The 113,569-nt window shown below is 60.7% G+C and carries 103 protein-coding genes; 48 read left to right on the forward strand and 55 right to left on the reverse strand.

Annotated features, from left to right (window positions below; all coding sequences use genetic code 11):
* Positions 1-19 precede the first annotated feature (19 nt).
* From dnaA to gabP, 5 genes are all read left to right on the forward strand, one after another.
* Positions 20-1,537: a chromosomal replication initiator protein DnaA gene (gene dnaA / locus PFLQ2_RS27380; RefSeq protein ID WP_003177082.1), complete on the forward strand. Its 1,518-nt coding sequence runs from the start codon at positions 20-22 to the stop codon at positions 1,535-1,537.
* A 39-nt stretch (positions 1,538-1,576) separates the two neighbouring features.
* Complete coding sequence (gene dnaN, locus PFLQ2_RS27375) at positions 1,577-2,680, forward strand: DNA polymerase III subunit beta (RefSeq protein WP_003177083.1); 1,104 nt, start codon at positions 1,577-1,579, stop codon at positions 2,678-2,680.
* A gap of 20 nt (positions 2,681-2,700) precedes the next feature.
* On the forward strand, positions 2,701-3,804 hold the full coding sequence (gene recF, locus PFLQ2_RS27370; protein WP_003177084.1) for a DNA replication/repair protein RecF: 1,104 nt from the start codon (positions 2,701-2,703) through the stop codon (positions 3,802-3,804).
* A gap of 5 nt (positions 3,805-3,809) precedes the next feature.
* On the forward strand, positions 3,810-6,227 hold the full coding sequence (gene gyrB / locus PFLQ2_RS27365) for a DNA topoisomerase (ATP-hydrolyzing) subunit B (RefSeq protein ID WP_003177085.1): 2,418 nt from the start codon (positions 3,810-3,812) through the stop codon (positions 6,225-6,227).
* Positions 6,228-6,527: 300 nt separating this feature from the next.
* On the forward strand, positions 6,528-7,922 hold the full coding sequence (gene gabP, locus PFLQ2_RS27360) for a GABA permease (protein ID WP_003177086.1): 1,395 nt from the start codon (positions 6,528-6,530) through the stop codon (positions 7,920-7,922).
* Positions 7,923-7,976: 54 nt separating this feature from the next.
* On the opposite strand, the gene PFLQ2_RS27355 is transcribed toward gabP, so the two are convergent.
* Positions 7,977-8,711 (reverse strand): response regulator transcription factor, encoded by a 735-nt coding sequence (locus PFLQ2_RS27355; protein ID WP_003177087.1) that lies wholly within the window; start codon positions 8,709-8,711, stop codon positions 7,977-7,979.
* A gap of 218 nt (positions 8,712-8,929) precedes the next feature.
* Here PFLQ2_RS27355 and PFLQ2_RS27350 point away from each other — a divergent pair, with 218 nt between their 5' ends.
* Positions 8,930-10,447, forward strand: a complete 1,518-nt coding sequence (locus tag PFLQ2_RS27350; protein ID WP_003177088.1) for a PAS domain-containing sensor histidine kinase — start codon at positions 8,930-8,932, stop codon at positions 10,445-10,447.
* A gap of 167 nt (positions 10,448-10,614) precedes the next feature.
* Here the strand turns inward: PFLQ2_RS27350 and PFLQ2_RS27345 are convergent, their stop codons facing one another.
* The 4 genes from PFLQ2_RS27345 to glyQ form a co-directional block, all read right to left on the reverse strand.
* Positions 10,615-11,394, reverse strand: coding sequence for a lysophospholipid acyltransferase family protein (locus PFLQ2_RS27345; protein ID WP_003177089.1), 780 nt, complete (start codon positions 11,392-11,394; stop codon positions 10,615-10,617).
* Positions 11,395-11,474: 80 nt separating this feature from the next.
* Positions 11,475-12,014 carry a D-glycero-beta-D-manno-heptose 1,7-bisphosphate 7-phosphatase gene (gene gmhB, locus PFLQ2_RS27340; protein ID WP_172680569.1) on the reverse strand — a complete coding sequence of 180 codons (540 nt, stop codon included), beginning with the start codon at positions 12,012-12,014 and terminating at the stop codon, positions 11,475-11,477.
* A gap of 4 nt (positions 12,015-12,018) precedes the next feature.
* A complete protein-coding gene (gene glyS / locus PFLQ2_RS27335) occupies positions 12,019-14,070 on the reverse strand; it encodes a glycine--tRNA ligase subunit beta (RefSeq protein WP_003177091.1) in 2,052 nt (683 codons plus the stop codon).
* The gene (glyQ, locus tag PFLQ2_RS27330) at positions 14,067-15,020 is read right to left on the reverse strand and encodes a glycine--tRNA ligase subunit alpha (protein WP_003177094.1); all 954 of its coding nucleotides are present in this window, start codon (positions 15,018-15,020) and stop codon (positions 14,067-14,069) included. The genes glyS and glyQ overlap by 4 nt, the downstream gene beginning before the upstream one ends.
* Before the next feature lie 81 nt (positions 15,021-15,101).
* Here glyQ and PFLQ2_RS27325 point away from each other — a divergent pair, with 81 nt between their 5' ends.
* From PFLQ2_RS27325 to PFLQ2_RS27295, 7 genes are all read left to right on the forward strand, one after another.
* On the forward strand, positions 15,102-15,659 hold the full coding sequence (locus PFLQ2_RS27325) for a DNA-3-methyladenine glycosylase I (protein ID WP_003177095.1): 558 nt from the start codon (positions 15,102-15,104) through the stop codon (positions 15,657-15,659).
* A 42-nt stretch (positions 15,660-15,701) separates the two neighbouring features.
* Positions 15,702-16,589 carry a lysophospholipid acyltransferase gene (locus PFLQ2_RS27320; protein WP_003177096.1) on the forward strand — a complete coding sequence of 296 codons (888 nt, stop codon included), beginning with the start codon at positions 15,702-15,704 and terminating at the stop codon, positions 16,587-16,589.
* 143 nt (positions 16,590-16,732) lie between these two features.
* Complete coding sequence (locus tag PFLQ2_RS27315) at positions 16,733-17,365, forward strand: histidine phosphatase family protein (RefSeq protein WP_152632635.1); 633 nt, start codon at positions 16,733-16,735, stop codon at positions 17,363-17,365.
* A gap of 600 nt (positions 17,366-17,965) precedes the next feature.
* Positions 17,966-18,268: an ArsR/SmtB family transcription factor gene (locus tag PFLQ2_RS27310; protein ID WP_003177098.1), complete on the forward strand. Its 303-nt coding sequence runs from the start codon at positions 17,966-17,968 to the stop codon at positions 18,266-18,268.
* Positions 18,269-18,332: 64 nt separating this feature from the next.
* Entirely contained in the window at positions 18,333-19,307 is a 975-nt protein-coding gene (locus PFLQ2_RS27305; RefSeq protein ID WP_003177099.1) for a zinc-dependent alcohol dehydrogenase family protein, read from the forward strand.
* Positions 19,308-19,338: 31 nt separating this feature from the next.
* Positions 19,339-19,668: an antibiotic biosynthesis monooxygenase family protein gene (locus PFLQ2_RS27300; RefSeq protein WP_003177100.1), complete on the forward strand. Its 330-nt coding sequence runs from the start codon at positions 19,339-19,341 to the stop codon at positions 19,666-19,668.
* A 356-nt stretch (positions 19,669-20,024) separates the two neighbouring features.
* Positions 20,025-21,188, forward strand: coding sequence for an ATP-binding protein (locus PFLQ2_RS27295; RefSeq protein WP_003177101.1), 1,164 nt, complete (start codon positions 20,025-20,027; stop codon positions 21,186-21,188).
* Between the two features lie 62 nt (positions 21,189-21,250).
* Here the strand turns inward: PFLQ2_RS27295 and PFLQ2_RS27290 are convergent, their stop codons facing one another.
* From PFLQ2_RS27290 to PFLQ2_RS27265, 6 genes are all read right to left on the reverse strand, one after another.
* Positions 21,251-21,610 carry a DUF6124 family protein gene (locus PFLQ2_RS27290; RefSeq protein ID WP_003177102.1) on the reverse strand — a complete coding sequence of 120 codons (360 nt, stop codon included), beginning with the start codon at positions 21,608-21,610 and terminating at the stop codon, positions 21,251-21,253.
* Between the two features lie 752 nt (positions 21,611-22,362).
* The gene (locus PFLQ2_RS27285; protein ID WP_003177103.1) at positions 22,363-22,998 is read right to left on the reverse strand and encodes an SCO family protein; all 636 of its coding nucleotides are present in this window, start codon (positions 22,996-22,998) and stop codon (positions 22,363-22,365) included.
* A complete protein-coding gene (gene cyoE / locus PFLQ2_RS27280; RefSeq protein WP_003177104.1) occupies positions 22,995-23,894 on the reverse strand; it encodes a heme o synthase in 900 nt (299 codons plus the stop codon). Before cyoE ends, PFLQ2_RS27285 begins: the two co-directional genes overlap by 4 nt.
* Positions 23,882-24,961, reverse strand: a complete 1,080-nt coding sequence (locus PFLQ2_RS27275; RefSeq protein ID WP_003177105.1) for a COX15/CtaA family protein — start codon at positions 24,959-24,961, stop codon at positions 23,882-23,884. The genes cyoE and PFLQ2_RS27275 overlap by 13 nt, the downstream gene beginning before the upstream one ends.
* Before the next feature lie 10 nt (positions 24,962-24,971).
* Complete coding sequence (locus PFLQ2_RS27270) at positions 24,972-25,565, reverse strand: hypothetical protein (protein ID WP_003177106.1); 594 nt, start codon at positions 25,563-25,565, stop codon at positions 24,972-24,974.
* Positions 25,531-26,268: an SURF1 family protein gene (locus tag PFLQ2_RS27265; protein ID WP_003177107.1), complete on the reverse strand. Its 738-nt coding sequence runs from the start codon at positions 26,266-26,268 to the stop codon at positions 25,531-25,533. Before PFLQ2_RS27265 ends, PFLQ2_RS27270 begins: the two co-directional genes overlap by 35 nt.
* Positions 26,269-26,338: 70 nt before the next feature.
* On the opposite strand from PFLQ2_RS27265, the gene PFLQ2_RS27260 reads away from it, so the two are divergent.
* Positions 26,339-26,542, forward strand: coding sequence for a twin transmembrane helix small protein (locus PFLQ2_RS27260; protein ID WP_003177108.1), 204 nt, complete (start codon positions 26,339-26,341; stop codon positions 26,540-26,542).
* Between the two features lie 8 nt (positions 26,543-26,550).
* Here the strand turns inward: PFLQ2_RS27260 and PFLQ2_RS27255 are convergent, their stop codons facing one another.
* From PFLQ2_RS27255 to coxB, 4 genes are all read right to left on the reverse strand, one after another.
* Positions 26,551-27,438, reverse strand: a complete 888-nt coding sequence (locus tag PFLQ2_RS27255) for a cytochrome c oxidase subunit 3 (RefSeq protein WP_003177109.1) — start codon at positions 27,436-27,438, stop codon at positions 26,551-26,553.
* A gap of 24 nt (positions 27,439-27,462) precedes the next feature.
* Positions 27,463-28,014, reverse strand: coding sequence for a cytochrome c oxidase assembly protein (locus PFLQ2_RS27250; RefSeq protein WP_003177110.1), 552 nt, complete (start codon positions 28,012-28,014; stop codon positions 27,463-27,465).
* 114 nt (positions 28,015-28,128) lie between these two features.
* Positions 28,129-29,721, reverse strand: a complete 1,593-nt coding sequence (ctaD, locus tag PFLQ2_RS27245) for a cytochrome c oxidase subunit I (RefSeq protein WP_003177111.1) — start codon at positions 29,719-29,721, stop codon at positions 28,129-28,131.
* An 82-nt stretch (positions 29,722-29,803) separates the two neighbouring features.
* A complete protein-coding gene (gene coxB, locus PFLQ2_RS27240) occupies positions 29,804-30,931 on the reverse strand; it encodes a cytochrome c oxidase subunit II (protein WP_003177112.1) in 1,128 nt (375 codons plus the stop codon).
* Positions 30,932-31,305: 374 nt separating this feature from the next.
* On the opposite strand from coxB, the gene PFLQ2_RS27235 reads away from it, so the two are divergent.
* A complete protein-coding gene (locus PFLQ2_RS27235; protein ID WP_003177113.1) occupies positions 31,306-31,956 on the forward strand; it encodes a hypothetical protein in 651 nt (216 codons plus the stop codon).
* Positions 31,957-32,114: 158 nt separating this feature from the next.
* Here PFLQ2_RS27235 and PFLQ2_RS27230 read toward each other — a convergent pair whose 3' ends face one another.
* The 3 genes from PFLQ2_RS27230 to PFLQ2_RS27220 all read right to left on the reverse strand — a co-directional run bounded on the left by PFLQ2_RS27230 (position 32,115) and on the right by PFLQ2_RS27220 (position 35,774).
* On the reverse strand, positions 32,115-33,680 hold the full coding sequence (locus PFLQ2_RS27230) for a SulP family inorganic anion transporter (protein WP_003177114.1): 1,566 nt from the start codon (positions 33,678-33,680) through the stop codon (positions 32,115-32,117).
* A 92-nt stretch (positions 33,681-33,772) separates the two neighbouring features.
* Positions 33,773-34,504 carry a carbonic anhydrase gene (locus PFLQ2_RS27225; RefSeq protein WP_003177115.1) on the reverse strand — a complete coding sequence of 244 codons (732 nt, stop codon included), beginning with the start codon at positions 34,502-34,504 and terminating at the stop codon, positions 33,773-33,775.
* Positions 34,505-34,715: 211 nt separating this feature from the next.
* Positions 34,716-35,774, reverse strand: a complete 1,059-nt coding sequence (locus tag PFLQ2_RS27220) for a PA0069 family radical SAM protein (protein ID WP_003177116.1) — start codon at positions 35,772-35,774, stop codon at positions 34,716-34,718.
* Positions 35,775-35,968: 194 nt separating this feature from the next.
* Here PFLQ2_RS27220 and PFLQ2_RS27390 point away from each other — a divergent pair, with 194 nt between their 5' ends.
* Positions 35,969-36,649 (forward strand): tyrosine-protein phosphatase, encoded by a 681-nt coding sequence (locus tag PFLQ2_RS27390; RefSeq protein WP_033045865.1) that lies wholly within the window; start codon positions 35,969-35,971, stop codon positions 36,647-36,649.
* Here the strand turns inward: PFLQ2_RS27390 and PFLQ2_RS27215 are convergent.
* From PFLQ2_RS27215 to prlC, 3 genes are all read right to left on the reverse strand, one after another.
* Entirely contained in the window at positions 36,591-38,642 is a 2,052-nt protein-coding gene (locus PFLQ2_RS27215) for a M3 family metallopeptidase (protein WP_003177117.1), read from the reverse strand. The genes PFLQ2_RS27390 and PFLQ2_RS27215 overlap by 59 nt on opposite strands.
* A gap of 115 nt (positions 38,643-38,757) precedes the next feature.
* Positions 38,758-39,036 carry a YheV family putative zinc ribbon protein gene (locus tag PFLQ2_RS27210; RefSeq protein WP_003177118.1) on the reverse strand — a complete coding sequence of 93 codons (279 nt, stop codon included), beginning with the start codon at positions 39,034-39,036 and terminating at the stop codon, positions 38,758-38,760.
* A complete protein-coding gene (prlC, locus tag PFLQ2_RS27205; RefSeq protein WP_003177119.1) occupies positions 39,033-41,084 on the reverse strand; it encodes an oligopeptidase A in 2,052 nt (683 codons plus the stop codon). The genes PFLQ2_RS27210 and prlC overlap by 4 nt, the downstream gene beginning before the upstream one ends.
* 99 nt (positions 41,085-41,183) lie before the next feature.
* Between prlC and PFLQ2_RS27200 the strand changes: the two genes are divergently transcribed.
* The 3 genes from PFLQ2_RS27200 (at position 41,184) to PFLQ2_RS27190 (ending at position 43,507) form a co-directional block, all read left to right on the forward strand.
* Positions 41,184-41,729 carry a gamma carbonic anhydrase family protein gene (locus PFLQ2_RS27200; protein WP_003177120.1) on the forward strand — a complete coding sequence of 182 codons (546 nt, stop codon included), beginning with the start codon at positions 41,184-41,186 and terminating at the stop codon, positions 41,727-41,729.
* A 97-nt stretch (positions 41,730-41,826) separates the two neighbouring features.
* On the forward strand, positions 41,827-42,477 hold the full coding sequence (locus tag PFLQ2_RS27195) for an HAD family hydrolase (protein ID WP_003177121.1): 651 nt from the start codon (positions 41,827-41,829) through the stop codon (positions 42,475-42,477).
* 241 nt (positions 42,478-42,718) lie between these two features.
* Positions 42,719-43,507 (forward strand): SDR family NAD(P)-dependent oxidoreductase, encoded by a 789-nt coding sequence (locus PFLQ2_RS27190; protein ID WP_003177122.1) that lies wholly within the window; start codon positions 42,719-42,721, stop codon positions 43,505-43,507.
* A gap of 135 nt (positions 43,508-43,642) precedes the next feature.
* Here PFLQ2_RS27190 and PFLQ2_RS27185 read toward each other — a convergent pair whose 3' ends face one another.
* The 7 genes from PFLQ2_RS27185 to PFLQ2_RS27155 form a co-directional block, all read right to left on the reverse strand.
* Complete coding sequence (locus PFLQ2_RS27185; protein WP_003177123.1) at positions 43,643-43,855, reverse strand: hypothetical protein; 213 nt, start codon at positions 43,853-43,855, stop codon at positions 43,643-43,645.
* Positions 43,856-43,889: 34 nt separating this feature from the next.
* Positions 43,890-44,309 carry an organic hydroperoxide resistance protein gene (locus tag PFLQ2_RS27180; protein WP_003177124.1) on the reverse strand — a complete coding sequence of 140 codons (420 nt, stop codon included), beginning with the start codon at positions 44,307-44,309 and terminating at the stop codon, positions 43,890-43,892.
* A gap of 361 nt (positions 44,310-44,670) precedes the next feature.
* A complete protein-coding gene (locus tag PFLQ2_RS27175) occupies positions 44,671-45,798 on the reverse strand; it encodes a GGDEF domain-containing protein (protein ID WP_003177125.1) in 1,128 nt (375 codons plus the stop codon).
* 326 nt (positions 45,799-46,124) lie between these two features.
* Positions 46,125-46,499: a lysozyme inhibitor LprI family protein gene (locus PFLQ2_RS27170; protein ID WP_003177127.1), complete on the reverse strand. Its 375-nt coding sequence runs from the start codon at positions 46,497-46,499 to the stop codon at positions 46,125-46,127.
* A gap of 172 nt (positions 46,500-46,671) precedes the next feature.
* Positions 46,672-47,445 carry a MetQ/NlpA family ABC transporter substrate-binding protein gene (locus tag PFLQ2_RS27165; protein WP_003177128.1) on the reverse strand — a complete coding sequence of 258 codons (774 nt, stop codon included), beginning with the start codon at positions 47,443-47,445 and terminating at the stop codon, positions 46,672-46,674.
* 78 nt (positions 47,446-47,523) lie between these two features.
* A complete protein-coding gene (locus PFLQ2_RS27160) occupies positions 47,524-48,186 on the reverse strand; it encodes a methionine ABC transporter permease (RefSeq protein ID WP_003177129.1) in 663 nt (220 codons plus the stop codon).
* On the reverse strand, positions 48,186-49,193 hold the full coding sequence (locus PFLQ2_RS27155) for a methionine ABC transporter ATP-binding protein (protein WP_003177130.1): 1,008 nt from the start codon (positions 49,191-49,193) through the stop codon (positions 48,186-48,188). Before PFLQ2_RS27155 ends, PFLQ2_RS27160 begins: the two co-directional genes overlap by 1 nt.
* A gap of 264 nt (positions 49,194-49,457) precedes the next feature.
* Between PFLQ2_RS27155 and katE the strand changes: the two genes are divergently transcribed.
* Entirely contained in the window at positions 49,458-51,596 is a 2,139-nt protein-coding gene (gene katE, locus PFLQ2_RS27150) for a catalase HPII (RefSeq protein WP_003177131.1), read from the forward strand.
* 131 nt (positions 51,597-51,727) lie between these two features.
* Here the strand turns inward: katE and PFLQ2_RS27145 are convergent, their stop codons facing one another.
* The 4 genes from PFLQ2_RS27145 to zur are packed head-to-tail and all read right to left on the reverse strand — an operon-like array spanning position 51,728 to position 54,524.
* Complete coding sequence (locus tag PFLQ2_RS27145; RefSeq protein ID WP_003177132.1) at positions 51,728-52,441, reverse strand: PA5502 family lipoprotein; 714 nt, start codon at positions 52,439-52,441, stop codon at positions 51,728-51,730.
* Between the two features lie 37 nt (positions 52,442-52,478).
* The gene (gene znuB / locus PFLQ2_RS27140; protein ID WP_003177133.1) at positions 52,479-53,267 is read right to left on the reverse strand and encodes a zinc ABC transporter permease subunit ZnuB; all 789 of its coding nucleotides are present in this window, start codon (positions 53,265-53,267) and stop codon (positions 52,479-52,481) included.
* Positions 53,260-54,042 carry a zinc ABC transporter ATP-binding protein ZnuC gene (gene znuC, locus PFLQ2_RS27135; RefSeq protein ID WP_003177134.1) on the reverse strand — a complete coding sequence of 261 codons (783 nt, stop codon included), beginning with the start codon at positions 54,040-54,042 and terminating at the stop codon, positions 53,260-53,262. The genes znuB and znuC overlap by 8 nt, the downstream gene beginning before the upstream one ends.
* On the reverse strand, positions 54,042-54,524 hold the full coding sequence (gene zur, locus PFLQ2_RS27130; protein WP_003177135.1) for a zinc uptake transcriptional repressor Zur: 483 nt from the start codon (positions 54,522-54,524) through the stop codon (positions 54,042-54,044). Before zur ends, znuC begins: the two co-directional genes overlap by 1 nt.
* Before the next feature lie 66 nt (positions 54,525-54,590).
* On the opposite strand from zur, the gene znuA reads away from it, so the two are divergent.
* Positions 54,591-55,520 (forward strand): zinc ABC transporter substrate-binding protein ZnuA, encoded by a 930-nt coding sequence (gene znuA, locus PFLQ2_RS27125; RefSeq protein ID WP_033046362.1) that lies wholly within the window; start codon positions 54,591-54,593, stop codon positions 55,518-55,520.
* Between the two features lie 154 nt (positions 55,521-55,674).
* Here the strand turns inward: znuA and PFLQ2_RS27120 are convergent, their stop codons facing one another.
* On the reverse strand, positions 55,675-56,625 hold the full coding sequence (locus tag PFLQ2_RS27120) for a homoserine kinase (RefSeq protein WP_003177137.1): 951 nt from the start codon (positions 56,623-56,625) through the stop codon (positions 55,675-55,677).
* Between the two features lie 59 nt (positions 56,626-56,684).
* Entirely contained in the window at positions 56,685-56,972 is a 288-nt protein-coding gene (locus tag PFLQ2_RS27115; RefSeq protein ID WP_003177138.1) for a DUF2782 domain-containing protein, read from the reverse strand.
* 74 nt (positions 56,973-57,046) lie between these two features.
* On the opposite strand from PFLQ2_RS27115, the gene polA reads away from it, so the two are divergent.
* Positions 57,047-59,815, forward strand: a complete 2,769-nt coding sequence (gene polA / locus PFLQ2_RS27110; RefSeq protein WP_003177139.1) for a DNA polymerase I — start codon at positions 57,047-57,049, stop codon at positions 59,813-59,815.
* A gap of 373 nt (positions 59,816-60,188) precedes the next feature.
* Here polA and yihA read toward each other — a convergent pair whose 3' ends face one another.
* Positions 60,189-60,830, reverse strand: a complete 642-nt coding sequence (gene yihA, locus PFLQ2_RS27105; protein WP_003177140.1) for a ribosome biogenesis GTP-binding protein YihA/YsxC — start codon at positions 60,828-60,830, stop codon at positions 60,189-60,191.
* A 191-nt stretch (positions 60,831-61,021) separates the two neighbouring features.
* Between yihA and PFLQ2_RS27100 the strand changes: the two genes are divergently transcribed.
* The 7 genes from PFLQ2_RS27100 (at position 61,022) to PFLQ2_RS27070 (ending at position 68,320) form a co-directional block, all read left to right on the forward strand.
* A complete protein-coding gene (locus tag PFLQ2_RS27100) occupies positions 61,022-61,312 on the forward strand; it encodes a c-type cytochrome (RefSeq protein WP_003177141.1) in 291 nt (96 codons plus the stop codon).
* Between the two features lie 46 nt (positions 61,313-61,358).
* A complete protein-coding gene (locus tag PFLQ2_RS27095; protein WP_003177142.1) occupies positions 61,359-61,970 on the forward strand; it encodes a c-type cytochrome in 612 nt (203 codons plus the stop codon).
* Positions 61,971-62,157: 187 nt separating this feature from the next.
* A complete protein-coding gene (locus PFLQ2_RS27090) occupies positions 62,158-62,802 on the forward strand; it encodes a thiol:disulfide interchange protein DsbA/DsbL (RefSeq protein ID WP_003177143.1) in 645 nt (214 codons plus the stop codon).
* A 14-nt stretch (positions 62,803-62,816) separates the two neighbouring features.
* The gene (locus PFLQ2_RS27085; RefSeq protein WP_003177144.1) at positions 62,817-63,695 is read left to right on the forward strand and encodes an endonuclease/exonuclease/phosphatase family protein; all 879 of its coding nucleotides are present in this window, start codon (positions 62,817-62,819) and stop codon (positions 63,693-63,695) included.
* Positions 63,692-65,749 (forward strand): GGDEF domain-containing protein, encoded by a 2,058-nt coding sequence (locus PFLQ2_RS27080; RefSeq protein ID WP_003177145.1) that lies wholly within the window; start codon positions 63,692-63,694, stop codon positions 65,747-65,749. Before PFLQ2_RS27085 ends, PFLQ2_RS27080 begins: the two co-directional genes overlap by 4 nt.
* Positions 65,750-65,851: 102 nt before the next feature.
* Positions 65,852-66,631, forward strand: a complete 780-nt coding sequence (locus PFLQ2_RS27075) for an N-acetylmuramoyl-L-alanine amidase (RefSeq protein ID WP_003177146.1) — start codon at positions 65,852-65,854, stop codon at positions 66,629-66,631.
* Between the two features lie 72 nt (positions 66,632-66,703).
* Positions 66,704-68,320: an EAL domain-containing protein gene (locus PFLQ2_RS27070; RefSeq protein ID WP_033045867.1), complete on the forward strand. Its 1,617-nt coding sequence runs from the start codon at positions 66,704-66,706 to the stop codon at positions 68,318-68,320.
* Between the two features lie 6 nt (positions 68,321-68,326).
* Here PFLQ2_RS27070 and PFLQ2_RS27065 read toward each other — a convergent pair whose 3' ends face one another.
* Positions 68,327-70,117, reverse strand: a complete 1,791-nt coding sequence (locus tag PFLQ2_RS27065) for an ATP-binding protein (RefSeq protein ID WP_003177148.1) — start codon at positions 70,115-70,117, stop codon at positions 68,327-68,329.
* Positions 70,118-70,127: 10 nt separating this feature from the next.
* Positions 70,128-71,474: a sigma-54-dependent response regulator transcription factor AlgB gene (gene algB / locus PFLQ2_RS27060; protein ID WP_003177149.1), complete on the reverse strand. Its 1,347-nt coding sequence runs from the start codon at positions 71,472-71,474 to the stop codon at positions 70,128-70,130.
* Positions 71,475-71,912: 438 nt separating this feature from the next.
* Between algB and PFLQ2_RS27055 the strand changes: the two genes are divergently transcribed.
* The 5 genes from PFLQ2_RS27055 to PFLQ2_RS27035 all read left to right on the forward strand — a co-directional run bounded on the left by PFLQ2_RS27055 (position 71,913) and on the right by PFLQ2_RS27035 (position 76,309).
* On the forward strand, positions 71,913-72,200 hold the full coding sequence (locus PFLQ2_RS27055) for a hypothetical protein (protein ID WP_003177150.1): 288 nt from the start codon (positions 71,913-71,915) through the stop codon (positions 72,198-72,200).
* Positions 72,201-72,281: 81 nt separating this feature from the next.
* Positions 72,282-72,446, forward strand: coding sequence for a DUF1328 domain-containing protein (locus PFLQ2_RS28405; RefSeq protein WP_003177151.1), 165 nt, complete (start codon positions 72,282-72,284; stop codon positions 72,444-72,446).
* Positions 72,447-72,448: 2 nt separating this feature from the next.
* Positions 72,449-72,913: an inhibitor of vertebrate lysozyme family protein gene (locus PFLQ2_RS27045; RefSeq protein WP_003177152.1), complete on the forward strand. Its 465-nt coding sequence runs from the start codon at positions 72,449-72,451 to the stop codon at positions 72,911-72,913.
* 700 nt (positions 72,914-73,613) lie between these two features.
* On the forward strand, positions 73,614-74,945 hold the full coding sequence (gene gltP / locus PFLQ2_RS27040) for a glutamate/aspartate:proton symporter GltP (RefSeq protein WP_003177153.1): 1,332 nt from the start codon (positions 73,614-73,616) through the stop codon (positions 74,943-74,945).
* Between the two features lie 134 nt (positions 74,946-75,079).
* Entirely contained in the window at positions 75,080-76,309 is a 1,230-nt protein-coding gene (locus PFLQ2_RS27035; protein ID WP_003177154.1) for a nucleoside recognition domain-containing protein, read from the forward strand.
* Between the two features lie 13 nt (positions 76,310-76,322).
* Here PFLQ2_RS27035 and PFLQ2_RS27030 read toward each other — a convergent pair whose 3' ends face one another.
* The 10 genes from PFLQ2_RS27030 to PFLQ2_RS26985 all read right to left on the reverse strand — a co-directional run bounded on the left by PFLQ2_RS27030 (position 76,323) and on the right by PFLQ2_RS26985 (position 87,347).
* Positions 76,323-76,958, reverse strand: coding sequence for an ABC-type transport auxiliary lipoprotein family protein (locus PFLQ2_RS27030; RefSeq protein ID WP_003177155.1), 636 nt, complete (start codon positions 76,956-76,958; stop codon positions 76,323-76,325).
* On the reverse strand, positions 76,955-77,893 hold the full coding sequence (locus PFLQ2_RS27025) for an MlaD family protein (protein ID WP_003177156.1): 939 nt from the start codon (positions 77,891-77,893) through the stop codon (positions 76,955-76,957). The genes PFLQ2_RS27030 and PFLQ2_RS27025 overlap by 4 nt, the downstream gene beginning before the upstream one ends.
* A 1-nt stretch (position 77,894) precedes the next feature.
* The gene (locus tag PFLQ2_RS27020) at positions 77,895-78,701 is read right to left on the reverse strand and encodes an ABC transporter ATP-binding protein (RefSeq protein ID WP_003177157.1); all 807 of its coding nucleotides are present in this window, start codon (positions 78,699-78,701) and stop codon (positions 77,895-77,897) included.
* Positions 78,695-79,843, reverse strand: coding sequence for an ABC transporter permease (locus PFLQ2_RS27015; protein ID WP_003177158.1), 1,149 nt, complete (start codon positions 79,841-79,843; stop codon positions 78,695-78,697). The genes PFLQ2_RS27020 and PFLQ2_RS27015 overlap by 7 nt, the downstream gene beginning before the upstream one ends.
* A gap of 52 nt (positions 79,844-79,895) precedes the next feature.
* Entirely contained in the window at positions 79,896-80,921 is a 1,026-nt protein-coding gene (locus tag PFLQ2_RS27010; protein ID WP_003177159.1) for a DUF5924 family protein, read from the reverse strand.
* A 93-nt stretch (positions 80,922-81,014) separates the two neighbouring features.
* Positions 81,015-82,406 carry a M16 family metallopeptidase gene (locus PFLQ2_RS27005; protein WP_003177160.1) on the reverse strand — a complete coding sequence of 464 codons (1,392 nt, stop codon included), beginning with the start codon at positions 82,404-82,406 and terminating at the stop codon, positions 81,015-81,017.
* A 170-nt stretch (positions 82,407-82,576) separates the two neighbouring features.
* Complete coding sequence (locus PFLQ2_RS27000) at positions 82,577-84,235, reverse strand: Na/Pi cotransporter family protein (RefSeq protein WP_003177161.1); 1,659 nt, start codon at positions 84,233-84,235, stop codon at positions 82,577-82,579.
* Between the two features lie 356 nt (positions 84,236-84,591).
* Positions 84,592-85,359, reverse strand: coding sequence for a TerC family protein (locus PFLQ2_RS26995; protein ID WP_003177162.1), 768 nt, complete (start codon positions 85,357-85,359; stop codon positions 84,592-84,594).
* Between the two features lie 60 nt (positions 85,360-85,419).
* Positions 85,420-86,727: a CitMHS family transporter gene (locus PFLQ2_RS26990; protein WP_003177163.1), complete on the reverse strand. Its 1,308-nt coding sequence runs from the start codon at positions 86,725-86,727 to the stop codon at positions 85,420-85,422.
* Positions 86,728-87,008: 281 nt separating this feature from the next.
* Complete coding sequence (locus tag PFLQ2_RS26985) at positions 87,009-87,347, reverse strand: DOPA 4,5-dioxygenase family protein (protein ID WP_003177164.1); 339 nt, start codon at positions 87,345-87,347, stop codon at positions 87,009-87,011.
* Between the two features lie 84 nt (positions 87,348-87,431).
* On the opposite strand from PFLQ2_RS26985, the gene PFLQ2_RS26980 reads away from it, so the two are divergent.
* On the forward strand, positions 87,432-88,091 hold the full coding sequence (locus PFLQ2_RS26980) for an NAD(P)-dependent oxidoreductase (protein ID WP_003177165.1): 660 nt from the start codon (positions 87,432-87,434) through the stop codon (positions 88,089-88,091).
* Positions 88,092-88,175: 84 nt separating this feature from the next.
* Here PFLQ2_RS26980 and PFLQ2_RS26975 read toward each other — a convergent pair whose 3' ends face one another.
* Positions 88,176-89,126 carry a choline sulfate utilization transcriptional regulator gene (locus PFLQ2_RS26975; protein WP_003177166.1) on the reverse strand — a complete coding sequence of 317 codons (951 nt, stop codon included), beginning with the start codon at positions 89,124-89,126 and terminating at the stop codon, positions 88,176-88,178.
* Between the two features lie 114 nt (positions 89,127-89,240).
* Between PFLQ2_RS26975 and betC the strand changes: the two genes are divergently transcribed.
* From betC to PFLQ2_RS26960, 3 genes are all read left to right on the forward strand, one after another.
* The gene (gene betC, locus PFLQ2_RS26970) at positions 89,241-90,755 is read left to right on the forward strand and encodes a choline-sulfatase (protein ID WP_003177167.1); all 1,515 of its coding nucleotides are present in this window, start codon (positions 89,241-89,243) and stop codon (positions 90,753-90,755) included.
* Positions 90,756-90,770: 15 nt separating this feature from the next.
* Entirely contained in the window at positions 90,771-91,691 is a 921-nt protein-coding gene (gene choX, locus PFLQ2_RS26965) for a choline ABC transporter substrate-binding protein (RefSeq protein ID WP_003177168.1), read from the forward strand.
* 194 nt (positions 91,692-91,885) lie between these two features.
* Entirely contained in the window at positions 91,886-93,454 is a 1,569-nt protein-coding gene (locus PFLQ2_RS26960) for a SulP family inorganic anion transporter (protein ID WP_003177169.1), read from the forward strand.
* 126 nt (positions 93,455-93,580) lie between these two features.
* Here the strand turns inward: PFLQ2_RS26960 and aroE are convergent, their stop codons facing one another.
* Positions 93,581-94,396: a shikimate dehydrogenase gene (gene aroE / locus PFLQ2_RS26955; protein WP_003177170.1), complete on the reverse strand. Its 816-nt coding sequence runs from the start codon at positions 94,394-94,396 to the stop codon at positions 93,581-93,583.
* 13 nt (positions 94,397-94,409) lie between these two features.
* On the reverse strand, positions 94,410-95,324 hold the full coding sequence (gene hemF, locus PFLQ2_RS26950; protein ID WP_003177171.1) for an oxygen-dependent coproporphyrinogen oxidase: 915 nt from the start codon (positions 95,322-95,324) through the stop codon (positions 94,410-94,412).
* A 163-nt stretch (positions 95,325-95,487) separates the two neighbouring features.
* On the opposite strand from hemF, the gene PFLQ2_RS26945 reads away from it, so the two are divergent.
* The gene (locus PFLQ2_RS26945) at positions 95,488-96,465 is read left to right on the forward strand and encodes an NADPH:quinone reductase (RefSeq protein WP_003177174.1); all 978 of its coding nucleotides are present in this window, start codon (positions 95,488-95,490) and stop codon (positions 96,463-96,465) included.
* Between the two features lie 202 nt (positions 96,466-96,667).
* On the opposite strand, the gene PFLQ2_RS26940 is transcribed toward PFLQ2_RS26945, so the two are convergent.
* The 3 genes from PFLQ2_RS26940 to PFLQ2_RS26930 all read right to left on the reverse strand — a co-directional run bounded on the left by PFLQ2_RS26940 (position 96,668) and on the right by PFLQ2_RS26930 (position 99,492).
* Positions 96,668-97,225: an L-threonylcarbamoyladenylate synthase gene (locus PFLQ2_RS26940; protein ID WP_003177175.1), complete on the reverse strand. Its 558-nt coding sequence runs from the start codon at positions 97,223-97,225 to the stop codon at positions 96,668-96,670.
* A 60-nt stretch (positions 97,226-97,285) separates the two neighbouring features.
* Positions 97,286-98,386, reverse strand: a complete 1,101-nt coding sequence (gene dprA, locus PFLQ2_RS26935) for a DNA-processing protein DprA (RefSeq protein WP_003177177.1) — start codon at positions 98,384-98,386, stop codon at positions 97,286-97,288.
* A gap of 80 nt (positions 98,387-98,466) precedes the next feature.
* Positions 98,467-99,492: a LysM peptidoglycan-binding domain-containing protein gene (locus PFLQ2_RS26930; RefSeq protein WP_003177178.1), complete on the reverse strand. Its 1,026-nt coding sequence runs from the start codon at positions 99,490-99,492 to the stop codon at positions 98,467-98,469.
* Between the two features lie 167 nt (positions 99,493-99,659).
* Between PFLQ2_RS26930 and def the strand changes: the two genes are divergently transcribed.
* From def to trkA, 4 genes are all read left to right on the forward strand, one after another.
* The gene (gene def, locus PFLQ2_RS26925; protein ID WP_003177179.1) at positions 99,660-100,166 is read left to right on the forward strand and encodes a peptide deformylase; all 507 of its coding nucleotides are present in this window, start codon (positions 99,660-99,662) and stop codon (positions 100,164-100,166) included.
* 72 nt (positions 100,167-100,238) lie between these two features.
* On the forward strand, positions 100,239-101,198 hold the full coding sequence (fmt, locus tag PFLQ2_RS26920; RefSeq protein WP_003177180.1) for a methionyl-tRNA formyltransferase: 960 nt from the start codon (positions 100,239-100,241) through the stop codon (positions 101,196-101,198).
* Entirely contained in the window at positions 101,195-102,505 is a 1,311-nt protein-coding gene (gene rsmB, locus PFLQ2_RS26915) for a 16S rRNA (cytosine(967)-C(5))-methyltransferase RsmB (protein ID WP_003177181.1), read from the forward strand. The genes fmt and rsmB overlap by 4 nt, the downstream gene beginning before the upstream one ends.
* Before the next feature lie 24 nt (positions 102,506-102,529).
* On the forward strand, positions 102,530-103,903 hold the full coding sequence (trkA, locus tag PFLQ2_RS26910; protein ID WP_003177182.1) for a Trk system potassium transporter TrkA: 1,374 nt from the start codon (positions 102,530-102,532) through the stop codon (positions 103,901-103,903).
* 73 nt (positions 103,904-103,976) lie between these two features.
* On the opposite strand, the gene PFLQ2_RS26905 is transcribed toward trkA, so the two are convergent.
* Both PFLQ2_RS26905 and PFLQ2_RS26900 read right to left on the reverse strand, forming a co-directional pair.
* The gene (locus PFLQ2_RS26905; RefSeq protein ID WP_003177183.1) at positions 103,977-104,876 is read right to left on the reverse strand and encodes a D-hexose-6-phosphate mutarotase; all 900 of its coding nucleotides are present in this window, start codon (positions 104,874-104,876) and stop codon (positions 103,977-103,979) included.
* Between the two features lie 57 nt (positions 104,877-104,933).
* The gene (locus tag PFLQ2_RS26900; protein ID WP_003177184.1) at positions 104,934-105,338 is read right to left on the reverse strand and encodes an acyl-CoA thioesterase; all 405 of its coding nucleotides are present in this window, start codon (positions 105,336-105,338) and stop codon (positions 104,934-104,936) included.
* 374 nt (positions 105,339-105,712) lie between these two features.
* Here PFLQ2_RS26900 and PFLQ2_RS26895 point away from each other — a divergent pair, with 374 nt between their 5' ends.
* From PFLQ2_RS26895 to pstB, 5 genes are all read left to right on the forward strand, one after another.
* Positions 105,713-107,011, forward strand: coding sequence for an MFS transporter (locus PFLQ2_RS26895; RefSeq protein ID WP_003177185.1), 1,299 nt, complete (start codon positions 105,713-105,715; stop codon positions 107,009-107,011).
* A 288-nt stretch (positions 107,012-107,299) separates the two neighbouring features.
* Positions 107,300-108,298, forward strand: coding sequence for a phosphate ABC transporter substrate-binding protein PstS family protein (locus tag PFLQ2_RS26890; RefSeq protein WP_003177186.1), 999 nt, complete (start codon positions 107,300-107,302; stop codon positions 108,296-108,298).
* A 473-nt stretch (positions 108,299-108,771) separates the two neighbouring features.
* A complete protein-coding gene (locus PFLQ2_RS26885; protein WP_192814254.1) occupies positions 108,772-110,805 on the forward strand; it encodes an ABC transporter permease subunit in 2,034 nt (677 codons plus the stop codon).
* 15 nt (positions 110,806-110,820) lie between these two features.
* Positions 110,821-112,491, forward strand: coding sequence for a phosphate ABC transporter permease PstA (gene pstA, locus PFLQ2_RS26880; RefSeq protein WP_003177188.1), 1,671 nt, complete (start codon positions 110,821-110,823; stop codon positions 112,489-112,491).
* Positions 112,492-112,654: 163 nt separating this feature from the next.
* Complete coding sequence (pstB, locus tag PFLQ2_RS26875; RefSeq protein ID WP_003177189.1) at positions 112,655-113,488, forward strand: phosphate ABC transporter ATP-binding protein PstB; 834 nt, start codon at positions 112,655-112,657, stop codon at positions 113,486-113,488.
* The last annotated feature ends 81 nt before the right edge of the window (positions 113,489-113,569 follow it).

Genomic DNA, 113,569 nt, shown 5'->3' on the forward strand with positions numbered 1-113,569 from the left:
TTCAACTTAGGGGATATCCGTGTCAATGGAACTTTGGCAGCAGTGCGTGGAGCTTTTGCGCGATGAGCTGCCTGCCCAACAATTCAACACTTGGATCCGTCCACTACAGGTCGAAGCCGAAGGCGACGAGTTGCGTGTCTATGCACCGAACCGCTTCGTTCTCGACTGGGTCAACGAAAAGTACCTGGGCCGGGTCATGGAGCTGCTCGACGAGCACGGCAATGGCATGGCGCCTGCGTTGTCCTTATTAATAGGCAGCAAACGCAGTTCGGCACCGCGCGCGGCGCCCAATGCACCGCTGGCCGCCGCAGCGTCCCAGGCCCAGGCCGCCGCGGCGCCGGTTAACAACCACGCCGCGCCTGCACCTGCGCCGAGCAAGCGCAATACACAAAAGGCCGCCGAGGTCAGCGAAGAGCCTTCGCGCGACAGCTTCGACCCGATGGCCGGTGCCAGCTCGCAGCAGGCACCGGTACGTGCCGAACAACGCACTGTCCAGGTCGAGGGCGCGCTCAAGCACACCAGCTACCTGAACCGGACCTTTACCTTCGAGAATTTCGTCGAGGGTAAGTCCAACCAGCTGGCCCGCGCGGCCGCCTGGCAGGTCGCGGACAACCCCAAGCATGGCTACAACCCGCTCTTCCTTTATGGCGGTGTCGGCCTGGGTAAAACCCACTTGATGCACGCGGTAGGTAACCACCTATTAAAGAAGAACCCGAATGCCAAGGTTGTGTACTTGCATTCCGAGCGTTTCGTGGCTGACATGGTCAAGGCACTGCAGTTGAACGCAATCAACGAGTTCAAGCGTTTCTACCGCTCGGTAGACGCCTTGCTGATCGACGACATCCAGTTCTTCGCCCGCAAGGAACGTTCCCAGGAAGAGTTTTTCCACACCTTCAACGCACTGCTTGAGGGCGGGCAGCAGGTCATTCTCACCAGTGACCGTTACCCGAAAGAAATCGAAGGCCTCGAAGAACGCCTCAAGTCGCGTTTCGGCTGGGGCCTGACGGTGGCCGTCGAGCCGCCCGAGCTGGAAACCCGCGTCGCGATCCTGATGAAGAAAGCCGACCAGGCCAAGGTCGAGTTGCCTCACGACGCCGCGTTCTTCATTGCTCAGCGTATTCGCTCGAACGTGCGTGAGCTCGAAGGTGCGCTCAAGCGGGTGATCGCTCACTCGCACTTCATGGGCCGCGATATCACCATCGAGTTGATTCGCGAGTCATTGAAGGATCTGCTGGCATTGCAGGACAAGCTGGTTTCTGTGGATAACATTCAGCGTACCGTGGCTGAATACTACAAAATCAAGATTTCCGACTTGCTGTCCAAACGCCGTTCGCGTTCGGTCGCTCGTCCGCGCCAGGTAGCCATGGCCCTGTCCAAGGAACTGACCAACCACAGCCTGCCGGAAATTGGCGATGTGTTTGGCGGGCGCGACCATACTACGGTGCTGCACGCCTGCCGCAAGATCAACGAACTTAAGGAATCCGACGCGGACATCCGCGAGGACTACAAGAACCTGCTGCGTACACTGACCACTTGATGACCACCAGCGCAGCTTATTAAGGCAAGGGACTAGACCATGCATTTCACCATTCAACGCGAAGCCCTGTTGAAACCCCTGCAACTGGTCGCAGGCGTCGTCGAACGCCGCCAGACCTTGCCGGTACTTTCCAACGTGCTGTTGGTTGTCGAAGGCCAGCAACTGTCGCTGACCGGTACCGACCTGGAAGTCGAGCTGGTCGGTCGAGTACAACTTGAAGAGCCTGCTGATCCAGGTTCCATCACCGTGCCGGCGCGCAAGCTGATGGACATCTGTAAAAGCCTGCCCAACGACGCGCTGATCGACATCAAGGTCGATGAGCAGAAGCTCGTGGTCAAGGCCGGTCGCAGCCGCTTCACCCTGTCGACGCTGCCAGCCAACGATTTCCCGACCGTTGAAGAAGGCCCGGGTTCGCTGACCTGCAGCCTTGACCAGAGCAAACTGCGGCGCTTGATCGAGCGCACCAGCTTCGCCATGGCCCAGCAGGACGTTCGCTACTACCTCAACGGTATGCTGCTGGAAGTGTCCGCTGGCGTGATCCGCGCCGTTGCCACCGACGGGCACCGCCTGGCCATGTGCTCGATGCAGGCCGATATCGGACAACCGGATCGCCATCAGGTGATCGTGCCGCGCAAAGGCATCCTGGAATTGGCCCGCCTGCTGACTGAACCGGATGGCAACGTCAGCATCGTGTTGGGCCAGCACCACATTCGCGCCACCACCGGCGAGTTCACCTTCACCTCGAAATTGGTGGACGGTAAATTCCCTGACTACGAGCGCGTGCTGCCTAAAGGTGGCGACAAACTGGTATTGGGCGACCGTCAGGCCCTGCGTGAAGCCTTCAGCCGTACCGCGATTCTGTCCAACGAGAAGTACCGTGGCATTCGTCTGCAACTGGCCAACGGTCAGCTAAAAATCCAGGCGAACAACCCGGAGCAGGAAGAAGCGGAAGAAGAAGTGGGCGTTGACTATAACGGTGGCTCCCTGGAAATCGGCTTCAACGTCAGCTATCTGCTCGACGTGTTGGGCGTGATGACCACTGAGCAGGTACGTTTGATCCTGTCTGACTCCAACAGCAGTGCGCTGGTGCAAGAGTCCGACAACGACGATTCGGCTTACGTTGTCATGCCGATGCGTCTGTAATCATGCCCAGCAGAAGCTAGATGTCCTTAAGTCGCGTCTCGGTCACCGCGGTGCGCAATCTGCACCCGGTGACCTTCTCCCCTTCCCCCCGCATCAATATCCTTTACGGCGCCAACGGCAGCGGCAAAACCAGCGTCCTGGAAGCCGTGCACCTGCTTGGCCTTGCCCGTTCGTTTCGTAGCAGCCGTCTGTTGCCGGTCATCCAGTACGATCAACTGGCATGCACGGTATTCGGTCAGGTAGAGCTGGCGGAAGGTGGTCATAGTGCCTTGGGTATTTCCCGGGACCGGCAGGGTGAGTTCCAGATTCGGATTGATGGACAAAACGCTCGCAGCGCCGCCCAGCTGGCGGAGATCCTGCCGTTGCAGCTGATCAACCCGGACAGTTTCCGCTTGTTGGAGGGGGCGCCGAAGATTCGCCGGCAGTTTCTCGACTGGGGTGTGTTCCACGTGGAACCGCGCTTCATGTCGACGTGGCAGCGCTTGCAGAAGGCGCTGCGCCAGAGAAACTCTTGGCTGCGACATGGTACACTTGACGCCGTTTCGCAAGCGGTTTGGGACAGGGAACTGTGCCAGGCCAGCGCTGAAATAGATGAATACCGCCGCGCTTACATCAAAGCCTTGAAACCGGTCTTCGAGCAGACCTTGAGCGAACTGGTTGAGCTTGAGGGCCTGACGCTCAGCTATTACCGAGGCTGGGACAAGGACCGGGAACTGAGTGCCGTGCTGGCTGGCTCGCTGCAGCGGGACCAGCAGATGGGCCATACCCAGGCCGGACCCCAACGTGCTGATTTGCGTCTTAGATTGGGCGCCCACAACGCTGCGGACATCTTGTCCCGCGGTCAGCAGAAGTTGGTGGTTTGCGCCTTGCGTATTGCCCAAGGGCACCTGGTGAGCCAGGCCCGTCGCGGGCAGTGTATTTATCTGGTGGATGACCTGCCGTCCGAACTGGACGAAGCCCACCGTCGTGCGCTGTGCCGCTTGTTGGAAGACTTACGCTGCCAGGTGTTCATCACCTGTGTAGATCACGAATTATTGAGGGAAGGCTGGCAGACGGAAACGCCAGTCGCCCTGTTCCACGTGGAACAGGGCCGTATCACCCAGACCCACGACCATCGGGAGTGAAGGCATTGAGCGAAGAAAATACGTACGACTCAACGAGCATTAAAGTGCTGAAAGGCCTGGATGCCGTACGCAAACGTCCCGGTATGTACATTGGTGACACCGACGATGGCAGCGGTCTGCACCACATGGTGTTCGAGGTGGTCGACAACTCCATCGACGAAGCCCTCGCCGGTTATTGCGACGACATCAGCATCATCATCCACCCGGATGAGTCCATCACCGTTCGCGATAACGGCCGTGGCATCCCGGTAGACGTGCACAAAGAGGAAGGCGTTTCCGCCGCCGAGGTCATCATGACCGTGCTGCACGCTGGCGGTAAGTTCGACGACAACTCCTACAAGGTATCCGGCGGCCTGCACGGCGTAGGTGTGTCGGTAGTGAACGCGCTGTCTGAACAACTCGTACTGACCGTACGCCGCAGCGGCAAGATCTGGGAACAGACCTACATCCACGGCGTGCCTCAGGCACCGATGGCGATCGTTGGCGACAGCGAGACCACCGGCACCCAGATTCACTTCAAGGCTTCCAGCGAAACCTTCAAGAACATCCATTTCAGCTGGGACATCCTGGCCAAGCGGATCCGCGAGCTGTCCTTCCTGAACTCCGGTGTGGGCATCGTCCTCAAGGACGAGCGCAGCGGCAAGGAAGAGCTGTTCAAGTACGAAGGCGGTCTGCGAGCGTTCGTTGAATACCTGAACACCAACAAGACTGCGGTCAATCAGGTGTTCCACTTCAACATCCAGCGTGAAGACGGCATCGGCGTGGAAATCGCCCTGCAGTGGAATGACAGCTTCAATGAGAACCTGTTGTGCTTCACCAACAACATTCCACAGCGCGACGGCGGCACTCACCTGGTGGGTTTCCGTTCGGCGCTGACGCGTAACCTGAACAACTACATCGAGCAGGAAGGCCTGGCGAAGAAGCATAAAGTCGCCACCACTGGTGACGATGCCCGTGAAGGCCTGACAGCGATCATTTCGGTAAAAGTGCCGGATCCGAAGTTCAGTTCCCAGACCAAGGATAAGCTGGTCTCTTCCGAAGTGAAGACCGCGGTCGAACAGGAAATGGGCAAGTACTTCTCCGACTTCCTGTTGGAAAACCCGAACGAAGCCAAGCTGGTGGTCGGCAAGATGATCGACGCCGCCCGTGCCCGTGAAGCGGCGCGCAAGGCCCGTGAGATGACTCGCCGCAAAGGCGCGCTGGACATCGCCGGCCTGCCAGGAAAACTGGCTGACTGCCAGGAAAAGGACCCTGCCCTGTCCGAGCTGTACCTCGTGGAAGGTGACTCTGCTGGCGGTTCCGCCAAGCAGGGACGCAACCGTCGCACCCAGGCCATCCTGCCACTCAAGGGCAAGATCCTCAACGTTGAGAAGGCGCGCTTCGACAAGATGATTTCCTCCCAGGAAGTCGGCACCTTGATCACTGCGCTGGGCTGCGGCATCGGCCGCGAAGAGTACAACATCGACAAGCTGCGCTATCACAACATCATCATCATGACCGATGCTGACGTCGACGGTTCGCACATCCGTACCCTGCTGCTGACGTTCTTCTTCCGTCAGTTGCCGGAGCTGATCGAGCGTGGCTACATCTACATCGCCCAGCCGCCGCTGTACAAGGTCAAGAAAGGCAAGCAAGAGCAATACATCAAAGACGACGACGCCATGGAAGAGTACATGACACAGTCGGCCTTGGAAGATGCGAGCCTGCACCTGAACGAAGATGCCCCGGGAATTTCCGGTGAAGCCCTTGAGCGCCTGGTCAACGATTTCCGTTTGGTGATGAAGACGCTCAAGCGTTTGTCGCGCCTGTACCCACAGGAACTGACCGAGCACTTCATCTACCTGCCGGCTGTCAGCCTGGAGCAACTGTCCGATCACGCGGCGATGCAGGATTGGCTGGCCCAGTACGAAGTGCGCCTGCGTACCGTCGAGAAATCGGGCCTGGTGTACAAAGCCAGCCTGCGCGAAGACCGTGAACGTAACGTCTGGTTGCCGGAGGTTGAACTGATCTCCCATGGCTTGTCGAACTACGTCACCTTCAACCGCGACTTCTTCGGCAGCAACGACTACAAGACCGTTGTATCCCTTGGCGCGCAATTGAGCACGCTGCTGGACGACGGTGCGTACATCCAGCGTGGCGAACGCAAGAAAGCCGTGACCGAGTTCAAGGAAGCCCTTGAATGGCTGATGGCCGAAAGCACCAAGCGCCACACCATCCAGCGATACAAAGGTCTGGGCGAAATGAACCCGGATCAGCTGTGGGAAACCACCATGGACCCAAGCTCGCGCCGGATGCTGAAAGTCACCATCGAAGACGCCATTGGTGCGGACCAGATCTTCAACACCCTGATGGGTGATGCGGTCGAACCTCGCCGTGATTTCATCGAAAGCAACGCGTTGGCGGTGTCTAACCTGGATTTCTGATCCTTGCGCTTCGCCCCCGCTCAAAAAAAGCCAACGCTCATGCGTTGGCTTTTTTTTACGCTTTGAAAGTACCAGCCTTCTAAGACACAGCGGTCAAGAGCCGAGTAACTGGGTAACACACTGGCGTAAAGCCTTCACGCTCAATAGGTTAGCGATTTCACGAAGCCCCCGGATACCGGGGGTATAAGGTTTCCTGGCGTAAAACTTGCGTGTTTAATAACTTACACATCGTTTCTTTAAATTGACAGAGACGATGGGTACGAGGTGGTACGAATAAATCCAACACCAAGGGTAGTCTCAATGAGCGGTACGCAAACTTCCAACACTCTGGAGCAAGGACTCAAGCCTCGGCATGTGACGATGCTCTCCATCGCCGGCGTGATCGGCGCCGGTTTATTCGTCGGCTCCGGCCACGCTATCGCCGCGGCCGGTCCGGCGGTGCTATTGGCTTACGCTGCGGCAGGTGCACTGGTGGTATTGGTGATGCGAATGCTGGGCGAAATGGCGGTGGCTTCGCCGGACACCGGCTCCTTCTCGACCTATGCCGATCGCGCGATTGGTCATTGGGCAGGCTTCACCATCGGCTGGCTCTACTGGTGGTTCTGGGTCCTGGTTATCCCGTTGGAGGCCAACGCGGCCGCAACCATCCTGCACGCCTGGTTTCCCAACGTGGCGATCTGGGCCTTCACCTTGGTTATCACCCTGCTGCTGACGGTCACCAACCTGTTCAGCGTGAAAAACTATGGCGAGTTCGAGTTCTGGTTCGCCCTGGTCAAAGTCATTGCGATTGTCGGCTTCGTGGGTCTTGGCATCCTGGCGATCCTTGGCCTGTTGCCAACCAGCCAGGTCAGCGGGGTTTCGCATCTGTTCGACACCCAAGGCTTCTTGCCCAACGGTATGGGTGCGGTATTGGGTGCGATCCTGACCACCATGTTCTCGTTCATGGGCACCGAGATCGTGACCATCGCAGCGGCCGAATCGAAGAACCCCGGCCAGCAGATTTCCAAGGCGACCAACTCGGTCATCTGGCGGATCGGCCTGTTCTATCTCGTTTCCATCTTCATCGTCGTAGCCCTGGTGCCATGGAACGACCCGCTGCTGGCCAGTGTGGGTTCCTATCAGACGGTGCTCGAGCGCATGGGCATCCCCAACGCCAAGCTGATCGTCGATATCGTGGTCCTGGTTGCTGTGACGAGCTGCCTGAACTCAGCGCTTTATACGGCTTCGCGCATGATGTTCTCGCTGGGCAAGCGCGGTGATGCGCCCGTTGTTTCCCAGCGCACCAACAAGAGCGGTACGCCTTACTGGGCGGTGATGTTGTCCACCGCAGCCGCTTTCCTTGCGGTGTTTGCCAACTACGTGGCCCCGGCTGCGGTGTTCGAATTCCTGCTGGCGAGTTCTGGCGCTATCGCCTTGCTGGTCTACTTGGTCATCGCTTTTTCACAACTGCGCATGCGCAAGCAGCGCATGGCCCGTGGTGAAAAAATCGCTTTCAGCATGTGGCTGTTTCCGGGCCTGACTTACGCCGTGATCGTCTTCATCGTCGGTGCCCTGACCATCATGTTGTTCCAGGAAGCCCATCGCGTAGAGATCCTGGCGACCGGTTTGCTCAGCATGCTGGTGGTCGCCTCCGGAATGCTGATCCAGCGTCGTCGGATCAAAAAAACCGGAGGCTTGGTACAGACCCTCGGGTAATGTCCACTGTGGTGAGGGAGCAAGCTTCCTCACCACAGAGGCAACCAGTCTTTCCTAACTGGCCACCGACGCCTCACTCCCCGCCGCCACGCTCTCCAATCGATAGCCATAGCCATAAATCGTCAGCAACTGCCAACCCCGATCAGCCGTCAGCCCCAGCTTGTTGCGCAGCCGATAGATATGGGTATCGAGCGGACGGGATGAAGTCATTTCCTCATGGCTCCAGAAGCGCTCGTAGAAATATTCCCGCGACAGCGGCCGGCCCAGATTGGCAAACAGACAGCGGGCCAAGCGGTACTCCCGTTCGGTCAGGCTGATGGGGATACCCGCGCGGGTGATGGTCAGTTCGGCGTCGTCGAACGTCAGGTCATTGAACACCAGCACATCATTGGCCGGGGCGCGTTGCAGGTTGTGGCGGCGCAGCACGGCGGCGACCCGGGCCTTGAGTTCGTTGGGCCGGAACGGCTTGCTCACGTAATCGTCGGCCCCAGCGTTGAGGGCCTGGACGATATCGTGCTCGCCGTCGCGGCTGGTGAGCATGATCGCGGCCGGTGGCGAGTCCATGTGCTCGCGGGTCCAGCGCAACAGGGACAGGCCACTGATATCGGGCAACTGCCAGTCGAGAATCAGCAGGTCGAAGGTTTCCCGGCGCAATTGCCGCAACAGGTCTTCGCCGCGTTCGAAACTGTGCAGGGTCCAGGCCTGCTCGCCCCTGCCGGGAATCTGTTGAAGTGTCTGTTCTACCCGGCGCAGCTCGGCCGGTTCGTCATCCAGTATGGCGACACGCATGGGACGCGATTTCCTTATCTCGGAAGTAACGGACATCTCAGGTGGCATGCGCAGCAGTGGCCCCGTCGCTGGCTGTGACAATACCGGCTCGCGGCGCAGAGGGAAAGGCAGCAGCGCGCCACCCATCGACTCCGCTATAGTCTTGGATTTTTCCGCCTGTTGGCCTGAGCCCTGCCCATGACAAACATTACCAGTCCTTGTGTCCGGTCCCGGTGCCCATGAGCAACCAGCGCCGCCAGGAAAGTCGTGAACCCACCCAGGTCCAGCAACTGTTTCGACAGTTGATGCGCGAGTGGCTGTGGATAAGTTTGCTGCTGTTGCCGCTGACCGCCCTACTCTCGATGAGCAGCCAATCAACACGCAACGGGTCGAGCTCAATCGTACTATCGGTGTGTCTGGTCGCGTGTGTATTGGGCTTGCTGCTGTTGCGCCCGCGCCTGGCGCTATGGACGACGGTAGGCGGCATGAGCTTGGCGCTATTGCTCAGTGCCGTACTGGCGGCTCGTGGTTGGTGGTGGTCACCGATGGCGAGCGTATTGGGCATGCTCTTTGGCTACCTGATCTGGAACTGGCGACGCCTGAGCGTGGTGCTGGCTTATTTCGGCTGGGAGCTGGCGCGCCTGGACGCCGAGCCGAAGGTGTTCCCGGAACGCCGCCGTGCGCCCTATACCGGCAGTGACCGTTTGCAGGGCCAGATCATGGCCCTGGAACAAGCCATGAGTCGAACCCGGGACACGCGCCGCTTCATTGCCGACGGCCTGGAATACCTGCCGGTGGCGACAATGATCAGCGATCCCCAGGGCAAGGTGCTGCTGGGTAACCGCAAGGCCCGGGATCTGTTTGGCCATGGCCTGGCGGGCGGCGATGTGTTGGAGCACCTCGCACAGTTGGGTTACCCAGGGCTGGAGCAAAGTGCGCGGCATCGTTTATCCACATTGCCCCTGGTGGAGTTTCGCGACGGTCACGAGCGCAGCCTGCGCCTGGAGCGAGCCGCGCTACTGCCAGTGGATGGCAGCGCGCCCATTGGCTGGTTGCTGAGCCTGACCGACCTGAGCGCCGAGCGTGAAGCCCAAGAGCAGCGAAGCCTTATGCTGCGTTTCCTGTCCCATGACCTGCGCGCCCCTCACTCAGCGATCCTCGCCCTGCTCGATGTGCAGCGGCACCAGAGCGGCGCAGACAACCCCATATTCGACCAGATAGAACGCCAGGTGCGTCGCGCCCTGGACCTGACCGATGGCTTCGTGCAATTGGCCAGGGCTGAATCCGAGACCTACCAGTTCCAACCAACGTTGTTCGCCATGCTGCTGTTGGACGTGGTCGACCAGGCATTACCCATTGCCCAGGCAAAACGCATCCAACTGATCCATGAAATGGACAATGAAGAAGCGACCATACAGGCGGACCAGTCCTTGCTGACCCGCGCGCTATTCAATCTGCTGGAAAACGCCATCAAGTACAGCGCGCCGGGCACGCATATTTATCTGAAGGTGCGATGCGCGGATGGATGGCTGACCTGCGATGTGATCGATCAGGGCAAAGGCATCGGTGCCCACGAACTACCGGATCTGTTCAGCCAGTACAGACGGTTTTCCTCAGCCCATGGTGTCGATGGCATTGGTTTGGGGCTGTCGATGGTCAAGGCTGTTGTGGAACATCATGACGGGCAAATCGAGTGCCGCAGCGTCGTAGGCGAAGGCACGACATTCAGCCTGCGCCTGGCGCTGCTGGATACCTGAAAAAAAATCGCCGCGTTGGCTGCCAACGCGGCGATCTTTTGCGCCTATAAAAACTTATGCACCCTTTTGGGTGTTTTATGTTTTTAAGAAATATGTATATAAATCAAGTGGTTAAAATGTAAAAACGGCAAAAATCGCAAGAACGGTACACAGGTTATCCACAGATCTCAGACAGCGATCTCATCTGTTGCGGCCACTGGCGCAGGGCCCGGTGGAAGTGAACCCATTTCCCGTTGTGTCTGCTCATTCCAAGCCTGTACGCGATCATTGAGCGCGGCGATGGCGCGAGGCCCGCTGCCTTCGGCATACATGGGTTCGCCAATCACCACGGTGATGACGCCTGGCTTCCTGACCCAGCCAGCCTTTGGCCAGAATTTACCGGCATTGTGTGCAATCGGCAGTACCGGCAGCTCAGCGTTCACCGCCAATGCGGAACCGCTGCGGGAGAACTTGCCAACAGTCCCGTAAGGAACGCGGGTGCCCTCGGGGAAGATCAGCACCCAAGTGTTGTCCTTGAGCAGCTCGTCACCCTTCTTCGCCACTTGCTTGAGAGCCAATTTGGGATTGTCACGATCGATGGCAATCGGCCGTAGCATCGCCATGGCCCAGCCAAAGAACGGCACGAACAACAGTTCACGCTTGAGGACTTGGCTCAACGGCTCGAAATAGGCCGAGAGGAAGAACGTCTCCCAGGTGCTCTGGTGGTTGGACTGGATCACGCAGGGGCGGTCCGGTACGTTCTCGGCGCCCTTCACTTCGTAGCTGATGCCCAGGAACACTTTGCTCAGCCACAGCGCGCAGCGGCACCAATAGACGTTGATGAAACGGTAGCGCGCCTTGAACGGCAAAAAAGGCGCGATAAAAAAACTCAAGGAACACCACAGCAAGGAACTGGTGCCCAACAGCAGGTAAAAGAGGAAGGTTCTGATGGCCTGCAATATCGACATAGCGGCGTTTACCGTTGCGGGCAATGCCCGCCTGTTAAAGCGCTTCCCGAACAATCCTTGATCAGGATGTCTTGGGAGCTCTAATTGTGGATAAGTTCAGCGGCAACCGCCGCCAGGTCGTCAAAAATCAAGGTGCCCACCGGTAGGGTCTTGCCCAGAGTCTTTTCGCCTTTGCCGGTCTTTACCAAAACTGGCTGACAATCGACGGCCTTGGCCGCCTCCAGGTCACCTGAACTGTCGCCGACAAACCACACGCCCGCCAGCCCCACGTCGTAATGGGCGGCAATGGCTTTCAACATGCCCGGCTTGGGCTTGCGGCAATCACAGCCTTCATCCGGTCCATGTGGACAATAGACGATCAACCCGACTTCCCCGCCCCGCTCGGCCACCAGTTCGCGCAAGCGCTCATGCATGGCCTCGAGCACGGCAAGGTCGTAGTAACCGCGGGCGATGCCCGACTGGTTGGTGGCGACCGCCACCGTCCAGCCGGCCTTGCTCAACTGCGCGATGGCTTCGATCGAACCGGGGAGCGGTAACCACTCCTCCACCGATTTGATGTAAGCGTCGGAGTCGTGATTGATCACCCCGTCCCGATCGAGAATCAGCAGTTTCAACAGCAGCTCCTCAACCCAGCATGGAAATATCAGCGATGTTGAGGAACAACCCGCGCAGACGCGTCAGCAGTGCGTAGCGGTTTCGACGCACGTTCTCGTCGTCCGCATTCACCATCACGGCCTCAAAGAACGCATCGACCGGCTCGCGCAGGGCCGCCAGGCGCGCCAGCGCTTCGGCGTACTCGCGTTTTTCCATGAGCGGTTGCACCGACGTACTTGCCTGTTGAATTGCCGAGTTGAGCGAGAACTCTGCCGCGTTATCGAAATAACGCGCTTCAGCGGTGTTGGTGGACGGCTCAGCCTTGCTGAGCAGGTTCGACACCCGCTTGTTCACCGCCGCCAATGCAGCCGCTTCCGGCAGTTTGCGGAACGCCTGCACCGCTTGTACGCGCTGGTCGAAGTCCAGGGCCGAGCCCGGCTTCAGGGCACGCACCGACAGGTAGGTCGCGACATCGACGCCTTCATCTTCATAACGCGCACGCAGGCGGTCGAAGATGAATTCCAGCACGGCATCGGCCAAGCCGGCAGCCTTGACCTTGCTGCCGAACGCGTTGACGGCAAACGCCACGGCGTCGTTCAGGTCCAGGTCCAGCTGCTTGTCGATCAGGATCCGCAACACACCCAGCGCCGCGCGACGCAAGGCATACGGGTCTTTGCTACCGGTAGGCAGCATGCCAATGCCGAAGATGCCGACCAGAGTATCGAGCTTGTCGGCAATCGCCACGGCCGCACCGGTCAGGGTGGTCGGCAGTTCAGCGCCGGCACCGCGCGGCATGTACTGTTCGTTCAGCGCCAGGGCCACGTCCTGCGGCTCGCCATCGTTGAGGGCGTAGTAGTAACCGGCGACGCCTTGCATCTCCGGGAACTCACCGACCATCTCGGTGGACAAGTCGCACTTGGACAGGATGCCGGCACGGGCCGCGCGCTGGGCATCGCCGCCGATGCGCGGGGCGATGAACGCCGCCAGTTTCGACACGCGCTCGGCCTTGTCGTAGACGCTGCCGAGTTTTTCCTGGAATACCACGTTCTGCAGGCGCTCGTTGAAGCTTTCCAGCGGCTGCTTCTTGTCTTGCTTGAAGAAGAACTCGGCATCGGTCAGGCGCGGGCGAACGACTTTCTCGTTACCGGCGATGATCTGCTGCGGGTCCTTGCTTTCGATGTTGGCGACTGTAATGAAGCGCGGCAACAACTTGCCTTCGGCGTCCAGCAGGCAGAAGTATTTCTGGTTGTCCTGCATGGTGGTGATCAGCGCTTCCTGCGGCACTTCAAGGAAACGTTCCTCGAACGAGCACACCAGCGGCACCGGCCATTCCACCAGCGCGGTCACTTCGTCGAGCAGGCTTGGCGGCACGATCGCGGTGCCTTCCTGCAGGGTCGCCAGCTCTTCGGTGCGCTTGCTGATCAGCTCGCGACGCTCGTTGGCATCGGCCAGCACGTAGGCGGCACGCAGGTCGGCCAGGTAGTTGGCCGGCGAGGTGATGCGCACGCTTTGCGGATGATGGAAACGGTGGCCGCGGGAATCGCGACCGGCCTTCTGGGCCAGGATCGTGCAGTCGATGACCTGGTCACCGAGCAGCATCACCAGCCATTGGGTCGGACGCACGAACTCTTCCTTGCGCGCGGCCCAGCGCATGCGCTTGGGAATCGGCAAGTCATTGAGGGAGTCTTCGACGATGGTCGGCAACAGGCTGGCGGTCGGCTTGCCTTTGATGCTTTGGCTGTAGCGCAGCTTCGGGCCGCTCTGGTCGATTTCGCTCAGGTCCACGCCGCACTTCTTGGCGAAGCCCAGGGCGGCCTGGGTCGGGTTGCCATCGGCATCGAACGCGGCCTGACGTGGCGGGCCATCAAGGTTGATGCTGCGGTCCGGCTGCTGGGTCGCCAGGGCGGTGATCAGCACGGCCAGGCGGCGCGGCGCGGCGTAAACTTGCTTGGCTTCGTAGCTCAGGCCAGCGGCTTGCAGGCCTTTGTCGATGCCAGCCAGGAACGCGTCGGCCAGGGTATTCAGGGCTTTGGGTGGCAGTTCTTCGGTGCCCAGTTCAACCAGGAAATCTTGAGCACTCATTGTGCAGCCTCCAGCTTAGCCAACACTTCATCACGCAGGTCCGGGGTCGCCATCGGGAAGCCCAGCTTGGCACGGGCCAGCAGGTAGGCTTGCGCAACGGAACGCGCCAAGGTGCGTACACGCAGGATGTATTGCTGGCGCGCGGTCACGGAAATCGCCCGGCGTGCGTCCAGCAGGTTGAAGGTATGGGAGGCCTTCAACACCATTTCGTAGCTTGGCAACGGCAGCGGCTGATCCAGTTCGATCAGGCGCTTGGCTTCGCTTTCATAGAAATCGAACAGCTCGAACAGCTTCTCGACGTTGGCGTGTTCGAAGTTGTAGGTCGACTGCTCCACTTCGTTCTGGTGGAACACGTCGCCGTAGGTCACTTTGCCGAACGGGCCGTCAGCCCACACCAGGTCGTAGACCGAATCCACGCCTTGCAGGTACATGGCCAGGCGTTCCAGACCGTAGGTGATCTCGCCGGTCACCGGGTAGCACTCGATGCCGCCCGCCTGCTGGAAGTAGGTGAACTGAGTCACTTCCATGCCGTTGAGCCAGACTTCCCAGCCCAGGCCCCAGGCGCCCAGTGTCGGCGATTCCCAGTTGTCTTCGACGAAACGAATGTCGTGCACCAGCGGGTCGAGGCCCACGTGCTTGAGGGAGCCCAGGTACAGTTCCTGGAAGTTTTCCGGGTTCGGCTTCAGTACCACCTGGAACTGGTAGTAATGCTGCAGGCGGTTCGGGTTTTCGCCGTAGCGGCCGTCAGTCGGGCGGCGGCTGGGCTGCACATAAGCGGCGTTCCAGGTTTCCGGGCCGATGGCACGCAGAAACGTGGCAGTGTGGAAAGTGCCGGCGCCTACTTCCATATCGTAGGGCTGAAGTACCACGCAACCTTGCTCGGCCCAGTATTGCTGGAGGGCGAGGATCAAGTCTTGGAAGGTACGCACGGCTGGCGTAGGCTGGCTCACGAAATTCACCTGTTTCTTGGGCTGCGATTTAAAGAGCGGGAGTATACCCGATTCGTTCGTGCGCACGCCCCCTGGAGCCTTATGCCACGCTGCTTTTGGTGTTCTGACGATCCTTTGTACATGGCTTATCACGATCAGGAGTGGGGCACGCCGCTGCGCGATGCGCAGGGTTTGTTCGAGTTGCTTTTGCTCGAAGGGTTCCAGGCCGGGCTGTCCTGGATCACCGTTTTGCGCAAACGCGAGCGCTACCGGCAGGTGCTGTACGGTTTTGACGTGCAGCGCGTGGCGCAAATGAGCGACGCCGAAATCGACGACCTGATGCTCGACCCCGGCATCATCCGCAACCGTCTCAAGCTCAAGGCCGCCCGCCGCAATGCCCAAGCCTGGCTGGCGCTGGAAGACCCGGTGGCGTTCCTCTGGTCGTTCGTCGGCGACAAACCCATCATCAACCACTTCAAGGACCGCACCGAAGTGCCGGCCATCACGCCCGAGGCGCTGGCGATGAGCAAAGGCTTGAAAAAGGCCGGGTTCACCTTCGTCGGGCCGACCATTTGCTACGCCTTGATGCAGGCCTCGGGCATGGTCATGGACCACACCCAAGACTGCGACCGCTACGCCGAGTTGGTAAACGCTGGTTAGAATAGCCGGCTCGTAACACGCCCAAGAATTCAGGAGTGACCTGTGGATAAGTTGAAAGGCGCCTTGCTGGTCGGCGCTCTGCGGTTGTTTGCGCTGCTGCCCTGGCGCGCGGTGCAAGCGGTGGGTTCGGCCATCGGCTGGCTCATGTGGAAGCTGCCCAACCGCTCCCGCGATGTGGTGCGGATCAACCTCGCCAAGTGCTTCCCCGAGATGGACCCGGCCGAGCGCGAGCGCCTGGTGGGCCAAAGCCTCAAGGACATCGGCAAATCCCTGACCGAAAGCGCCTGCGCCTGGATCTGGCCGGCCCAGCGCTCCATCGACCTGGTGCGTGAAGTCGAAGGCCTGGACGTATTAAAAGACGCGCTGGCGTCGGGCAAAGGCGTGGTCGGCATCACCAGCCACCTGGGCAACTGGGAAGTGCTCAACCACTTCTATTGCAGCCAGTGCAAACCGATCATTTTCTACCGCCCACCCAAGCTCAAGGCCGTGGATGAATTGCTGCGCAAACAACGCGTACAACTGGGCAACAAAGTCGCCGCGTCCACCAAGGAAGGCATCCTCAGCGTCATCAAGGAAGTGCGCAAGGGCGGCCAGGTGGGCATCCCCGCCGACCCGGAACCGGCCGAATCCGCCGGCATCTTCGTGCCCTTCTTCGCCACCCAAGCCCTGACCAGCAAGTTCGTGCCGAACATGCTCGCCGGCGGCAAAGCCGTCGGCGTCTTCCTCCACGCCCTGCGCCTGCCGGACGGCTCCGGCTACAAAGTTATCCTCGAAGCCGCCCCAGACGCCATGTACAGCACCGACACCGAAACCGCCTGCGCCGCCATGAGCCAAGTGGTCGAACGCTACGTGCGCGCCTACCCAAGCCAATACATGTGGAGCATGAAACGCTTCAAGAAACGTCCACCGGGCGAGGCGCGGTGGTACTAAAACCCAGCCCAACACCAAACCCCTGTGGGAGCGAGCTTGCTCGCGATAGCGCCCTACCAGACGACATATATCCAACAGAACGGACGCCTACGCGAGTTGCATTTTTATGGCGCTGTTATAGTTTCCAGCCCTGAGCGATGGAGATGGATCTCGTGAATCTATGTGTAGTCCGGCATGGGGAAACCAAGCTGAATGCTGAAAAGCGCTACGTCGGATCCATCGATCCCGGGCTAAATCAACGAGGCAGAGAGCAGGCCCTCGCCCTAGCCAAGCACTTGCCGTCCAACCTGGACGCGATGATCGTATCCCCTCTGCGTAGAGCCCAAGAAACCGCCGTCATCCTGAACCGCACATTGAACCTACCAAGCTCAACCCTGAATGCTTTTCGCGAACGCAGCGTGGGAGTTTTTGAAGGGCTGACCCAGGCTGATGCAAGCGAGCGTTACCCAGAGCTTTGGTCTCAAAACATCACGCGGTGCTGGGCAGTCGGGCCGACTGATGGAGAGTCGGTTCGCGACGTGGTTCAGCGTGTTCGAGAGGGGCTGCTCGAACTGCAAAAGCGCTACCCGTCGAAACACGTTTTGCTGGTCGCCCACGGCTTCGTTGCAAAGACAATCCGGGCCTTGGCGAAAGCAGACTTTTCAGATTTCTATGATTGGCAGCTCGCCAACGGGCAGATGCTCCTACTGGAGAATGTCGATGTCGAGCTACGCGACGCTTTCGGTCAGAAGCGACCTGAAGGGTGGGATCCTTCGAACTTGGTTTTGGAAAGGTAATGGAACTGGTGGTCGATGGCTGACGATCCCTGGCACCGCGCCCAAAACCGACAAAGGTCCCGTGGCGAGGGAGCTTGCTCCCGCTTGAGTGCGAAGCACTCACAAAAAAGCCCTCCGTGCCCCGAATGCCGGCCAACACACAACCCCCCGTAGCGAGGAGATTCATCGAAACGTCGTACCGCCCCGATGAGCTGCGCAGCAGCCCCCAAACAGCCAACACGATCTGTCTGATATATCGGGACTAGCAGAGATTTTTCTTGATAGATGTCTGCTTTCGGGCCAATAGCTGCCTCTCATTTCGGCAGCAATGAGCAGGTGAGCCTTTGTTCGTTTCGGCGCTTTGCAAAGCTACCGAAAGCGCCGGAATGAATACAACGCAAAGCTGTTCCGTCATCTGTTGCTTGCCTCAATTGTGCGAGAAGGCCATGAAAAGGGGACGCCCAGTTTTATGTGCAAATGAAAAGTGCTGGAAATATATCTGTTCCCTTACTCCAATCCCCTTATTCCACCGCTAGGCTGCGCAGCAGCCTCAGAATACCAGCCTATGAGTTATCCCAATTCACGCATTGACATATCGCTAAATCTCGATATCATCGCCGCATGGACCTACTCGAAATATTCAAAGCCCTCTCAAACCCGACACGTCTCCAAATCCTGAAAGGTTTGAAAGATCCGGCAAAAAACTTCCCCCCGCAGGATGAGGGTGACGTTCACACGGTCGGCGTCTGCGTCAGCAGTATCCAGGAAGGGATCGGCCTGTCGCAGTCAACGGTGTCCGGTTATCTGGCCACGTTGCAACGGGTGGGCCTGGTGGAAGTCAGGCGCATCGGCCAGTGGACCTACTACAAGCGCAATGAAGCAACCATCAGTGCTCTCGCCGAGATCATTGGGAAAGACTTGTAGCGTTTTTTTACCGAACTATATCGAGATATCTCGATATCCCTTTTTCTAGATGCGAGGATTTACTATGAAAGCGATGACGCTTAAATCATTCGGCGGTCCTGAATCGTTCGAGCTTAGCGACGTGCCCAAACCCGTGCCGCAAGCGGGACAAGTCCTGGTCCGGGTGCATGCCACCTCCATCAATCCGCTGGATTACCAGGTTCGACGCGGCGACTATCCCGACCTCGTGCCACTGCCGGCCATCACCGGCCACGACGTATCCGGCGTGGTCGAAGCCGTAGGGCCCGGTGTGACGACCTTCGCGCCTGGCGACGAAGTCTGGTACACCCCGCAAATATTTGAAGGGTCAGGCAGCTATGCCGAGTACCACGTCGCGGCCGAAAGCATTGTCGGGAAAAAGCCGCCCGAACTGAGCCATCTTGAAGCCGCAAGCCTGACCCTGGTGGGCGGGACGGTGTGGGAAGCTCTGGTGGTGCGCGCGGCGCTCAGGGTCGGCGAGAGCATTCTTGTCCACGGCGGCGCTGTAGGCGTCGGGCATGTCGCGATCCAAGTGGCGAAAGCCATGGGCGCCCGGGTGTTCACCACTGTGCGCGATGCGAACGCTGAGTTTGCCCGCAACTTGGGTGCCGACGTGATCATCGACTACGAGAAAGAAGATTATGTCGACGCCGTCCTTCGGGAAACCGCTGGCCACGGCGTGGATGTGGTGTTCGACACCATCGGCGGCAACACACTGTCACGCAGCCCCGATGTACTCGCCCAACTGGGCCGCGTCGTCTCGATCGTGGACATCGCCCAGCCACAAAACCTTGTCCAGGCCTGGGGCAAGAATGCGAGCTATCACTTCGTATTCACCCGACAAAACCGCGGCAAGCTCGATGAGCTGAGCGCATTGATAGCCCGCGGTCAACTGCGCCCACATGTCGGCGCCATCTATTCGCTGGCCGACATCCCCCTGGCCCATGCCCGATTGGAAAGCCCCAACAACGGTCTTCGAGGAAAAATCGCGATTGCCGTCGAGCCATCGCTCATCCCGTAAACGTGGACTTTTAGCCAATCAGAGGTGCGTCATGGTGTATGAAATCGCTGTGCTCCCTGTTCACAAAGAACGCATTGAGACGTTCCGACGCGCATTTGCCGAAGTCGCTCCATTGCTCACACGGGCCAAGGGTTACGGTGGCCACCTGTTAGCGCAAGGGATCGAAACCCCCGAGCAGTTCAACCTGATCGTGCGGTGGCAATCACTCGAGGATCACACACCGGGTTTCGAAGCGAGTGACGACCATCGGCTGTTCATGATGGGGTTGGAGGAATATTTTTCGGAGGAGCCGAAGGTTTACCATGTTGAAGGTGCAACTTTCGAGACTGACGCGAGCGCCGTAGGAGCCTTGTGGCCTTAAAGCAAACAGCCCGTGGCGACCCCTTTTTCGTCCCTTTTTCGTCGTTTTTCTCGACTGTCGTCACCGGCAGAGAGCGGCTATTAGATACCATTCATGATCGGCAGAGTTCGGCCAAGAAACGCCGTTCCGCAGGTCGATATGTTCACAGCTTGGCTCTTTCTGTCTGATAGGCGTGTCCACGGCCCCGTGCCTCGAAAGTCCGGCCCCTGAGCGCCGCGGACCATAGGCACAGCACTCATAGAAAAGATCAGAAATAAATCCGCTTCTATTGAATGCTAGCAATGCATAGAAAAAACTAGGTATTTCAGCTAGCTTTAGCTATCTTTCTATAGATTTTGCTATTTCGTGAGGTCGACATGGATCCCTATCGTAATCCGTTTGCGCCCGGGGCGGGCAGCAGGCCCCCTGAACTGGCGGGGCGCGACCAGATTCTTGAGGCGGCAAGAATTGCCTGTGGACGAGCCGTCAATGGACGAAGTGCTCGTTCCATCATGCTCCTTGGCTTAAGAGGCACGGGTAAGACGGTCCTGTTGAATGAGATAGGAAAAATTGCAAAGGAGGAAGGTCTTTTCGTCTCCAAAGTGGAGGCGCCAGAACGTGAAAGTCTTGCACGTCTTCTTTATCCTGAAATGCGAAAGGTCATGCGCGCGCTTTCCAGCGTTGAGGTCGCCAAGCAAATTGCTAATCGTGGGCTAAAAGGACTTCGCAGCTTTGCATCAATCTTCAAGATTGATATTGGCGGTATCGAGATTGGTGTTGAGCCTGAGCCTGGACTCGCGGATAGCGGAAATCTTCAATATGACCTTCCAGATCTTTTTACGGTAATAGGTGAAGCCGCGCAGGCCGCCGGTAAAGGCTGGATTCTTCTCATTGATGAAGTCCAATACCTCACCGAAGCAGATCTATCGGCACTGATTGTCTCCATCCATCGCATGTCGCAAGAAGGGCTTCCGGTGCTGCTGGTCGGTGCAGGTCTTCCGCAAGTTGCTCGGCTGGCGGGTGAGGCGAAGTCATATGCCGAGCGGCTTTTCCTTTACCCGGAGGTGGGGGCGCTTGATCAACCGTCTGCGACTCAAGCCGTTCAAAAGCCGATCCTAGAGGAGGAAGCCTCTATCGACACCGCAGCTCTGGACAGCATTGTTGATCGGACGCAGGGCTATCCGTTCTTTCTTCAAGAGTGGGCATCCACGGCATGGAACAACGCCGAGGGGCCCGAAATTACTGTTGACGATGTCGAGCATTCTTACTCGGAGACATTGGCCTCTCTCGATGCGGGCTTCTTCAGGGTCCGTATCGATCGGCTTACACCTTCGGAGGTTCAGTTTGTAAAAGCCATGTCCACCCTTGGCGATGGCCCCTATGCCATCGCTGATGTTGCGAAGGTGATGGGGCGTCCTCAATCATCGCTTGGTCCGACTCGGGCCAACATCATTTCCAAGGGAATGATCTACAGCACAGATCACGGATATCTGAACTTTACAGTTCCTCTTTTCGCAGAATTCATGCGTCGCCAGGAATGAGGGCCTGCAATGTGTGGCGAGGGGGAAATATCTCCTCGCCACATAGCTTGATGGTGTTGCGGTTAACGTAGGTCGACGTTATCCAACACCCGATTCGCCAACAACGAACCTAGCTCAATCAATTGCTGAATCCCCAGCGCCACATGACGCCTCGATCCATCCAACTCAAACGCCAAATCGCTCACCATCGCATCAGCCGAAGCCAGCGTCTCGCTGAGGTTGGCGAGCAGGCATTCGTTATCGAGGCCTTTCACAACGGTGAATAGCTGCCCCGGTTTTGGTTCATCTTTAGATTTTTCAGATTTCGGCAGCAGGTAGTGATCGAGCACGCGTTTGGTGGTTTCGTCTTGCTGCTTGGCTTTGGATTTTGCGGATTGTGCGGAGGAATCTGCCTCTGGCGGATTCGGTGTAGGTTTGAACATGGGTATGTCTTCCCTCTAGTAGGGCCGCAACCATCTCGCTACTAAACGAAGGGGTGGCGGCTGTGCGCAGGTTAGTAGACCGGTGACACACCCAAACCGGCGCGCCCGAAGGCGCCAAGCGCACAGCCACCATCAAGTGCAGGCAAATGCCTTACTGATGAGGCTCGTGCAACCGGGATGTCGTCCGGGCTACTAAACCCGACCACTGATGGGCAGTGGCAGGAAGACAATAGAGCCCAGGGACAAGGCGCACAAGCGGGCGGATTCTGGCGTAGTTGTAGGCAAAGGCGCAAGGATGCGTGGGTTGGTGGTGGGGTGTAGGTGGGGTCTGTAGGATCAGGGTTTGCCGGCGATGCGGGTGATTTGTTTTGGTCTGGAACCGAGTCGATTTCATCGCGAGCAGGCTCGCTCCCACAGGGATTGGGGGCTGTTGCAGATGCTGTGTTCACGAACACCCGGTGTGGGAGCGGGCTTGCTCGCGAAGAGGGCGGCACATTCAATATTGATTCAAGCTGACCCGCCGCTTTCGCGAGCAAGCCCGCTCCCACAGAGAGATTGGGGGCAGGAGGCGCAGCCGCCGGGTTGTGCCATGTAGATCGCATTCAGCCTTTTGGGGCTGCTGCGCAGCCCAGCGGGAGCGAGCTCCCTCGCCACAATGGATTTCATTGCCACGAGGAATTTCCCCTGCCACTGGAATTCCTCCACCACAAGGAATCGGCATTGCTTAGCTGAGCGGCGTGCCCCTGGAGGCGCTATTTGCGCTTGAGCATCTCGGGCAACTGGGCGACCAGTTTTTGGTTGTTCAACGGCGCGCGGATGAAGCCGCGTTGGGTGCCGTCGGGGCCGATGACGGCGAGGTTGCCGCTGTGGTCGACGGTGTAGTTGGGTTTGCTAGTGTCGGCTGGAATGAAGGGGATGCTGACGGCGTTGGCGAGTTTCTGCAGATCCTCAACCGATGAAGCCGTCAAACCAATGAACTGCGAATCAAAGTACCCCAGGTACTGCTTCAACTGCTTGGGCGTGTCGCGGTTCGGGTCGACGCTCACCAGTACGATCTGCAACTTATCCACAGCCTCCTTCGGCAACTCGCTTTTGATCTGGCGCAGTTGGGCGAGGGTGGTTGGGCAGATGTCCGGGCAGAAGGTGTAGCCGAAGAACAGCAGGCTCCATTTGTCTTTCAACCCGTCCATCGCTACCGGCTGGCCGTTCTGGTCGGTCATTTTCACGTCGGGCAGGTTGCGGCTTTGGGGCAGGAGGATGATGCCGGCGTCGATCAGCGCGGTCGGGTCGCCCTGGCCTTTGCCGGACAGCACTTTGTTGATGGTAAGGCCGAGGATCAATGCGATCACGGCCACGAGAATGAAGACGGTTTTCTGGGTTCGGGTCATAGGCTCAACAGTAAGTAGTGATCGACAAGCAGGGCGATGAACAGCAGGAACAAGTAGTAAATAGAGTACTTGAAGGTGTTGATCGCGGCATGCGGCCGACTGCCACGGTACAGCACCACGGCCCATTGCAGGAACCGGGCGCCGAGTACCAGCGCGCACACGAGGTAAAGCAGCCCGCTCATGTGGATCACGAACGGCATCAGGCTCACCGCCAGCAGCACCAGGGTGTAGAGCAGGATGTGGATCTTGGTGTAGTGCTCGCCGTGGGTCACCGGCAGCATCGGGATGTCTGCCTTGGCGTATTCCTCTTTGCGGTGGATCGCCAGGGCCCAGAAATGCGGCGGGGTCCAGGCGAAGATAATCAGCACCAGCAGCAGCGGTTCGGCGCTGACATGACCGGTGGCGGCCACCCAGCCCAGCAGCGGTGGCGCCGCGCCGGCCAGGCCGCCGATGACGATGTTTTGCGGTGTCGCCCGTTTCAGGAAACCGGTGTAGATCACCGCGTAACCCAGCAAGGAGGCCAAGGTCAGCCAGGCCGTCAGCGGGTTGGTGAAGGCCAGCAGCAAGGCTTGGCCGGCCACGGCCAGCGCCAGGGCGAAGGTCAGTGCGGCGGCCGGGGAAACCCGTCCTTCGGCCAGTGGCCGCTTGTGGGTGCGGGCCATGACTGCGTCGATGCGTCGGTCCACCACATGGTTGACCGCCGCCGCGCCGCCGGCACACAGGGCGATGCCCAGGTTGCCGAACACCAGCACTGTCCACGGCACGCCGGCGCGGGTGGCGAGGAACATGCCGACCAGCGAGGTGATCAGCATCAGCACCACCACTTTGGGTTTGGTCAGCTCCAGGTAATCGCGCCAGATCGCCCGGCTGTGGCGTTCACCGGTCAAGGTTGCCATGGCATCTCTCCTTTTATAGTGATGGGGCTGACACCGTGTTTATGCGGGTTGAACCGCCAGCGCAGCGGGACCTGATGCTTGACCCGCACCAGGCTGGTACGGGCGTGATAGTTGACCAGCACCAAGGTCAGCAACAGCGCGGCGCCCCCGGCGTTGTGAGCCACTGCGACCGGCAGCGGCAAGTGAAACACTACGTTGCTGACCCCCAAGGTAATTTGTGCCGCCAGTGCGGTGAGGACAAGGCCCGCCAGTCGGGTCATGCCTACGGCCTTCAACTGCCAGGCCAGGCCCAGCAGCACCACGGTCACCAGCAACGCGCCGATGCGGTGGGTCAGGTGGATGGCGGTGCGGGCGTCGCTGTCGAGCTGCCCGCCCAGGTAGTTCGGGCCGATGTGTTGGGTGAGGTGGAAGCCGTTGGCAAAATCGGCCGGTGGCAGCCATTGGCCGTGGCAGGTGGGGAAATCGATGCAGGCCACGGCGGCGTAATTGGAGCTGACCCAACCGCCCAGGGCGATCTGGCCGATCACCAGCAGCAGCCCGGCCGTGGCCCAGTATTGCAGGCGCTTGGGCACGGTCAACGCCGGCAATACGCCGGACAATCTCAACGTGAGCAGGAACAGCAAACTTAACGTCGCGAACCCGCCCAGCAAATGCCCGGTGACAACCTGCGGCCATAGTTTCAGCGTCACGGTCCACATGCCGAACGCCGCTTGGGCGAAGACCACCACCAGCATAAACAGCGGCAACTTCAACGGCTGGCCGGGACGATGACGGTTCGTCCAGGCCCGCGCGGCCAAGGCGGCAATCAATAACGCCAAGGTCCCGGCAAAGTAGCGATGGACCATTTCGTTCCAGCCCTTGTGGGCTTCGACCGGGGCATCGGGAAAATGCAGCTCGGCATGGGCCAGTTGGGCTTCGCCCTTGGGTACGCTGATAAACCCGTAGCAGCCGGGCCAGTCAGGGCAGCCAAGGCCGGCGTGGGTCAGCCGGGTATAGGCGCCCAGCAAAACGACGATCAGCGCCAGCAGTGTGGCGAACAGCGCGAGGCGAAATCCAGGTTTGGCCATGTCGATGCCCTCAGCCGATGTTCGACAGTTTCAGCAGATGACGCAGGTCGTTGAGCAGATCCTTGCCCTTGACCCGGGCGTCGTAGCGCAGCACCAGGTTGCTATGGGGGTCGATGATCCACAGCTGGGCGCCGCCAGAACCCTGGGCGCCCTTCTGATAGGCCGGCACGTCCAGCGGGTAGCGTTGCAGTTGCGGGTATTCGCGTTGCAGCTGGGCTTCGTATTCGCCATCCAGCGGTTGTGCGATCGCCAGGGCATGGCTGGCGCGACCGGCATCGCGGCCCAGGCCGATTTGCACTTGCCGGGCCAGGTACACCAGTTGCCGGCAATCCACTGAGCATTCCTGCGGTGCCGTCACCAATATCTGCCAGCGCTGTTCATCGGCCTCTACGCCGATCTCGGCGCGGGTCTGGCCGTTGCCGATCAGCTCGCCGTGGTAGCTGCGGCTATCGGGCACCCAGAACTGGAATTTATACATGCCGGTGGCCAGGATCATCGGGCCGACCACCCCGAGCACGATCAACAGCAGTTGCAGACGCCCTTTGCGACGGCTGCGCGGCGTGTTGGCTTCAGACGTGTTGGTTGGATTCATGGTGTTCCCCATGCTGTCTCCCTGCGTTGTGCCATCCGAGATAAAGGAAAAGGCCAAACAGCGCCGCCGCCATGGCGAACCACTGCACGGCATAACCGAGGTGTTTTTCCGGCCCCATGCTCACCACCGGCCAATCGGTCCGGTAGGCGCCAGGGCCGCTTTGTTGCCGTAGTTCGTAGGTAAAACCGCTGCGGCCCAGTTCGGTCCAGAGTTTGTTCGGTTCGATGGCGGTGACCACGCGGGGCCAGGGCGCGCCCGCCGGGTCGGCGTGGAGCTGGAAGGTTGCGCCGGGGGCCACATAGACCCAGGCCTCGAGGCTCAAGGGCTGCTCCGGGGTGCTGAAGACCGGTGGGGTGCGGCGGTCGGGCCAGGGCAGCCAACCCCGGTTGACCAGCAGCCACAGGCCACTTGCCGAGTCGATAAAGGGCTGGAGCAATTCGACGCCGACCTTGCCGTCGTGCTGGCGGTTATCCAGCAAAACGCTGTGCTCGGCGTCGAACTGGCCGTGCAGGCTCACCGGCCGGAAGGCGGGGTCTGTGGTGTGTTGCAGCTCGGTGCTGTCCATCAGCGGCGCCACGCGGCGCTCGGCGTAAGTGTCCATGAGCACGCGCTTCTGTTCGCCCCGGCTCAGCTGCCAGAACCCCAGGCACACCATCACCGGCACCAGGATGGCGACCACCAGCGATGGCACGATCCCCGGCCGGAAGTGTTTCATGGCGCCGTCCGAAAGCCGTCGAACGGGGTAGCTATACTCACGTGCATCACGTCCCCCCGGAGCGTTTCTCATGCTAAAAGCAGCCATCGTCCTGATGCTGATTGCCACGATTGCGAGCCTTTTCAGCGGCCTGTTTTTTTTGGTCAAGGACGACAGCGATTCCAATCGCCTGCTCACCGCCCTGGCGGTCCGGGTCAGTCTGGCCGCCGTCACCGTCGGCTTGATCGCCTGGGGTTTTTTCAGCGGCCAGTTGGTGTCCCACGCGCCTTGGTAGCGATGGCTTTAGAGCACGTAGACGAAGACGAACAAGCCGATCCACACCACATCGACGAAGTGCCAGTACCAGCTCGCGGCCTCGAAGCCGAACTGGTGCTCGTTGTCGAAGTGCCCGCGCATGATCCGCATCAGCATCACGAACAAGATGATCGTGCCGATGGTGACGTGAGCGCCGTGAAAGCCCGTGAGCATGAAGAACGTCGCGCCGTAGACGCCGGAACCCAGGGTCAGGCCCAGTTCCTTGTAGGCGTGGATGTATTCTTCAGCCTGGAAAGTCAGGAAGGCGCAACCGAGCAGCACGGTGATCGCCAGCCAGAGTTTCAACGCGCCGCGATGGCCTTTTTTCAGCGCGTGGTGGGCGATGGTGACGGTGACGCTGGAACTGACCAGCAGCACGGTGTTGAGCAGCGGCAGGCCCCAGGGGCTGATGACGTCCTTGGGCGCTGGGAAGAGTTTCGGGTCGGGGTTGTGAAGCAAGGGCCAGGCGAATTCGAAGGTCGGCCAGAGCATGTGGGAGATGCCCTTGGTGCCTTCCCCCGCCAGGCCTGGCGCTGACACATGGCGCACATAAAACAACGCGCCGAAAAACGCGATGAAGAACATCACTTCGGAAAAGATGAACCAGCTCATGCCCCAGCGGAACGAGCGGTCGAGCTGTGGGCTGTAGAGCCCGGCGCGACTTTCCTTGATCACCGCGCCGAACCAGCCGAACAGCATGTAGGCCACCAGCAGGCCGCCGACGAAAAAGATCAGCGGGCCGTGGGATTCCGGGCGCGCCGCCTTCAGGTCGTTGAACCAGGTCGCCAGGCCATACACCGTGACGAACATCCCGACCGTGGCGATGATCGGCCATTTGCTCTGGGCCGGAACGTAATAGTGCTCATGAGTTGCCATTTATTGTTCTCCTTATCGGGCACGCTATCGGTCAGTGTTTACAGCCACCGGTGGATGACGAGCGGTGATATCGAACAGCGTGTAGGACAGCGTCAGGTGCTTCACTTCCTTGGGCATGTCCCGGTCGACGATGAAGCGCATGGGCATTTCGATGCGTTCGCCGGGTTGCAGCACTTGCTGGGTAAAACAAAAACATTCGGTCTTGTGGAAATACGACGCCGCCGTGCTGGGCGAAATACTCGGGACCGCCTGGGCGCTCATCGGCCGGTTGGTGGGGTTGTGGGCAACGAAAATCATCTCGTTGACCGCCCCAGGCTTGACCACCAGTTGGTCGCCCTTGGGGTAGAAATCCCAGACCATGTCCACCGCATTGGTCGACAGGAACTGCACGCGCACCTGCCGCGATTCATCAACGGTCTGCTCCCCCTCGTACTGCCCGGCGGTCTTGCCATTGATGCCGAACGCCTTGCACATCACGTCGTAGATCGGCACCAGGGCAAACCCGAAGATGAACATGGCCACCACCACCAGCAGCAGGCGGGTGACCAGTTTTTTCATCGAGATTGAGTCAGCCATGGTTACAGCCTCTTGCACCGAACCCTGTGGGAGCGGGCTTGCTCGCGAAGAACGATGACGCGGTGTTTCTGTCAGACCGCATCGCCTGATTCGCGAGCAAGCCCGCTCCCACACTCATTTCACTTCCGGCGGCGTGGTAAAGGTGTGATACGGCGCCGGCGACGGCACGCTCCACTCCAGGCCTTCAGCCCCATCCCACGGTTTGGCCGGTGCGGGTGGGCCGCCACGGATGGTTTTGATCACGATGAACAGGAAGAAGATCTGCGTGGTGCCGAACATGAACGCACCGATGGACGAGACCATGTTGAAGTCGGCGAACTGCAGGTTGTAGTCGGGGATCCGCCGGGGCATGCCCGCCAGGCCGACGAAGTGCATCGGGAAAAAGGCCATGTTCATGCCGACGAACGACAGCCAGAAGTGCAGCTTGCCGAGGGTTTCGTCATACATGTGGCCGGTCCATTTCGGCAGCCAGTAGTAGGCCGAGGCGAAGATGCCGAAGATCGCGCCAGGCACCAGCACGTAGTGGAAGTGCGCCACCACGAAGTAGGTGTCCTGGTACTGGAAGTCCGCCGGCGCGATGGCGAGCATCAACCCGGAGAAACCGCCGATGGAAAACAGGATCACGAACGCCACGGCAAACAGCATCGGCGTCTCGAAGGTCAGCGAGCCTTGCCACATAGTGCTGGCCCAGTTGAACACCTTCACCCCGGTGGGCACGGCGATCAGCAGGGTGGCGTACATGAAGAACAGCTCGCCCACCAGCGGAATGCCCACCACGAACATGTGGTGCGCCCAGACGATGAACGACAGGAACGCAATGGCGGCCGTGGCGTAGACCATCGAGGTGTAGCCGAACAGCGGCTTGCGGGAGAACGCCGGGATGATCGAGCTGACGGCGCCGAAGGCCGGCAGGATCATGATGTACACCTCGGGGTGGCCGAAGAACCAGAACACATGCTGGAACAATACTGGGTCACCGCCGCCGGCAGCGCTGAAGAAGCTGGTGCCGAAGTGGATGTCCATCAGCATCATCGTCACGCAGCCAGCCAGTACTGGCATCACCGCGATCAGCAGGAACGCGGTGATCAGCCAGGTCCAGACGAACAGCGGCATTTTCATCAGGGTCATGCCGGGGGCGCGCAGGTTGAGGATGGTGGCGATCACGTTGATCGCGCCCATGATCGAACTGATGCCCATCAGGTGGATCGCAAAGATGAAGAACGTCACGCTTTCCGGCGCATAGGTGGTGGACAGCGGCGCGTAGAACGTCCAGCCGAAGTTCGGTCCGCCGCCCGGTGTGAACAACGTGGACACCAGCAGCAGGAACGCCGCCGGCAACAGCCAGAAGCTGAAGTTGTTCATGCGTGGCAGGGCCATGTCCGGCGCGCCGATCATCAGCGGGATCATCCAGTTGGCGAGGCCGACGAACGCTGGCATCACCGCGCCGAAGACCATCACCAGGCCATGCATGGTGGTCATCTGGTTGAAGAATGCCGGCTCCACGATCTGCAGCCCGGGCTGGAACAGCTCGGCGCGAATCACCATGGCGAACGAGCCGCCCAGCAGGAACATGGAGAACGCGAACCACAGGTACAGCGTGCCGATGTCCTTGTGGTTGGTGGTCAGTACCCAGCGCATCAGGCCCTTGGCGGGGCCGTGGGCGTGGTCGGCGCCGGCATGGCCGTGGTCATCGATCACAGCACTCATGTCCTGTCTCCTTCGAGCGAGTGGGCTGGACGGCGCGGGGCGGTGAGCCCCGACCGGTTGCGGGAACACGCGTCAGGCCGGCTCATTTGCTTTCTGCCTGTTTGAGTTCCAGCACTTCTTTAGGCGTCACCATGTCGCCCTTGTTGTTGCCCCAGGCGTTGCGTTCATAGGTCACGACCGCGGCAATATCGACTTCCGACAATTGTTTGCCGAACGCGGCCATGGCGGTGCCCGGCTTGCCGTGGAAGACAAGGCTCAGGTGATCGGCTTTTGGCCCGGTGGCGATTTTCGAGCCCTTGAGGGCCGGGAACATCGGCGGCAGGCCCTGGCCTTCGGCCTGGTGACAGGCCACGCAGGTGGTGTGGTAGATCTTGTCGCCACGTTCCTTGAGCTCATCAAGGGTCCATTCCTTGCTGGTCAGCTCTTTAAGCTGCGCGGCTTCGGCCTTGCGTTCGCCCAGCCATTTTTCATAGTCGGGCTTGCTCTTGACCTCCACCACGATGGGCATGAAACCGTGGTCCTTGCCGCACAGTTCGGCGCATTGGCCGCGGTAGATGCCGGGCTTGTCGACGCGGGTCCAGGCTTCGTTGACGAACCCGGGAATCGCATCGCGCTTGACCGCGAAGGCCGGCACCCACCAGGAGTGGATCACGTCGGCCGAGGTCACCAGAAAGCGCACTTTGGCATCGACCGGCAGCACCAGCGGCTTGTCGACTTCCAGCAGGTAGTGCTCGCCCTTGGCGCTCTGGTTATGGATCTGTTCGGCGGGCGTGGCGAGGTTGCTGAAGAACTCGACGTCCTGGCCCAGGTACTTGTAGTGCCACTTCCATTGATAGCCGGTGACCTGGATATCGATGTCCGACTCGCTGGAGTCGTACATCTTGATCAGGGTGGCGGTGGCAGGAATCGCCATCAGCACCAGGATCAGGAAGGGCACGATGGTCCAGAGGATTTCGACGCGGGTGTTTTCGTGGAAATGCGCGGCATTTTGGCCGGTTGAGCGGCGATGCATCATCATCGACCAGAACATGGCGCCGAAGACGATGATGCCGATGACCACACAGATCCAGAAAATGGTCATGTGCAAGTCGAACACTGCATTGCTGATCTGTGTCGCTCCAGGCGCCATATTCACAGTCCAGGCCGCTTGTGCCTGACTGAAAATCGACCACAACAGGAGGCCCATCCATACGTGTGGATGTCGCGTCATTGCGGGTTCCCCTTATCGTTCTTGTTATCCCGTAGGCGTAAAGCCTGCGGCAAGGGATCGGCTACTTCAGACTACCAACTTGACTCGCCGCGCCTTGCTGCACATGCAATCGGGTGTCATCAGCTAACTCCATTCAAAACCGAGTATAGACAGCGACTGCAACCTCGCAACGCGATGGCGTAAATCGTTTGAAACAGACAGGGCTTGCGCTAGAGCCCGCGAATGGAGAAGGATGCGACCTGAGTGATGGCAAACCGATATAACCTGCTGCGCATCAAGGAAGAGACGGTTATGAAAAATAGGTCTTAGGAGTGTTTTTGCGCCAGCTAAGTTATGTCTTTCCTATTTCCTTTGCCTTGTTCCCTGGAGTTGTCATGAACACCGCCGCATTGCGCGAGCAGATCCAAAAAGCCCAACGACATGAAGCCGAGACCGGCCAGTTGACCCGTCAGCTGGAGGCTCATTTACCGCATCTGCACCGTGCGATCCAATTACCGGAAGCGAACGCCAATGATGTCCTGGCGCGTTTTGTCGGCGCCTACATCGATGAAGTCCCTGATTTGCTGGATGCGGCCAACGAAGTGGCCAAGGAGGCGGGGATTGAGTCGCAGATAAAACCGGTACTGAAGATTGCCGAACAGTATTTTCTCCACCCGCCGAAAGTCATGGACGGCCATGTCGGGCTCGACAGCCTGCTGGACGAAGCCTACCTGGCGCACCGGTTCGTGGAAGAGGTCAACGACCTTTATATCAAGCATTTTGGCCAGCCACTGATCCCCTTGGACATGACCGTCGCCAACTTGATTGCTCACCAATTGATCGGTGAGGAATTTGCCAACCAACTGGATGAAGTGGTGCATCACGCGATCGACGAAATGCTCGATGACGACACGTTTGCACTGGAGTCGGTAGAGGCCTACCGCGAAACGCTCAGCAGCCCGCAAACCGGTGCCGCCTGGAAACGCTGGCCCTGCATGTCACGCCGCCTGGGCGTAGGCCTGGAACTGGATCAGCCTGCGGCTTGATGATTCACGTAAGAAAGTAGAGCCCCCGTGGCGAGGGAGCTTGCTCCCGCTGGACTGCGCAGCAGGCCCATTTTTGTGAGTGCTTCGCACTCAAGCGGGAGCAAGCTCCCTCGCCACGATGACTCGAACACACCTAAGTGAACTGACTCAAGCGCACCTTATGTGAACTGTTGCTTTTGGAGCGGGCTTGGCTGTAATGCAGACGCTGCGCCAACCCCCACGGTCGTGCGCAACCGCCCTTCCAGCCTGCGCTTGAGGCCTCGGGATTCGATCAACAGCTTCGAACCCTTGCTGGCATTTGCCCGGCCCCACTCCTCCAACAGCTCCAGGCACGAGTGGTCGATGTAGCTCAGGTTATTGAGCGGCACGTGCACCGTCGCGCCCGCCGGGATGGTGCCCAGCACCTGGGTCAGCGCCGGCACCTTGAGGAAGGTCGCCGCGCCTACCAACCGCAGTTCCATTTCGCCTTCCTGGGGCAGGTCGATCAGGCTGATTTTCAACCGCGAGGCTTTCCAGGCCAGCTTCGCCAGGGTCAGGCCGAAACCGATCAGCACACCGGTCAGCAGGTCGGTGAAGATGATCGCCAGCGCCGTGGCCGCATAGGTGAACATCGGCATCCGGCCATAACGACCCAGGCTTCGGAATGCCTTGAGGTCCACCAGTTTGAAACCGGTGTACACCAGCACACCCGCCAGGCTCGCCACTGGAATGCTTTGCAGCACGCTGGACAGCAACAGCACGAAAAGCAGCAGCCATAAGCCATGGAAGATCGTCGACATGCGCGTGGTGGCGCCGGCCTGGACGTTGGCCGAACTGCGCACGATCACCCCGGTCATCGGCAAGGCGCCGAGCAGGCCGCAGAGCATGTTGCCGATACCTTGGGCCGACAGCTCCCGGTCGAAATCCGCCCGTTCACCGCTGTGCATGCGATCCACCGCGGCGGCCGATAGCAAGGTTTCAGCACTGGCGATGAAGGCAACGGCAAACGCGGCGACCAACAGCGTCGGATCGGCCAGGTTCAGCAAGTCCGCTGGGCGCAGCCAGTCAATGGCTTCGGCGAGGTTCTCCGGCACTTCCACACGCTTGACCTGCAACGCCAGCAGCAGGCTGGCAACGGTCGCCAAGCCTACGCCGAGCAAGGCGCCGGGAATGAAGCGCAGGCTGTAGGGACGAAACTTTTCCCACAGCCACATCACCGCAATCGTCGACAAACCGAGCAGACCAGCCTGCCAGCCGAAGGACGGCAGCGCCTGGGCCACAGCCGCTGGGAACGCCGCCAGGTTATCCAACCCGGAAGGCTTGGGCGCGGCGTCGAGCATCACATGGACCTGGGACAGCACGATCAGCACGCCGATACCCGCCAGCATCCCGTAGACCACCGCCGGTGCGGTGACGCGGAACCAGCAGCCCAGGCGAAAACGCCCGGCCAACAGTTGCAGCAGACCCGCCAGCAGCAGGATCGGCCCGAGCATCGCCACGCCATGCTGGCGCACCAGCTCGAAGACCAGCACCGCCAAGCCGGCGGCCGGGCCACTGACTTGCAGCTTCGAACCGGCCAGGAAACCCACGACCAGGCCACCGATGATGCCGGTAATCAGGCCTTTGGCCGGCGGCAGGCCAGAGGCGATGGCGATGCCCATGCACAAAGGCAGGGCCACCAGGAATACAACCACCGAAGCCAGCAGCTCCCGTGGCAGAACAGCTTTTAATTGAGCAGCACGCATGGCGACTCTCCCGAAGTTTTCTTCAGGCATGGCGAGGCCCTACCGCGCAAACAGCGGTAAGGCTTGAACCATGCAAGGATGATTAGGAGCGGTTAGAAGCGCGCTTTGGGCGTCGCCACCGGGATCGGATGGCTGCCATCGAGCGGCAGGAAACGTCCCTGGTCCGCGTCAAAGGCTTTGATCTCGCTGGTCTCGATGTTGTACACCCAACCATGGATGAACAACTGACCGCTGGCCATGCGCGAGGCCACCGAGGGATGCGTTCGCAAGTGCTGCAGCTGCGCGATCACGTTCTCTTCGGTAAGGATGGGCATGGTTTGTTTTTCGTCGCCGCACGGACAGTTGTCGTGGACCATGGTCTTGGCCACTTCGGCGTGGCGCAACCAGGCTTTGACCGTGGGCATTTTTTCCAGGGTGTCGGGGTTGAGCACCGCACGCATGGCGCCGCAATCGGAATGGCCGCAGACGATGATGTGCTGCACGCCGAGGGCCAGCACGGCGTATTCGATGGCGGTGGAAACGCCGCCGTTCATCTGTCCATACGGCGGAACGACGTTGCCCACGTTGCGGGTCACGAACAGGTCGCCGGGGGAGCTATGGGTGATCAACTCGGGCACGATGCGCGAATCGGCGCAGGTGATGAACATCGCCCGGGGTGTCTGGGCGGTGGCGAGTTTCTTGAAGAGTTCTTCCTGCTGCGGAAAGATCTCATGATGGAAATGCAAAAAGCCGTCAACAATATGCTGCAGCGCTGCATCGGCGGTCTCCGCCTCGGGTTGGGCTGAAGCCGACGCAGCCAACGGCTGTTTATCCTTGTCACTCATGATTCATCCTCTTGACGGTATTTGTGACCTGAGAGGTCAGCAGTGGCTAAAACATCCAGGCCGAGATGTTCGACCCATCAGTCACTCGCTGAACAAGGTAGCGACCCAAACTTAACTCAAACTGAAATCCAAGGCTCTAGGACAATGATTTCAGGGATGGCGAAACACTGGCGCAGATCATGTCCAGCAGCCGTTCCAAGGTCAACTTTAATCAAATCAACGACATCTGTCGGCCCGGCGGACAGAAGGCATCGCAATCGAGATTGTAGCCTTGGCGCCGATCGAGCCCCAGGCGCTTGATCGCCTTGGTGAACCGCTGGGCCAGCAGGTCGGCGAACGGCCCTTCGCCGCGCATGCGTTTGCCGAACTGGCTGTCGTAAAGCTCCCCGCCCCGGCTCTGGCGGACCAGGCTCAGCACATGGGCGGCGCGCTGCGGGTAATGCGCCTGTAACCATTCCTCGAATAGCGGCGCCACCTCCAGCGGCAGGCGCAACATGACGTAGGCGGCGCTTTGCGCACCGGCAGCATGGGCCTCGGTCAGCAGGCTCTCGATTTCGCAGTCATTGATCATCGGGATCATTGGCGCGCACAACACACCCACCGGGATGCCCGCCTCGCGCATGACCTTTATCGCCCTCAACCGCGCCTTGGGCGCCGCCGCGCGCGGTTCCAGAATTCGCTTGAGTTCATCGTCCAGGGTGGTGAGGCTGATCATCACCGCCACCAGCCGCTGTTGCGCCAGTTCGGCCAGCAGGTCCAGATCCCGCAGGATCAGCGAGCCCTTGGTCACGATGGTCACCGGATGGCGGTAACGCAGCAGCACTTCAAGGATTTGGCGGGTGATCCGCTGTTCACGCTCGATGGGCTGGTAAGGGTCGGTGTTGGAGCCCAGGTTGATCGGCGCGCATTGATAACCGCGCTTGGACAGCTGTTGTTCCAGTACATCGGCAGCGTTGGTCTTGGCGATCAGCCTGGTTTCGAAATCCAGCCCCGGCGACATGTCCCAATACGCATGGCTGGGTCGCGCGAAGCAGTAGATACAACCGTGCTCACAACCCCGGTAAGGGTTGATCGAGCGATCGAAGGGGATGTCCGGCGACGTATTGCGAGTGATGATGGTCTTCGCCGTTTCGAAGGTCACCTCGGTGCCTTGGGTCAGCGGGACTTCTTGATACCAGCCGTCATCTTCAGCCACCGAGCGGCTCGGGGCGAAACGGTTGTGGGGATTGGCGGCGGTGCCACGGCCGCGCGGGGGAAGTGAGGCTGGCATGGGGGAACTCCGCAAACTGTATGCGCATACAGTATTGCCTGGGCTCGATTTAGACCAGTGCCATTCGGCGGTCCGCCAGGAGGCCGGCGTAATCTTCATCGCAATTCACAACGCTTTGACGTCCTTCCTACGGGTTTTTAACCGTAGCGAGGCGAAACTGATCCTCTCGAATTCTTCGTTGCTGGCCGCCCTGCATGCTCAAGCTCTGTTTGTCTTCCCTGTTTTGCCTGGCCTTGTCTATCGGGCTTGTCGAGCCTTCGGCCCAAGCGGCCGACTCCGAGCAGGCCAGGCCAGGAGAATGGGCCCAGCCGGTGGAGAAGGACTACAACCTCTACCAGATGTCTCCCACGCTTTACCGCAGCTCCCTGCCGGACGGCGGCGCCCTGCCATTGCTGACGAAACTCAAGATCGGCACGGTTATCACGTTCCTGCCGGAGTCGGATGCACGCTGGCTGTCCACCCCCGGCATCGAGCGGGTGCAACTGCCCTATCGCACCAATCATGTCGACGACAGCGACATACTCAAGGCCCTGCGCGCCGTGCAGGCTGCCGAAGCCAAGGGACCGGTGCTGATGCACTGCAAGCACGGTTCGGACCGCACCGGTCTGGTGGCCGCCATGTACCGTGTGGTGGTGCAGGGCTGGAGCAAGGAAGACGCCTTGAACGAAATGACGGAAGGCGGCTTCGGTGACAGCCATCACTTCAAGGATGGGGTCCGCTACATGATGCAGGCCGATGTGGAAAAACTCCGTGCCGCATTGGCGAACGGCGACTGCAGCACCAGCGTGTTTGCGCTTTGCTCGCTGGAAAGCTGGGTCAACTCGACCACGACCGCCCATCACCTTGAGCCTGAGGTTGCCCTGCCCGCGCGATGAACCTTGGCGAGCCTGCAAAATCTGCAATGGATTCGGCCAGGGGCCGCGCATCGCCTGGTGCGAAGATGGCTTCGCGCAGCGCCCGTCCCGTTACGGGGTTGAACAGCCCGTCGCGCTTGAACCTTTCGAACACGCTAAGGGCCAGCTCCTTGGACCAGGCGTAGGCATAAATCCTCGCGGCATAACCGGTCACCATATAGTCCAGGCCATTGGCCCAGCGTTCGTTCGCGAACGTCGGCAGATGCTTCGTGTACCCATTGATCTGATCGAACACCTGCTGGACGGTGCGCCCATCGCCGTGGGTGCGGTGCAGCTCCATGTCGAAAAGCGCGTTGCGTAACAGCAAGGCGGTTTCCCAACTGGCCTGGGTATTGGCGAACGCCAGCAGCTGATCGGCGACTTCGTCGGGCATTGCCGCCCCGGTCTGGTAGTGCGCCGACACGCGGACCAGGCATTCCCTGGAAAAACACCACTGTTCGAACAGCATGCCGGCGAACTCGGACGTGTCGCGAGACAGTTCGGTGATGCCGGAAATTTCCCGGTATTGCGCCCGGGTCAGGACATGGTGCAGGCAATGGCCGAACTCATGAAAAAGAATACGCAACTGCAGATGGTCGAGCGTCGCCGGCCGGGAGCCTGAGCTACGCGGCAGCCAGCCATGCAGGACCGCGATGGGGTGCCGGGGTCGGCCCTCGGCGGTGATGCTCCGGTTTCGCAGGGTGGAGGTATTCGGATAACCGGTGCGGTTCGCATCCTCGAACGGATCGAAATACAGGTAACCGATGACTTGCCCCCACTCGCGGACCTCGTAAAGACGCACGTCGCGATGCCAGGTCGGAGTCTGCGGACGCTCGATGAAATCCACGCCGAAAAGCGCCTTGGCGATCAGCAGCAACTGGGCAAACGTCGACTCCAGGGGAAACCAGGCGCTGAGGGCATGCTGGGAGGTGCCCGCCGCCTGCTGCCGAAGTTTCTCCACCAGAAACGGATAATCCCAAGGCTGGAGCTCGCTGAACCCCTGCTCGTCGGCAAACGCCTTGAGCTGTTCAGCGTCCCTGGCGAATTCGCTTTGGTGTCGGGCCAATTGCCGTCGCAGGAAGGCCGCGACTTGTTCGGCAGACTCGGCTTGCTCCGGCTCGATCGCCATTTCAGCAAAATTCGCATAGCCAAGTAGCGTCGCGTACCGGTGCCGATCATCCAGCAGACGCTGGAGCACTTTGCCGTTATCGAACCGCCCGGCCTGGGGGCCCTGGTCCGATGCTCGCGTGCTGTAGGCCACGTACAGCTCTTGGCGCAGAAGGCGATCTTCGGCGTAGGCCGTGACGATGCCAAACGACTCGTCATCGAGGCTCAGCAGCCAACCCGAACGCCCGGCCTCGCGTGCCTGACGGGCCATGCGCTGTTGGAACGCCAGTGGTAGGCCGTTGAGTTGGTTCTCATCGTCGAACGTTTTGCTCCAGGCGTTATTGGCTTCGTGCAGGTTCTCCAGAAACAGCTGCTGGGCGTCTTTGATACGACGCTGCAGGGCGTTCAAATCGGTTCGTGAGGTGTGGGCCGGATCGTTCTGGCGAAACTGTCGGAGGATTTTTTCCAGGACGCGTTTTCGCGCCGGTTCGAAATGCCGGGCGATCTGGCTGTCCGCCAGGCGTTGATAAAGCTGGAACAGTTCCGGATGTTGTTTCAACCAGCGCTGGAAATCGTGCAGCCGCTCGCCGCAACCCAGTGAAGCCTGTGCCCACTCGTCCCCGCTCTTGGCCGAGGCCAGGAGGTCCAGCAGAGCGTTGAAGCCATCAAGCCGCATATGGATTTCATCCATCGCCAGCACCAAGTCGTCCCAAGTGGGAAACGCTACCTGGGTCTTGATGATATGGGCCACCTGGGCACGGCTATCGGCCAGGATCCGGTCGAGGGCCGGAGAGAAATGCAAGGCCTGGATGCGGGCAAAAGGGGGCAGGTCATAGGCCTGCAACAGCGGGTTGTCGGCGTGGGGCATGGAAGCCTTCCTGTCTTTGGACTTGGTGGACAAGTCTGGGCAGGAAGGCCGCAAGGCCAGCGGTATATATGTATCGCTTCCGGGCCGGGCGGCCCGGAAGATGATGCCGCAGGTTTCAGTCGGGTTTTTTCTTCAACTTGGGGTTGGGGAAAAACTGTACCGCCTGCACCTTGGCGTCCGGCACTTTAAGCGCCGACGTGTTAACGCGGGTGCCCAACTCCTTGGGCACCGACAGGCCTTGCTCGTTGAGGGTGTCGCTGTAGCCGCAGGCCACGCATTCGCGGTGCGGCACGCCGTCTTCGTTCCACATCATCAACTTGTCCGGCTCACTGCACGCCGGGCAGACCGCCCCGGCGATGAAGCGTCGTTTGGTAATCACAGGCCCCTCACTCATGCTGCCGCGTCCTCGGTCAGGCCGCTATGGCGCAAGAGTGCGTCAATCGACGGCTCACGGCCACGGAAGTCGACGAACAGCACCATCGGTTCCTGCGAACCGCCACGGGCCAGGATCGCCTCACGGAAGGCCCGACCGGTGTCGGCGTTGAGCACGCCGTCCTCTTCGAACTTGGAGAACGCGTCCGCCGACAGCACTTCAGCCCACTTGTAGCTGTAGTAGCCCGCCGCATAACCGCCGGCGAAGATGTGGGCAAAACTATTGGGGAAGCGGTTGTAGGCTGGCGGACGCATGACCGAGACCTCGTCGCGTATGCCTTCGAGCACTTGCGCCACGCTGCGACCGTCGCCGTGGGTGGCGTGCAGCTCGAAGTCGAACAGCGAGAATTCCAGCTGGCGGACCATCATCAGGCCGGACTGGAAATTCTTCGCCGCGAGCATTTTTTCCAGCAGGTCCTGGGGCAGCGGTTCGCCGGTTTCATAATGGCCGGAAATCAGCGCCAGGCCTTCGGGCTCCCAGCACCAGTTCTCCATGAATTGGCTTGGCAGCTCCACGGCGTCCCACGCCACACCATTGATGCCGGACACGCCGGCATGGTCGATGCGGGTCAACAGGTGGTGCAGGCCATGGCCGAACTCATGGAACAGGGTGGTGACTTCATCGTGGGTCAGCAGCGCAGGCTTGCCGCTGTCGGCCGGGGTGAAGTTGCACACCAGGTTTGCCACCGGGCTTTGCAGGACGCCATCGGCCGTGCGACGACGGTCGCGAGCGCCGTCCATCCACGCACCGCCGCGCTTGTTGGCGCGGGCATAGAGGTCGAAGAAGAAGCGGCCGACGTGCTGGCCGTTCTCCTTGATCTCGAACAGGCGCACGTCGGGATGCCAGCTGTCGAAGCCCTTCTGTTCGGCAATCTCGATGCCGTAGAGGCGCTGCACGATGGCGAACAGACCGCTCAATACCTTGTCGATCGGGAAGTAGGCGCGCAGGGCTTCCTGGGCCACGCTGTAACGCTGCTGACGGAGTTTTTCACCGTAGAAACCACTGTCCCAGCTTTGCAGGTCGGGGCAGCCCTGTTCGGCGGCAAAGGCCTTCAGCTGTTCCAGGTCCAGGGCCGCGAACGGCTTGCTGCGCTTGGCCAGGTCACGCAGGAAACTGAGCACCTGATCGCTGGATTCAGCCATTTTGGTCGCCAGGCTCAATTCGGCGAAGTTGGCGAAGCCCAGCAGTTGGGCCAGTTCCTGGCGCAGGTCAAGGATCTGCTCCATCACCGGGCCGTTGTCGTTCTGCCCGGCATTCGGGCCCTGGTCCGACGCGCGAGTGCAGTAGGCGGCGTAGACTTCTTCACGCAGGGCGCGGTCTTCAGCGTAGGTCATCACCGCGTAATAGCTGGGGAACTCCAGGTTGATCAGCCAGCCGTCCAGCTCCTTGGCCTGGGCGGCGGCGGCCATTTGCGCCTTGGCCGAGTCAGTCAGGCCGGCCAGGGCCGCTTCGTCGGTGACGTGCTTGGTCCAGGCCTGGGTCGAGTCCAGCAGCTGATTGGAGAAGCGGCTGCCCAGCTCGGACAGTTTGCTCTGCACTTCGGCGTAGCGCTTCTGCTGCTCGGGCGGCAGGTCGATGCCCGACAGGCGGAAGTCACGCAGGGAATGCTCGAGGATGGTTTTCTGCGCCACGTCGAAACCGGCAGCTTCGGGGCTGTTTGCCAGCGCTTCGAAGGCTTGGAACAATTCGCGGTTCTGGCCCAGTTCGGTGGAATAGGCACTCAGTGCCGGCAGGCAGGCCTCGTAGGCCTCGCGCAGTTCCGGGCTGTTGCGCACGGCGTTCAGGTGGCTCACCGGGCTCCAGGCGGCGCCCAGGCGATCGTTGAGTTCGTCCATCGCCAGCACCAGGCCGGCCCAGGTAGGCTGGCTGCCCTGGGTCTTGAGGATTTCAGCGATGGCGGCACGGTTGTCAGCCAGGATCTGCTCGATGGCCGGTTGCACGTGCTCGGCACGGATCGCCGAGAACGGCGGCAGGTCATAGGGTTGCAAAAGAGGGTTGTTCACGCTCACGGTTGACACCTTGGCTGGAAGAAACATGGGACCATCTTAATTACAATCGACGTTCACCGCAGCTAGCAGCACCTATCAGTAACAAAGAGAGAGCCTATCGTGACCCTTCGCACGTACCAGAATCACAGCCCACGGCTTGCCCGTGGCGCTTTTGTCGACAGCACCGCAGTGGTGATCGGCGACGTTGAAATCGGCGAAGACAGCTCTGTCTGGCCGCTGACGGTCATTCGCGGCGACATGCACCGCATCCGTATCGGCGCCCGTACCAGCGTGCAGGACGGCTGCGTGTTGCACATCACCCACGCCGGGCCTTTCAACCCCGACGGCTTTGCGTTGCTGATCGGCGATGACGTGACCATCGCCCACAAAGTCATGCTCCATGGCTGCTCCGTGGGCAGTCGGATCCTGATCGGCATGGGCAGCATCGTCATGGACGGCGCGGTGGTGGAAGACGACGTCATCATCGGCGCCGGCAGCCTCGTACCGCCGGGCAAACGACTGGAGAGTGGCTTTTTATACGTCGGCAGCCCAGTGAAACAAGCCCGGCCGCTGACCGACAAGGAACGCGCGTTTTTCACCTACAGCGCGGCCAACTACGTGAAGCTCAAGGATCTGCACTTGGCCGAAGGCTACGACCAGGCCTGACGGGTTTGCCTGCCACCTCTAATTCATCGTGGCGAGGGAGCTTGCTCCCGCTTGAGTGCGAAGCACTTACAATCCAGTGATATTCCCAGGAATTGCCATGCATCACCAAACCATACTCTTCGACCTCGACGGCACCCTCACCGACCCGCGCGAGGGCATCACCCGTTCGATCCAGTTCGCCTTGAGCAAACTGGGCATCGACGAGCCCGACCTCACCCGCCTCGAACATTTCATCGGCCCGCCGCTGTTGCAGGCCTTCATGCAGTTCTACGCCTTCGACGAAGCCAAGGCCTGGGAGGCGGTGAATTTCTACCGGGAACGCTTCAAGGTCACCGGGCTGTACGAAAACCGAGTGTTCGACGGCGTGACGCCACTGCTGGAAACCCTCGGCGGCCAAGGACGACAGCTGTACATCGCCACCTCCAAACCCTGGGTTTTCGCACGGGAAATCGCCCGCCACTTCGACTTCGCCCGGCACTTCAAGGTGATCTATGGCAGCGAACTGGACGGCACACGCACCAACAAAGTCGAGTTGATTGCACATTTAATGGCTGAAGAAGGGCTCGACCCGGCCAGTACCCTGATGATTGGCGACCGCAAGCACGACTTGATTGGCGCCCGTAGCAATGGGCTGGATGCGGCGGCGGTGGGGTATGGGTTCGGGAGTTATGAAGAGCTGAACGCCGAAGCGCCGGCGTATCACTTTCAGACGTTGGAAGCGTTGCACCAAGCGTTCTTGCGAGGTTGATCGGGCCAGCACCGTCTGTTTTTCATGGCGAGGGAGCTTGCTCCCGCTCGGCGGCGCAGTCTTCCAACCTGCTCATCGCAGAAATGCCCTTCAAACAGGCGCAAATCCAATATCGCGTCCATGATTAAGTCCCTGCGATATCGCAGACGCTGGGTGGATACCCATCTGGAACCCCGTCCAACTTCCACCCAGCCAAAAATATCGCACAGCCCCCTAGTCCATTGATCAAGGAGACCCTCCCATGAAAATCGACTTCACCGGCCGTCACGTCTTAGTCACCGGCTCCACCAGCGGTATCGGTTTTGCCACGGCCAAAGGCTTCCTCGAATCCGGCGCTCACGTGGTCATCAATGGTCGCAGCGAGAGCAGCGTGCACGACGCGTTGCAGCGCTTGGGCGACCTTGCCTCAAGGGCCGAAGGCTTTGTTGGCGATCTCAGCAATGAGTCCGGCTGCCAGGCATTGGTCGCCAAGTACCCAAGCTTCGATGTCGTCATTAACAACCTGGGCATTTTCAAGCAGGAAGACTTTTTCGAAACACCGGACAGCGAATGGCAGCGCTTTTTCGAAACCAACGTGATGTCGGGTGTGCGTATTTCCAGGGCTTATGCGCTGGGCATGGCGGAGCGTGGTTGGGGGCGGATTGTGTTTGTTTCGTCGGAGTCTGGCCTGAACATTCCCGCCGACATGATCCACTACGGCTTCAGCAAAACCGCCCAGCTTTCAATCGCTCGCGGCTTGGCCAAGCGCCTCGCTGGCACGGGTGTGACGGTGAACTCGGTGCTGCCTGGGCCGACGCTTTCCGAAGGGGTTGCCCAAATGCTTCAGGCCGACGTGGAGCGTAGCGGGGAAAGCCTGGAGAAGGTGGCGGCGGATTTCGTCAATCAGCACCGTAGCACCTCGATCATCCAGCGCGCGGCGCGTGTCGAGGAGGTTGCCAACATGATCGTTTATGTCAGCTCGGAGCAGGCCTCGGCCACTACGGGAGCGGCGCTTCGCGTTGATGGTGGGGTGGTCGATAGCATCGCTTAGCAGCCATTCAGTCCGACTGCATCAATCAGCCACGCTACGCAAAAAAAAGCCGCTTCCTCATAAGAGAGAAGCGGCGTTTTTCTTTTAGGGGCATTTGGCTTATCCGATCGGGCTTTCAGCGATGAACGGATTTGTTCAGGCCACCTTGTTGCTTTGCAGACGATCCGAGCCTCCCTCTGCTACACGGTTCTCAATCAGACGATCCGAACCACCTTCGGCCACACGGTTCTCGATCAACCGATCCGAGCCCCCTTCAGCGACCGTAGGTTGAACAAACGAAGTTGCGAACGCATTGCCGAGCGACAGTGCCAGAAGCGAGCCAGCGAGAACTTTGCCGAAAGTGTTCATGTCCTGATCCTTTTAATGGGTTAGATACATTGAGTTAGACGGTGACGTGCAAACGGACGTCGACGTTGCCGCGTGTTGCGTTGGAGTACGGGCAGACCTGGTGAGCCGCGTCGACCAGCGCTTGAGCATCGGCTTGATCCAGACCTGGCAGGCTGATGTGCAGGTCGATGTCCAGACCGAAACCGCCAGGGATCTGGCCGATGCCGACGTGTGCCGTGATCGAGGCATCGGCAGGAATGCTGCGTTTGCTTTGGCTGGCGACGAATTTCAACGCGCCGATGAAGCAAGCCGAGTAGCCAGCGGCAAACAGTTGCTCGGGGTTGGTGGCTTCACCGCCGGCGCCGCCCAGGGTTTTTGGAGTCGCCAGTTTCACGTCGAGAATCTTGTCGCTGGAAACAGCACGGCCATCACGGCCACCGGTGGAGGTTGCGACTGCGGTATAGAGAACGTTCATGGTTTTTCCTTCCTGCGTAATGGTCTGATTAGATTCTGGCTTGGTTCGCGCTAAATGTTTGTGCGCTAACCAGTGGCGTTAAAGTTAACGCCATAATATTTAGCGCGCAAGAGATATTTTCTAAAAATCTCACCTCGACCACTTAACCGGCTGATTTTTAAGGGGAAGTATTTTTTAACGACGCAGCTGTGCCAGCCTGGGCGTGCTGCGAGGTGTAGGGCGGAGAGAGAAGATGCCGAAATATCAGCAGGGCCAGCGCAATCGCAGGCATTCAGAAAGGAAAATCAAAAGGGCAAACCAGGTTGCGGCTCAGGACCAAAACTCCCCGCCACGGATGATCATTTTCAAACGCAAACCAACCCTACGGAGCAACCGCCACCTGATTGCGCCCCAACGCCTTTGCCCGATACAGCGCCTTGTCCGCATTATTCATCAAACCATGCAGATCCTTATGCCCAGCCTCCGTGGACGCCACGCCCAGGCTGGCGGTTATACGGTGGACCGGCTCGATCATCAGCTCGGCAATCGTCTGGATAAGCTCTTCTCCAATCCTGATAGCGACTTCAATGGACGTGTCCGGAAGCAGGATGGCGAATTCTTCCCCACCTAGGCGGCCGTGAATGTCCGTTGCCCTGAAGGACGAACTGATGACCACGCCCATTTGGCGCAAGACCTTATCCCCGACCTGATGGCCGTAGGTGTCGTTGATGTGCTTGAAGTGATCCATGTCCAACATGACCGCGCATAACCCTAGCCGATTGGTTTTGCACTGGTCGTAAAGCAGCTGGGCATGTTCAAAAAAAGCGCGTCGACTCTTCAGGCCGGTCAGTTCATCGGTTTGTGCGGCGCGGGTTGAAATGCTGTTCGCCTGTTCCATTTCACGGGTGAGTCGAAAAGCGGTTTCCAGTGCCTCGGCCATTTTATGGGTGGCACGGGCAGCAAATGCCGTGAACACCAGAATCGAGAGGGCCATGCCGACTTGGATCGGGGACGGTTGGAACAGCAGCCAGACGGTACTTGGCAACAGAACCAGGCCAATGGAGGCGAGTGTCATGTCACGGTAGGCGGAGTAGCAAGACACCGCGCTGACGGACATTCCGACAGTAAAAAGCATGACCAAAGCTTGGGACAGAAGATCGTCCGCTGGCATGAGCGCCAGCGCGCCGCCTCCCCAGATACCGGCGGACAACACGAGCGTGACCCAATATTTGCGCTCCCAGCGTTGAGGCGTGCGCTCACTCTGGTCGCAGCGCAAATAGGCCACGAACATAGAGATGCGCAGCAGCGTCGACCCGGTCAGTATGGCCAGCCACCAGACAATAACGTTGTGTTCAAAACGATCCCAGCACAGCCAACTCAGCATGATGGCAGCGAGGTAGCTACCAAAAACTGCCGAAACGGATTGGCCAAAGAGCTGCTGCAATCGGTCAGTTCGCACTTGCCGGGCTATGAAAAAATCCTGGCCATTGCGAGATCCTGGGCCATCCATGTGATCCACCTGATCGTGATGCGACTAAAGCAGCGATTGTGGCACCCTGCCACCAACGCAAACAACCGAATTACGCCCGATATCCCAGTTAAGCCAAACGCGGCGGCGAAGAAGTTTGCTCCCGCTGGGCCGCGAAGCAGCCCCCCCGATAGCGGGTGAACCCGCCAAAGAAAAACCCGACGCTTTACGTCGGGTTTTTCGTGGGTGCGACTTTCGCTTGCCTATCGCTTCTTCTTAGCGATAAAGGTCAGCTGCCCTCGGCAGAAAGGGACGGAGCGCAATGTTGAATGAGCGAGAGCAAGCCCCACGTGCTCATTGTTTACCGGTTACTCGACTTGCGACAGCTTGGCGTCGTCGCAACCGGAAGCACGGCACTCGCGCTCCACTGCTTTGAGTATGACGATACGCGCCTCGGTCTTCTCGTTGGCGCAGTCCAGGTAGAGCAGGCCATCGTTGGAACAGGCGTTGTCACGAATCTTGATCCACTGGATTTGAGCGGCTTTCACCTTTTTCTTCTGATCCGGGTTCAGAGCACTCATCGTCTTCTTGTACTGATCATTGATGTCCTGATCCGACTGAACCATTTTCAGCGACGCGCAATAGGTTCTGTCGTAGGCGTTCCGAGGGTTATCGCAACTCATCGCAGATGCCGATGCTGACGCCATTGCCAGCAATGCCCCAACCAACAAAGACTTGATCACTCACTTCTCTCCCTGAATGCCCTCTATTGATTAGAGGTCGCGGCGGGGAATCTATCATGCGGGTTATAGAACAATGAAGCAGATCCGATGGTTCATTCGGCCCTCGACATTCCACGCAAAAAAAACGGGCCTGCATTCCCACGCAGCCCCGTTTTTTCACTACCTGATCAGATCAAAACGCCGGCAACACCGCGCCTTTGTACTTCTCAAGAATAAAAGCCTTCACTTCCGGGCTGTGCAACGCAGCCACCAGCTTCTTCATCGCTTCGCTGTCCTTGTCGTCCTCTCGGGAAACCAGGATGTTCACGTAAGGCGAGTCGCTGCCTTCGATCACCAGCGCATCCTTGGATGGATCAAGCTTCGCCTCCAACGCGTAGTTGGTGTTGATCAGCGCCAGATCAACCTGAGTCAGCACGCGTGGAATGGTCGCGGCTTCCAATTCACGGAATTTCAGATCCTTGGAATTCTCAGTGATGTCCTTGGTGGTGGACAGGATGTTGTTCGAGTCCTTCAGCTTGATCAGCCCGGCTTTTGCCAGCAGCAGCAGCGCACGGCCGCCGTTGGTGGCGTCGTTCGGGATCACCACGTTGGCGCCGCCTGGCAACTCTTCCAGTTTCTTGTATTTGCTGGAATACGCGCCCAAGGGTTCCAGGTGCACGCCGGTCACGCTGACCAGGTGCGTGCCCTTGGCCTTGTTGAATTCATCCAGGTACGGCTGGTGCTGGAAGAAGTTGGCGTCCAGGCGTTTTTCGGCGACTTGTACGTTTGGCTGTACGTAGTCGGTGAAGACCTTGACCTTCAAGTCCACGCCTTCCTTGGCCAGCGCTGGCTTGACGAATTCGAGGATTTCCGCGTGCGGCACCGGCGTGGCCGCGACGGTCAGGGTGTCGGCGGCGTGGGCGGAAAAAGCTGCAGCGGCAGCAAAGGCAACCAGTAATTTCTTCATTCAGCTAACTCCTTGTGAGGCGCCCGCTCTCGGCGCCTGCCAGCGAATGGCTGGCTCATGGTTTATTGGCGCGAGGCCTTATTTTCTAGAGAAATGCACAACCAATTTATCGCCCACGGTCTGCAGGACTTGGACCAGCACCAGCAGCAATACCACGGTGACGACCATCACATCGGTCTGGAAACGCTGGTAACCGAAACGGATCGCCAAGTCGCCCAACCCACCAGCACCGACCACACCGGCCATGGCCGTGTAGGACACCAGCGTAATCGCTGTCACCGTAATCGCCGCGAAAATGCCCGGACGGGCCTCCGGCAGCAAGGCGTTGACGATGATCTGGCGGGTCGTTGCGCCCATGGCCTGGGTCGCTTCGATGATGCCGCGATCGACTTCGCGCAAGGCGGTTTCCACCAGGCGGGCGAAGAACGGCGTCGCGCCGACCACCAGCGGAGGAATCGCGCCGGCCACGCCCAACGAGGTGCCGGTAATCAATACCGTGAACGGGATCATCACGATCAACAGGATGATGAACGGCAGCGAGCGCAGGATGTTCACGACCAGCGACAACAGCGCATAGACGCCGCGAGCCTCGAGCAATTGGCGTGGGCTGCACAAAAACAGCAATACGCCCAGCGGCAGGCCGAGCAACACGGTGAACAACAGCGAACCAAAGAGCATCAGGAAGGTGTCGCCGGTGGCGAGCCAGATTTCCAGCCAGTCGATGTTTGCAAAAAATTCCATTAGCGCAGCACCTCCATGTGGACATCGGCCGCGGTGAAGCGGGCAAATGCCGCGTCCATGTCACCGCCGGTGATGGCGAGGGTCAGTTGCCCGTAGGGGGTGTCTTTGATGCGGTCGATACGACCGGCCAAAATGCTGTAGTCCACGCCGGTTTCCCGGGCGATGGTTCCGAGCAATGGCGCGTAGGTCGCTTCGCCCTGGAATGTCAGACGCACGATGCGCCCCGGGACGTGAGCAAAATCGTCGCGCTGTTCGCTTTCGTCGATCTGCTCGTCTTCCTGGACAAAACGCTTGGTGGTGGGGTGCTTGGGGTGCAGGAACACCTGGGCCACCGGCCCCTGTTCGACGATCACGCCGGCATCCATCACGGCCACTTGATCACAGACCCGGCGAATCACGTCCATCTCATGGGTGATCAGTACGATAGTCAGCTTCAGCTCGCGGTTGATCTCGGCCAGCAGTTGCAGCACCGATGCGGTGGTCTGCGGGTCGAGGGCGCTGGTGGCTTCGTCACACAGCAAAATCTTGGGCTTGGTCGCCAAGGCGCGGGCGATGCCGACGCGCTGCTTTTGGCCGCCTGAGAGTTGCGCCGGGTATTTTCTGGCGTGATCGGACAAACCCACGCGGGCCAGCAACTCGGCGACGCGGCGGTCGATTTCGCTGCGGGATAATTCGCCCGCCAGCGTCAGCGGCAGCGCCACGTTGTCGGCCACGGTCTTGGACGCCAGCAGGTTGAAGTGCTGGAAAATCATCCCGACTTGTTGGCGGAAGCGCCGCAAGCCGCCTGCGTCCAGGGCGGTGACTTCTTCACCGTCGACAGTGATCTTGCCGCCGCTGGAATCTTCCAGGCGATTGATCAGGCGCAGCAGGGTACTTTTTCCCGCACCGGAATGGCCGATGAGGCCGAAAACCTGGCCGTTCTCAATCGTCAGACTGGTCGGATACAGGGCGGGGATATCCTTATCGGCGACCCGGTAGGTTTTATGGACGTTTTGAAACTCGATCACGTAGCGAACCTTGTGGGGCGCGTTGGAAAAGGGTCAGCGGTTAGCCGGGCGCGCATTTTAGCCTGTCCGTATAGAGGTTCTTAGCATTTATTTGCGACTTAACCAGTCATTTGGCAATAAGGCGATCAAAGGGCATAAAAAAGGAACACAGCGAAACGGCATGGGTCACTCATTAAGCCACTCCAAATGTCCAGGTAACGCACCTGCGGCACCGAACTCAAAATTCCTGGCCAAGGCGAGGAACGCAGAAAGGAGTTACGCCTGATGAGTATCAACAAGCCTACGGCCAACAAAAGCCAACTGGCCGGGACCGACACCCTGGATCGCAGCAACACCAACGCCAAGCTCGAGAGCCTGGAGCAGTTTCGCTCTGACGCCACCGAACAGGCGTTACGCACCAATCAGGGCGTGAAAATCGCCGATAACCAGAACACCCTCCGCGCCGGTGCCCGTGGGCCGTCGCTGCTGGAAGATTTCATCATGCGTGAAAAAATCACGCATTTTGACCATGAACGCATCCCGGAGCGCATCGTTCACGCGCGGGGCACCGGTGCCCATGGTTATTTTCAAAGCTATGACACGCATTCGGCATTGACCAAAGCCGGTTTCCTACAGGATCCGAGCAAAAAAACACCGGTCTTTGTGCGATTTTCCACGGTGCAGGGGCCGCGGGGTTCCGGCGACACCGTGCGGGACGTGCGTGGCTTTGCAGTGAAGTTTTTCACTGACGAGGGCAACTTCGATCTGGTGGGCAACAACATGCCGGTGTTTTTCATCCAGGATGCGGTGAAATTCCCCGACTTCGTCCATGCGGTAAAACCTGAACCGCACAATGAAATCCCCACCGGCGGCTCGGCTCACGACACCTTTTGGGATTTCGTCTCATTGGTGCCGGAATCGGCCCACATGGTGATTTGGGCGATGTCCGACCGGGCCATTCCTAAAAGCCTACGGGCCATGCAGGGCTTTGGCGTACATACCTTTCGCATGATCAACGCCGAAGGCAAAAGCAGCTTCGTCAAATTCCATTGGCGGCCCAAGGTCGGCACTTGTTCATTGGTGTGGGACGAAGCCCAGAAACTGGCCGGTAAAGATACGGACTACCACCGTCGCGATCTGTGGGAGTCGATCGAGATGGGCGATTACCCGGAATGGGAATTCGGCGTACAAATCGTCGCCGAGGACGATGAGCACACATTCGACTTCGACCTGCTCGACCCGACCAAGATCATTCCGGAAGAACTCGTTCCCATCACCCCGTTGGGCAAGATGGTGCTGAACCGCAACCCGGACAATTTCTTCGCCGAGGTCGAACAGGTTGCGTTCTGTCCCGGACACATCGTGCCGGGCATCGACTTTTCCAACGACCCGTTGCTGCAAGGCCGGCTGTTTTCCTACACCGATACGCAAATTAGCCGACTCGGTGGGCCGAATTTTCATGAGTTGCCGATCAACCGTGCGATTACGCCGGTGCACAACGGCCAGCGCGATGCCATGCACCGCACCACCATCGACAAAGGACGCACTTCCTACGAGCCGAACTCCATCGACGGTGGCTGGCCGAAGGAAACGCCCCCAGGCCCGCAGGACGGAGGCTTTGAAAGCTATCCGGAGCGCATCGACGCCTACAAGGTCCGTCAGCGCAGCGATTCGTTCGGCGATCACTTCTCCCAGGCGCGGCTGTTCTACAGGAGCATGAGCCCCCACGAACAGGAGCACATCATTGCGGCCTACAGTTTCGAACTGGGCAAGGTCGAACGTGAGTTCATCAGGGCGCGGCAGGTCAACGAGATTCTCGCCAACATCGACCTGGAACTGGCAGCGCGGGTCGCGAAGAACCTTGGACTACCAGCACCCACCGCAGGCACCGTCGATGTGCCGACCCCTTCGCTGGAGCAATCCCCGGCCTTGAGCCAGGCAAACCTGCTGTCCGACGATATCAAGACGCGCAAAGTCGCGGTGTTGGTGGCTGACGGTGTCGATGGAGCGATCATCGATGCGCTCAAGAAAGCCCTGAAGGCTGAGGGCGCCCACGCCAAGGTGCTGGGGCCCACTTCGGCGCCGGTGACCACCGCTGATGGCAAGACACTGAAGGTGGACGCGTCCATGGAAGGGCTGCCGTCGATTGCCTTTGATGCGGTGTTCGTGCCGGGCGGCGTGGAATCCATCAAAACCTTGAGCAGCGACGGTGTGGCGTTGCATTACCTGTTGGAAGCCTACAAGCATCTGAAGGCCATCGCGCTGAATGGCGAAGCGCGGCAATTGTTGGTGTTGTTGAAACTGGAGGCGGATGCGGGGCTGATTCCTGACGCGGATGCTGGCAAGTTCCAGACGTTCTTCGGCGCGATTGCCCAGCATCGGGTGTGGGCGCGGGAGCCTAAGGCGAAGGCGATTCCGGCGTGATGTTTGTCTGAAACAAGTCGCTGCTTGTAGGACGCTATCGCGAGCAAGCTCGCTCCCACAGGGTTTGTGTCGATCGCTCTGTTGTGATCAATACAAAATCCAATGTGGAAGCGAGCTTGCTCGCGATGCGGTCAAGGCTTACGCGGTGTCAGTACCATTTGCGCCGGCACGCTACGCAGGATCTGTTTACGCAGCTTCAGATCAAACTCCGAGTCGAGCTTTTTGACCCGTTTGGTCAGCAAATTGGCCAACCATGGATAATCATCGGTGCGTGGGGCCTGAATACTCACGTCGCAGTGGTACGCAATAACATCAGCGGCAATCGCATCCAGTTGGCGGCGCATTTGCTGAATATCGGCGATATTGAGCGCAATCGTCGTGCTTTCAGCACTCGGGTCAATCACTTTGGCGACCGGTTTGGCTTCGGCAGCCTTGAGGTCGGCTTCGGCTTTATCCAGGTCGGCCTTGCGGGCTTCGGCAATCGCGCTGTTGACTTCGCCGGTGAGCGCCGGCGCTTTGGGCATCAGGGCTCGGGCACGGCTCAGGGCGGTCGCAGCGGCGTTGACATCGCCTTTTTGCAGGTCGATCTGGCTGCGGCGCAAGTACGCCTCGGCGAGTTGTCGCTGATAGGGTTCCAGCGACCGGTCTTCGGGCGACTGGGCTTGCAAGGCTGCCAACTGATCTTCGGCAGTGGCCAGCTCATTGCCGGCCAGGCTCTGTTCCAGCTGCGCGATGGCCGGGCCCCGTGTATCGGGGGCCTGGGTGACCGGCGGAGAACTCTGGCAAGCACCCAGTAGCACGGAAAATGCGACAAGGAGCAGATAACGGGAGGCGAACGGCTTCATTCCTGCGACTCTCTATTTGCGCAAAAAGCGAGCAAGTCTACACCCCTCGACGAGGCAGGACAAAACTCAACAGAAACAGCCCAGCGGCGCTGACCACGATAGACGGGCCGGCCGGAGTGTCCTTGAACCACGAAAGTGCCAGGCCGCCACACACCGCAAGCATGCCCAGCAGGCTTGCGCCCAGGGCCATTTGCTCCGGCGAGCGGGCGTGACGCTGTGCCGCAGCGGCGGGAATGATCAGCAGCGACGTAATCAGCAACACACCGACGATTTTCATCGCCACGGCGATGACCACCGCAATCAACAGCATCAGCGCCAGGCGCAACCCTGTCACCGGTAGGCCTTCGACGCGGGCCAGTTCTTCGTGCACGGTGACGGCCAGCAAGGGCCGCCAGAGCGCCACCAGCAACAGCAACACCGCCGCGCTGCCGCCGAGGATCCAGGACAGGTCTGTCGGGCTGATCGCCAACAGGTCACCAAACAGATAGGCCATCAGGTCGATGCGAACGTCATGCATGAAACTGAGCACCACCAGGCCGAGGGACAGCGTGCTCGGCGCCAGAATGCCCAGCAGCGTGTCGGACGCCAGCGGCTGGCGCTGTTGCAAGGTCACCAGCACCACCGCCAGCAACAGGCAGCCAACGGTCACCGCCACCGCCGGGCTGACATCCAACAGGAACCCCAAGGCCACGCCGAGCAAGGCCGCGTGGGACAAGGTGTCGCCGAAATAGGCCATGCGCCGCCAGACCACGAACGAACCCAGGGGCCCGGCCACCAGTGCAAGGGCCAGGCCTGCAAGCAGGGCGTACAACAGAAAGTCAGCCATGCTTGCAGCCATCTCCATGAACATGGGTAGAAACAGACGAGTCGCTGACCACCGAGCCATGCAGGTCATGGGCGTGGTCATGGTGGTGGTGATAAATCGCCAGGCTTTGTGCGTTCTTTCCGAACAGCTCGACGAATGCGGGATCACCGCTGACCTGCTCGGGATGCCCGGAGCAGCAAACGTGGCGGTTCAGGCACACCACCTGGTCGGTGGTGCTCATCACCAGATGAAGGTCATGGGACACCATCAGCACGCCGCAGCCGTGACGGTCACGCAGGCGCGTGATCAGGCTGTACAGCTCGGCCTGGCCAGCTACGTCGACGCCTTGCACCGGCTCGTCGAGCACCAGCAGCTCCGGCTCGCGCAACAAGGCGCGGGCCAGCAGGACGCGCTGCATTTCGCCACCGGAAACAGTTTGTACCGGGCTGTCGATCACCTGTTCGGCGCCAACTTCGTTGAGTGCCGCCAGGGCTCGTGCGCGGTCCACGCCCGGCACCAGGCGCAGGAAACGCAACACCGATAGCGGCAGTGTCGGGTCGACATGGAGCTTTTGCGGCATGTAACCGATCCGCAGCTTCGGTTTGCGCCAGACACTGCCGCTGTCCGGCTTGAGCAACCCCAGCACGGCGCGCACCAGGGTGGTCTTGCCTGCGCCGTTAGGGCCGATCAGCGTAACGATCTGTCCCGGCTCGACGCTCAACTGGATGTTATCCAGCACGCTCTGCCCGGCGAAGGTCACGGCCACCTGTTCGAGGCGGATCAACGCATTGCTCATCAGGCCCCCTGGCAGCCGGAGCACAGGCCGACCACTTCGACGGTCTGGGTGTCGACCATGAAACCCACGTCCTTGGCGCTGGCGATGATGGCATCGCTGATGGATTTCTGCTCCAGCTCAATGGCCGCGTGGCAAACGCGGCAAATCAGGAACTGGCCTTGGTGGGCATGTTCCGGATGGTTGCAGCCGACGAAGGCGTTCAGCGACGAGATGCGGTGCACCAGGCCATTTTCCAAGAGGAAGTCCAACGCTCGATAAACCGTCGGCGGCGCGGCGCGGCGGCCATCCTGCTCACTGAGTACGGCCAGGATGTCGTAGGCGCCCAGCGGCTTGTGGCTTTGCCAGACCAGCTCGAGCACGCGGCGACGCAAGGCGGTCAGGCGCAACCCTTGGCGCGCGCAGATGGCATCGGCCTCGGACAGCGCGGTGTGCACGCAGTGAGAGTGGTCGTGGGGGCGACTGGCAAGGGGTGTAATAGGCATGGGCAGCGACGTGTTCAGTGAGAGACGTTATTATGTTACCCGTTCTCGCCTCTTCGAGTGGTCATCGTGTCCCGATTTTTTTCGCTCCTTGTCGCTTTTTCCGCCACTTTTCTGCTGATCGGCACGGCTCAGGCCGAAGTCAGGGTGCTCACCAGCATCAAGCCACTGCAGCTCATAGCCGCTGCGGTGCAGGACGGCGTGGCCGTTCCCGAAGTGCTGCTGCCGCCCGGCGCTTCACCGCATCACTATGCGTTGCGGCCATCGGACGTGCGCAAAGTGCAATCGGTGGATCTGCTCTACTGGATCGGGCCGGACATGGAAAGCTTCCTGCCGCGCGTGCTCAATGGTCGTACGCAACCTTCCGTTGCCATACAGGATCTGCCGGGGCTCAAGTTGCGTCATTTCGCCCAGGACAGCCAATCCCATGCCGAGGATGACCATGACGGCGACGAGCATGATCACGACCACCGCCCCGGCAGCATCGACGCCCACCTGTGGCTTTCGCCGATCAATGCCAGGGTAATCGCCGCGAAAATGGCGGCCGACCTGAGCGCGGCCGATCCGGCCAACGCTGCCCGCTATCAAAGCAACCTCCAAGGCTTCAACCAGCGTCTCGATGCCTTGGATACACGCCTCAAGACGCGTCTGGCCGCAATCGCGGGCAAGCCGTATTTCGTCTTCCACGAAGCGTTCGATTATTTCGAGGACAACTACGGCCTCAAGCACGCTGGGGTGTTCGCCGTGGCTGCCGAAGTCCAGCCCGGTGCCCAGCACGTGGCCGCCATGCGCGCGCGTTTGCAGGAGGTGGGCAAGACCTGCGTCTTCAGCGAACCGCCCTTGCGTCCGCGCCTGGCCGAAACCCTGGTGGCCGGGTTGCCGGTGAAGCTGGCGGAACTGGATGCGCTGGGTGGCTATACCCCGGCGACAGCGCAAGGGTATGAGCAGTTGTTGGAGAAGTTGGGGAATGATTTGGCGGGGTGTTTGGAGTCGCTGTAACCCCAGCACCGCTCTCTCCTGCCGAAACTAGATCCTATGTGGCGAGGGAGCTTGCTCCCGCTCGGTTGCGCAGCGACCGCAAAATCTTGGGGCTGCTGCGCAACCCAGCGGGAGCAAGCTTCCTCGCCACACGAGCATCCAGCTTCGCGCCTGGTTATAGGGCAAAAGGCAACAAAGAGTGAACCTTCTGCCGCTGCGCCAACCGCTGCTGGAATTCCATCGGGTCGTGAATCAACACATCCTGCCCGGCAAACGATTCGGCGGCGATCAACCGCGACAACCAAAACCGCACGCACGCCACGCGCAGCATGGTCGGCCACAGCTGCGCCTCGGCGGCGGTGAACGGTCGCAGCGCCGCATAAGCCCCCAGCAACGCCCGTGCCCGCGCGCCATCGAGCACTCCGTCGTCATCCGAACACCAATCGTTCAAGGCGATGGCAACGTCATACAGCATCGGTCCGGAGCAGGCGTTGTAGAAATCGATCAGCCCGGTCAGGTGGGTGCCTTCGAACATCGCATTGTCACGGAACAGGTCCGCGTGGATGTTGGCCCGGGGCAGCGCCAGGATGCCGGTCTTCTGCGATGAAATTTCATCCAGCGCCGCCGTCAGCAACTGACGCGGCTCGGCATCGAGGTGCGACAGCAGCTTCGCGCCCTCCTCCTGCATCCAGTCCAGGCCACGATCGGTCTTGCGCTTGATCATGTTGTCTTTGGTCGCCAGGTGCAGATGCGCCAGCAACTCCCCGACCTGGGCGCAATGTTGCGCGTTGGCCTGCTTGATGTGCTTGCCCGCCAGGCGCGGCTGCAGCAGCGCCGGCTTACCCGCCAGTTCGCGCAGCGCGACGCCGTCAGTGGTGCGCAAGGCGTAAGGCACCGGCAGGTCGGCGTCATGCAGCACGTCCAGCAGTTCGATGAAGAACGGCATTTCCTGCACCGGGCCACGCTCGACCAGGGTCAGGACGAACTCGCCCCGCTCCAGGCTGATAAAAAAATTGGTGTTTTCGCTGCCGGCGGCGATCCCCTGGAAATCAAGCAGACGGCCAAGCCCGTAAGGGGCGAGAAAGGTTTCCAGCTCGGGCCGAGCCAGGGGCGTGAACACAGACATGGTTAAAACTGCCAGTACGGGCGCCCTTCAGCGGGCGCCGGTTGAAGTCGCGAGCGGCATTACCACTCAAAGATTTTCCATGACGGAATCAGCATATCCGGCTGATCCGAACGGATGAAGTTTGCATCGCTGCCGTCGGCGCGCACCAGGAAATAAGGCTTGCCGTTCTTGGGCGTGACCTTGATCGCGTACAAGAAACCGTTTTGCCGATACTCCTGGATGGTTTTATCGCCCTCGGTGCGGATGGTGACATCCGGGTCCGCCGAGGGTGCGTCGTCCGCTGCCATGACGGCAAACGGGGTGAATGCAAACAAGCCAGCCAGTAACAGGCGATTTAGTGTACGCATGATAACCTTGTCCCTTTGTCGTCAACGGTCCCGCTATTCTAGCCCCGGACCCGCCGAAAAGGTTGATCCTGCTCATGAGCCAAGCCCCCCTCGTCCTGGTGGACGGTTCTTCTTATCTGTACCGCGCCTTTCACGCGCTGCCTCCCTTGACCACCTCCAAAGGCCTGCCGACCGGTGCGGTCAAGGGCGTGTTGAACATGCTCAAGAGCCTGCGCAAGCAGTACCCGGAGAGCCCGTTCGCCGTCGTATTCGACGCCAAGGGTGGAACGTTTCGCGATGCGCTGTACGCCGAATACAAGGCCAACCGCCCGAGCATGCCCGACGACATGCGTGTGCAGATCGAACCGCTGCACGCCAGCGTCAAGGCCCTGGGCTTCCCGCTGTTGTGCGTGGACAACGTCGAGGCCGACGATGTAATCGGCACCTTGGCCCGCAGCAGCGCGGCGGCGGATCGCCCGGTGGTGATCTCCACCGGTGACAAGGACATGGCGCAGTTGGTCGATGGGCACATTACCTTGGTCAATACCATGACCGGAAGCGCGCTGGATGTGGCTGGCGTGAAGGAGAAGTTTGGCGTCGCTCCAGAGCAGATCATCGATTACCTGGCGCTGATGGGCGATTCGTCCGACAACATCCCAGGCGTTCCAGGCATCGGACCGAAGACCGCTTCCGGCCTGTTGGTGGGTGTCAATGGCGGCCTGACCGAGCTGTACGCGCAACTGGACATCGTCGCCACCCTGCCGATCCGAGGGGCCAAGACCCTGGCCGCCAAGCTGGAAGAGCATAAGGAAATGGCACTGCTTTCCTATGAGTTGGCGACGATCAAGACCGATGTGCCGTTGGACATCGGCCTCGACGACCTGAAAATGGGCGAGCCGGACCACGAGAAACTCGCCGAGCTGTACACCCTGCTGGAGTTCAAGAGCTGGTTCGAAGAAAACCAACGCGATGCCAAGCGTGCCGGCCAGGAAATCGTCGAAGTCAGCGAGCAACAGCCTGGCGCTCCCGAGGCCCAGTATGAGGTCATCCTCGACCAAGCGCGTTTCGATGCCTGGCTGGCCAAGCTGGAAAAAGCATCACTGTTTGCCTTCGTCACCGAAACCAACGGTGGCGACGCCCAACATTCGCAACTGGTGGGCTTGTCCTTCGCTGTTGCCCCGTTTGAAGCGGCCTACATTCCATTGACTCATTCCTACATGGGCGTGCCTGAGCAACTGGACCGCGACACCGTGCTCAAGGCTCTCAAGCCTTTGCTGGAAAACCCGGACAAGTTCAAGGTCGGCCAGCACGCCAAGTTTGAAACCAACATCCTGGCCAACTGCGCCATCGGTGGCGATCAGGCCAATGGAATTCTGGTTCAAGGCATCGCATTCGACACCATGCTTGAGTCCTACGTGCTGGACTCCACGGCGACTCGCCACGACATGGACAGCCTCGCGCTCAAATACTTGGGCAAAAGCAAGACAGACATTCAGGATATCGCCGGCAAAGGCGTCAAACAGCTGACTTTTGACCAAATCTCCCTCGAACTGGCCGGCCCTTACGCCGCTGAAGACGCCGATGTGACCTTGCGCCTGCACCAGGCCTTGCAAGAGAAGCTGGCCGCCACGCCGAGCCTGGGCAAGGTACTCAACGAAATTGAAATGCCGCTCATGCCCGTCCTGGCGCGTATCGAGCGCCAGGGGGCGCTGGTCGATGCCAAGTTGCTGGGCGTTCAGAGTGTCGAGTTGGGCGAGAAGTTGGTGGCATTGGAGCGTGAGGCGTTTGCCATCGCCGGGGAGGAATTCAACCTGGGTTCGCCGAAGCAATTGGGTGTGATCCTGTACGAAAAACTCGGCTTGCCGGTGCTCAGCAAGACCGCCAAGGGCCAGGCGTCGACTGCCGAAGCGGTGCTGGCCGAGCTCGCCGAGCAGGATTACCCGCTGCCCAAGGTGCTGATGCAGTACCGCTCGCTGAGCAAGCTCAAGAGCACTTACACCGACCGCCTGCCGGAGCAGATCAACAGCCGCACGGGCCGCGTCCATACCAATTATCAACAGGCCGTCGCCGCGACCGGGCGACTGTCCTCCATCGACCCGAACCTGCAGAATATTCCGATCCGCACCGCTGAAGGTCGCCGGATTCGTCAGGCGTTTGTCGCGCCCAAGGGCTACAAACTGCTGGCCGCGGACTATTCGCAGATCGAGCTGCGGATCATGGCGCACCTGGCCAAGGATGAAGGCCTGCTCCACGCCTTCCGCAATGACCTGGACGTACACCGGGCCACGGCTGCGGAAGTGTTCGGCGTCGAGCTGGAGGCCGTCAGCAATGACCAGCGCCGCAGCGCCAAGGCGATCAACTTCGGCTTGATCTACGGCATGAGCGCGTTCGGCCTGGCCAAGCAGATCGGCGTCGACCGCAAGCAGTCCCAGGCTTACATCGACCGCTATTTTGCCCGCTACCCGGGCGTGCTGGCGTATATGGAGCGCACCCGTGCCCAGGCTGCGGAGCAGGGTTTCGTCGAAACCATATTCGGCCGTCGGCTGTACCTGCCAGACATCAATGCGAAGAATCCGGCCCTGCGCAAAGGCGCCGAACGCACGGCCATCAACGCGCCGATGCAAGGCACGGCTGCCGATATCATCAAGAAAGCCATGGTCGCTGTGGATGGCTGGCTGACAGCGTCAGGGCTGGATGCCAAGGTCATCTTGCAGGTACACGACGAATTGGTGCTGGAAGTACGCGAAGACCTGGTCGATCAGGTAAGCGCAGAAATCCGTCAGCACATGAGTGCCGCCGCCACGCTGGACGTGCCGTTGCTGGTGGAAGTGGGCGTGGGCGACAACTGGGATGAGGCGCACTGATTCGTAGTGCGTCGCAGTTGGAGCAAGCCCCGTGGCGAGGGTGCTTGCTCCCGCTGGGTGGCGCAGCCAGCCCAACTTTTGTGAGCGCTACGCACTCAAGCGGGAGCAAGCTCCCTCGCCACGGATGACCACCGTAAAGCCAGGGGCGGCCTCATTAGGTCAGAAAATTCCTAGGGTTATTTCCAAATTAATCTGAACTAAACCCGTGAATTGGCACTCAGAGATTTTGAATGGCTGGTGAAGCCCTTCAATGCTCCTATGTTGTGTTAAGTGTTGGCAGATATCTGGACCCCGCCCTAGCGGTCCGGAACTTGGACCCCGAACTTCCCCCTCCCCATAAGAAGTCCGGGGTTTTTTTTGCCTGCGATTTGGCTTATTCGGCCGCTTCGCTGCCCTTGTCCGCCAATTCCATCCAGTCGGCCAGTACCGTGTAGGCCTCTTCCAGGCCCATGCGCTTGGGGGCTGAGAACAGCTGGATGGTGATCGTGTCGCCCCAGCCCTTGCGAATTTCCGACTGCACCTTGAGCAAGGTGTTTTTCGCCGCGCCGTAGGTGAGCTTGTCCGCCTTGGTCAGCAAGATGTGCATCGGCATGCCGCTGGCGACGGCCCAATCGAGCATCAGCAGGTCGAAGTCGGTCATTGGATGACGGATGTCCATCATCAGGATAAGCCCCTTCAAACTCTCGCGACTGCCCAGGTAGGCTTCCAAGTGGCGCTGCCAGTGCTGCTTGAGCGGGATCGGTACTTTCGCGTAGCCGTAGCCGGGCAGGTCGACCAAACGGCGTTCTTCGTCTAGCTTGAAGAAGTTCAAGAGCTGTGTGCGCCCCGGGGTTTTCGAGGTGCGCGCCAGGCTTGCGTGGGTCAGGGTGTTCAGCGCGCTGGATTTGCCGGCGTTGGAACGGCCGGCAAACGCCACTTCGAAGCCTTCGTCGTCGGGGCATTGATCGACTTTGGCGGCGCTGAGCATGAAGGTGGACTGTTGGCACAGGCCAAGGATGGGGTTCTTCAGTTGCATGGGATTTCCGATGTGGGCGGCGTCGGGAAGGGACGCGGCAAGCTGTGTCGTTTCCGTTTCAGTGACGCCAGTATATAATGCCGCAGATTTTGTGTGCGCTTTGTCCCAGCGTAGGATGAAGCTCACGGGAGCGATCGACCGAAATTGCGCATTAGAACGCAGCTCGTTCCCAACCCTGAAAAGGTCGTTTTATGACGAAATGGCTGCTAGCTGCCGGTGTCTTGATGCCGCTTTACAGCGCTCAGGCTACACAGGATCCGGAAGCTGTGTACAACCGTGTTTGTGGTGCCTGTCATTCCGGCCAACTCCCTACGGCGCCTCGCAAGGGCGATCAGGAAGCTTGGACGCCAAGGTTGGCGAAAGGTATGGAGACGCTGGTGCAACACGTGACCCAGGGTTTCAAGGCGATGCCGCCGCGTGGTTTGTGCATGGACTGCAGTGCCGAGGATTACCGAGCCATCATCCAGTGGATGAGCGAGTAAACCCGGTCCATAACTCTTTAACCCTTAGCCGTAGTTGGATTAGCTGATGAACAAACTGATCGTGAGTCTGCTGTTGACCTTGGGGATATCCGGCGTAGCCCACGCCGCTGGCGATGCCGCCGCTGGTCAGGCGAAAGCGGCCGTATGCGGTGCCTGCCACGGCCCGGATGGCAATAGCATGGCGCCCAACTTTCCGAAACTGGCGGGCCAGGGCGAGCGTTACCTGAACAAGCAACTGCACGACATCAAGTCCGGCAAGCGCACGGTGCTGGAAATGACCGGCCTGCTGACCAACCTGAGCGACCAGGACCTGGCGGACATCGCGGCTTATTTCTCCAGCCAGAAGGGCAGCGTCGGTGCTGCCGATCCGAAACTGGTAGCACGGGGTGAAGCGCTGTTTCGCGGGGGTGACTTGAGCAAGGGCCTTCCTGCGTGCACCGGTTGCCACTCCCCTGACGGTAAAGGCAACGCCGCAGCCGGCTTCCCGCATTTGGGCGGCCAGCATGCCCAGTACGTAGGCAAACAATTGACCGACTTCCGCAAGGAAGAAGGTGGCCGGGCCAACGACGGCGACACCAAGCCGATGCAGAGCATTGCGAAAAAACTGAGCGACGAAGATATCGCGGCAGTGTCCAGCTACATCCAGGGCCTGCATTAAGGCCGTTGCGAGGGGGTACACCCCTTGCAACGTTAACGCTCGATTAATCTGTCGATGCGAGCATCAAAAGGGTGGCTTTGGCCGCCCTTTTTTGTGGCCGCTGCCGTTACACTAGCGAACTTGAACCCGCCACGGTCTGTCTGAAAAACACGCCTCGCGAGGCCACCTCATTGTCCAGGAGTAAAGCATGCGTAATCTGATCATCAGCGCCGCGCTCGTCGCCGCCAGCCTGTTCGGCATGGCCGCCCAAGCCAACGCCGAGGAATCGAAGGCCCCTTACGTCGAACTGACCAACCCGGTTCCGGTAGCGGTGCCTGGCAAGATCGAAGTGGTGGAACTGTTCTGGTACGGCTGCCCGCACTGCTACGCTTTTGAGCCGGTCATCAACCCTTGGGTCGAAAAACTCCCTTCGGACGTAAACTTCGTACGCATCCCGGCCATGTTCGGCGGCCCATGGGATGCCCACGGCCAGATGTTCCTGACACTCGAAGCCATGGGCGTCGAGCATCAGGTTCACGCCGCGGTGTTCAACGCGATCCAGAAAGAAGGCAAGAAACTGGTCAAGAAAGAAGACATGGCCGATTTCCTCGCCACCCAGGGCGTCGACAAGGAAAAGTTCCTGGCCACGTTCGATTCCTTCGCCATTCAGGGCCAGATCAACAAAGCCCGTGAGCTGGCGAAAAAATACGAAATCACGGGTGTTCCGACCATGATCGTCAACGGCAAGTATCGCTTTGATATCGGTTCTGCCGGCGGTGCCGAGCAAGCGCTGCAACTGGCCGACCAACTGGTCGCCAAAGAGCGAGCGGCCAACAAGGCTGCCGCCAACTAAGCGCGGCCCAGCCCATGGCCCGCTGGAGCACCGAACGCATCGTTGGCCTGCATGAACCGCGGGTCAACGAGCATCACGTCACGTCCACGGGCCTGCCGGCTGACAGCCGTTTGCGGCTGCTCAGCTTCAATATTCAGGTGGGCATCAGCACCGAACGCTATCGGCACTATCTGACCCGTGGCTGGCAACATTTGCTGCCGCACACCGGGCGTGCCGGTAATCTGCAGAAAATCGGCGACCTGCTGAAGGATTTTGACCTGGTGGCCCTGCAAGAGGCCGACGGCGGAAGCCTGAGGTCCGGCTACGTCAATCAGGTCGAACACCTGGCCCAACTGGGCGCCTTTCCCTACTGGTACCAACAGCTCAATCGCAACCTCGGTCGTCTCGGTCAACACAGCAACGGTGTGTTGAGCCGCCTGCGCCCGTGGGCGATCGAAGACCATCCGCTGCCGGGTCCCAAGGGGCGCGGGGCGATCCTCGCGCGTTTCGGCGAAGGGCCGGAGGCGCTGGTCGTGGTCATGATGCATCTGGCGCTCGGGGCGCGTACCCGGACGATGCAACTGGCCTACATCCGCGAGCTGATCGGTGGCTACAAGCACCAGGTCCTGATGGGCGACATGAACACCCATGCCAGTGACTTGCTCCAGACCTCGCCCCTGCGCGACCTTGGCCTGCTCGCTCCACAACTGGAAGCGACGTTTCCCAGCTGGCGCCCCCAGCGCTGCCTGGACCATATCCTGTTGAGCCCGACCCTGACCCTCGAACGCGTCGAGGTGCTGGCCCAACCCATTTCCGACCACCTGCCGGTCGCGGTCGAAATTCGTTTGCCGGGTTCGCTCACGGCTGATGCATTCCCTGTGCTGAGCCCTGCCCCTTGCGGATCCGATGAATGAGCGACGACGCTGAACGCTGGAGAGAGAAGTACCTCAAGGGTATCGAGCAACAGGAGAAGCTCGAACGCCGCTGGGATGCTCGCCTCGACTTGCTGCGTCGAGGCCTGGTGCGCAGCACCCTGGCCGCCGAGGGCACGGATCGGGCGGTGGACCAGTGCATGAAGGAAATGCGCGAGGCGGTGCGCACCGACGACATGGATGCCGCCCTCGCCGCTTTGCTGCCGCGCCTGGAGAAGGCGGTGCTCGATTCCGAGCAGCGTCGCGAGACCCGGGCCGAGCAGATGAGCGCCGCGCTGATGGCGCTGGTTGCCCAACTGCAAACCCTGCCGTTGCCGAAGGAAGTCAGCCGGCCGTTGAAGAAGTTCTCCAAGCAGTTGGAAGAGAGGGCCGGCCAGGTTCGGGAGCTCCCACTGCTGCTCGGCGAATTGAGCAGTCTTCAAGGCAAGGCGCTGAGCGCCCTGGAGACGCCCACCGAACCGAATCGACCGGGTTTATTGCAGCGGCTGTTCGGCAGCCAGGGCGCCGAACAGCCCGCGCTGGCGCCAGCGCCACACGAGCCTGCCCAGGCCAGTGAGACGCGCGCGCCCGAAACGGCCCCTCCGGTAACAGCGGCACCGGCCAAAGAGCACACCGGCCAAGCACCGGCACCCGAACCAGCATCCCCCATAGCATCCAGCCCCGCACAATCAGCGGCCTCGCAGACCGCGCCCGAAGCAATCACTGTCGTTGCGCCGAGCGTCGAGCCGGCACTGACAGCCGCATCAGAAGAGGTTGAGCCGGCCGGCGAGCCGGACAAGGCAAGCGAGCCGGCACCGGTCCACAGCGAGCCCGAGCCCGTCGAGTCGATGCCCCTGCCGGATAACCCCGACGAGCTAAAGCCAGAAGTCCCGCCACAGGCCCTGTCCGAACCATCGCTGCCGTCCGTAGAGGCCGAGCCCGCCGAAGTCCCGATAGCGGTCGCCGATGCGGCCGATGCCCAGTATGCGCTGCCCGACTCACCGGAACCGTCCTACAGCTCGGTTGCCAAGCACATTGAAGATACGCTGCTGGGCCTGTTGGGCGACCTCACCCTGCCCGAGCGTCATCGACCGCAGGCAGAGGCCATGCGCGAGCGCCTGCGAAATGGCTTGAACTGGTACGAGCTGCTGCCAATCCTCGACGATCTGGCGGTACTCATGCTGGCCATCACCGACAGTGGCCAGCATGAATTCGAAGCCTACCTGAAGCGCCTCAACGATCGGCTCGAGTCATTCCAGAGCAGCTTGCAGGCCGCGAGCGAAGACCACGCCGATAACCATTCAGCTTCCAGGGAAATGGACACCCAGATCCGTGAACAGGTAGATGGCCTGCAAAGCAGCGTTCAGGCAGCCGACGACCTGGAAGGCGTCAAGCAGGTGCTCGAAAATCACCTGGAGGGCTTGCTGGGGACGCTGGACGAGCACCAGAAGCAACGTGACCAACGTGAGCAGGAAGTCTCGGCTCGCCTGAAAAGCCTGGCCGAGCGCGTGGCGCTGATGGAACAGGATGCTCAGGTCGTTCGCGAGAATCTCGAGGAACAACGGCAAAAAGCGCTGGTCGATCCGCTCACCGGCCTGCCCAACCGCGCCGCCTGGTCCGAGCGCCTGGAGCATGAAGTCGCTAAATGGCAGCAACACGGTAACAGCCTGCTACTGGCCATGCTCGACCTCGACCACTTCAAGCGAATCAACGACAACTACGGCCACTTGGCCGGCGACCGGGTATTGAAGCTGATCGCCTCGGTACTGCGTAAGCGCCTGCGTGGCGGCGATTTTATCGCCCGCTTTGGTGGCGAGGAATTTGTCCTGCTGGTGCCTGACACGCCGTTGGCTTCCGGCGTCAAGCTGGCCGAGGCCTTGCGCGCAGCCATCGAATCCTGCCCGTTCCATTTCAAAGGCGAGCCGGTGACCGTCACGGTTTCCATGGGCATGACCGCCTTCAAGCCCGGCGAACACAGTGATTCGGTGATCAAGCGAGCCGACCAGGCGCTGTATCGGGCAAAAAATGCCGGGCGCAATCGAGTGGAGCTGGCCTGATAACTCAATTGTTCCATTTTGTTTAATATCGGCCGCGCACCGGATCATCGCGACCCGATACGTTACACTGTTGCATTACTCCAACCTGTAATGCAGTCCATCATGAAATTTTTACCGTTTATCGTCTTTTTAGCCATGCTGGCCGGCTGCGCCAGTGGCCCTCGGCTCGATACCAGCCATCCTTCTGTCAATCATGACAACCGCATCCAATTCGTGGTGGTGCATTACACATCAGCCTCCCTGGAGCGCTCGCTGGCCCTGCTGACACACGGTGAAGTCAGTTCCCATTACCTGATTGGCGACGACAAAGGCGCGACGATCTACAAACTGGTGGACGAGAGCCGGCGCGCCTGGCACGCCGGGGAAAGTGAGTGGGAGGGCCGGACCTGGCTCAATTCCAGCTCCATCGGCATCGAAATCGTCAATCCTGGCTTCGTCGATACGCCCACAGGGCGCCTCTGGTATCCCTACAGCGAAGCCCAGGTCCAGGCCCTGATCGTATTGCTCAAGGACATCATCCAGCGCAACGGGATCAACCCGCGCAGCATCATCGGCCACAGCGACATCGCCCCCCTGCGCAAGTTGGATCCGGGCCCGCTGTTTCCGTGGAAACGCCTGGCCCAGGCGGGCCTGGGCGTCTGGCCCGACGAACAGGCCGTAGCGCGCCTGCAGCCCACCTTCGCGGCGCAGCTGCCCAGTGCCAGCTGGTTCCAGGTGGAGTTGGCCCGTCTCGGCTACCCAACGCCACAGACCGGTGAATGGGATGTCGCCACGCACCATGTACTGGCCGCCTTCCAGATGCACTACCGGCCGACCCGGTTCGATGGCATGCCGGACGCACAAAGCGCCGCGCTCTTGCAGGTGCTCAACCAGACAAAATAATGACGCCCGTCTGACGATCAAGGCTAGATCCAAATCAGCAGCTATAACTCATTGGTAACTTTCGGATTACCCATGATGACGGCTGCCCGCGAAACCCTGCAGAGCTGGCTCCATCGCCCCGTGTTCCTGGCGGTGATGGCGGCTGTCCTGAGTACAGCCTTGTTGCTGGGGGTGGGTCTGCTTGTGGTCAGGCAGCAGGCGCAGCAGCGTGAGAGCGACCTGATGAATGCCCAGGGCGAGCGCTTCCTGCAACGGCTGGAGCAGTTGTTCGGGCAGCTGCGTGAAAGCCTCGACGACCTCCAGAACCAGCCGCTACGGGGATGCGACGATGACATGATCGCGACGTTGCGGCAGGTCAGTTTCAACTACCGTTTCGTTTACGAAGCGGTGTATATCGATGGCAGCGGTGTGTGCTCCAATCGTCCCCGGCAGAGTGGACTGTCAGTTACCCGCCCCCCCGATATCCGTGGCCCGACCTATAGCTACTGGCTCAACACCACCACCGAACCCGATGAAGACCGCGCCGCCTTGATGCTGGGGCGCGGCAATTTTCGGGTGGCCACCTCTCGCGGCCATCTGACCGACGTGGTCGATCTGCCACCGGATAGCAGTCTGCTGGTGGTGGTCGATCATGGCGAGCGGGCCATTCCCGTCTTGGGCACCGAGCAGTATTGGCCGCCCACGGAGCCCTGGCCACCCAAAAGCCAGAATGCCTTGCAAGTGACGCAGACCCGGCTGATCTACCGGATGCCCACCGACAGCCCGGAGTATCAGTTGGTGCTGATCGCCCCGCGCAACAGCTACAGCATGCCGGCAGCCGCGTGGTGGATATTTCCCTTCAGCCTGGTGCTGGGCCTGGGCATCGGCTTCCAGGTGTTTTTGTTGGCGCGCCAGCGCCAGTCCATGGATGCCGAGCTGAATCGGGCTATCCGGCGTGGTGAGTTGCAGGTGCTGTACCAGCCGATCTTCGACCTGAACAGCCGCAACTGTGTCGGGGCCGAAGCCCTGCTGCGCTGGCGACGACCGGACGGCACCCTCACCAGTCCGGATCTGTTCATTCCGATGGCCGAGAACACCGGGCAGATTCGCCAGATCACCGACTTTGTATTGCAGCGGCTGTTTGATCAGTTGGGCCAGATGTTGCGCGCCAATCCGCAGCTGTACATTTCAGTGAACCTGGCGGCCTGCGATGTGATGGTGCCGCGCATCGGTGAGGTGATTGCGCGGTTGCTGGCTCGGCATCGAGTATCGGCGCACCAGATCGCCTTCGAAGTGACCGAACGTGGCTTGATCGATGTGTTGGTCGCCCGGGATAACCTGCAATCGCTGCGTGATGTCGGGCATCAGGTATTGATCGACGATTTCGGCACCGGTTATTGCAGCCTGGCCTACCTGCAAACCCTGCCGGTCGATTGCCTGAAAATCGATAAGGCCTTCATCGACGCCCTCGGCCACGATGCCGCCAGCAGCGGCGTGGCCCCGCATATCATTCGCATGGCCCACGCGTTGCAGCTCAAAGTGATTGCCGAAGGTATTGAGCACGAAGCCCAGGCCTCCTTTCTAAGCAGCGAAGGGGTGAGGTTCGGCCAGGGTTGGCTGTTTGCTCATGCGCTCAGCGCGGTGCAGCTCATCGAATTGATTACACGGGGTCGACGGCTGATCGGACGACGCCTGGACGACGAAGCCTGATCGGCCTCAGACCGTCAGCGCCATGTAGAACTGCGTGCCCTGCCCCGGTCTCGAGTAAACGCCCATGCGGCCACCGTGCAGTTGCACGATCTCCTTGCACAGCGCCAGTCCCAGGCCTGCGCCGCCCTTCTTGCGTCCGACCTGCACGAACGGCTCGAAGATCCGTCCCTGCTGGCCGTAGGCGATGCCTTCGCCATTGTCCTCGACACTGATGATGACCCGTTCGCCGTGGCGCCGGGCCTGCAAACGGATCTGGCCATTGTCGCCGGTGTGGCGCATGGCGTTGTCGATCAGGTTATCCAGCACACGGTCCAGTTGCGCCGCGTCGGCATGCAATCTTGGCAACGTGCCCTGAAGCTCCACACGCAATTCGACACCCCGGGTTTCGGCCTGCTCGGCAAACCGCAGCCGGGCCGCCTCCAACAGCTCTTCGATGGAGCACGGCGCCAGGGTCAGTTTCTGCAGGCCATTCTGATAGCGAGAGAAATTCAGCAGGTCGTTGATAAGCTGCATCAGCCGCTGCATTTCTTCATTGACCGTGTTGAGCAGGTCAGCCTCGCGGGATTCCTCGGCAAAGTGCACGCGCTCCTGCAACAGGCCGAAGGCCATGTGCATGCCCGTCACCGGTGTGCGCAGTTCATGCGAGGCTCGCAGCACGAATTCGCTGCGCACCCGTTCGAAGGCGCGTTGTTCGGTGACGTCATGCAACACCATCACCGCGCCGAGGATGTGGCCCTGGGTATGGCTGACCGGCGTGAGGCTGTAGGTCAATACGCGGGTTTCACCATCCACTTCGATGCTCAAGTCCTCCGGTGCGCGCTCCAGCGTGCCGCCGCGAAGTACCAGTTGCAGCTCTTCATCCAGCTCCAGTCGCCCCAATGCCTCGCCCAATCCATGACCCAGGCGTTCCTCATCCCAACCCAACTGACGCTGGGCCACCGGGTTGAGGTGTTCCAGGCGGCCTTGGCGGTCGATCATCAGCAAGCCGTCGTCAATGCTGTCGAGCACCGCCTGCAAGCGCTGCTGGCCGGCCAACAGTTCATCGATATTGGTGGCCTGGTGCTCACGCAAGGCCTGGGCCATGATCCCGAAACGACGTGTGAGCAGATTCAGCTCGGCGGCAGAGGAAATCGGCAGCGTCACTTCGAAATTGCCCTGGCCGATGTCGTCCGCCGCCGCGACGAGCGCCTCGATCGGGGCCCCGAAACGCCGGGCGATACCGTGGGCCGTAATGAATCCGATGATCAGCACGGCCAGCCCAACCAACCCCAGCAGCGCGGAAATCAGCAACGCGCGTTCACGGGCGCGGTCTTGAGTCTCACTGATGTTGTTCAGGGCGTGCCGATAACCTTCGATCAGCCCATTGCGCAGCACATCGAATTTATCGGTGAGGCCTTGGATGCCGGCGAGCTGTTGCGGATCCTGGCGAGAGGCGGTGAAGGCTTGGAAGAAGTCGATGTAGTCGGCCTTGGCCTTGCTGAAGCTGATGGCCGAGTCATCCAGCGCGCGCTCATGGGCGATGCCCTCGTCGATCAGCGCCAGGTATTGCTGCTTGGACTGTTCCAGCGCAGCAAGGTCGGGCTTGTCGTCGAGCATGATCATCAACTGATCGCCCAGGGTCTGGCGCAGCTTGAGCCCCAGGTCCAGCAAGAGGAAGTTGTCGCGTACCGATTGTTCCTGGGTGTTGGCCATTTGCATGACACTGACCAGCCCCAGCACCAACCCCAGCAGCGCCACCGTAATCAGGGCCGAGATGCTGAGGAACAATCGGGTGCGCAGCTTCATTGCCAGTTTCATGACGTCTCGCTCACAGGTTGTACTGCTTGCGTTTGCGATACAGCGTGGAGGCATCGATACCCAGCGTCTTGGCCGCCTGGTCGAGGGTGTCGGCCGTGGCCAGCACCGCGCCGATATGGGCTTTCTCCAATTCGTCGAGGCTTAGCGCGGCACCGATTCGCGGCGCGTTGTTGACCGGTTGCTCGGCCATGCCCAGGTGACTGATTTCGACTTTCTCTTGGGGGCAGATGATGCTGGCACGCTCGACCACGTTTCGCAGCTCCCGAATGTTGCCTGGCCAGCGGTAGCCTAGCAGCGCTTCGCGAGCCTCGTCGCTGAAACCCCGGGCCGGACGTGCATACTCCTTGACGAAGCGCGCCAGGAAACGGTCGGCCAGGGTCAGGATGTCTTCGGCGCGCTCGCGCAGGGGCGGCAGGTGCAGGGTGATGACGTTCAGGCGATACAGCAGGTCTTCGCGAAAACGTCCGTCGCGCACCATGTCCTCCAGGTTGAGGTTGGTCGCGGCAAGAATCCGCACGTCGGCGCGACGGGTCACCGGGTCGCCTACCCGCTCATATTCCTTGTCCTGGATGAAGCGCAATAACTTGGGCTGCAACGTCAAGGGAAAATCGCCGATCTCGTCAAGAAACAGCGTGCCGCCATCGGCCTGGTTGACCCTACCCAAGGTGCTCTCGCTGGCGCCGGTGAATGCCCCACGGCTATGGCCGAACAATTCGCTTTCCATCAACTCAGCGGTTAATGACGGGCAATTGATGGTCACGCAGGACTTCTTCGCACGCTTGCTCCAGCCGTGGATCGCCCGGGCCAGCTCGCCTTTACCGGTGCCGGACTCGCCGAGAATCAAAATGTTGGCATCGGTGCTGGCCACCTGGCGGGCAGTTTCCAGGACCACTTTCATCGCCGGGCTGTGAGAATCGAGGCCATCCTTGGGCTTGCGTACTTCCCCCTCGAGGGCTTCAAGCCTTGCCGACAATTGGCGCACTTCCAATTGCTTGGCGGTCGCCAGGCGCAGTTGATCCGGGCTGCAAGGCTTGACCAGATAATCCGCCGCCCCGGCCTGGATCGCATCGACAGCGGTGTCGACAGCCGAGTGAGCAGTGACGATCACTACCCGCATCCATGGCGCCTGAATACGCATCTGCGCCAGGACGTCCAGGCCATTGTCTTCACCCAGGCGCAAGTCGAGAAAGCACAGGTCGAATACCTGGCGTTGCAGCAAGGCATCGGCCTGGGCGGCGCTGTTGGCGGTGGCGACGGTATAGCCTTCGTCTTCAAGGCAATAACGGAACGTACGCAGGATGGCGGACTCATCGTCCACCAGCAGAATGCGGCCTTGATGCTCAGTGGCGGATTCCATCTTTCCTACGCTCCTTTAATGAATGATGTTGGTTAGTGTCAGAAAAATCGGGCAAGTTGCATGGTCATTTCTGAGGGGATATTACCCACCGCGAACGGCCCTGTGGACGCCGGGTGGCTAAAATATTGATTTAAGCTGCTTTTTTCATGAGCCGCGTGGGTCTTACGGTTCGGCTCGCTCATTCCGACAGCTGTTTCAGACGGGCAATTCAAAAAGAATCTATCGCCCTTCCCTTTTTCCTTCGTGCAATTCGCACGACTCCCATCGGGTCATCGTGCAGGATGCGCCCCCAACATCGTGCACAGCTTTCATAACTATTTGTTTTAATTGATATTTGTGTCGATAAAAAATCTGGCACGGCGACTGCAATGTTCTGAATCAAACGTGGCGTTAGAACGCCTCAACCAAATCACCACTCGGGTGGGGAGGAATTTCAGGATGAATCGTCAACGTGCCGCCCAATTTCGAATCTCTTCCCTGCATATCCAGCAGGGTTTGTGGGCTGTTCTGGCGCTGCTGATCACTCTGGTGGCAAGCCAGCAGCTTCTTCTCTGGCACGAAAGCCGCCAGCCCGAGGCGCCTCAGGTTTCCGTGTATCGCGCTCCTCAGACGCATTTCAGCGCCGTAAACAGCGTCGCGGAAGCCACCGCTTCAATGCGAATGATGGAGGTCGACCAGGCCCAACCCGTCACTGACATGCCCCGTCAGGAGCGTTGGGTTTTTTAACTCGATGAGACCGGTCGTCCAGTGCACCGGAACCATCACCGCCAGACCCTCACTAAATAGAAAAGCGTAAGGAGAATCACCATGTTGAGCTGGGCAATTACTTTCCTGATCATTGCCATCATCGCCGCCGTACTGGGCTTCGGTGGTATCGCAGGCACCGCCACGGGCATCGCCAAGATTCTCTTTGTCGTGTTCCTGGTGATGTTCATCGCTTCCTTCTTCTTTGGCCGTCGTGGTCGAGGCTGACCATGGGCGTTCCCTATAAAGGATTGGCCGCCGCCCTGCTCTTGGGCGGCTGTGCCACGGCAATGGCTGCCAATGATGGACAGATGCGGGTCAATCAACTGCTTGAGGCAGACCCGCAGTACCGCGAGACCTGGCAGCACGTCGTTCGCAAAGAGGAACGCTTGCCGGAATGGGTGATGAACCTGTCGGGCGATTCGCAACAGATGAACGCCGTCGAGGAAGATGGCGAGAAATATCTGGTGGGCCCTCTGTGCGAAACCCAGGCGACATGCCGCAGTAAACGCCTGATCGTGGCCTTTAGTTTTGACAAGGACGAGGCCTACGCAATGCTGGTGGAAGTGCCTGCCGGATTGCCGGCCGACAAGTCGCCCACGCGTCATGCCGACTACCGGTTCCTTGGCAAACCCGATGAAGGTATGCAGGAACTGTTAAGGGAACAACTCAAGAAAGATCCAAATTGGTACTGATTTTGAGAACGGGAAAAGCAGCCTTGCTTTTCCTTCTGCACAGCCCGAGGAGGGCTGCTGCATGACCAGGGGGCTGGGACGTTCTGACCGCTTAGGGTCGGAGTGACCTACGGGCACAAGGGGTGCCTGCGAAAGGGCCGGGTCAGGTAAAAGCTGCGACGCAAGTTCGCAAAGCCACGGTGGCTTGGCGAACTTGCGGAGAGCTTATCGCACCCAATGCTTGCGCCAGAGCGGCTGCCAGATCGACGCCTCGCACCGCTGCCCGATGCGGCATTTTGTCTCCATCGTTCGATTTATCCCCCCACGCCCGACCGTATATCGGAGAATGCCCGCGCTTTTGCGTCCATGGGGCATGTCTGGATTCGCCTGCATTTCATCGGATCCGCAGGTATGCCCGCGAAGGCCGGGCTACGCTGAAATGGCCGTTTCACGGCGCTTATGCCCGCCAGAACGCTCGATTAGATTCGATCGGGACGCTCGTTTCGTTTTGAAAATCTCATGCCGATTCGGCATAGGGTAGGCGTTTACGGCATTAGACGGCCTCCCCTTGCATCGCAATAGTTGCGCCTTTTTTCGCCTGCCAGTTAGCCGCTAGCGCGCTCGGGGTGACCTTATACGGGGGCAGCGGCGCGAACCTTTATTGCCATTGGCAACCGTGTTCGTGCCGCTGCCCGAGTCCAACTGAAGTAAGGGTAATGATATGAAGAAGGCAAGATTAAGCCTCGCCTGGCAGATCCTCATCGGTCTGGTGCTCGGGATTGCACTGGGCGCGCTGCTCAACCATTTCAGTGCCGAGAAGGCCTGGTGGATTAGCAACGTGCTGCAACCGGCCGGCGATATCTTCATCCGCTTGATCAAGATGATCGTGATTCCGATCGTGATTTCCTCCTTGATCGTCGGCATTGCCGGGGTCGGCGACGCCAAGAAACTGGGGCGTATCGGCCTCAAGACCATCCTTTATTTCGAAGTCGTCACCACCATCGCCATCGTCGTCGGCCTGCTACTGGCCAACTTCTTCCAGCCGGGCAGCGGCATCGACATGAGCACCCTGGGCACTGTCGATATTTCCAAGTACCAGGCCACCGCCGCCGAAGTCCAGCATGAGCATGCCTTCGTCGAGACCATTCTCAACCTGATCCCATCGAACATCTTCGCAGCGGTCGCCCGTGGCGAGATGCTGCCGATCATCTTCTTCTCCGTATTGTTCGGGCTGGGCCTGTCCAGCCTGCAATCGGACCTGCGCGAACCGCTGGTGAAGATGTTCCAGGGCGTGTCGGAAAGCATGTTCAAGGTGACACACATGATCATGCAGTACGCGCCAATCGGCGTGTTCGCGCTGATCGCGGTGACGGTCGCCAACTTCGGTTTCGCCTCCCTGCTGCCGCTGGCGAAACTGGTGATCCTGGTTTACGTCGCCATCGCTTTCTTCGCTTTCGTGGTACTGGGCCTGATTGCTCGTCTGTTCGGCTTCTCGGTGCTCAAGCTGATGCGCATCTTCAAGGATGAGCTGGTGCTGGCCTACTCCACCGCCAGCTCCGAGACCGTGCTGCCGCGCGTGATCGAGAAGATGGAAGCCTACGGCGCACCGAAAGCCATCTGCAGCTTCGTGGTGCCTACCGGTTATTCGTTCAACCTCGACGGCTCGACCCTGTACCAGAGCATCGCGGCGATTTTCATCGCCCAGTTGTACGGCATCGACCTGTCCATCAGTCAGCAATTGCTGTTGGTGCTGACGTTGATGGTGACCTCCAAAGGCATCGCCGGCGTACCGGGTGTGTCGTTCGTGGTGCTGCTGGCGACTCTTGGCAGCGTGGGCATTCCCTTGGAAGGCCTGGCGTTCATTGCCGGTGTCGACCGCATCATGGACATGGCTCGCACCGCGCTGAACGTCATCGGCAACGCCCTGGCGGTGCTGGTCATTTCCCGCTGGGAAGGCATGTACGACGATGCCAAGGGCCAGCGCTACTGGAACTCCCTGCCGCACTGGCGCAGCAAAGAGCCGCTGCCGGCCGGGGAAACTTCCGGTCACTGAGGCTGCCTTGAGGCCGCCATCGCGAGCAAGCTCGCTCCGACATTGACCACCCACGCAAACCCCGGAGAAATCCGGGGTTTGTCGTTTCTGCCAGCCCCGCTATCATTCGCGGCATCTTCCGGGGGATTTAACCGATGCTCAATGGCCTGTGGCTTGGCTTCTTTATCGTGGCAGCCGTGTCGGCGCTGGCGCAGTGGTTGATCGGCGGCAACGCCGGGATTTTCGCGGCCATGGTGGAAAGCATCTTCGCCATGGCCAAGCTGTCGGTGGAAGTGATGGTCCTGCTGTTCGGCACCTTGACCTTGTGGCTGGGTTTTTTGCGGATCGCCGAAAAAGCCGGGATCGTCGACTGGCTGGCCAAGGCCCTCGGACCGCTGTTCTTGCGCTTGATGCCAGAAGTGCCGGCCGGCCACCCGGCGATTGGCCTGATCACCCTCAACTTTGCCGCCAACGGCCTGGGCCTGGACAACGCCGCAACCCCTATCGGTCTCAAGGCCATGCGGGCCCTGCAGGACCTCAACCCCAGCCCGACCATCGCCAGTAATGCGCAGATCCTGTTCCTGGTGCTCAACGCCTCCTCGCTGACTCTGCTGCCGGTGACGATCTTCATGTACCGCGCCCAGCAAGGCGCGCCGGATCCGACCCTGGTGTTCCTGCCGATCCTGCTCGCCACCAGCGCCTCGACCTTGATGGGGCTGCTCTCGGTGGCCTTCGTTCAGCGCCTGCGGCTCTGGGATCCGGTGGTGCTGGCTTACCTGATTCCGGGGGCGTTGGTGCTGGGCGGCTTCATGGCGCTATTGGCGACGCTCTCGGCCACGGCGCTGGCGGGGTTATCTTCGATCCTGGGCAACCTGACGCTGTTTGGCTTGATCATCCTGTTCCTTGTGATAGGGGCTCTGCGCAAGGTCAAGGTGTACGAAGCCTTCGTCGAAGGGGCCAAGGAGGGGTTCGACGTCGCCAAGAATCTGCTGCCGTACTTGGTGGCGATGCTCTGCGCCGTGGGTGTGCTGCGCGCTTCGGGAGCGCTGGATTTCGGCCTGGACGGCATCCGTCACCTGGTGCAGTGGGCCGGCTTGGATACCCGCTTCGTCGATGCCTTGCCGACCGCCATGGTCAAGCCGTTCTCCGGCAGCGCCGCACGGGCCATGCTGATCGAGACCATGAAGACGTCCGGCGTGGACAGCTTCCCTGCCCTGGTGGCCGCGACCATCCAGGGCAGCACCGAGACCACCTTCTACGTGCTGGCGGTGTACTTCGGCTCCGTGGGTATCCAACGAGCGCGCCATGCCGTGGGCTGCGCGCTGCTGGCGGAGTTCGCCGGGGTCGTGGCGGCGATCGGGGTTTGCTATTGGTTCTTTGGCTGAGCCCTGGCGAACCCTAGTGGAGCGAGGGCGTTGCGAGACGCTGGCCCTGCTCCACCGTCCAATTAACGACCTCGGCCGTCAGTCGATCACTGGCCCGGCCAAAACCTTCCACCACCGCTGGCACTTTCACGTCGGTCAGCGGTTGGCGGACTTCAAAACGGCGACTGGCCAGGATGCGTTGGTCGAAACCGCGCACCAGCAGCGCATCCAGGCGAATCACCACGCTGGCTGCCGTACCTTGATATTCCGTCTGGAAAGCCTGCAACTGGCCGCCCAACTCCAAGTCGGCCTGCAAGTTACTGTCGGCGACACTCAACAACCCGACGCGTCGATCCTGGGCGAAGCCATCGAGCAAACGGTTACGCAGCAAAACCGGTGCCGGATCGCTCCAACGCGAGGCGGCATAGCTGCTGAGCAGGTTGCCTTGGGGAATGACGGCGATGTTCGGGCTGTTGAGTATCTCGCTGGCCTGGGGGCTGGCCAGGCGTAGCGACCAGCTCACCGGCGTGCCCGCAGAAGCAGGGGCTTGAGTGATGGGCAAGCGATACACATCCGACGGCGCTGTCTTGGGCAAAATCGAGCAACCGCCAGCCAGGGTCAGTCCTGCCAGCAAGAGAATAGGGCGGATGAACCGATGCAACGGCTTCATGGCGTGAATTCCTTGTTCTTGTCATTGCCCAGCAAGTAGCCGCTGGGGTTGGCATCCAGACGCCGGGAGATCCCCCGCAGTGCGCTCAGGGTCTCGCGCAGCTCACGCACGGCTGGCGCCAGGGCATTGAGGCCCTGCATGCCGTTATTCAGCGAGTCCCGATTGTCATCCAGCAGTTTGTCGAGGGTTGCCGTGCTGCGAGCCAGGGATTGCATGGCCTGGCCGGCGTTGCCGAATGCCTGCTTGCCTTGGTCATTGAGCAAGCCATTGGCGTTGCGCATCAGTGCGGTGGTCTGCTCCAGCGTGGCGCTCGCCTGCTTGCCGATGGTCGCCAGCTGTTGCATGGCCTGGCGAACGTCGCCGCGTTGCTCGGCGATGACTCCGGTGGTTTGTTCCAGATGGTCGAGGGTGCTGCTCAGGCGCTGGACATTGTCCGAGGAGAACACCTCGTTGGCGTTGTGCAGCAGCAGATTGATGCTGGTCATCAGGTCATCGCTGTTATTGAGCAGGCGGGCGATGGGCGAGGGCGCGGCAATGATTACCGGCGGTTCGCCGTCGTGTCCGGTCAATGGCTGGCTCTGGGGTGTGCCGCCGCTGAGCTGGATGATCGAGGTGCCGGTAATGCCCGTCAGTGCCAACTTGGCCTGGGTGTCTTGCTTGATGGGCGTTTCACCACTCAAGCGCACCCGCGCCAGCACCCGGCGTGGGTCGTTAGGGTCGAGCCGCAAGCTGACGACATCGCCGACCTTGATGCCGCTGTATTCCACCGAGCTGCCCTTGGACAAGCCACTGACGGCCTCGTTGAACACCACTTCGTAATCCTTGAACTCGCTGTCCACGCTGGACTTTGCCAGCCAGAGGCCGAACAGCAGGGCGCTGACCACCACAATTACGGTGAACAGGCCGATCAGCACATGATGGGCTCGGGTTTCCATGTCAAACCTCGTTCAGTTGTGTAGCGGCCGATAGCGCCGCGCGACCGCGAGGGCCGTGGAAATATTCGTGAATCCAGGCATCGTCGGTTTCCGATACCTTGTCGATGACATCGGCCACCAGCACCTTTTTCTGCGCCAGCACCGCCACCCGGTCAGTGATGGTGTAGAGGGTATCCAAGTCATGGGTGACCAGGAACACACTCAAGCCCAGGGCATCGCGCAACGTCAGGATCAATTGATCGAACGCCGCCGCACCGATGGGATCAAGGCCTGCGGTAGGTTCGTCGAGAAACAGAATGTCCGGGTCCAGAGCCAGCGCCCGGGCCAGTGCGGCTCGCTTGATCATGCCGCCGGACAGCGAGGCGGGGTACTTGTCTGCCGCCGAGAGCGGTAGCCCGGCCAATGCCAGTTTCACCGCTGCCAGATGTTCGGCATCGGCGCGGCTAAGCCCGGCGTGTTCGATCAGCGGCAGGGCGACATTTTCAGTCACGGTCAGGGACGAAAACAGCGCGCCTTTCTGAAACAGCACGCCAAAGCGGCGCTCGATCCGCGAGCGCTGTTCCTGAGACAGGCTCGGCAAGTCCTGGCCAAACACCTTGATCGATCCCTCACTGGGTTGGTTCAAGCCAACGATGCTGCGCAGCAACACCGACTTGCCACTGCCAGAGCCGCCGACTACCGCGAGGATCTCGCCCTTGTACACATCCAGGTCGAGGTTTTCATGCACGCTCTGTTGGCCGAAGCGATTACACAAGCCACGCACTTGAATCACCGCCTCGGCGGGCGGGCGAGGAGGTCGGCTCACCATTGCATCTCCATGAAGAACAGCGCGGCCACGGCATCGAGCACAATCACCACGAAAATCGACTGCACCACGCTGGACGTCGTGTGCGCCCCGACCGACTCGGCGCTGCCGCTGACCTTGAAACCTTCCAGGCAGCCGACGGCGGCGATCAGGAAGGCAAAGATCGGTGCCTTGACCATCCCCACCACGAAATGCTGTACGCCAATGTCCGACTGCAACAGCGTCAGGAACATCGCCGGGGAAATACCCAGTGACAGGGCGCAGACAACGCCGCCGCCGACAATGCCCGAAAGCATGGCCACGAAGGTCAGCATGGGCAGCGCCACCAGCAACGCCAACACCCGTGGCACGACCAGCAGCTCGACGGGATCGAGGCCAAGGGTGCGGATCGCGTCGATTTCTTCGTTGGCCTTCATCGAGCCGATTTGTGCGGTGAACGCGCTGGCGGTGCGGCCCGCCATGAGGATCGCCGTCAGCAGCACGCCGAATTCACGCAGGAACGAGAACGCCACCAGGTCGACGGTAAAAATACTGGCGCCGAAGTCGGCCAGCACCGTCGCCCCGAGGAACGCCACCACCGCGCCCACCAAAAACGTCAGCAAGGCGACGATGGGGGCCGCATCCAGACCGGTCTGTTCGATGTGGACGATCATGGGGGTCATGCGCCAGCGTCTGGGGCGAAACAGGTTGCGGGCGATGGTTTCCAGGATCAGGCCGACGAAGCCCAGCAATTGCAGGGTGTCCTGGCAAACCTTTTCCACAGCGCGGCCGATGCGTGTGAGCAATTGGGTCCAAACGCTCACCGTCGGTTCTTTGATGGGTACGCAGAAATCCGTCAGCGAACGATAAACCGTCTGTAGCAGTGCCCGCTCGGCGGCCGGCAAGCTGCAATCGGGATGTTCGGCGGTCTTGCCCAGCCGCTCGGAACCCAGCAGTTCCACCAGCAATGAGGCTCCGGCGGTGTCGAGGGCGCCGAGGCCGTTGAGGTCGATCCGGGTCTTTTCGTCGTACTGGCCGCGCAGCGATTCGCCCAAGCGCTTGAGCTGTGGGTAATGGGCCAGCGTCCAGTCGCCGCTGATCCACAGTTGCGCCGGCGAGCCGGAAGTGTCGAGTCGGGCACTGCCCATGTGGGGGCCAGGGGTCATACGTTTCTTGCTCGTTCGGCTTGAACAGCGCTACCTAATAGCACGACCACATTCATTTTGCTTCGGGCGCCGCGGCGCTGACGTTGAAACGCAGCACGCCGATCATCTGGCCGTTTTCCGTCAGCACCCGTACCTGCCATTTGCCCGTCGGGTCGTCCGGGAAGTTCTGCTTGTGGGTCCAGGCGCGGTAGCCTTCCTTGCGCCCGCCATGAATATCCAAGGCGATGCGGTCCACTTCTTTGCCGTTGAATTGCCAGACGTGATAAATCCGCTCGTCGAGGCCTCGCGGTGCGTTGATGGCGGTGTAGGCATACAGGCCGTTGCCACGGATCTGGGCTGCGCTGACTTCCTTGAGGCTGGCGCCCGGCGTGCGGTCTTCCAGTTGGGTGCTGATCGCCACTTCGGTCATCCACAGCGTGGCCGGTGGCACCCAGGAGCGCAGGACCCAGCCGGCGGCGCCGATCCCCACGGTGATGCACAGGATCGCCAGGGCGTTGCGCACCGTGCGGATCGGAAAGATCGACGCCAGGCTCGGAAACGACAGCAGCATGGCAATGCCCAGCGCCAGCTTGAAGCTCTGGTCAGTGGTCAAGTGCAGGATGACCGGCAACGCGGTGAGCAGGGCGGCGAACAGCGTCAGGGTGTGCAACGCCAGGAACGCCCAGCGCCGCGGTGCGAGCCATTTGTAATACAGCGGATCGGTGATCGAAATCAACGCGGCGATGGTGAGCAGGCCGGTGAAGATCAACTGGCTGCTGTTCCACGTCGTGGTAATGAAGAAAAACGGCAGGACGAAAAACAGGCTTTCCTGGTGAATCATCTGCGTGGCGTAGCGCAACAGCGGCTGGGGGATTTCACGCTTGAAGATCCGCGTGAACAGCCGGGTCATGCTGTTTTCCACCATCAGCCAGAGCCAGCTCACCAGCATCATGATGGCGATCCAGGTCGCCAGGCCCTGTTGGCGGTCCACCAGCATGAAACTGCCGAGCCCGGAAATGAAACCACCCAGCGCGATGACCCCCGGATAGCGCTTCATCAGTTCCAGAATGCGCTGGATAAAGAGTGTCAGGTTCTGCATGAGGTGGGTTCACAGTAAGTCGTAGGAAATATCCCCTACAGAGTATCGCCCGGACAACGATGTGACGAGCCTGCTTTTGTGGTTGTGGCGAACTCAGCTCTCGCTCGGGCGGGACCGGCGGCGCACTTGCCAGATCACCAGCCCGAGCAACAGCACCCCCAGCGCACCGCCCAGCGCCCAAACGAGCTCATCATCACTGAGCAGCGGCTTCTCGATACGCAGGTAACCCGGGTCCTTCAGCAACTCGCGCAGGGCCAGGTTGGCCTGTTCCAGGCTCACTCCCTGCAAGCGCACGGCGGGATTGGCGAAGCGGCCGTCTTCATAGTCGCCAAGGGCACTCCAGTAGTAATCGGCCAGGGCGCTGTTGCCCTGGACCGCCCAGGCCTGATGGGCAATGGCGGCCCGTTTGATACGCATGAAACTGTCAGTGTCCAGGCCGTCCTTGAGCAAGGTCTGGCGCAGCGCTTCGAGCGCCTGCTCGGCTTGCGGCAAATCTTCGCGCGCCAGGTCGGCGTTCAGGCTGAAAAAGCCGACGCCGCCGAACACCTCTCGCTCTACCCAAGGCCCATAGGACAGACCACGGGCCAGGCGCAACTGACGATAGAGCGCCCAGTCCAGATAATCCTTGAGCAAGTCGAAGGTTTCGTCGTGTTGCTGTTCCAGCACCGGCTCCGGAAATAACCAGTGGAGTTTCGCGCCATTGCCGACCAGGCCGCGAATAAGGTTGCGCTTGGTCACCGCGCTGTAGCGGATCTGCGGCAGCGGTTCGTGCACGCTGGGCTCCACTGCTTCGAGCTCGCCAAAGGTGCGTTCCAGATAGGCCGGCAACAACCGGTCGAGATCGCCGACCACGATCAGCGTCATGTTGTTCGGTGCATACCAGGCCTCGCGCACGTGCTCGATCTTGGCGAGTGTGAGACGTTCGACCTCGGCCCGTTCCGCGCAACGCAAGCCCAGTTCCACTGCCAGTTGATTGCTGGCCTTGTGGCTCAGGTCCTGACGATCGAGCCAGCGTTGCAGGTGGGTGTAATGGCCGCCGTCTTCGCGCTCGACCACCTGTTTGGCCGCCGCCAGGGCTTTTTCATCGATGCGGGTACGGGTCAACAGCGCCAGCAGCAGGTCCAGGACCTTGCGCTGGTTGTTCGCCGGTGCCTCGATCACAAACGTGGTATCGGCGTTGTTGGTGAAGGCGTTCCACTCACCGCCCAAGGCCTGCATGCGCTCCTCCAGGCCACCTTCGCCACTGTCATCGACGCCGCTGAACAGCAGATGTTCGAGCAGGTGCGGCAGCTCCTTGTCGGCGCAGCTGAAGTCGTCCAGGCCCACGCCGACCACCAGCCGGATCGCCACGTGCCCGCGTTCGCTGCCGGGCTTGAGCAACAATTGCATGCCGTTGGGCAACGTATAGCCTTCGACCTGGAACCGGTCCAGGGCCACTACCGGCAACGAGCCGAGCAAAAGAAAGGCGAATAGCAGACAACGCATAAGGGCTTCCTGGCGGCTGAGGTGCGGGTCCATGGCGCCGGGCAGAGGATCATCGCCGGCAAGCTCACTCTCACATCGAATCCAGGCAGGTTTATGACAGTGGGAGCGGCTGGCCCGCGAATGGCTTCAAGCCCTGGCCAATGTTACTGACTGACCAATGCGCCAGTCGTTCAAGGCGAATGGGTGATGTCAGAAATTTCATCTGCCGACAGTGCGCCGATCTCGGCTGTCTCCAGCACCACATAGGCGCTGCCGCAGAACAGCGAATTGAGGCGTCTCATGTCGGCAATCAGTTCCAGGTGCAGGGAACTGGTCTCCAGGCTTTGCAGGACCTTGCGATGCAAACGGCTGACGTGGGCATGGGCCATTCGCCGTTCCTGCGCACGAAAACGGCGCTTCTCGCGCAACAACTGACGGGCGCTTTCCCGGTCGGCACTCAGGAACACCGACATGCCCAGGCGCAGATTGGCGATCAGCTGGTTGTGCAGCCCCGCCAACTCTTCCAGGCCCACCTCGGAAAAGGAGCGGCGTTGCGAGGTCTTCTGCTGCTGGACCTTGCGCAACATACGCTCGATCAGGTCGCTGGCCAGTTTCAGGTTGATCGCCAGCTCAATGATCTCCGCCCAGCGACGACTGTCCTGCTCACTGAGGTCCTCCCGGGGCATTTGCGCCAGGTACAACTTGATGGCGCTGCACAATGCCTCGACGTCATCGCTGATGCGCCGCACTTCCTGGGTAACCGCCGTCTGCTGGCCGCGCAACACGTCCAGCATGGCTTCGAGCATGTTTTCGATCAGATCGCCAATGCGCAGGGTTTCCCGGGCGGCGTTCGCCAGCGCCAGGCTCGGGGTGGCGAGGGCCGTGGGGTCCAGGTGCCGGGGCTTGGCCGTGCCGTTGATTTCGGGACGTTCCGGCAGCAACCAGGCGCACAGCCTGGCCATGGGCGCGACGCTGGGCAGCAGCACCAGGCAACGCACGCTGTTATAGAGCAGGTGAAAACCAATGACCGTTTCCTGCGGGCTGAAATCCAGGCTGTCCAGCCAGCCCACCAGCGGGTCGAGTACCGGAATGATCAGCAACAGCCCGATCAGTTTGTACAACAGGCTGCCCAGCGCCACCTGCCGCCCTGCGGTGTTCTGCATGCTCGTGCTGAGGAATGCCAATATGCCGCTGCCGATGTTGGCGCCGATCACCAGGCCGATGGCCACCGGCAAGCTGATCACGGCGGCGCCGGCCAGCGTCGCAGTCAACAGCACGGCCGCCAGGCTCGAATAGGAAATCATCGCGAACAGCGCACCGACCAACGCATCGAGCAAGATGTCGCCGGTGAGCGAGGCGAAGATCACTTTCACGCCCTGGGCGTGGGTGATGGGCGCGGCAGCCTCGACGATCAGTTGCAGCGCCAGGATGATCAGGCCCAGGCCGATGCTGACCCGACCCATCTGCCCGACTCGCGTCTGTTTGCGCGACAGGAAAAAAATCACCCCGAGGAAAATCAACAGCGGCGACAGCCACGACAGGTCGAGGGTCAGGACCCGCGCCATCAGCGCCGTACCGACGTCGGCGCCAAGCATGGTCGCCAGGGCCGGCGTCAGTGCCATCAGCCCTTGGCCAACGAACGATGTGACGAGCATGGCCGTGGCGTTGCTGCTCTGGACCATGGCCGTGACCATGATGCCCGCCAGGAACGCCAGCCAGCGCCTGGACATGTTCTGGCCGATGACATGGCGCAGGTTCGAGCCATAGACCCGCAAGATGCCGGTACGGACGATATGCGTGCCCCAGATCAGCAGGGCCACGGCGGAAAGTAGATTCAGCAGGGTCAGCATGAGGAGCCCCCTGTTAGCGTCCCAAAGGGACAAATTGACGATGCCACTTCATTTTTAGGTGTGTACTTAAGCTGTAGTTGGCTAACGGTTCGAGCGCCAGCATTGCACAGCTAAAGAAGGGTTTGAAACAAAACTGTCATAAAAACTATGCTGCGGTCTTGAAACCTCCTGGGTCCATCAGACAAACGCGAAGCCTGTGGGAGCGGGCTTGCTCGCGAATGCGCTCTTTCAGGCGACACAGGGTTGACTGTTCTGGCCTCTTCGCGAGCAAGCCCGCTCCCACAGGGGCGCACCAGGCCAATGACACCGGCATGAAAAAGGGGCTCCAAGAGCCCCTTCGTCCATTGCCCCTACACTTACTGACCAGGGACATCCTTGCGCAGTTTCACCGGATCCTGCTGCTTGCGCTTGCGGGCAATCGCCGTGCGCATCTTGATGTTGATGGCTTCCACCGCCAACGAGAACGCCATGGCGAAGTAGACGTAGCCTTTTGGCACGTGCACGTCGAACGACTCGGCGATCAGCACGGTACCGACCACCAGCAGGAACGACAGCGCCAGCATCTTCAGCGACGGATGCTTGTCGATGAACTCGCTGATGGTGCCCGAGGCCAGCATCATCACCAGCACGGCGACGATGATCGCCGCGACCATCACCGGCACATGGGAGACCATGCCTACCGCGGTGATGACCGAATCCAGGGAGAACACGATGTCGATGATCGCGATCTGGATGATGGTGTAGAGAAAGTTGCCACCCTTGCCCGAGGGCTCGTCGCTGCTTTCGTCTTCACCTTCCAGCGCGTGGTACATCTCCTGGGAGCTTTTCCACAGCAGGAACAGGCCACCGAAGAACAGGATCAGATCACGACCGGAGATGCCCTGGCCGAACACTTCGAACAAATCGGCGGTCAGGCGCATCACCCAGGTGATGGACAGCAGGAGCAGGATCCGCGTGACCATGGCCAGCGCCAGGCCGAATATCCGGGTGCGCGCCTGCATGTGCTTGGGCATGCGGCTGACCAGGATCGAGATCATGATGATGTTGTCGATGCCCAGGACAATTTCCAGGGCGGTCAGGGTAAAGAAGGCAACCCAGATTTCCGGGTTGGTCAGCCATTCCATGTGAGTTCCTTTGAGCGAGTGTTAGGCCGCGCTGCCTGGGCGACGCGGCGGGCATTGCTTTTATAGAGTGCTGAACAGCGGAAAAATCCCCATCAGCAACGCGGCGAACATTATGCACAGGCAAACCAGCACTGCCCACTTCAGGGTGAAGCGCTGGTGATCGCCGAACTCGATCCCGGCCAGGGCCACCAGCAGGTAGGTGGACGGAACCAGCGGGCTCAGCAGGTGCACGGGTTGGCCGACGATCGAGGCACGGGCCATTTCAACGGCGGTGATGCCGTAATGACTGGCGGCTTCGGCGAGAACCGGTAACACCCCGTAATAAAATGCGTCGTTAGACATGAAGAACGTGAACGGCATGCTCGCCAGGGCGGTAATCACTGCCAGGTACGGGCCGAGGAAGTCCGGGATCACTGCCAGCAGGCTTTTGGACATGGCGTCGACCATGCCGGTGCCGGACAGGATGCCGGTAAAGATGCCTGCCGCGAAAATCAGCCCGACCACTGCCAAGACGCTGCCGGCGTGAGCCGCGACGCGGTCCTTCTGCTGCTGCAGGCACGGGTAGTTGACGATCATGGCGATACTGAATGCCACCATGAACAACACCGGCAGCGGCAACAGGCCGGCGATCAGGGTGCACATCAGGCCCAGGGTCAACGCGCCGTTGAACCAGATCAGCTTCGGGCGGCGGGCATCCGGAAACTGGGAAACGCTGATTTCGCTGTGGTCGATTTCATCACCGGCCAAGTGCAGTTCACCCAAGCGTGCCCGCTCGCGCTTGCCGTACATGTAGGCGATCACCAGGATTGCCACCACACCGGCGGCCATCGCAGGAATCATCGGGACGAAGATATCGGACGGATCGACATGCAACGCACTGGCTGCGCGGGCCGTCGGGCCGCCCCAGGGCGTCATGTTCATCACGCCACCGGCGAGGATGATCAGGCCAGCCATGATGCGTGGGCTCATGCCGATGCGGCTGTAGAGCGGCAGCATCGCGGCCACGCAGATCATGTAAGTGGTCGCGCCGTCACCATCAAGGGAAACGACGAGCGCCAGGACGGCGGTACCGACCGAAACTTTCAACGGGTCGCCCTTGACCAGCTTGAGGATCTTGCGCACGGCCGGGTCGAACAGGCCGGAATCGATCATCAGGGCAAAATAGAGAATCGCGAACATCAGCATCACCCCGGTCGGGGCGAGCTTGGTGATGCCTTCGAGCATCATCGGGCCGATCTTCGGCGCAAAGCCACCGAACAGGGCGAACAGGATCGGGATGATGATCAGGGCGATCAGCGCAGACAGGCGCTTGGTCATGATCAGGAACATGAACGTGATGACCATGGCGAAGCCAAGGAAAGTCAGCATAGGAAATACTCCAGGCGTGGCGCGGCGGGCAAAGGCAAACCGGATAGGTCAGCGCAGGATGCAAGGCTCGGGACGGACGGATGGAGTGGGTGCGACGGAAGAGGAAGCAGCGGACATCAGAATCACCATTGTTGTTAAAGGGGCCAAGCGAGCGTTGGAAACTCGCTTCTGGCCACCGGTCTTTTGCCGGTAGTGGGGGCGATCCTAATCGCGCAAGCTTTCAGCCAGCTTTCGCTATGGCAATGGCTGATGACTGGCCCGTTTTCATGGCAATGGAGCAATTACTGTTTCGGTCCAAATGCTGAAAGATTCAACGGCGGCACCGCGCCCATCCAGATCGCATGCTCGGTATGGTCCGTCAGGTCATCGCCGGTGTCCGGATGAAGAAAAATCACCAAACCCTTGCGGTTCAGGGCCAGCCACGGCAAGACCACGCCGATGTACTGCGGATCGAACGCTAATTGGCAGCTCCAGTCCGGGTGCGGGCCGACCGGGCGCTGGTGGACGCGGCCCATTTTCAGCGGGAACAGTTGCGCCGCTTCCTCGCAGAGGGCCTTCGCCTGGTCGAGCGTGTTGGCGTCGAAATACACGTGGGCGTGGTAACCCTTGATCCGCTGCATCTGTCGCTCCTTTTAAAAGAGGCCGAACCCTCTGCGTTTCCCGCGGGTCAGACGCCTATACGCAGGAATAAGGGAAACGAAGCCATGAAAAATGCCGAAACCCCGGTCGTCAAAGTTGTGCTTTATGGCGCCATGAGCAGTCTGGGCAGTGCGTTGATGGCTGAAATGCTGCGGCGCCAGCATGAGGTCATCGTCATTCTCGATGATCTCACAGCTTTGGCCCCGCGCCCCGGCTTGCGGACCAAGACCGGCAGTCTTTTTGATCCCCTGCGGGTCAAGCAAAGTGTTGCCGGTGCCGACGCCGTGGTGTGCCTGCTCAATGCACCGGGCCTGCCGATGAACAGCGAACAGGTGGAGCGCACATTGATTCCCGGCCCCGTCGAGCAAGTATTGGCGGTGGATGCGCTGGTCGCCGGCATGCAGGCAGTGAATGTTCCCCGGTTGTTCCTGATAGGCGATTTCGCCGTGCTCGACGAGGAGCAGGCCGACGACGATTTACAGCGCCATGCCGCCGAGGAAGTGCTCGACGCACTCAAGAACAGCACCTTGCAATGGACCTTGGTCAACGCCCCCTACGCTGCGCCGGGCCTGGGTTTCGAGCATTTCAGCCACGTCAGTACGAGCCTGGAACCCGGCATGGCTGAATCCCTGGAACGGCTCAACCGCGTCGCGGTCGGTATCGTTGACGAACTGCACCTGAACCTGCACGTGGGCGAGCATGTCAGCTTCGTGGCAGCTCACTAGAAGCGATATTCACCCCCGGGTGGCGAGGGAGCTTGCTCCCGCTGGGCCGCGTAGCGGCCCCAGAGGACGTCGCCCACCCAACAATCAAACCGCAATCGACGGCAGCGGCAATCCCGTGAGCGAGTCGGCGCTGTTGGCCTGTTCTTCCATCAACCAGTCGACGAACTGCCGGATCAACACCCCGCGCCGTTTACGCTGGGGCAAGACCACGTAGTACCCCAGCCGCGACAACACGGTTTCCGAGATCGGGCGACACAACAATCCCTGCGCCAGCAAGTTATCCACAAGGTGCCGCCAGCCGATGGCGACGCCTTGGCCGCCAATCGCGGCCTGGATGAGCAACGTGTAGTTGTCGAAGCGCAATTGGCCCGGCGCCGGGGGCGAGGTGATCCCCAGCTCACGAAACACGCCGCTCCAGTCGAACCAGCTGTTGCTATTGCCCGCCCGCAAGTGCAGCAAGGGGAATTCCGCCAAGGCCTGGGCGGGCAAGGGCAGGGGACGGTCCTTGAGCAGCAGCGGGCTGCAGACTGGAAAGACTTCTTCGCTGAACAGCCAGCGACTTTCGCCTTGTTTGAAGCGACCGTCGCCGAACAATACGGCAACGTCGATATCCGTGCGCAACATGTTGTGGTTGCGCTCGCTGGTCACGAGGCTGACGTCCACTTGGGGATTGGCCGCGTGGAAGCGGTGCAGGCGCGGCATCAACCAATAGGCGGCGAACGCGAAGTCCGTGGCGACTTGTAGCACCTCATGCTGATGCTGGGCGGTGATCGCGCTCAGCCCCGCATCGATGCTCTGCAAACCGGCCTGGACCTGCTCGAACAGGATCGTTCCGGCCTCGGTCAGTTCGATGCCGCGATAGATGCGGTCGAACAGTCGCGTGCCCAGTTGTTCTTCCAGGCGTTTGATCTGCTGGCTGATGGCCGGTTGCGTGGTGCCCAGCTCGATTGCCGCCGCCGTAAAACTTTGCTGGCGGGCTGCGGCTTCAAAGGCACGGAACAGTTCCAGGGACAGGTCACCCAAGGCGTCATACATAAGCTGTGCTTATCCTAGTCATTATCCTGCATGGGCTTTACCCCAATACCTTGGGGCTACATGCTCGATCGCAGCAATTTCGCATAACTGTCTACTATGGAATGCCGCGAATACATGAAGCGCAAGAACATTCTTTTCATCATGGCCGATCAAATGGCCGCGCCAATGTTGCCGATCTACGGTCCTTCACCCATCAAACTGCCCAACCTGTCGCGCCTGGCCGCTGAAGGCGTGGTGTTCGACGCCGCCTATTGCAACAGCCCGCTCTGCGCACCGTCGCGCTTCACCCTGGTCAGCGGCCAGTTGCCGAGCAAGATCGGCGCCTATGACAACGCGGCGGATTTTCCGGCAGACGTACCGACTTATGCCCATTACTTGCGGCGCCTCGGCTACCGCACGGCGTTGTCCGGCAAGATGCATTTTTGCGGTCCCGATCAACTGCACGGTTATGAAGAGCGCCTGACCAGCGATATTTATCCGGCCGATTATGGCTGGGCGGTGAATTGGGACGAGCCCGATGTACGGCCCAGCTGGTACCACAACATGTCCTCGGTGTTGCAGGCCGGGCCGTGCGTGCGCACCAACCAACTGGATTTCGACGAAGAAGTGGTGTTCAAGGCGCAGCAATACCTGTTCGACCACATTCGTGAAGACGGGGATCAGCCGTTCTGTCTGACCGTGTCCATGACTCACCCGCACGATCCATACACGATTCCCAAGGCGTTCTGGGACCTGTACGAGGACAAGGACATCCCGCTGCCACACACGCCGGCGCAAACCGAACTCGACCCACATTCCCAGCGGCTGCTAAAGGTTTACGACCTGTGGGACAAGCCGTTGCCTGTGGATAAGATTCGCGATGCTCGCCGGGCCTATTTTGGCGCGTGCAGCTACATTGACAGCAACGTCGGCAAACTGCTGCAAACGCTGGAGGACACTGGCCTGCTGGACGACACCATCGTGGTGTTCTCCGGCGACCACGGCGACATGCTTGGGGAAAAGGGCCTTTGGTACAAAATGCACTGGTTCGAAATGGCCGCCCGCGTGCCGCTGTTGATCAGCGCGCCGGGGCAGTTTGCCAGCGGTCGGGTCAGCGCGGCGGTGTCCACGGCCGACCTGCTGCCGACCCTCGTCGAACTGGCCGGCGGCACGCTGGAGCCGGGTTTGCCGCTGGATGGCCGTTCGCTGGTACCGCACCTGCAAGGGCAGGGCGGCCATGACGAAGTGTTTGGCGAATACATGGCCGAAGGCACCGTCAGCCCGTTGATGATGATTCGCCGCGGCCCCTGGAAGTTCATCTACAGCGAAGACGATCCGTGCCTGTTGTTCGACGTGCGTAACGATCCTGAGGAACAGGAAGATCTTAGCCAATCGCCGGAACATCGGACGCTATTCGGCGATTTTCTCGCCCAAGCGCGGGCCAAATGGGATATTCCAACCATTCACCGCCAGGTGCTCGCCAGCCAGCGGCGTCGGCGTTTCGTTGCCCAGGCACTGACCCTGGGCAAACTCAAGAGCTGGGATCACCAGCCAATGGTGGACGCCAGTCAGCAATACATGCGCAACCACATCGACCTCGACGATCTGGAGCGCAAGGCCCGTTATCCACAACCCTGCCAAAACCAATAACGTAAGGGGAAGCACATGCAAAAGTTATCCACAGTACTGACCGCTGGGCTGTTGGCGTTGAGCAGTGTTTCGGCATGGGCCGAGCAAAGCTGCGACACCGTGAAAATGGCCGACCCGGGTTGGAGCGACATCGCTGCGACCAACGCCATCACCGGTTTCCTGCTGGACGGGATGGGCTACAAGGCCAAGGTCGACACCCTTGCAGTGCCGATCACCTTTGGCGGCCTCAAGGATGGCCAGGTGGATGTGTTCCTTGGCAACTGGATGCCAGCCCAGCAGGGTTTCTATGACAAGTTCGTGGCCAATGGCGATGTGACGCAGCTGGCGAAGAACCTCGACGGCACGGAATTCACCTTGGCGGTCCCGGATTATGTCTGGGACGCAGGTGTGCATAACTTTGCCGACCTGAACAAATTCGCCGACAAGTTCGACAAGAAAATCTACGGCATCGGCTCCGGCGCGCCGGCAAACCTGTCGTTGAAAGAGATCATCAAAACCAACGACTTCGGCATGGGCGAGTGGAAACTGGTGGAATCCAGCGAGCAGGCGATGCTCGCCGAAGTTTCCCGGGCCGTTAAGAAGCAGAAGTTCGTGACCTTCCTTGGCTGGACGCCGCACCCGATGAACGTGCAGCTGAAAATGCATTACCTCAAGGGTGGCGAGAAATACTTCGGCGACACCGGCAGCGTCTATACCCTGACCCGCAAAGGTTATGCACAGGCCTGCCCGAACGTGGGCAAGCTGTTGACGAACCTTAGCTTCACCCAGGAAATGGAAAACAGCATCATGGCCGAGGTGGTCAACAACAAAGTCAGCAACGCCGACGCGGCCAAGGCCTGGATCAAGGCTAACCCGGCTGTGCTGGATAAATGGCTGGACGGTGTGAAGACCGTGGATGGCAAAGATGCGTTGGCGGCGGTGAAAGCCAAGCTGTAAAGCCGATGTGCCGGTGAGTTGCTCTTGTGGCGAGGGAGCTTGCTCCCGCTGGAGGGCGAAGCCCTCCCAAAACCGATACGGTGTCGTGCCGTCTCGGATTTTGGGGCTGCTTCGCAGCCCAGCGGGAGCAAGCTCGCTCGCCACGGGCGGTCACTCGCCTGATACTCTGCGCCAAACCCCATCCTTGAGGCCCCATGGCAATTCCCACCCGCCGCTCACTCTTGCCGTTCCTGAACTGGCTGCCTCGGCAGACCCGCGCCAGCGTCGGCCGTGACCTGATCGTCGGCCTGAGCGGCGCGATTCTGGCGTTGCCGCAATCCATTGCCTACGCCCTGATCGCCGGTTTACCGCCTGAATACGGACTGTACGCGGCGATTGTGCCGGTGTTGATCGCGTGCCTGTGGGGATCGTCGTGGCATTTGATCTGCGGTCCCACGGCGGCGATTTCCATCGTCCTGTACGCCACCGTCAGTCCACTGGCCGTACCCGCCAGCGAGGACTACGTCACGTTGATCCTGCTGCTGACTGTGCTGGCGGGCATCTTCCAGTGGCTGCTGGGGTTGTTGCGTTTCGGGGCGCTGGTCAATTTCGTCTCGCACTCGGTGGTGCTGGGTTTCACCTTGGGCGCGGCGGTGGTCATTGCGCTGGGGCAGTTGCCAAACTTGCTGGGCCTGGAGTTGCCGAACGAAGCCACGGCGTTGAAAGGCTTGTTGAGACTGCTCAGCCACATCGGGGCTGTGGATAAACCGTCGTTGCTGTTGGGATTGGGAACGTTGGTCATCGGCGTCGTGCTCAAACGCTTGTTGCCACGCTGGCCGAGCCTGTTGATAACTCTGGTGCTCAGCAGCCTGTTGGTCTGGTTGTGGCCGGCAATGTTCGGGCATGTGGCGCTGGTCAGTGCCTTTGTCGGGCGCCTGCCCCCGTTCGCTCCGCTGCCGCTGGACCTGGAATTGATACTGCGCCTGCTGCCTGGGGCCGTCGCGGTTGGCATGCTCGGGCTGGTCACCAGCCTGTCCATCGCCCGCTCGCTGTCGGTCCGCTCCGGGCAACTGCTCGATGCGAACCAGGAGGTGAGGGCGCAGGGGCTTTCCAACATCGTTGGAGGATTTTTCTCCGGATCGCTGTCGGCCGGTTCTTTTACCCGTTCCGGCCTCAGTTATGAAGCCGGGGCCTGCTCGCCGTTGGCCGGGGTGTTCTCGGCGTTGTGGGTGGCGTTGTTTGCGGTCGCCGGGGCGAAACTGATCGCGCACATTCCGATTCCCGCCATGGCCGGCAGCATCCTGCTGATCGCCTGGGGCCTGGTGGACCACCGAGGCATCCGCGCGCTGTATCGCGTCAGTCGTGCCGAATTCGTGGTGATGGGCCTGACTTGCCTGGCCACGCTGCTGCTGGAGCTGCAAACCGCCATCTACGCCGGCGTCCTGGCCTCGCTGTTCTTCTATCTCAAACGAACGTCGCAGCCACGGGTGCAACACTTTCGCGAGGGAGAGGCAGAGATCCTGCGGGTGGGCGGCTCGATCTTTTTCGGCGCCAGCCACTACCTGCAAGTGCGCCTGCAACGGCTGCAGGCGCAACGGGTGGTGATCGACGCACAGCAGATCAACTTCATCGATTATTCCGGGGTGGAAATGCTTCACCAGGAGGCCCGGCGCCTGCGCAGTCAGGGGCGTAGCCTGACGTTGCGCATGGCCCGGCCGCAGGTGGTGGAAGAGTTGTTGAAACTGGAGGGGGCACAGAAGTGCCCGATTCTTTTTGAGGACTGACTGCAAGAAACCAAGGCAGGTATTAAACCTGTGGCGAGGGGATTTATCCCCGCTGGGGCGCGAAGCGGCCCCTTCTTTGGGACTGCTTCGCAGTCCAACGGGGATAAATCCCCTCGCCACAACAACCTAAAGCTGGCGGCGCAGTTCGGCCAGCACTGGCGCGGTGTCGGGGCGCACGCCGCGCCACAGGTAAAATGCTTCACCCGCCTGCTCGGCCAGCATCCCCAAGCCATCCATTGCCAACGCCGCGCCGTGTTCGCTGGCCCAGCGGCAGAACGAGGTCGGCTCCTTGCCGTACATCATGTCGTAGCAGACCGTCAGGCCGGGCTCGATCAAGCTGCCGGCAATCGGCGGCACCTCTCCTGACAGGCTGGCGGACGTGGCGTTGATGATCAGGTCCACCGGCTCTTGCAACCAGTCGAAACCACTGGCCGAGACCGGCCCCAGATCCGCGAACAATTCCGCCAGCAACTCAGCCTTTTCCACTGTGCGATTGGCGATGATCACTGAGGCCGGTGCTTCAGCCAGCAGCGGCTCCAGGGCGCCGCGCACCGCGCCGCCGGCCCCCAGCAACAGGATGCGCTTGCCTTTGAGGCTCAGGCCCGCATTGACGGTCAAGTCCCGTACCAGCCCGGCGCCGTCGGTGTTGTCGCCCAGCAGGCGGCCGTCGGCCAGCTTGCTCAACGTGTTGACCGCGCCGGCCCGCTGCGCTCGCTGCGTCAGGCTGTCGGCCAGGCGGAAGGCGTCTTCCTTGAACGGCACCGTGACGTTTGCCCCACGCCCTTCGCGGAAAAATGCCCGTGCGCAACCGGCAAAATCCTCCAGGGGCGCCAGCAGCGTGGTGTAGTCCAGCGCTTGTCCGGTTTGTTCGGCAAACAAGCGGTGAATCAACGGCGACTTGCTGTGGCCGATCGGGTTACCCATTACAACGTAGCGATCCATGGACATTCCCCGTTCAGGCCGTTGCCAGCCAATCGCGATCCTGCAGGAAGTATTCGGTCAGCCGCGCTTCCTCGCTGCCCGGTTCGGCTTTCCAGTCGTAGCCCCAGCGCACTTGCGGCGGCAGGGACATCAGGATCGATTCGGTACGCCCGCCCGATTGCAGCCCGAACAGCGTGCCGCGGTCGTAGACCAGGTTGAATTCCACGTAGCGCCCGCGGCGAAACTCCTGGAACTCGCGCTGCTTGGCGGTGAAGGGATCATTCTTGCGTCGGCGCATGATCGGCAGGTAGGCATCGATGTAGGCGTCGCCAATGGCGCGCATGAAGGCGAAGCTGGTGTCGAAATCCCATTCGTTCAGATCATCGAAAAACAAGCCGCCGATGCCCCGTGGCTCGTTGCGATGCTTGAGATGAAAGTAGCTGTCGCACCAGGCTTTGTAGCGCGCATATACATTCGGGCCGAACGGCGCGCAGGCCTGCTCGGCGACACGGTGCCAATGCACGCAATCTTCTTCTACGCCGTAGTAGGGCGTCAGGTCGAAGCCACCGCCGAACCACCAGACGGGCTCTTCACCTTCCTTTTCGGCGATGAAAAAGCGCACGTTGGCGTGGGACGTCGGGATATGGGGATTGTGCGGATGAATGACCAGCGATACGCCCAGGGCTTCGAAGCCGCGCCCGGCCAGTTCCGGCCGGTGGGCACTGGCCGACGGTGGGAGACCGCTGCCAAAGACGTGGGAAAAATTGACGCCGCCCTTTTCGATCACCGTACCGTTTTCAATGACCCGCGTGCGACCGCCGCCACCGGCAGGCCGGGCCCAGGCGTCTTCGACGAAGCGCGTGCCGCCATCCTCGGTTTCCAGGGCGGCGCAGATACGGTCTTGCAGGTCGAGCAGGTAGGCTTTCACGGCCTCGGTGCGAGTGGACATGACATCACCTTGATCAGGGCTACGCTACGCGGCGTACAACGGGCCGGTCGCAAATTGGCGCACAGGATACCACCGCACTTGCCCACGCCACAGTTGACGAAGGTCAAGCTTAGGAGTCCGATAGCAGGCTTGGTAAATGTCCCTCGACAAGGAGAGAGTGAAGATGGCCAAACGTATCCAGTTCAGTTCCCACGGCGGTCCCGAAGTGCTTGAGTACGTGGACTACCAGCCCGCCGAGCCGGGCCCGCAGCAGGTACGCGTCAGCAACAGGGCCATCGGGCTCAACTTCATCGACACCTATTACCGCAGCGGCTTGTACCCGCCACCGGCGCTGCCCTCGGGCCTGGGCGCCGAAGGGGCGGGCGTGGTCGAGGCGGTCGGCAGCGAGGTTTCGCGCTTCAAGGTCGGCGACCGGGTGGCGTATGGCAGCGGTCCACTGGGCGCCTACAGCGACGTGCACGTGTTGCCCGAAGCCAACCTGGTGCACCTGCCCGAATCCATCAGTTTCGAACAGGCGGCCGGCGTGATGCTCAAGGGCCTGACCGTGCAGTACCTGTTGCGCCAGACCTATGAACTCAAGGGCGGAGAAACCATCCTGTTTCACGCCGCCGCGGGTGGTGTGGGCTCGTTGGCGTGCCAGTGGGCCAAGGCCTTGGGCGTGAAGCTGATCGGCACCGTCAGCTCACCGGAGAAAGCCGCGATAGCCAAAGCCCATGGTGCTTGGGAAACCATCGACTACAGCAAGGAAAACGTCGCACAACGCGTGCTGGAATTGACTGACGGCAAAAAAGTACCCGTGGTGTACGACGGGGTCGGCAAGGACACCTGGCTGACCTCGCTGGACAGCGTCGCCCCCCGTGGCCTGGTGGTGAGCTTTGGCAATGCCTCGGGCGCGGTGGACGGGGTGAACCTGGGGATTCTTTCCGCCAAGGGCTCGCTGTACGTCACCCGCCCGACCCTGGCGACCTACGCCAACAACGCCGCAAACCTGCAACGCATGGCCGATGAACTGTTCGCGATGATCAGCAGCGGCAAGCTCACGGTGGACATCAACCAGCGTTATCCACTGGCGGAAGCGGCCAAGGCCCAGACCGAGTTGTCGGCGCGACGGACGACCGGGTCGACCATCCTCTTGCCCTGAGGTTGGGGGGCAGGTTGCTTGAAAAAACTGTGGAAGCGAGCTTGCTCGCGATTGCGGTGGGTCAGCTTGAATCCAAGTTGGATGTGCCGTTGTCTTCGCGGGCAAGCCCGCTCCCACAGAGGGGCCCATTGAACGCAAGACTTGTGTTCGCCGAGGATCAAATGTGGGAGCGGGCTTGCTCGCGAATGGGACCGGCGCGGTCTCAGTCCGGCCGCACGACTTTCCCGGTCGCCAGGTCGCGAATCACGCTGGGGTTCTTGCGCCCGCCCAGGTTACCGCCCAGCACCAAGTCGATCTGCCCACGGAAATACTGTTCGACGCGAATCCGCGTGCGCGCTGCCGGGCGACCCTGGGGGTTGGCCGAGGTTGACACCAATGGGCCGACCAGCGAGCAGAGGTCGCGCACCGTGGGATGATCGCTGACCCGCAGTGCGACGGTATCGTGCACACCGGTAATCCATTCAGGCAGCAGACACTGGTGCGGAACCAGCCAGGTATTGGGCCCTGGCCACGTGCTGGCCATGCGGTCCATCCAGGTTTCGGGGAAGTCTTCGAACAAGAAGTCGAACTGGCGGATATTGTCAGCCACCAGGATCAGGCCTTTGTCAGGCAACCGCGATTTGATCGCCAAGAGCCGTTCCACCGCTTCCTCGTTCCACGGATCACAACCCAGGCCCCAGACCGCTTCGGTTGGATAGGCAATCACCGCCCCGGCACGAATTTCTCGCGCGGCTTGTTGCACACGCCAACTGTTGACCATGAAAGAATCTCCGCAACACAAATAAGGCTGTGCGCAGTTTACCGATCTTCCCCATAAAACCTAGCGCGTGCGCGCAAACCAGCGACCATTGTCACGGATGGCGCGTCCTTCCATTTCCAGCTCGGTCAGGGCTGCAAGCACCTTGGGCAACCCCCAGCCACTGGCATCGGCCAGCGCCTCAGTGCTCAGCGGGGCGGCATGCAGCAGGCGCAACAGCGGATGGGTCACGGGTTCAGGCGCTTGGGCTGGCGCTAACCGCTGCCAGCCCCGCAAGGCTTCAAAGATATGTTCAACGGTTTCCACCAGCGCGGCGCCGTCGCGGATCAGTTGGTGACAGCCCCGGGCGCCGGGATGATGAATGGACCCCGGAATGGCGTACACCTCGCGACCCTGTTCGGCGGCCAGCCGTGCCGTGATCAGCGAGCCACTGGCAATACTGGCCTCCACCACCAGCACACCCAGGGACAAGCCGCTGATGATCCGGTTGCGGCGCGGAAAATTGCTGGCATGAGGTGGCGCGTCCAGCGGGAACTCCGACAGCACGGCGCTGCCCTGGGCAATCATCGCCTCCGCCAGTCGTCGATTGCGCTGTGGATAAAAATTTTCCAGGCCGGTGCCCAGTACGCCGATGGTGCGCCCGCCGACGTCCAGCGCCGCTTGATGGGCTGCCGCATCGATACCCAAGGCCAAGCCGCTGGTGATGACAAAACCGGCGCCGGCCAGGCTGCGGGAAAACGCCGCCGCGGTGTCCATGCCCGGTCGCGATGCGCGGCGACTGCCGACCATCGCCAGCTGGGGTTTTTCCAGGATCGATGCGTCGCCCGCGACGAACAGCAGCGGTGGCGCGTCGCTGATCTGCGCCAGCAGCGCCGGGTAGTCCGGTTGGTCCCACATCAATAAATGCTGACCCGAACGCTCTAGCCAGGCCAATGCGTGGGCGGCGCCGTCACGCACATCCGGGTTGCGCCGAGCCTCGGCGCACGCCGCAGGCAAGCGCAATGCTTGCCACGCGCTGGCCGGTGCGCTGATGGCTTTGGAGGCCGAGCCGAAGGCCTCCATCAGGGTCATGAAACGTTTGGGTCCAAGCTCCGGCAAGCGATGAAGACGTAGCCGGGCCTCCAGTTCCGCAGGGGAAACCGGAGCAGATTCAGGTAATGACATGCGATCATCCTTGACCGTTATAAGCCCCGTAGAAACGGGAACAAGCTGTGGATAACTCTGTTGGTAACTTGTGAGACCCGTTATGGATTACGCACCTTGTCGAGCACCGCCAACGAACGCGATGCGTAGAGCACCAAGCCATAACTGAGCTTGTCGTAGGTACGGAACACCATCAACAGGCCGGCCCGTTCGTCGGGGATTTTTACCGACTCGCCAGTGATGCGGTCGCGCACGGTCTCCCCGGTTTTCATCACCGCCAGCACGTTGCCTTCGGCCAGCCCATCGCGACGGCCCTTGTTCAGGGTTACCACGTCGAGCGCGCCGATCTGGGTCACGCCCCGGGGCACGTCGAGGATCAGCCCGTTGATTTCCGATTTTGGCGCGCTGGGCATGAACGTCGAGTTGATCGAGCGTTCTTCGCCGCTGAACAGGCGGTCACCGAGGCGTACTTCCTGGGTGGTGCGCTGCAGGGTCAGCGTGGTGACATCACCCTCGGTGGCAACCACTTCGCCGCCGCCGATATCGTCGGCGTTGATGCCCAGGAACTCCTTGGTCTCGGGGTCGGTGTAGACCTTGCCCTGGCGGAAGATGCCATACGCCGACTGGCTCGCGTCGAATGAACCACGGGCAAAGACCCGGTCTCCCATGCCGCTGAGCACCCGCTCGGCATTGCCGGCGACAATATACGGCGCCTTGTTGAAATCCTCGGCGGTGTCGACGATACGGTTGCTCAATAAAAAGCTGTTGATGGCCTGCAGCGGAATGCTCGGGATGGCGTCGGCCACCGGCGAGCTGCGGATGCGCGGGGACAGTTTGATGGTGCCTCGCGAGGAGCCGCGATTGAGGGTCAGGCGCGGCTGCCCGTTGACGTAGACCAGCGACAGGGTGTCGCCGGGATAGATCAGGTTCGGGTTTTCGATCTGCGGGTTGGCCTGCCAGAGCTCCGGCCATTTCCAGGGCTCGCGCAGGTACTTACCGGAAATGTCCCACAGGGTGTCTCCCGTCACCACCGTGTATTGCGGGGGAAAACCCTCCCGAAGTTGCACTTGCCCGTGCGCGACGCCGGCCGAGGCCAGAACGAGCAGGGCGAGTAGTGATTTCCTCATGCGGTGAATCCCTTTATTATGTGCGTTCGCGTGAAACGCCAGAGCCCCCGTGGCTCGCTCCGTGAGGCTCTGCGCTTCAGGAGCAACGTTTTACAACGGTAGCCTGCATCCCAAGACACGCCAGGCCAGCCACCCGACTTTACCTCACACGTGCATTTATCAAGCTTATGGCCATTTTGAACATTCTCGAATTTCCGGACCCGCGCCTGCGCACTATCGCCAAACCCGTGGCCGTAGTGGACGACGAAGTGCGTCAGTTGGTCGATGACATGTTTGAAACAATGTATGAGGCGCCAGGCATCGGCCTCGCCGCGACCCAGGTCAACGTGCACAAGCGTATCGTCGTCATGGACCTCTCCGAAGACCGCAGCGAGCCACGGGTGTTCATCAACCCCGAGTTCGAAACCCTGACGGACGAGATGGAGCAATACCAGGAAGGCTGCCTCTCGGTTCCGGGCTTCTACGAGAACGTCGACCGCCCGCAGAAAGTCAGGATCAAGGCCCTGGACCGTGACGGCCAGCCTTACGAAATGATCGCCGAAGGCCTGCTGGCGGTGTGCATCCAGCACGAGTGTGACCACCTCAACGGCAAGTTGTTCGTCGATTACCTGTCTACGCTCAAGCGTGACCGGATCAAGAAAAAACTGGAAAAACTGCATCGCCAGAATGCTTGATGCCCTCCTTCAAAGGCTTGCTGCGGCAAGCCTTTTTCTTTTTGCGACTGCTTTGAAATTTGAGAGCTTCCCATGACTGAGCCACTGCGCATCGTCTTTGCCGGCACCCCTGAATTTGCCGCCGAACACCTCAAGGCCCTGTTGAGCAGCCCTCACGAGATCGTCGCGGTCTACACCCAGCCGGATCGTCCGGCGGGCCGCGGACAAAAGCTGATGCCCAGCCCGGTCAAGCAGTTGGCCCTGGAAAACGGCATCCCGGTGTTACAACCGCCGACCCTGCGTGATGCGCAGGCCCAGGCCGAACTGGCCGCACTGCAGCCGGACTTGATGGTGGTGGTCGCCTACGGCCTGATCCTGCCCCAAGTGGTGCTGGATATTCCGCGCCTGGGTTGCATCAACAGCCACGCTTCGCTGCTGCCACGTTGGCGCGGTGCGGCGCCGATCCAGCGCGCCGTGGAAGCGGGCGACGCCGAGAGCGGCGTGACCGTGATGCGCATGGAGGCCGGCCTGGACACCGGGCCGATGCTGCTCAAAGTCAGCACTCCGATCAGCGCCGACGATACCGGTGGCAGCCTGCACGACCGCCTCGCGCTCATCGGCCCGCCGGCGGTGGTCGAGGCCATCGCAGGCTTAGCGGCCGGCACCCTGGAAGGCGAAGTGCAGGATGACAGCCTCGCCACTTATGCTCACAAATTGAACAAGGACGAGGCCCGCATCGACTGGAGCCGTCCGGCTGTCGAGCTGGAGCGCCTGGTACGCGCTTTCAATCCTTGGCCGATCTGCCACAGCACCTTGAACGGTGAAGCCCTTAAAGTGCTGGCGGCCAGCCGCGCCGAAGGGCTGGGCGCACCGGGCCAGATCCTCGCTGCCAGCAAGGACGGTCTCGTGGTCGCCTGCGGTGAACAGGCGCTGTGCCTGACACGTCTGCAATTGCCCGGCGGCAAGGCGCTGAACTTCAGCGACTTGTTCAACAGTCGTCGCGAGCAATTTGCCGTTGGCAGTCATCTGGGCCAAGTGGCGGACGCCTCATGAATCCGCGCCTGGCCGCCGCCAAGGCACTTGCCGCCGTTCTCAGCGGCAAAGCCTCCCTCAACAGTTCCCTGCCGACTCAACTGGACAAAGTAGAAGACCGTGACCGCGGTTTCACCCAGGACTTGGCGTTCGGCACCGCCCGTTGGCAGCCGCGGCTATCGGCCCTGGCGGCCAAGCTGTTGCAGAAGCCGTTCAAGGCCGCCGACGCGGATGTCGAAGCGTTGCTGCTGGTGGGCCTTTATCAGTTGCTTTACACCCGCGTACCCGCCCACGCCGCCATCGGCGAAACCGTAGGCTGCGCCGACAAACTGAAGAAGCCCTGGGCCAAGGCCCTGATCAATGCCGTGTTGCGCCGCGCCCAACGGGAAAGCGAAGGCCTGTTGGCGGAGCTTGAGCATGATCCGGTGGTGCGCACCGCCCACCCGCGCTGGTTGCAGAAAGCCTTGAAGGCCTTCTGGCCCGAGCAATGGGAAGCCATTTGCGCCGCCAACAACGCCCATCCGCCGATGATCTTGCGGGTCAACCGGCGTCACCATACGCGCGATGCCTACCTGGCCTTGCTGGGCGAGGCCGGCATCCCGGCCCGGCCGTGCGAGTTCAGCCGCGACGGCATTCTGTTGGAGACTCCGGGTGATGTACGCGCCCTGCCAGGTTTCGTCGACGGTTGGATCAGCGTCCAGGACGAAGCCGCGCAACTGGCCGCCGACCTGCTGGAACTGGCCCCCGGCCAACGGGTGCTGGACGCCTGCTGCGCGCCGGGAGGCAAGACCTGCCACATCCTCGAGGCCGAGCCGAAACTGGCCGGCGTGGTGGCGGTGGACCTGGAAGCCAAGCGCCTGGTGCGCGTGAAGGAAAACCTCACGCGCCTGGGCCTGGACGCCGAGCTGTTCGCCGCCGACGGTCGCGACACGGCAACTTGGTGGGACGGCAAGCCGTTCCAACGCATCCTGTTGGATGCACCATGCTCGGCCACTGGCGTGATCCGCCGGCATCCGGACATCAAACTCACCCGCCAGCCGGACGACATCGCTGCCTTGGCCGTGCTGCAGGGCGAACTGCTCGATGCCCTGTGGCCGACCCTCGACGTGGGCGGCATGCTGCTCTATGCCACCTGCTCGACATTGCCCACCGAGAACACCGAGGTGATCGAAGCCTTCCTTGCCCGCACCCCGGGTGCCCGCGAGCTGGACATCGCCAGCCAGGCCGGCCTCAAGCAGCCCCATGGCCGCCAGTTGCTGGCCCAGGAAGGCGGTCACGACGGGTTCTATTACGCCAAGCTGATCAAGATCGCCGCCGCGCGCGGTTAAGACCGAATCGATAGGAGTGACCGGATGAAAATCATCATCCTTGGCGCAGGGCAGGTCGGCGGTTCGCTGGCGGAACACCTGGCCAGCGAGGCCAACGACATCACTGTGGTCGACACCGACGGCGAACGCCTGCGGGACTTGGGCGACCGCCTCGACATCCGTACCGTACAAGGCCGCGGATCGTTGCCGACGGTGCTGCGCCAGGCCGGCGCCGACGATGCCGACATGCTGGTGGCCGTCACCAACAGCGACGAAACCAACATGGTGGCCTGCCAGGTCGCCCACACTTTGTTCCACACCCCGACCAAAATCGCCCGGGTGCGCGAAGCCGCCTACCTGACCCGCGCCGACCTGTTCGACAACGAAGCGATCCCGGTGGACGTGTTGATCAGCCCCGAACAGGTGGTGACCAACTACATCAAGCGCCTGATCGAACACCCGGGCGCCTTGCAGGTCATCGATTTTGCCGAAGGCAAGGCGCAACTGGTGGCGGTCAAGGCTTACTACGGCGGGCCGCTGGTGGGCCAGCAATTGCGCCAATTGCGCGAGCACATGCCCAACGTGGAGACGCGGGTCGCGGCGATTTTCCGGCGTGACCGGCCGATCCTGCCCCAGGGCGATACGGTGATCGAAGCGGACGACGAGGTATTTTTCATCGCCGCCAAGGCCAACATTCGCGCAGTGATGAGCGAAATGCGTCGCCTGGACGAAAACTACAAGCGCATCGTCATCGCCGGCGGTGGACAGATCGGCGAGCGCCTGGCCGAAGCCATCGAAAGTCGCTATCAGGTCAAGATCATCGAAATGAACCCGGCGCGCTGCCGCTATCTCTCCGACACCCTCGACAGCACCGTGGTGTTGCAGGGCAGCGCCTCGGACCGCGACCTGCTGCTGGAGGAGAACATCGCCGAGGCCGACCTCTTCCTGGCCCTGACCAACGATGACGAAGCCAACATCATGTCGTCGCTATTGGCCAAGCGCCTGGGGGCGAAAAAGGTGATGACCATCATCAACAACCCGGCCTACGTCGACCTGATCCAGGGCGGCGACATCGACATCGCCATCAGCCCGCAACTGGCGACCATCGGCACCCTGCTGGCCCACGTGCGGCGTGGCGACATCGTCAGCGTGCATTCCCTGCGCCGAGGCGCGGCCGAAGCCATCGAGGCGATTGCCCACGGCGATGCCAAGTCGAGCAAAGTGATCGGCAAAGCCATCCGCGACATCGGCCTGCCGCCAGGCACCACCATTGGCGCGATCATCCGCGATGAAGAAGTGCTGATCGCCCATGACGACACCACGATCCTGACCGGCGACCATGTGATCCTGTTCCTGGTGGATAAAAAACACATTCGCGACGTCGAGAAGCTGTTTCATGTGGGGTTGAGCTTCTTCTGATCCAGAATCTGCGGTGCATGATCATTCGCTTTCGCGAGCAAGCCCGCTCCCACGGTGGTATTCATGGTGTGGCTTAGAGCGGCTTGCTGCTGATGCTCACGCCCAGGGTATGGCTGGCCTCGGGTAACAGCGTCACCACATCGTCCATCACGTTTGCCGTCTCGATGCACAGCATGCGCTGCCAGCCATCGTCGGCCATGTCACTGAAGGCCTTGGCGCGTTCGGTCCAGGGATTCCAGATCACCGCCGAGCGCGAACCGCAGCTGGTCAGTTCGATCCGTCGATTCCAATGCGGGTCGACAATGCTCAGCGTCGGCGGTGTGTCGAGGTAGATGCGGTCGGTCTCGCCGGCAAAATGCAAGTCGCCGGCCTGGGTCGCGGTGTTCCAGTCGTCCAGGGTCTCGATGTAGTCCAAGCCGTCCACCCCTTCGACATGCACATTGCGCACATCGCTTACGGCGAAGTAGCTGTGCAGCGCCTGGCTGAGGCTGACGGTTTCACTGCCGCGGTTATGGCTGGTCAGGCGGATGTGCAACTGCTCGTCCATCACGATGGTCAGCGTCAGGTCGACTTGGTGCGGCCAGCCCGAGAGGCCGTTTTCCGGATAGGGCAAGACGAATTCCACCTTGAGGCTCTCGCCTTCGGCTTCGATGCCCTTCAGCTCCCAATCCATTGCCCGCACCAGGCCGTGGGCGGTGGCCGGGTCGTTGCTGACGCGCATGGCCTGGACGCTGTCTGGGTTGCGCGTCAGGTTACCGAACCACGGCCAGCACACCGGCACGCCGGCGCGAATGCTTTTGCCGGCCTTGAAAGTGGCCTGGTCGTTGAGCCAGATCAGCGGCGGCTGGCCGTCTACTTGATAACTGAGGATGTGCGCGCCTTGCTGGGCCACCAGCAACTCGGCCTGACCGTGGCGGATGCGCCAGCCGTTCAGTTCATCCAGTTTGACGGCTTCGACATTGGGCGTAGGCATGCTGCAAATCTCGTTCAGGAACAGGAACTGCAATGGACCGCAAAACGGCCGCCGTGTTTAACGGGCGCGAGGTGGAACCGAGCGGGTACGACCGCTGCCGTCGATGGCGACGAACACGAACACGGCCTCGGTCACCTTGCGCCATTCGCTGGACAGCGGATCGTCGCTCCAGACCTCGACCATCATCTGGATCGAGCTGCGGCCGATTTCCAGCGCCTGGGTGTAGAACGACAACTGCGCGCCCACGGCCACCGGCACGAGGAACGCCATGCGATCGATTGCCACGGTGGCGACGCGTCCGCCGGCGACCTTGCTGGCCATGGCTGTGCCGGCCAGGTCCATCTGGGACACCAGCCAACCGCCGAAAATATCGCCAAAACCATTGGTTTCACGCGGGAGCGCGGTGATTTGCAGGGCCAGGTCGCCTTGCGGGATCGGATCTTCTTGTTCGAGTTCTATCATGCCGGGGGTGCCTCTGACCCGTAACGCTGTCTTGTGCTTCAGGTGAATAGCCGTCCTTGAAAAAAACGATTCAGCCCGAACAGACTACGTTCGTCACGTTTTTCGTAAAGGCGTGCCAAAGGGATACTCTGCGAAACCGGCTGGTTCTACTTTTCGCCACCAACGGCGTTTTCGCACAGCAACCCCCTACAAAGTGTTGCAGGTTGCGAGTATATCGGGCGATAGGCGTCGAGACGACCACCGGGTTCTGATTTTGACCGTCAATTACGCGCCTCTATGTGCTTTTTCGAACAATTTGCTATCGTGCCGAACCTGCCCAGGCCCCAAACCCGCGTTGTCGGGTTGCGCAATTGACTATAAGAGAAGCCCTTGCCATGACCACTGCGCCTTCGAGCACGACGACGCCCGCACAACCTGCACGTCCACTGACCCGCAACGATTACAAGACCCTGTCGCTTTCTGCCCTTGGCGGTGCGCTGGAGTTCTACGATTTCATCATTTTCGTGTTCTTTGCCACCGTGGTCGGCAAATTGTTCTTCCCCGCCGACATGCCCGAGTGGCTGCGCTTGATGCAGACCTTCGGCATTTTTGCCGCCGGTTACCTGGCCCGGCCATTGGGCGGCATCGTCATGGCCCACTTCGGCGACCTGCTGGGGCGCAAGAAAATGTTCACCCTGAGCATTTTCATGATGGCCGTGCCGACCCTGATCATGGGTTTGCTGCCCACTTACGCCCAGATCGGCATGTGGGCGCCCATCCTGCTGTTGCTGATGCGGGTGATCCAGGGCGCAGCCATTGGCGGCGAAGTGCCGGGTGCCTGGGTCTTCGTTTCCGAACACGTTCCTGCACGGCACATCGGCTATGCCTGCGGCACGCTGACTTGCGGCCTGACGGCGGGGATCCTCCTGGGTTCGTTGGTCGCGACCGCCATCAATGGCATCTACACACCGGTGGAAGTGGCGGATTACGCTTGGCGGATTCCGTTCCTGCTGGGCGGTGTGTTTGGCCTGTTCTCGGTGTACCTGCGCCGCTGGCTCCACGAAACCCCGGTTTTCGCCGAGCTGCAACTGCGCAAGGCCCTGGCCGAGGAAGTGCCGTTGAAGGCCGTGCTGCGTGACCATCGCGGCGCCATCACCGTTTCAATGCTGCTGACCTGGCTACTGTCGGCCGGCATCATCGTCATCATCCTGATGACCCCGACAGTGTTGCAGACCGTTTACCATTTCAGCCCGACCACCGCATTGCAGGCCAACAGCCTGGCGATTGTTTTCCTGAGCTTTGGCTGCATTGGCGCCGGCGTGCTGGCCGACCGCTTCGGCGCTGGGCGGGTGTTTGTGTTTGGCAGCGCGTTGCTGCTGATCACCTCTTGGACCTTCTATCACAGCCTGTTCGACCACCCCGAATGGCTGTTCCCGCTCTATGCGCTGAGTGGTCTGCTGGTGGGCACCATCGGCGCCGTGCCTTATGTCATGGTCAAGGCGTTCCCGGCCGTGGTTCGCTTCAGTGGCCTGTCGTTCTCCTACAACCTGGCCTATGCGATCTTCGGCGGCCTGACCCCGATGGTCGTCACGCTGCTGCTCAAGGAAAGCCCGCTGGGCCCGGCCTATTACGTGGCGGTGATCTGCGGGATTGGAATCCTGGTGGGTGGTTATCTTTGGAAGAACGGGCGCTAAGCTCAAGGCGGTTGCGATTCATTGTGGCGAGGGAGCTTGCTCCCGCTGGGTTGCGCAGCAACCCCTTCTTTATGAGTGCTGCGCACTCAAGCGGGAGCAAGCTCCCTCGCCACGGATGGGTACATCTCTGTAAATGAGCGGGTCTTCGGCCTGACTCTACCGGCAGAAATCATCTCGTAAAATTCAATACTGGCCTTTCATCCAATTGTCATATTTCAGCCATAGAGTGTTCACACGGCTTACCGATACTTGGCCGACTTAACACACCCTATCTGCTAGGAGTAAGGCATGAAACTGAAGCGTTTGATGGCGGCAATGACCTTTGTCGCCGCTGGCGTTGCGACTGCCAACGCGGTTGCCGCTGTTGACCCTGCGATCCCGAGCTACACCAAGACCACTGGTGTGTCGGGCAACCTGTCCAGCGTCGGCTCCGATACCCTGGCCAACCTGATGACCTTGTGGGCCGAGAACTACAAGAAAGAATACCCGAACGTAAATATCCAGATCCAAGCCGCCGGTTCCTCCACCGCGCCGCCCGCCCTCACCGAAGGCACCGCCAACCTGGGCCCGATGAGCCGCAAGATGAAGGACAACGAGCTGCAGGCCTTCGAACAGAAGTACGGCTACAAGCCAACCGCAATCCCGGTGGCCGTGGACGCCCTGGCGGTATTCGTACACAAGGACAACCCGATCCAGCACCTGACCATGGAACAGGTCGACGCGATCTTCTCGTCCACCCGTCTGTGCGGCGCTAAAACCGACGTGAAGATCTGGGGCGACCTGGGCGTGACCGGCGACCTGGCCAACAAGCCAGTGCAACTGTTCGGCCGTAACTCGGTGTCCGGCACTTACGGCTATTTCAAAGAAGAAGCCCTGTGCAAAGGCGACTACAAGGCAAACGTCAACGAGCAACCTGGTTCGGCGTCGGTGGTGCAGTCCATCAGCTCTTCGCTCAACGGCATCGGTTATTCGGGCATCGGCTACAAGACCGCCAGTGTGAAGACTGTGGCCTTGGCCAAGAAAGGCAGCACTGACTTCATCGAAGACACCGAAGAAAACGCCCTGAACGGCAAGTACCCGCTGTCGCGCTTCCTCTACGTCTACGTCAACAAGGCACCGAACAAGCCTCTGGCCCCGCTGGAAGCCGAGTTCGTGAAGCTGATCCTGTCCAAGCAAGGCCAGGAAGTCGTGGTCAAGGACGGCTACATCCCGGTACCGGCCAAGGTAGCTGCCAAGGCATTGGCTGACCTGGGTCTGGCGGAAGGCAGCAACGTCGCCAAGAAGTAATACCTGAGCCCGGGTCAACGCCCGGGCTCTCTGTGGGAGCGGGCTTGCTCGCGAATGCGGTGGATCAGTCGGCATCCATATCGAATGTGCTGGCCCCTTCGCGAGCAAGCCCGCTCCCACAGGCACGAATTTTCCGTCCGCTGCCGCTTCTAGCTGGCGGCGGATTTGTTGCGTCACTGCATTGTCATCTTTCTGTCATACAGGATCGCTAGGGTGTGCGCATGAATGATCTGGCCAATTCCCCAATGACTACGACTTCCCCTCCCAAGCGCATTGACTTCAATACGCCTGAGCTGCAACGCAAGCGCCGCATCCGTGCGCTCAAGGATCGCCTGACTCGCTGGTATGTCCTGATCGGCGGCCTCGCCGTCCTGGCCGCCATTACCTTGATCTTCTTCTTCCTGGCCTACGTGGTGCTGCCGCTGTTCCAGGGCGCGGACCTGACCGCCAAGGAATCGATCACCCCGGCTTGGATGCAAGATGCCGGCAAACCCCTGATGATCGCCATCGAAGAGCAGAACCAAGTCGCCCTGCGGGTTTCCGACAAGGGCCAGGCGCTGTTTTTCGACATCAACAGTGGTGCCGAACTGCGTCGGGTCAATCTGCCGATCCCGGCCGGCGCCAGCGTCACCTCCATTGGCGAAGATCAGCCCGGCAGTCCGCTGGTGGCGATCGGCCTGTCCAACGGCCAGGCGCTGGTGTTCCGTCACACCTATAACGTCACGTACCCGGACGGCAAGAAGACCATCTCGCCTGCCGTCGAATATCCCTATGGCGAGACCCCGATTGCGTTGAACGAGCAGGGCGCGGCACTGGAGCATGTCAGCCTCAACGCCACGGATTCGACCCTGTTGCTGGCCGGTTCCAGCGGTGCCCAGTTGCAGGTGCTGTCCTTGACCCGCGAAGAAAACATGATGACCGGCGAAACCACCAGCGAGCAGACGCGTATCGATCTGCCGCAGATGACGGAGCCGGTGAAGAACATCTTCGTCGACCCGCGCCAGCAATGGCTCTACGTGGTCAATGGGCGCGCCCAGGCCGATGTATTCAGCCTGCGGGACAAGAGCCTGAACGGTCGCTACAAGTTGTTGGAAAACGGCGAAGCCCAAGTCACCGCCGCAACCCAGTTGGTGGGCGGGATTTCGCTGATCTTCGGCGACTCCAGAGGTGGCCTGGCCCAATGGTTCATGGCCCGGGATCCGGACGGTGAGCAGCGCCTGAAGCAGATCCGCACCTTCCAGATGGGCACCGCGCCTATCGTTGAAATCACTGCCGAGGAACGGCGCAAAGGCTTCGTCGCCCTCGATGCGGCCGGCAAGCTCGGTGTGTTCCACAGCACTGCCCATCGCACCTTGCTGGTGGACCAGGTGGTCGACGGCCAAGGCGTGTTCGGCATGTCGCCCCGGGCCAATCGCCTGATCGTGGAGCAGGGCGGCAAGCTGCAGCCGCTGACGCTGGACAACCCGCACCCGGAAGTCTCGTGGAGCGCGTTGTGGAGCAAGGTCTGGTACGAAAACTACGACGAGCCTAAATACGTCTGGCAATCGACTGCCGCCAACACCGACTTCGAACCCAAGCTGAGCCTCTCGCCGCTGACCTTCGGTACCCTCAAGGCCGCGTTCTACGCGATGCTGCTGGCCGCTCCGCTGGCGGTTGCCGCGGCGATCTACACCGCCTATTTCATGGCCCCGGGCATGCGCCGCAAGGTCAAGCCGGTGATCGAGTTGATGGAAGCGATGCCGACGGTGATCCTCGGTTTCTTCGCGGGCCTGTTCCTGGCGCCGTATGTTGAAGGGCACCTGCCGGGCATCTTCAGCCTGTTGATGTTGCTGCCGATCGGCATCCTGGTGGCCGGTTTCGTCTTCAGTCGCCTGCCTGAATCCATTCGCCTGAAGGTGCCGGAAGGCTGGGAAAGCGCGATGCTGATCCCGGTGATCCTGTTCGTCGGCTGGCTCTCGCTGTACATGAGCCCGTACATGGAGGCCTGGTTCTTCGGCGGCGACATGCGCATGTGGATCTCCCATGACCTGGGCATCACCTATGACCAGCGCAACGCTCTGGTGGTTGGCCTGGCGATGGGCTTCGCGGTTATCCCGAACATTTATTCCATTGCCGAAGACGCCGTATTCAGCGTGCCACGCGGCCTGACCCTGGGCTCCCTGGCCCTTGGCGCCACGCCGTGGCAGACCATGACCCGCGTGGTGATCCTCACCGCCAGCCCAGGTATTTTCTCGGCGCTGATGATCGGCATGGGCCGTGCGGTGGGCGAAACGATGATCGTGCTGATGGCCACCGGCAACACGCCGGTCATGGAAATGAACCTGTTCGAAGGCCTGCGCACCCTGGCGGCCAACGTGGCGGTGGAAATGCCCGAATCGGAAGTCGGCGGCAGCCATTACCGCGTGCTGTTCCTGTCGGCGCTGGTGCTGCTGTTGTTCACCTTCGTCATGAACACCCTCGCCGAGCTGATCCGTCAGCGTCTGCGCAAGAAATATTCGTCGCTTTAAGAAAGGTAGAAGTCTGTGAAACAGAACTCCCTGAAAGGATGGTTCAAGAGCGGCGCCCCCGGCGTCTGGATCAGCGGTGGCGCGGTGTCCATCGCGGTCATCATGACCATTGGCCTGCTGGCGGTGATCGCTGTGCGCGGCCTGGGTCACTTCTGGCCGGCGGATCTGATCCATGCCAACTACAACGTGCCCGGCATGCCCGCGCACTTGGTGGTGGGCGAAGTGGTGCAGAAAGAAGAAGTACCGCGCGAACGCCTGAAAAGCGCCGGCCTGCCGGTGCCGGACGAAGGCCCTGAGTTCATGACCCGCGAGCTGGTCAAGGTGGGTAACCGGGACCTGAACGGCACCGACTTCACCTGGATCGTCGGCGACTGGCTGACCAACCAGACCACGCCGCCGGAGCTGATGGCCATCGAGCGTCGTGAGTGGGGCAATTTCTACGGCTACCTGGTCAACGTCAAGGAAGACGGCAAGGTCATTGCCGAAGGCGAGGCCGCCTGGCCGCAGCTGCAGGCTCGCGTACAACGCGTCAACCAGCTGGCAGGCGAACTCAAGACCTTGGAAAAAGTTGATATCGGCGCCATCAACGCCGGCCTGGAGCGCATCCGCCTGCACGGGCGCAAACTGGAGCTGGATGGCAAGCTCGACGCCACCGCCCAGGCAGACCTGGAAGGCGAGCGCGCCGAACTCAACGCCCGTTACAAGGACATCGAAGCACGCCTGTCCGACCTGCATGCGCAGTTCAATCGCGACAGCCTGACGGCCCGCGATGCCAACGGCAAGGAAGTGGAAATCGGCATCGGCAAGGTGGTGCACGCCTACCAGCCGAACGCCATGGGCACGTTCACCAAGCTCGGTTTCTATTTCAGCAAGGTCTGGGAATTTCTCAGCGACGATCCTCGCGAAGCCAACACCGAGGGCGGGATCTTCCCGGCTATCTTCGGCACGGTGATGATGACCCTGATCATGGCGATGATCGTGACGCCATTCGGTGTGCTGGCCGCGGTGTACCTGCGTGAATACGCCCGCCAAGGGCCGATGACCCGCCTGATCCGTATCGCGGTGAACAACCTGGCAGGCGTACCGGCCATCGTCTACGGCGTGTTCGGCCTGGGCTTTTTCGTCTACGTGCTGGGTGGCTCGCTCGACCGCTTGTTCTTCCCCGAGGCCTTGCCGGCGCCAACCTTCGGCACCCCGGGGCTGCTCTGGGCTTCCCTGACTTTGGCGCTGCTGGCGGTGCCGGTGGTGATCGTCGCCACCGAGGAAGGCCTGGCGCGGATCCCGCGGACCGTGCGCGAGGGCTCTCTGGCTCTGGGCGCGACCAAGGCCGAGACCTTGTGGAAAATCGTCCTGCCCATGGCGAGCCCGGCCATGATGACCGGCATGATCCTCGCCGTGGCCCGTGCCGCCGGCGAAGTGGCGCCGCTGATGCTGGTGGGCGTGGTGAAACTGGCCCCGTCGCTGCCGCTGGACGGCAACTACCCGTACCTGCACCTTGACCAGAAAATCATGCACTTGGGCTTTCATATCTACGACGTCGGCTTCCAGAGCCCGAACGTCGAAGCGGCACGACCGCTGGTGTACGCCACGGCGCTGTTGCTGGTGCTGGTGATCGCCACGCTCAACCTGTCGGCGGTGTGGATCCGTAACCACCTGCGTGAGAAGTACAAGGCGTTGGATAGTTGATTTTCATGTGGGAGCGGGCTTGCTCGCGAAGACGGCGGCACATCCTGTAGAGATGCAAGCTGACACACCGCTTTCGCGAGCAAGCCCGCTCCCACAGATACACAGATTGGCATGGCCGCTTAGTGGTCAACCGAACCGAATTTGTTAGCACAGGGAGCCTCCCATGCAACACGAAGTACAAGCACGCGGCATCAACATGTCGGCCCTGGGTCGCGACAAGCAGAGCCTGGACCTGGCGCAGGAAACCGTCGCCATCGAAGTGCCGGGCCTGAGCCTGTTCTACGGCCAGAAGCAGGCGCTGTATGACGTCAGCCTGAACATCCCGAAACAACGCGTCACCGCGTTCATCGGTCCGTCGGGCTGCGGCAAGTCGACTTTGCTGCGCACCTTCAACCGCATGAACGACCTGGTGGACGGCTGCCGCGTGGAGGGTGAAATCAACCTCTACGGCAACAACATCTACCGCAAGGGCGAGGACGTGGCCGAGCTGCGTCGTCGCGTGGGCATGGTGTTCCAGAAGCCCAACCCATTCCCCAAGACCATCTATGAAAACGTGGTCTACGGCCTGCGCATCCAAGGCATCAACAAGAAGCGTATCCTCGACGAAGCGGTGGAGTGGGCCCTCAAGGGCGCGGCGCTGTGGGATGAGGTCAAGGATCGCCTGCATGAGTCGGCACTGGGCTTGTCCGGTGGTCAACAGCAGCGCCTGGTGATTGCCCGCACCATCGCGGTGGAGCCGGAAGTGTTGCTGCTCGACGAACCTTGCTCGGCCCTGGACCCGATCTCGACCTTGAAAGTCGAGGAATTGATCTACGAACTCAAGTCCAAGTTCACCATTGTCATCGTGACCCACAACATGCAGCAGGCGGCGCGGGTGTCCGACTACACCGCGTTCATGTACATGGGCAAACTGGTGGAATTCGGCGACACCGACACCTTGTTCACCAATCCGGCCAAGAAGCAGACCGAAGACTACATTACCGGTCGCTATGGCTAGCGGCAGCTGCGAGCCGCAAGCTTCAAGCGGCAAGTAAAGGCAGTTCAGCGTAACGACACAAATTAGCTTGCAGCTTGAAGC

This window comes from Pseudomonas fluorescens Q2-87, from assembly GCF_000281895.1.
GTDB lineage: Bacteria > Pseudomonadota > Gammaproteobacteria > Pseudomonadales > Pseudomonadaceae > Aquipseudomonas > Aquipseudomonas fluorescens_S.

What these genes read in the sequence shown, in the direction of transcription:
- PFLQ2_RS26885 (WP_192814254.1), top strand. Translation starts at nt 108,772, where the DNA reads ATGCAAGATGCCGGCAAACCCCTGATGATCGCCATCGAAGAGCAGAAC.
- PFLQ2_RS27160 (WP_003177129.1), bottom strand. Translation starts at nt 48,186, where the DNA reads ATGGAATTTTTTGCAAACATCGACTGGCTGGAAATCTGGCTCGCCACC.
- PFLQ2_RS27285 (WP_003177103.1), bottom strand. Translation starts at nt 22,998, where the DNA reads ATGACCCGAACCCAGAAAACCGTCTTCATTCTCGTGGCCGTGATCGCA.
- PFLQ2_RS27255 (WP_003177109.1), bottom strand. Translation starts at nt 27,438, where the DNA reads ATGGCAACTCATGAGCACTATTACGTTCCGGCCCAGAGCAAATGGCCG.
- PFLQ2_RS27195 (WP_003177121.1), top strand. Translation starts at nt 41,827, where the DNA reads ATGCATCACCAAACCATACTCTTCGACCTCGACGGCACCCTCACCGAC.
- yihA (WP_003177140.1), bottom strand. Translation starts at nt 60,830, where the DNA reads ATGCAACTGAAGAACCCCATCCTTGGCCTGTGCCAACAGTCCACCTTC.
- trkA (WP_003177182.1), top strand. Translation starts at nt 102,530, where the DNA reads ATGAAAATCATCATCCTTGGCGCAGGGCAGGTCGGCGGTTCGCTGGCG.
- cyoE (WP_003177104.1), bottom strand. Translation starts at nt 23,894, where the DNA reads ATGGCAACCTTGACCGGTGAACGCCACAGCCGGGCGATCTGGCGCGAT.
- znuC (WP_003177134.1), bottom strand. Translation starts at nt 54,042, where the DNA reads ATGAGCAATGCGTTGATCCGCCTCGAACAGGTGGCCGTGACCTTCGCC.
- PFLQ2_RS26960 (WP_003177169.1), top strand. Translation starts at nt 91,886, where the DNA reads ATGGCAATTCCCACCCGCCGCTCACTCTTGCCGTTCCTGAACTGGCTG.
- PFLQ2_RS27300 (WP_003177100.1), top strand. Translation starts at nt 19,339, where the DNA reads ATGGTGTATGAAATCGCTGTGCTCCCTGTTCACAAAGAACGCATTGAG.
- PFLQ2_RS27090 (WP_003177143.1), top strand. Translation starts at nt 62,158, where the DNA reads ATGCGTAATCTGATCATCAGCGCCGCGCTCGTCGCCGCCAGCCTGTTC.
- fmt (WP_003177180.1), top strand. Translation starts at nt 100,239, where the DNA reads ATGACTGAGCCACTGCGCATCGTCTTTGCCGGCACCCCTGAATTTGCC.
- dnaN (WP_003177083.1), top strand. Translation starts at nt 1,577, where the DNA reads ATGCATTTCACCATTCAACGCGAAGCCCTGTTGAAACCCCTGCAACTG.
- PFLQ2_RS27290 (WP_003177102.1), bottom strand. Translation starts at nt 21,610, where the DNA reads ATGTTCAAACCTACACCGAATCCGCCAGAGGCAGATTCCTCCGCACAA.
- PFLQ2_RS26945 (WP_003177174.1), top strand. Translation starts at nt 95,488, where the DNA reads ATGGCCAAACGTATCCAGTTCAGTTCCCACGGCGGTCCCGAAGTGCTT.
- PFLQ2_RS27115 (WP_003177138.1), bottom strand. Translation starts at nt 56,972, where the DNA reads ATGCGTACACTAAATCGCCTGTTACTGGCTGGCTTGTTTGCATTCACC.
- pstB (WP_003177189.1), top strand. Translation starts at nt 112,655, where the DNA reads ATGCAACACGAAGTACAAGCACGCGGCATCAACATGTCGGCCCTGGGT.
- choX (WP_003177168.1), top strand. Translation starts at nt 90,771, where the DNA reads ATGCAAAAGTTATCCACAGTACTGACCGCTGGGCTGTTGGCGTTGAGC.
- znuB (WP_003177133.1), bottom strand. Translation starts at nt 53,267, where the DNA reads ATGGCTGACTTTCTGTTGTACGCCCTGCTTGCAGGCCTGGCCCTTGCA.
- PFLQ2_RS26940 (WP_003177175.1), bottom strand. Translation starts at nt 97,225, where the DNA reads ATGGTCAACAGTTGGCGTGTGCAACAAGCCGCGCGAGAAATTCGTGCC.
- rsmB (WP_003177181.1), top strand. Translation starts at nt 101,195, where the DNA reads ATGAATCCGCGCCTGGCCGCCGCCAAGGCACTTGCCGCCGTTCTCAGC.
- PFLQ2_RS27100 (WP_003177141.1), top strand. Translation starts at nt 61,022, where the DNA reads ATGACGAAATGGCTGCTAGCTGCCGGTGTCTTGATGCCGCTTTACAGC.
- dprA (WP_003177177.1), bottom strand. Translation starts at nt 98,386, where the DNA reads ATGTCATTACCTGAATCTGCTCCGGTTTCCCCTGCGGAACTGGAGGCC.
- aroE (WP_003177170.1), bottom strand. Translation starts at nt 94,396, where the DNA reads ATGGATCGCTACGTTGTAATGGGTAACCCGATCGGCCACAGCAAGTCG.
- PFLQ2_RS27030 (WP_003177155.1), bottom strand. Translation starts at nt 76,958, where the DNA reads ATGAAGCCGTTGCATCGGTTCATCCGCCCTATTCTCTTGCTGGCAGGA.
- betC (WP_003177167.1), top strand. Translation starts at nt 89,241, where the DNA reads ATGAAGCGCAAGAACATTCTTTTCATCATGGCCGATCAAATGGCCGCG.
- PFLQ2_RS27045 (WP_003177152.1), top strand. Translation starts at nt 72,449, where the DNA reads ATGGGCGTTCCCTATAAAGGATTGGCCGCCGCCCTGCTCTTGGGCGGC.
- PFLQ2_RS27015 (WP_003177158.1), bottom strand. Translation starts at nt 79,843, where the DNA reads ATGACCCCTGGCCCCCACATGGGCAGTGCCCGACTCGACACTTCCGGC.
- PFLQ2_RS27390 (WP_033045865.1), top strand. Translation starts at nt 35,969, where the DNA reads ATGCTCAAGCTCTGTTTGTCTTCCCTGTTTTGCCTGGCCTTGTCTATC.
- glyS (WP_003177091.1), bottom strand. Translation starts at nt 14,070, where the DNA reads ATGAGTGCTCAAGATTTCCTGGTTGAACTGGGCACCGAAGAACTGCCA.
- gltP (WP_003177153.1), top strand. Translation starts at nt 73,614, where the DNA reads ATGAAGAAGGCAAGATTAAGCCTCGCCTGGCAGATCCTCATCGGTCTG.
- def (WP_003177179.1), top strand. Translation starts at nt 99,660, where the DNA reads ATGGCCATTTTGAACATTCTCGAATTTCCGGACCCGCGCCTGCGCACT.
- PFLQ2_RS27085 (WP_003177144.1), top strand. Translation starts at nt 62,817, where the DNA reads ATGGCCCGCTGGAGCACCGAACGCATCGTTGGCCTGCATGAACCGCGG.
- PFLQ2_RS27295 (WP_003177101.1), top strand. Translation starts at nt 20,025, where the DNA reads ATGGATCCCTATCGTAATCCGTTTGCGCCCGGGGCGGGCAGCAGGCCC.
- PFLQ2_RS27215 (WP_003177117.1), bottom strand. Translation starts at nt 38,642, where the DNA reads ATGCCCCACGCCGACAACCCGCTGTTGCAGGCCTATGACCTGCCCCCT.
- PFLQ2_RS27075 (WP_003177146.1), top strand. Translation starts at nt 65,852, where the DNA reads ATGAAATTTTTACCGTTTATCGTCTTTTTAGCCATGCTGGCCGGCTGC.
- PFLQ2_RS27275 (WP_003177105.1), bottom strand. Translation starts at nt 24,961, where the DNA reads ATGGCCAAACCTGGATTTCGCCTCGCGCTGTTCGCCACACTGCTGGCG.
- PFLQ2_RS26930 (WP_003177178.1), bottom strand. Translation starts at nt 99,492, where the DNA reads ATGAGGAAATCACTACTCGCCCTGCTCGTTCTGGCCTCGGCCGGCGTC.
- PFLQ2_RS27230 (WP_003177114.1), bottom strand. Translation starts at nt 33,680, where the DNA reads ATGCGTGCTGCTCAATTAAAAGCTGTTCTGCCACGGGAGCTGCTGGCT.
- PFLQ2_RS27080 (WP_003177145.1), top strand. Translation starts at nt 63,692, where the DNA reads ATGAGCGACGACGCTGAACGCTGGAGAGAGAAGTACCTCAAGGGTATC.
- PFLQ2_RS27005 (WP_003177160.1), bottom strand. Translation starts at nt 82,406, where the DNA reads ATGCGTTGTCTGCTATTCGCCTTTCTTTTGCTCGGCTCGTTGCCGGTA.
- PFLQ2_RS28405 (WP_003177151.1), top strand. Translation starts at nt 72,282, where the DNA reads ATGTTGAGCTGGGCAATTACTTTCCTGATCATTGCCATCATCGCCGCC.
- PFLQ2_RS26985 (WP_003177164.1), bottom strand. Translation starts at nt 87,347, where the DNA reads ATGCAGCGGATCAAGGGTTACCACGCCCACGTGTATTTCGACGCCAAC.
- PFLQ2_RS26995 (WP_003177162.1), bottom strand. Translation starts at nt 85,359, where the DNA reads ATGGAATGGCTGACCAACCCGGAAATCTGGGTTGCCTTCTTTACCCTG.
- PFLQ2_RS27310 (WP_003177098.1), top strand. Translation starts at nt 17,966, where the DNA reads ATGGACCTACTCGAAATATTCAAAGCCCTCTCAAACCCGACACGTCTC.
- PFLQ2_RS27235 (WP_003177113.1), top strand. Translation starts at nt 31,306, where the DNA reads ATGAACACCGCCGCATTGCGCGAGCAGATCCAAAAAGCCCAACGACAT.
- PFLQ2_RS27025 (WP_003177156.1), bottom strand. Translation starts at nt 77,893, where the DNA reads ATGGAAACCCGAGCCCATCATGTGCTGATCGGCCTGTTCACCGTAATT.
- recF (WP_003177084.1), top strand. Translation starts at nt 2,701, where the DNA reads ATGTCCTTAAGTCGCGTCTCGGTCACCGCGGTGCGCAATCTGCACCCG.
- PFLQ2_RS26980 (WP_003177165.1), top strand. Translation starts at nt 87,432, where the DNA reads ATGAAAAATGCCGAAACCCCGGTCGTCAAAGTTGTGCTTTATGGCGCC.
- PFLQ2_RS27000 (WP_003177161.1), bottom strand. Translation starts at nt 84,235, where the DNA reads ATGCTGACCCTGCTGAATCTACTTTCCGCCGTGGCCCTGCTGATCTGG.
- PFLQ2_RS27175 (WP_003177125.1), bottom strand. Translation starts at nt 45,798, where the DNA reads ATGGATGGCCCAGGATCTCGCAATGGCCAGGATTTTTTCATAGCCCGG.
- PFLQ2_RS27095 (WP_003177142.1), top strand. Translation starts at nt 61,359, where the DNA reads ATGAACAAACTGATCGTGAGTCTGCTGTTGACCTTGGGGATATCCGGC.
- PFLQ2_RS26900 (WP_003177184.1), bottom strand. Translation starts at nt 105,338, where the DNA reads ATGATAGAACTCGAACAAGAAGATCCGATCCCGCAAGGCGACCTGGCC.
- PFLQ2_RS26990 (WP_003177163.1), bottom strand. Translation starts at nt 86,727, where the DNA reads ATGCTGACTTTCCTTGGCTTCGCCATGGTCATCACGTTCATGTTCCTG.
- PFLQ2_RS27010 (WP_003177159.1), bottom strand. Translation starts at nt 80,921, where the DNA reads ATGCAGAACCTGACACTCTTTATCCAGCGCATTCTGGAACTGATGAAG.
- PFLQ2_RS27305 (WP_003177099.1), top strand. Translation starts at nt 18,333, where the DNA reads ATGAAAGCGATGACGCTTAAATCATTCGGCGGTCCTGAATCGTTCGAG.
- PFLQ2_RS27265 (WP_003177107.1), bottom strand. Translation starts at nt 26,268, where the DNA reads ATGAAACACTTCCGGCCGGGGATCGTGCCATCGCTGGTGGTCGCCATC.
- ctaD (WP_003177111.1), bottom strand. Translation starts at nt 29,721, where the DNA reads ATGAGTGCTGTGATCGATGACCACGGCCATGCCGGCGCCGACCACGCC.
- PFLQ2_RS27190 (WP_003177122.1), top strand. Translation starts at nt 42,719, where the DNA reads ATGAAAATCGACTTCACCGGCCGTCACGTCTTAGTCACCGGCTCCACC.
- PFLQ2_RS27220 (WP_003177116.1), bottom strand. Translation starts at nt 35,774, where the DNA reads ATGCCAGCCTCACTTCCCCCGCGCGGCCGTGGCACCGCCGCCAATCCC.
- hemF (WP_003177171.1), bottom strand. Translation starts at nt 95,324, where the DNA reads ATGTCCACTCGCACCGAGGCCGTGAAAGCCTACCTGCTCGACCTGCAA.
- katE (WP_003177131.1), top strand. Translation starts at nt 49,458, where the DNA reads ATGAGTATCAACAAGCCTACGGCCAACAAAAGCCAACTGGCCGGGACC.
- PFLQ2_RS27260 (WP_003177108.1), top strand. Translation starts at nt 26,339, where the DNA reads ATGCTAAAAGCAGCCATCGTCCTGATGCTGATTGCCACGATTGCGAGC.
- PFLQ2_RS27035 (WP_003177154.1), top strand. Translation starts at nt 75,080, where the DNA reads ATGCTCAATGGCCTGTGGCTTGGCTTCTTTATCGTGGCAGCCGTGTCG.
- gabP (WP_003177086.1), top strand. Translation starts at nt 6,528, where the DNA reads ATGAGCGGTACGCAAACTTCCAACACTCTGGAGCAAGGACTCAAGCCT.
- PFLQ2_RS27355 (WP_003177087.1), bottom strand. Translation starts at nt 8,711, where the DNA reads ATGCGTGTCGCCATACTGGATGACGAACCGGCCGAGCTGCGCCGGGTA.
- PFLQ2_RS27120 (WP_003177137.1), bottom strand. Translation starts at nt 56,625, where the DNA reads ATGTCTGTGTTCACGCCCCTGGCTCGGCCCGAGCTGGAAACCTTTCTC.
- PFLQ2_RS26890 (WP_003177186.1), top strand. Translation starts at nt 107,300, where the DNA reads ATGAAACTGAAGCGTTTGATGGCGGCAATGACCTTTGTCGCCGCTGGC.
- coxB (WP_003177112.1), bottom strand. Translation starts at nt 30,931, where the DNA reads ATGACGCGACATCCACACGTATGGATGGGCCTCCTGTTGTGGTCGATT.
- PFLQ2_RS26895 (WP_003177185.1), top strand. Translation starts at nt 105,713, where the DNA reads ATGACCACTGCGCCTTCGAGCACGACGACGCCCGCACAACCTGCACGT.
- PFLQ2_RS26905 (WP_003177183.1), bottom strand. Translation starts at nt 104,876, where the DNA reads ATGCCTACGCCCAATGTCGAAGCCGTCAAACTGGATGAACTGAACGGC.
- PFLQ2_RS27145 (WP_003177132.1), bottom strand. Translation starts at nt 52,441, where the DNA reads ATGAAGCCGTTCGCCTCCCGTTATCTGCTCCTTGTCGCATTTTCCGTG.
- PFLQ2_RS27180 (WP_003177124.1), bottom strand. Translation starts at nt 44,309, where the DNA reads ATGAACGTTCTCTATACCGCAGTCGCAACCTCCACCGGTGGCCGTGAT.
- PFLQ2_RS27165 (WP_003177128.1), bottom strand. Translation starts at nt 47,445, where the DNA reads ATGAAGAAATTACTGGTTGCCTTTGCTGCCGCTGCAGCTTTTTCCGCC.
- PFLQ2_RS26975 (WP_003177166.1), bottom strand. Translation starts at nt 89,126, where the DNA reads ATGTATGACGCCTTGGGTGACCTGTCCCTGGAACTGTTCCGTGCCTTT.
- PFLQ2_RS27325 (WP_003177095.1), top strand. Translation starts at nt 15,102, where the DNA reads ATGCCACGCTGCTTTTGGTGTTCTGACGATCCTTTGTACATGGCTTAT.
- zur (WP_003177135.1), bottom strand. Translation starts at nt 54,524, where the DNA reads ATGCCTATTACACCCCTTGCCAGTCGCCCCCACGACCACTCTCACTGC.
- PFLQ2_RS27065 (WP_003177148.1), bottom strand. Translation starts at nt 70,117, where the DNA reads ATGAAACTGGCAATGAAGCTGCGCACCCGATTGTTCCTCAGCATCTCG.
- PFLQ2_RS27225 (WP_003177115.1), bottom strand. Translation starts at nt 34,504, where the DNA reads ATGAGTGACAAGGATAAACAGCCGTTGGCTGCGTCGGCTTCAGCCCAA.
- PFLQ2_RS27055 (WP_003177150.1), top strand. Translation starts at nt 71,913, where the DNA reads ATGAATCGTCAACGTGCCGCCCAATTTCGAATCTCTTCCCTGCATATC.
- PFLQ2_RS27185 (WP_003177123.1), bottom strand. Translation starts at nt 43,855, where the DNA reads ATGAACACTTTCGGCAAAGTTCTCGCTGGCTCGCTTCTGGCACTGTCG.
- PFLQ2_RS27210 (WP_003177118.1), bottom strand. Translation starts at nt 39,036, where the DNA reads ATGAGTGAGGGGCCTGTGATTACCAAACGACGCTTCATCGCCGGGGCG.
- PFLQ2_RS27315 (WP_152632635.1), top strand. Translation starts at nt 16,733, where the DNA reads ATGGATCTCGTGAATCTATGTGTAGTCCGGCATGGGGAAACCAAGCTG.
- PFLQ2_RS27350 (WP_003177088.1), top strand. Translation starts at nt 8,930, where the DNA reads ATGAGCAACCAGCGCCGCCAGGAAAGTCGTGAACCCACCCAGGTCCAG.
- PFLQ2_RS27345 (WP_003177089.1), bottom strand. Translation starts at nt 11,394, where the DNA reads ATGTCGATATTGCAGGCCATCAGAACCTTCCTCTTTTACCTGCTGTTG.
- polA (WP_003177139.1), top strand. Translation starts at nt 57,047, where the DNA reads ATGAGCCAAGCCCCCCTCGTCCTGGTGGACGGTTCTTCTTATCTGTAC.
- algB (WP_003177149.1), bottom strand. Translation starts at nt 71,474, where the DNA reads ATGGAATCCGCCACTGAGCATCAAGGCCGCATTCTGCTGGTGGACGAT.
- PFLQ2_RS27070 (WP_033045867.1), top strand. Translation starts at nt 66,704, where the DNA reads ATGATGACGGCTGCCCGCGAAACCCTGCAGAGCTGGCTCCATCGCCCC.
- PFLQ2_RS27270 (WP_003177106.1), bottom strand. Translation starts at nt 25,565, where the DNA reads ATGGGGAACACCATGAATCCAACCAACACGTCTGAAGCCAACACGCCG.
- PFLQ2_RS27020 (WP_003177157.1), bottom strand. Translation starts at nt 78,701, where the DNA reads ATGGTGAGCCGACCTCCTCGCCCGCCCGCCGAGGCGGTGATTCAAGTG.
- PFLQ2_RS27250 (WP_003177110.1), bottom strand. Translation starts at nt 28,014, where the DNA reads ATGGCTGACTCAATCTCGATGAAAAAACTGGTCACCCGCCTGCTGCTG.